At 64.4% G+C, this 115,343-nt stretch carries 98 protein-coding genes, 1 tRNA gene, 1 pseudogene and 1 riboswitch (1 of these 101 running past the window's edge); of the genes and pseudogenes, 41 read left to right on the top strand and 59 right to left on the bottom strand.

The features are described 5' to 3' along the window. Window positions 1-164 carry the start of a phosphoglycerate kinase gene (locus U5A52_RS13855; RefSeq protein WP_321935047.1) on the bottom strand. Its footprint begins 1,036 nt before the window's first position, so the window shows 164 of its 1,200 coding nt (coding positions 1-164); it begins with the start codon at window positions 162-164; its stop codon lies off the left edge, out of view. Between the two features lie 494 nt (window positions 165-658). Between U5A52_RS13855 and U5A52_RS13850 the strand changes: the two genes are divergently transcribed. The 6 genes from U5A52_RS13850 (at window position 659) to U5A52_RS13825 (ending at window position 5,682) form a co-directional block, all read left to right on the top strand. Further along, on the top strand, window positions 659-1,582 hold the full coding sequence (locus tag U5A52_RS13850; RefSeq protein ID WP_321913742.1) for a branched-chain amino acid transaminase: 924 nt from the start codon (window positions 659-661) through the stop codon (window positions 1,580-1,582). 60 nt (window positions 1,583-1,642) lie between these two features. Then, window positions 1,643-1,837 (top strand): zinc-finger domain-containing protein, encoded by a 195-nt coding sequence (locus tag U5A52_RS13845; protein ID WP_028205950.1) that lies wholly within the window; start codon window positions 1,643-1,645, stop codon window positions 1,835-1,837. 333 nt (window positions 1,838-2,170) lie between these two features. Then, complete coding sequence (waaF, locus tag U5A52_RS13840; RefSeq protein WP_321913741.1) at window positions 2,171-3,196, top strand: lipopolysaccharide heptosyltransferase II; 1,026 nt, start codon at window positions 2,171-2,173, stop codon at window positions 3,194-3,196. A 316-nt stretch (window positions 3,197-3,512) separates the two neighbouring features. After that, window positions 3,513-3,959, top strand: coding sequence for a nuclear transport factor 2 family protein (locus U5A52_RS13835; protein ID WP_028205952.1), 447 nt, complete (start codon window positions 3,513-3,515; stop codon window positions 3,957-3,959). Between the two features lie 27 nt (window positions 3,960-3,986). Beyond that, the gene (locus tag U5A52_RS13830) at window positions 3,987-5,057 is read left to right on the top strand and encodes a YheT family hydrolase (protein WP_321913740.1); all 1,071 of its coding nucleotides are present in this window, start codon (window positions 3,987-3,989) and stop codon (window positions 5,055-5,057) included. Next, complete coding sequence (locus U5A52_RS13825; RefSeq protein WP_321935046.1) at window positions 5,050-5,682, top strand: DUF2946 family protein; 633 nt, start codon at window positions 5,050-5,052, stop codon at window positions 5,680-5,682. The genes U5A52_RS13830 and U5A52_RS13825 overlap by 8 nt, the downstream gene beginning before the upstream one ends. Window positions 5,683-5,690: 8 nt before the next feature. On the opposite strand, the gene U5A52_RS13820 is transcribed toward U5A52_RS13825, so the two are convergent. Further along, window positions 5,691-7,502: a M48 family metalloprotease gene (locus U5A52_RS13820; RefSeq protein ID WP_321935045.1), complete on the bottom strand. Its 1,812-nt coding sequence runs from the start codon at window positions 7,500-7,502 to the stop codon at window positions 5,691-5,693. Window positions 7,503-7,688: 186 nt separating this feature from the next. Here U5A52_RS13820 and moaC point away from each other — a divergent pair, with 186 nt between their 5' ends. Continuing rightward, complete coding sequence (gene moaC, locus U5A52_RS13815; RefSeq protein WP_321913737.1) at window positions 7,689-8,168, top strand: cyclic pyranopterin monophosphate synthase MoaC; 480 nt, start codon at window positions 7,689-7,691, stop codon at window positions 8,166-8,168. A gap of 4 nt (window positions 8,169-8,172) precedes the next feature. Further along, complete coding sequence (locus tag U5A52_RS13810; protein ID WP_158758565.1) at window positions 8,173-8,523, top strand: nucleotide pyrophosphohydrolase; 351 nt, start codon at window positions 8,173-8,175, stop codon at window positions 8,521-8,523. Window positions 8,524-8,585: 62 nt separating this feature from the next. On the opposite strand, the gene U5A52_RS13805 is transcribed toward U5A52_RS13810, so the two are convergent. From U5A52_RS13805 to recA, 8 genes are all read right to left on the bottom strand, one after another. Next, a complete protein-coding gene (locus U5A52_RS13805; protein WP_321935044.1) occupies window positions 8,586-10,424 on the bottom strand; it encodes a PglL family O-oligosaccharyltransferase in 1,839 nt (612 codons plus the stop codon). 99 nt (window positions 10,425-10,523) lie between these two features. Beyond that, window positions 10,524-11,135, bottom strand: a complete 612-nt coding sequence (locus U5A52_RS13800; protein ID WP_321935043.1) for a pilin — start codon at window positions 11,133-11,135, stop codon at window positions 10,524-10,526. A gap of 133 nt (window positions 11,136-11,268) precedes the next feature. Next, complete coding sequence (locus tag U5A52_RS13795; RefSeq protein WP_321913733.1) at window positions 11,269-11,991, bottom strand: TerC family protein; 723 nt, start codon at window positions 11,989-11,991, stop codon at window positions 11,269-11,271. 184 nt (window positions 11,992-12,175) lie between these two features. Then, window positions 12,176-13,057, bottom strand: a complete 882-nt coding sequence (gene sucD / locus U5A52_RS13790; RefSeq protein ID WP_069262862.1) for a succinate--CoA ligase subunit alpha — start codon at window positions 13,055-13,057, stop codon at window positions 12,176-12,178. Window positions 13,058-13,155: 98 nt separating this feature from the next. After that, window positions 13,156-14,322, bottom strand: coding sequence for an ADP-forming succinate--CoA ligase subunit beta (gene sucC / locus U5A52_RS13785; RefSeq protein ID WP_321913732.1), 1,167 nt, complete (start codon window positions 14,320-14,322; stop codon window positions 13,156-13,158). A gap of 50 nt (window positions 14,323-14,372) precedes the next feature. Continuing rightward, the gene (locus tag U5A52_RS13780; protein WP_321913731.1) at window positions 14,373-15,068 is read right to left on the bottom strand and encodes a DUF2889 domain-containing protein; all 696 of its coding nucleotides are present in this window, start codon (window positions 15,066-15,068) and stop codon (window positions 14,373-14,375) included. Between the two features lie 119 nt (window positions 15,069-15,187). Next, on the bottom strand, window positions 15,188-15,970 hold the full coding sequence (recX, locus tag U5A52_RS13775; protein ID WP_321935042.1) for a recombination regulator RecX: 783 nt from the start codon (window positions 15,968-15,970) through the stop codon (window positions 15,188-15,190). 152 nt (window positions 15,971-16,122) lie between these two features. Continuing rightward, the gene (gene recA / locus U5A52_RS13770; RefSeq protein WP_321913729.1) at window positions 16,123-17,199 is read right to left on the bottom strand and encodes a recombinase RecA; all 1,077 of its coding nucleotides are present in this window, start codon (window positions 17,197-17,199) and stop codon (window positions 16,123-16,125) included. Window positions 17,200-17,435: 236 nt separating this feature from the next. Here recA and U5A52_RS13765 point away from each other — a divergent pair, with 236 nt between their 5' ends. The 4 genes from U5A52_RS13765 to U5A52_RS13750 all read left to right on the top strand — a co-directional run bounded on the left by U5A52_RS13765 (window position 17,436) and on the right by U5A52_RS13750 (window position 22,022). Then, on the top strand, window positions 17,436-18,200 hold the full coding sequence (locus tag U5A52_RS13765) for a response regulator transcription factor (RefSeq protein ID WP_321913728.1): 765 nt from the start codon (window positions 17,436-17,438) through the stop codon (window positions 18,198-18,200). A 12-nt stretch (window positions 18,201-18,212) separates the two neighbouring features. Further along, window positions 18,213-19,853 carry a sensor histidine kinase gene (locus U5A52_RS13760; RefSeq protein ID WP_321913727.1) on the top strand — a complete coding sequence of 547 codons (1,641 nt, stop codon included), beginning with the start codon at window positions 18,213-18,215 and terminating at the stop codon, window positions 19,851-19,853. A 322-nt stretch (window positions 19,854-20,175) separates the two neighbouring features. Continuing rightward, window positions 20,176-21,834: an MFS transporter gene (locus U5A52_RS13755; protein ID WP_321913726.1), complete on the top strand. Its 1,659-nt coding sequence runs from the start codon at window positions 20,176-20,178 to the stop codon at window positions 21,832-21,834. Between the two features lie 111 nt (window positions 21,835-21,945). Further along, a tRNA-Met gene (locus tag U5A52_RS13750) sits at window positions 21,946-22,022 on the top strand. Between the two features lie 78 nt (window positions 22,023-22,100). Here U5A52_RS13750 and U5A52_RS13745 read toward each other — a convergent pair. After that, window positions 22,101-22,973, bottom strand: a complete 873-nt coding sequence (locus tag U5A52_RS13745) for a LysR family transcriptional regulator (RefSeq protein WP_321935041.1) — start codon at window positions 22,971-22,973, stop codon at window positions 22,101-22,103. Window positions 22,974-23,107: 134 nt separating this feature from the next. Here U5A52_RS13745 and U5A52_RS13740 point away from each other — a divergent pair, with 134 nt between their 5' ends. The 3 genes from U5A52_RS13740 (at window position 23,108) to U5A52_RS13730 (ending at window position 26,799) form a co-directional block, all read left to right on the top strand. Beyond that, window positions 23,108-24,433 carry an MFS transporter gene (locus U5A52_RS13740; protein WP_321935040.1) on the top strand — a complete coding sequence of 442 codons (1,326 nt, stop codon included), beginning with the start codon at window positions 23,108-23,110 and terminating at the stop codon, window positions 24,431-24,433. A gap of 77 nt (window positions 24,434-24,510) precedes the next feature. Further along, on the top strand, window positions 24,511-25,701 hold the full coding sequence (locus tag U5A52_RS13735; protein ID WP_321935038.1) for a M20 aminoacylase family protein: 1,191 nt from the start codon (window positions 24,511-24,513) through the stop codon (window positions 25,699-25,701). 6 nt (window positions 25,702-25,707) lie between these two features. After that, window positions 25,708-26,799, top strand: a complete 1,092-nt coding sequence (locus U5A52_RS13730; RefSeq protein WP_321935037.1) for a M14 family metallopeptidase — start codon at window positions 25,708-25,710, stop codon at window positions 26,797-26,799. A 55-nt stretch (window positions 26,800-26,854) separates the two neighbouring features. Here the strand turns inward: U5A52_RS13730 and U5A52_RS13725 are convergent, their stop codons facing one another. Then, on the bottom strand, window positions 26,855-27,871 hold the full coding sequence (locus tag U5A52_RS13725; RefSeq protein WP_321913721.1) for a sensor domain-containing diguanylate cyclase: 1,017 nt from the start codon (window positions 27,869-27,871) through the stop codon (window positions 26,855-26,857). A gap of 162 nt (window positions 27,872-28,033) precedes the next feature. Next, a complete protein-coding gene (locus U5A52_RS13720; protein ID WP_321935170.1) occupies window positions 28,034-28,747 on the bottom strand; it encodes a FadR/GntR family transcriptional regulator in 714 nt (237 codons plus the stop codon). Window positions 28,748-28,847: 100 nt separating this feature from the next. On the opposite strand from U5A52_RS13720, the gene dgoD reads away from it, so the two are divergent. Both dgoD and U5A52_RS13710 read left to right on the top strand, forming a co-directional pair. Then, entirely contained in the window at window positions 28,848-29,996 is a 1,149-nt protein-coding gene (gene dgoD / locus U5A52_RS13715) for a galactonate dehydratase (RefSeq protein WP_321935036.1), read from the top strand. 283 nt (window positions 29,997-30,279) lie between these two features. Then, complete coding sequence (locus U5A52_RS13710; protein WP_321913720.1) at window positions 30,280-30,579, top strand: hypothetical protein; 300 nt, start codon at window positions 30,280-30,282, stop codon at window positions 30,577-30,579. Window positions 30,580-30,607: 28 nt separating this feature from the next. On the opposite strand, the gene U5A52_RS13705 is transcribed toward U5A52_RS13710, so the two are convergent. Next, window positions 30,608-31,534: a copper resistance D family protein gene (locus U5A52_RS13705; RefSeq protein WP_321935035.1), complete on the bottom strand. Its 927-nt coding sequence runs from the start codon at window positions 31,532-31,534 to the stop codon at window positions 30,608-30,610. Window positions 31,535-32,198: 664 nt separating this feature from the next. Between U5A52_RS13705 and U5A52_RS13700 the strand changes: the two genes are divergently transcribed. The 4 genes from U5A52_RS13700 to U5A52_RS13685 all read left to right on the top strand — a co-directional run bounded on the left by U5A52_RS13700 (window position 32,199) and on the right by U5A52_RS13685 (window position 37,128). Continuing rightward, on the top strand, window positions 32,199-32,966 hold the full coding sequence (locus tag U5A52_RS13700) for a c-type cytochrome (protein ID WP_321913718.1): 768 nt from the start codon (window positions 32,199-32,201) through the stop codon (window positions 32,964-32,966). Window positions 32,967-32,988: 22 nt separating this feature from the next. Beyond that, the gene (locus tag U5A52_RS13695; RefSeq protein WP_321913717.1) at window positions 32,989-34,284 is read left to right on the top strand and encodes a cytochrome c; all 1,296 of its coding nucleotides are present in this window, start codon (window positions 32,989-32,991) and stop codon (window positions 34,282-34,284) included. Between the two features lie 316 nt (window positions 34,285-34,600). Then, window positions 34,601-35,221: a PAQR family membrane homeostasis protein TrhA gene (trhA, locus tag U5A52_RS13690; RefSeq protein ID WP_321913716.1), complete on the top strand. Its 621-nt coding sequence runs from the start codon at window positions 34,601-34,603 to the stop codon at window positions 35,219-35,221. Between the two features lie 257 nt (window positions 35,222-35,478). Further along, window positions 35,479-37,128: a DEAD/DEAH box helicase gene (locus U5A52_RS13685; protein ID WP_321913715.1), complete on the top strand. Its 1,650-nt coding sequence runs from the start codon at window positions 35,479-35,481 to the stop codon at window positions 37,126-37,128. A 66-nt stretch (window positions 37,129-37,194) separates the two neighbouring features. On the opposite strand, the gene U5A52_RS13680 is transcribed toward U5A52_RS13685, so the two are convergent. After that, window positions 37,195-38,028: a ferritin-like domain-containing protein gene (locus U5A52_RS13680; RefSeq protein WP_415765317.1), complete on the bottom strand. Its 834-nt coding sequence runs from the start codon at window positions 38,026-38,028 to the stop codon at window positions 37,195-37,197. A gap of 651 nt (window positions 38,029-38,679) precedes the next feature. On the opposite strand from U5A52_RS13680, the gene U5A52_RS13675 reads away from it, so the two are divergent. Continuing rightward, window positions 38,680-38,877 (top strand): hypothetical protein, encoded by a 198-nt coding sequence (locus U5A52_RS13675; RefSeq protein WP_028205977.1) that lies wholly within the window; start codon window positions 38,680-38,682, stop codon window positions 38,875-38,877. A 293-nt stretch (window positions 38,878-39,170) separates the two neighbouring features. Here the strand turns inward: U5A52_RS13675 and U5A52_RS13670 are convergent, their stop codons facing one another. Further along, on the bottom strand, window positions 39,171-39,548 hold the full coding sequence (locus U5A52_RS13670; protein ID WP_321935034.1) for a hypothetical protein: 378 nt from the start codon (window positions 39,546-39,548) through the stop codon (window positions 39,171-39,173). A 199-nt stretch (window positions 39,549-39,747) separates the two neighbouring features. Here U5A52_RS13670 and U5A52_RS13665 point away from each other — a divergent pair, with 199 nt between their 5' ends. Further along, window positions 39,748-40,434 carry an HAD family hydrolase gene (locus U5A52_RS13665; RefSeq protein WP_321935033.1) on the top strand — a complete coding sequence of 229 codons (687 nt, stop codon included), beginning with the start codon at window positions 39,748-39,750 and terminating at the stop codon, window positions 40,432-40,434. Between the two features lie 92 nt (window positions 40,435-40,526). On the opposite strand, the gene ribB is transcribed toward U5A52_RS13665, so the two are convergent. The 4 genes from ribB to U5A52_RS13645 form a co-directional block, all read right to left on the bottom strand. Then, window positions 40,527-41,246 (bottom strand): 3,4-dihydroxy-2-butanone-4-phosphate synthase, encoded by a 720-nt coding sequence (gene ribB, locus U5A52_RS13660; protein WP_321935032.1) that lies wholly within the window; start codon window positions 41,244-41,246, stop codon window positions 40,527-40,529. Between the two features lie 165 nt (window positions 41,247-41,411). After that, a riboswitch (FMN riboswitch) is annotated at window positions 41,412-41,585 on the bottom strand. Window positions 41,586-41,655: 70 nt separating this feature from the next. Next, window positions 41,656-42,357, bottom strand: coding sequence for an XRE family transcriptional regulator (locus tag U5A52_RS13655; RefSeq protein WP_321913711.1), 702 nt, complete (start codon window positions 42,355-42,357; stop codon window positions 41,656-41,658). A 189-nt stretch (window positions 42,358-42,546) separates the two neighbouring features. Beyond that, entirely contained in the window at window positions 42,547-43,734 is a 1,188-nt protein-coding gene (locus tag U5A52_RS13650; RefSeq protein WP_321913710.1) for an MFS transporter, read from the bottom strand. Window positions 43,735-43,792: 58 nt separating this feature from the next. Then, a complete protein-coding gene (locus U5A52_RS13645) occupies window positions 43,793-44,197 on the bottom strand; it encodes a VOC family protein (protein ID WP_321913709.1) in 405 nt (134 codons plus the stop codon). Window positions 44,198-44,312: 115 nt separating this feature from the next. On the opposite strand from U5A52_RS13645, the gene U5A52_RS13640 reads away from it, so the two are divergent. The 12 genes from U5A52_RS13640 (at window position 44,313) to U5A52_RS13585 (ending at window position 58,141) form a co-directional block, all read left to right on the top strand. Then, window positions 44,313-45,284: a LysR family transcriptional regulator gene (locus U5A52_RS13640; RefSeq protein WP_321935031.1), complete on the top strand. Its 972-nt coding sequence runs from the start codon at window positions 44,313-44,315 to the stop codon at window positions 45,282-45,284. A gap of 280 nt (window positions 45,285-45,564) precedes the next feature. Further along, window positions 45,565-46,938 (top strand): tRNA (N6-isopentenyl adenosine(37)-C2)-methylthiotransferase MiaB, encoded by a 1,374-nt coding sequence (miaB, locus tag U5A52_RS13635; protein WP_321913708.1) that lies wholly within the window; start codon window positions 45,565-45,567, stop codon window positions 46,936-46,938. A gap of 56 nt (window positions 46,939-46,994) precedes the next feature. After that, complete coding sequence (locus U5A52_RS13630) at window positions 46,995-48,128, top strand: PhoH family protein (protein ID WP_321935030.1); 1,134 nt, start codon at window positions 46,995-46,997, stop codon at window positions 48,126-48,128. A gap of 35 nt (window positions 48,129-48,163) precedes the next feature. Then, window positions 48,164-48,625 carry an rRNA maturation RNase YbeY gene (gene ybeY / locus U5A52_RS13625; protein ID WP_321913706.1) on the top strand — a complete coding sequence of 154 codons (462 nt, stop codon included), beginning with the start codon at window positions 48,164-48,166 and terminating at the stop codon, window positions 48,623-48,625. Between the two features lie 9 nt (window positions 48,626-48,634). Next, on the top strand, window positions 48,635-49,324 hold the full coding sequence (locus tag U5A52_RS13620) for a gamma-glutamylcyclotransferase (RefSeq protein ID WP_321935029.1): 690 nt from the start codon (window positions 48,635-48,637) through the stop codon (window positions 49,322-49,324). Window positions 49,325-49,515: 191 nt separating this feature from the next. Next, window positions 49,516-50,409: an HlyC/CorC family transporter gene (locus U5A52_RS13615; RefSeq protein ID WP_321913704.1), complete on the top strand. Its 894-nt coding sequence runs from the start codon at window positions 49,516-49,518 to the stop codon at window positions 50,407-50,409. Between the two features lie 197 nt (window positions 50,410-50,606). Continuing rightward, entirely contained in the window at window positions 50,607-52,304 is a 1,698-nt protein-coding gene (lnt, locus tag U5A52_RS13610) for an apolipoprotein N-acyltransferase (RefSeq protein ID WP_321935028.1), read from the top strand. A gap of 250 nt (window positions 52,305-52,554) precedes the next feature. After that, window positions 52,555-53,562, top strand: coding sequence for a glycine--tRNA ligase subunit alpha (gene glyQ / locus U5A52_RS13605; RefSeq protein ID WP_321913702.1), 1,008 nt, complete (start codon window positions 52,555-52,557; stop codon window positions 53,560-53,562). A 16-nt stretch (window positions 53,563-53,578) separates the two neighbouring features. Next, on the top strand, window positions 53,579-55,678 hold the full coding sequence (glyS, locus tag U5A52_RS13600) for a glycine--tRNA ligase subunit beta (protein ID WP_321935027.1): 2,100 nt from the start codon (window positions 53,579-53,581) through the stop codon (window positions 55,676-55,678). 30 nt (window positions 55,679-55,708) lie between these two features. Further along, window positions 55,709-56,272 carry a D-glycero-beta-D-manno-heptose 1,7-bisphosphate 7-phosphatase gene (gene gmhB, locus U5A52_RS13595; protein ID WP_321913700.1) on the top strand — a complete coding sequence of 188 codons (564 nt, stop codon included), beginning with the start codon at window positions 55,709-55,711 and terminating at the stop codon, window positions 56,270-56,272. 41 nt (window positions 56,273-56,313) lie between these two features. Beyond that, window positions 56,314-57,075 carry a lysophospholipid acyltransferase family protein gene (locus U5A52_RS13590; RefSeq protein WP_321913699.1) on the top strand — a complete coding sequence of 254 codons (762 nt, stop codon included), beginning with the start codon at window positions 56,314-56,316 and terminating at the stop codon, window positions 57,073-57,075. A gap of 178 nt (window positions 57,076-57,253) precedes the next feature. Continuing rightward, window positions 57,254-58,141: a SprT family zinc-dependent metalloprotease gene (locus U5A52_RS13585; protein WP_321935169.1), complete on the top strand. Its 888-nt coding sequence runs from the start codon at window positions 57,254-57,256 to the stop codon at window positions 58,139-58,141. A gap of 459 nt (window positions 58,142-58,600) precedes the next feature. Here U5A52_RS13585 and U5A52_RS13580 read toward each other — a convergent pair whose 3' ends face one another. The 14 genes from U5A52_RS13580 to gloA form a co-directional block, all read right to left on the bottom strand. After that, a complete protein-coding gene (locus tag U5A52_RS13580; RefSeq protein WP_321935026.1) occupies window positions 58,601-59,350 on the bottom strand; it encodes a WecB/TagA/CpsF family glycosyltransferase in 750 nt (249 codons plus the stop codon). Next, window positions 59,347-60,609, bottom strand: a complete 1,263-nt coding sequence (locus U5A52_RS13575) for an aspartate-semialdehyde dehydrogenase (RefSeq protein WP_321935025.1) — start codon at window positions 60,607-60,609, stop codon at window positions 59,347-59,349. The genes U5A52_RS13580 and U5A52_RS13575 overlap by 4 nt, the downstream gene beginning before the upstream one ends. Then, window positions 60,557-61,339: a heparin lyase I family protein gene (locus tag U5A52_RS13570; RefSeq protein WP_321935024.1), complete on the bottom strand. Its 783-nt coding sequence runs from the start codon at window positions 61,337-61,339 to the stop codon at window positions 60,557-60,559. Before U5A52_RS13570 ends, U5A52_RS13575 begins: the two co-directional genes overlap by 53 nt. A gap of 32 nt (window positions 61,340-61,371) precedes the next feature. Next, a complete protein-coding gene (locus U5A52_RS13565) occupies window positions 61,372-62,421 on the bottom strand; it encodes a glycosyltransferase (protein WP_321935023.1) in 1,050 nt (349 codons plus the stop codon). A 92-nt stretch (window positions 62,422-62,513) separates the two neighbouring features. Then, window positions 62,514-63,743 (bottom strand): O-antigen ligase family protein, encoded by a 1,230-nt coding sequence (locus tag U5A52_RS13560; RefSeq protein WP_321935022.1) that lies wholly within the window; start codon window positions 63,741-63,743, stop codon window positions 62,514-62,516. A 68-nt stretch (window positions 63,744-63,811) separates the two neighbouring features. Further along, the gene (locus U5A52_RS13555; protein ID WP_321935021.1) at window positions 63,812-64,624 is read right to left on the bottom strand and encodes a glycosyltransferase family 25 protein; all 813 of its coding nucleotides are present in this window, start codon (window positions 64,622-64,624) and stop codon (window positions 63,812-63,814) included. 21 nt (window positions 64,625-64,645) lie between these two features. Continuing rightward, window positions 64,646-65,962, bottom strand: coding sequence for a flippase (locus U5A52_RS13550; RefSeq protein WP_321935020.1), 1,317 nt, complete (start codon window positions 65,960-65,962; stop codon window positions 64,646-64,648). A 39-nt stretch (window positions 65,963-66,001) separates the two neighbouring features. Further along, on the bottom strand, window positions 66,002-67,240 hold the full coding sequence (gene wecC, locus U5A52_RS13545; protein WP_321935019.1) for a UDP-N-acetyl-D-mannosamine dehydrogenase: 1,239 nt from the start codon (window positions 67,238-67,240) through the stop codon (window positions 66,002-66,004). A 28-nt stretch (window positions 67,241-67,268) separates the two neighbouring features. Then, window positions 67,269-68,417 carry a non-hydrolyzing UDP-N-acetylglucosamine 2-epimerase gene (gene wecB / locus U5A52_RS13540; RefSeq protein WP_321935018.1) on the bottom strand — a complete coding sequence of 383 codons (1,149 nt, stop codon included), beginning with the start codon at window positions 68,415-68,417 and terminating at the stop codon, window positions 67,269-67,271. Between the two features lie 50 nt (window positions 68,418-68,467). Next, window positions 68,468-70,678 carry a polysaccharide biosynthesis tyrosine autokinase gene (locus U5A52_RS13535; RefSeq protein ID WP_321935017.1) on the bottom strand — a complete coding sequence of 737 codons (2,211 nt, stop codon included), beginning with the start codon at window positions 70,676-70,678 and terminating at the stop codon, window positions 68,468-68,470. 3 nt (window positions 70,679-70,681) lie between these two features. After that, window positions 70,682-71,125, bottom strand: a complete 444-nt coding sequence (locus tag U5A52_RS13530) for a low molecular weight protein-tyrosine-phosphatase (RefSeq protein ID WP_321935016.1) — start codon at window positions 71,123-71,125, stop codon at window positions 70,682-70,684. Next, window positions 71,122-72,306 (bottom strand): polysaccharide biosynthesis/export family protein, encoded by a 1,185-nt coding sequence (locus U5A52_RS13525; protein ID WP_415773856.1) that lies wholly within the window; start codon window positions 72,304-72,306, stop codon window positions 71,122-71,124. Before U5A52_RS13525 ends, U5A52_RS13530 begins: the two co-directional genes overlap by 4 nt. A 98-nt stretch (window positions 72,307-72,404) precedes the next feature. Further along, the gene (locus U5A52_RS13520; protein WP_321935014.1) at window positions 72,405-73,757 is read right to left on the bottom strand and encodes an undecaprenyl-phosphate glucose phosphotransferase; all 1,353 of its coding nucleotides are present in this window, start codon (window positions 73,755-73,757) and stop codon (window positions 72,405-72,407) included. Window positions 73,758-74,536: 779 nt separating this feature from the next. Continuing rightward, window positions 74,537-74,923: a lactoylglutathione lyase gene (gene gloA, locus U5A52_RS13515; RefSeq protein ID WP_321913686.1), complete on the bottom strand. Its 387-nt coding sequence runs from the start codon at window positions 74,921-74,923 to the stop codon at window positions 74,537-74,539. Window positions 74,924-75,078: 155 nt separating this feature from the next. Here gloA and panE point away from each other — a divergent pair, with 155 nt between their 5' ends. Next, window positions 75,079-76,029 carry a 2-dehydropantoate 2-reductase gene (gene panE / locus U5A52_RS13510; protein WP_321935013.1) on the top strand — a complete coding sequence of 317 codons (951 nt, stop codon included), beginning with the start codon at window positions 75,079-75,081 and terminating at the stop codon, window positions 76,027-76,029. A gap of 66 nt (window positions 76,030-76,095) precedes the next feature. Here panE and rsmA read toward each other — a convergent pair whose 3' ends face one another. The 4 genes from rsmA to U5A52_RS13490 form a co-directional block, all read right to left on the bottom strand. Continuing rightward, a complete protein-coding gene (gene rsmA, locus U5A52_RS13505) occupies window positions 76,096-76,923 on the bottom strand; it encodes a 16S rRNA (adenine(1518)-N(6)/adenine(1519)-N(6))-dimethyltransferase RsmA (RefSeq protein WP_233882891.1) in 828 nt (275 codons plus the stop codon). A 15-nt stretch (window positions 76,924-76,938) separates the two neighbouring features. Next, window positions 76,939-77,961, bottom strand: coding sequence for a 4-hydroxythreonine-4-phosphate dehydrogenase PdxA (gene pdxA, locus U5A52_RS13500; protein ID WP_321913684.1), 1,023 nt, complete (start codon window positions 77,959-77,961; stop codon window positions 76,939-76,941). Between the two features lie 22 nt (window positions 77,962-77,983). After that, a complete protein-coding gene (locus U5A52_RS13495) occupies window positions 77,984-79,351 on the bottom strand; it encodes a peptidylprolyl isomerase (RefSeq protein ID WP_321913683.1) in 1,368 nt (455 codons plus the stop codon). Between the two features lie 101 nt (window positions 79,352-79,452). Next, entirely contained in the window at window positions 79,453-81,837 is a 2,385-nt protein-coding gene (locus U5A52_RS13490; protein WP_321935012.1) for an LPS-assembly protein LptD, read from the bottom strand. A 246-nt stretch (window positions 81,838-82,083) separates the two neighbouring features. On the opposite strand from U5A52_RS13490, the gene U5A52_RS13485 reads away from it, so the two are divergent. Next, window positions 82,084-83,157 (top strand): aminoglycoside phosphotransferase family protein, encoded by a 1,074-nt coding sequence (locus tag U5A52_RS13485; RefSeq protein WP_321935011.1) that lies wholly within the window; start codon window positions 82,084-82,086, stop codon window positions 83,155-83,157. Window positions 83,158-83,168: 11 nt separating this feature from the next. Next, on the top strand, window positions 83,169-83,930 hold the full coding sequence (gene murU / locus U5A52_RS13480) for an N-acetylmuramate alpha-1-phosphate uridylyltransferase MurU (protein ID WP_321935010.1): 762 nt from the start codon (window positions 83,169-83,171) through the stop codon (window positions 83,928-83,930). Window positions 83,931-83,960: 30 nt separating this feature from the next. Here murU and U5A52_RS13475 read toward each other — a convergent pair whose 3' ends face one another. Further along, window positions 83,961-85,859 carry an ABC transporter ATP-binding protein/permease gene (locus U5A52_RS13475; protein WP_321935168.1) on the bottom strand — a complete coding sequence of 633 codons (1,899 nt, stop codon included), beginning with the start codon at window positions 85,857-85,859 and terminating at the stop codon, window positions 83,961-83,963. Window positions 85,860-86,160: 301 nt separating this feature from the next. On the opposite strand from U5A52_RS13475, the gene U5A52_RS13470 reads away from it, so the two are divergent. Continuing rightward, on the top strand, window positions 86,161-86,556 hold the full coding sequence (locus U5A52_RS13470; RefSeq protein ID WP_158758619.1) for an acyl-CoA thioesterase: 396 nt from the start codon (window positions 86,161-86,163) through the stop codon (window positions 86,554-86,556). Window positions 86,557-86,583: 27 nt separating this feature from the next. On the opposite strand, the gene U5A52_RS13465 is transcribed toward U5A52_RS13470, so the two are convergent. Next, complete coding sequence (locus U5A52_RS13465) at window positions 86,584-90,186, bottom strand: EAL domain-containing protein (RefSeq protein ID WP_321935009.1); 3,603 nt, start codon at window positions 90,184-90,186, stop codon at window positions 86,584-86,586. Between the two features lie 287 nt (window positions 90,187-90,473). Next, window positions 90,474-90,956: a nitrate reductase associated protein gene (locus U5A52_RS13460; RefSeq protein ID WP_321913678.1), complete on the bottom strand. Its 483-nt coding sequence runs from the start codon at window positions 90,954-90,956 to the stop codon at window positions 90,474-90,476. A gap of 149 nt (window positions 90,957-91,105) precedes the next feature. Here U5A52_RS13460 and fdhD point away from each other — a divergent pair, with 149 nt between their 5' ends. After that, on the top strand, window positions 91,106-91,963 hold the full coding sequence (gene fdhD / locus U5A52_RS13455) for a formate dehydrogenase accessory sulfurtransferase FdhD (RefSeq protein ID WP_321935008.1): 858 nt from the start codon (window positions 91,106-91,108) through the stop codon (window positions 91,961-91,963). Window positions 91,964-91,988: 25 nt separating this feature from the next. Here the strand turns inward: fdhD and U5A52_RS13450 are convergent, their stop codons facing one another. The 18 genes from U5A52_RS13450 to U5A52_RS13365 form a co-directional block, all read right to left on the bottom strand. Then, complete coding sequence (locus U5A52_RS13450; protein ID WP_321935007.1) at window positions 91,989-92,759, bottom strand: enoyl-CoA hydratase; 771 nt, start codon at window positions 92,757-92,759, stop codon at window positions 91,989-91,991. Between the two features lie 133 nt (window positions 92,760-92,892). Continuing rightward, complete coding sequence (locus U5A52_RS13445; RefSeq protein WP_321913675.1) at window positions 92,893-94,092, bottom strand: acetyl-CoA C-acyltransferase; 1,200 nt, start codon at window positions 94,090-94,092, stop codon at window positions 92,893-92,895. A gap of 34 nt (window positions 94,093-94,126) precedes the next feature. After that, window positions 94,127-96,568, bottom strand: coding sequence for a 3-hydroxyacyl-CoA dehydrogenase/enoyl-CoA hydratase family protein (locus U5A52_RS13440; RefSeq protein ID WP_321935006.1), 2,442 nt, complete (start codon window positions 96,566-96,568; stop codon window positions 94,127-94,129). Between the two features lie 141 nt (window positions 96,569-96,709). After that, window positions 96,710-98,497, bottom strand: coding sequence for an acyl-CoA dehydrogenase C-terminal domain-containing protein (locus U5A52_RS13435; RefSeq protein ID WP_321913673.1), 1,788 nt, complete (start codon window positions 98,495-98,497; stop codon window positions 96,710-96,712). 69 nt (window positions 98,498-98,566) lie between these two features. Further along, window positions 98,567-99,166, bottom strand: coding sequence for a TetR/AcrR family transcriptional regulator (locus U5A52_RS13430; RefSeq protein ID WP_233882901.1), 600 nt, complete (start codon window positions 99,164-99,166; stop codon window positions 98,567-98,569). Window positions 99,167-99,412: 246 nt separating this feature from the next. Continuing rightward, entirely contained in the window at window positions 99,413-100,801 is a 1,389-nt protein-coding gene (locus U5A52_RS13425; RefSeq protein ID WP_415765335.1) for a phospholipase D-like domain-containing protein, read from the bottom strand. A 7-nt stretch (window positions 100,802-100,808) separates the two neighbouring features. After that, on the bottom strand, window positions 100,809-101,285 hold the full coding sequence (gene nudB, locus U5A52_RS13420) for a dihydroneopterin triphosphate diphosphatase (RefSeq protein WP_321913672.1): 477 nt from the start codon (window positions 101,283-101,285) through the stop codon (window positions 100,809-100,811). A 149-nt stretch (window positions 101,286-101,434) separates the two neighbouring features. Further along, window positions 101,435-103,240, bottom strand: coding sequence for an aspartate--tRNA ligase (gene aspS / locus U5A52_RS13415; RefSeq protein ID WP_321913671.1), 1,806 nt, complete (start codon window positions 103,238-103,240; stop codon window positions 101,435-101,437). Window positions 103,241-103,304: 64 nt separating this feature from the next. Then, on the bottom strand, window positions 103,305-103,946 hold the full coding sequence (locus U5A52_RS13410; RefSeq protein ID WP_110384393.1) for a DUF502 domain-containing protein: 642 nt from the start codon (window positions 103,944-103,946) through the stop codon (window positions 103,305-103,307). A 97-nt stretch (window positions 103,947-104,043) separates the two neighbouring features. Continuing rightward, entirely contained in the window at window positions 104,044-104,415 is a 372-nt protein-coding gene (locus U5A52_RS13405; protein ID WP_321913670.1) for an FmdB family zinc ribbon protein, read from the bottom strand. Window positions 104,416-104,634: 219 nt separating this feature from the next. Beyond that, window positions 104,635-105,285, bottom strand: coding sequence for a methyltransferase domain-containing protein (locus tag U5A52_RS13400; RefSeq protein ID WP_321935005.1), 651 nt, complete (start codon window positions 105,283-105,285; stop codon window positions 104,635-104,637). Between the two features lie 27 nt (window positions 105,286-105,312). Further along, window positions 105,313-106,890 (bottom strand): ubiquinone biosynthesis regulatory protein kinase UbiB, encoded by a 1,578-nt coding sequence (gene ubiB / locus U5A52_RS13395; RefSeq protein ID WP_321935004.1) that lies wholly within the window; start codon window positions 106,888-106,890, stop codon window positions 105,313-105,315. Between the two features lie 18 nt (window positions 106,891-106,908). Beyond that, a complete protein-coding gene (locus U5A52_RS13390) occupies window positions 106,909-107,544 on the bottom strand; it encodes an SCP2 domain-containing protein (protein ID WP_321913823.1) in 636 nt (211 codons plus the stop codon). 184 nt (window positions 107,545-107,728) lie between these two features. After that, on the bottom strand, window positions 107,729-108,763 hold the full coding sequence (locus U5A52_RS13385; protein WP_321935003.1) for a Tim44 domain-containing protein: 1,035 nt from the start codon (window positions 108,761-108,763) through the stop codon (window positions 107,729-107,731). A 36-nt stretch (window positions 108,764-108,799) separates the two neighbouring features. Further along, a complete protein-coding gene (ubiE, locus tag U5A52_RS13380) occupies window positions 108,800-109,531 on the bottom strand; it encodes a bifunctional demethylmenaquinone methyltransferase/2-methoxy-6-polyprenyl-1,4-benzoquinol methylase UbiE (RefSeq protein WP_158758634.1) in 732 nt (243 codons plus the stop codon). Between the two features lie 90 nt (window positions 109,532-109,621). Further along, on the bottom strand, window positions 109,622-110,035 hold the full coding sequence (locus tag U5A52_RS13375) for a DUF971 domain-containing protein (RefSeq protein ID WP_321935002.1): 414 nt from the start codon (window positions 110,033-110,035) through the stop codon (window positions 109,622-109,624). 50 nt (window positions 110,036-110,085) lie between these two features. After that, complete coding sequence (locus U5A52_RS13370) at window positions 110,086-110,511, bottom strand: HIT family protein (RefSeq protein ID WP_321935001.1); 426 nt, start codon at window positions 110,509-110,511, stop codon at window positions 110,086-110,088. A gap of 41 nt (window positions 110,512-110,552) precedes the next feature. Beyond that, window positions 110,553-114,599, bottom strand: coding sequence for an FAD/FMN-binding oxidoreductase (locus U5A52_RS13365; protein ID WP_321935000.1), 4,047 nt, complete (start codon window positions 114,597-114,599; stop codon window positions 110,553-110,555). Window positions 114,600-115,010: 411 nt separating this feature from the next. On the opposite strand from U5A52_RS13365, the pseudogene U5A52_RS43290 reads away from it, so the two are divergent. Beyond that, a pseudogene (locus U5A52_RS43290) lies at window positions 115,011-115,343 on the top strand (hypothetical protein); the annotation flags it as partial.

Raw genomic sequence — 115,343 nt, 5'->3', positions numbered from 1 at the left:
TCGAGTGCGGCCTTGATGGCCGGCACGGAAGCGCGCACGCGGGTGTCTTCGGTGATGTTGCCGTTGTCGTCCTGCGGCACGTTCAGGTCGGCGCGGATGAATACGCGCTTGCCCTTCAATTTGCCTTCGGAGATCAGATCGGAAAGACGCAGAACCTTGTTCATGGACATGTCATCTTGATGGTGGGAAGGCGGTGGCAAGGCGATGCGGCGCCGCGGGCCTGCTTCTGGCGCGGCAAGACGTGCTCAACGGCACGGCGCGGGATCCGGTCTGACGCTGTCTCGGGTCGCTGCTCCGGGTCGCTGCTCGTCGCTGGCACGAGCCGGCATCGAATTGCGAGATCGGTATTTTAGCTGATAGCCAGGACGATCTGAGACGTGTCCAGGCGAATCTCCCGTATTTGGGCAGACGCTGCTCGCCAGGCGGGCTTTCGCGGGATTTGCTGCGACGCAGCATGCGCGCAGGCCGAAAAAAATTAGTCAAAAGCACCGCGAAGCGACCCTAAAATCGCTTGAAAACCCCGCCCCGTACGCCCGCGGGCGCGCTGGCAGGCATCAAATGACGCTAAAATATTCGTCTTTGCCAACCGCAGCCACGCGGCGCGCGGCGAAGCACGCTGTATCAGCCCGATATTTACTGCACTTGTCTGGAGAATCGTATGTCAATGGCCGACCGCGACGGCAAGATCTGGATGGACGGCAAGCTGATTGATTGGCGCGACGCCAACATTCACGTGCTGACCCACACGCTGCACTACGGCATGGGTGTTTTCGAAGGCGTACGCGCCTACAAGACCGCCGGCGGCAGCACCGCCATCTTCCGCCTCGCCGAGCACACCAAGCGTCTGCTCAACTCGGCCAAGATTTTCCAGATGGACGTGCCGTTCGACGCGAAGACGCTCGCCGACGCGCAGCTCGAAGTCGTGCGCGCGAACAAGCTCGAATCGTGCTACATCCGCCCGATCATCTGGGTCGGTTCGGAAAAGCTCGGCGTTTCGGCCAAGGGCAACACCATTCACGTGGCGATCGCCGCGTGGCCGTGGGGCGCGTATCTCGGCGAAGACGGCCTCGCCAAGGGCATCCGCGTGAAGACCTCGTCGTTCACGCGCCATCACGTGAACGTGTCGATGGTGCGCGCCAAGGCTTCGGGCTGGTACGTGAACTCGATCCTCGCCAACCAGGAAGCCACCGCCGACGGCTACGACGAAGCGCTGCTGCTCGACGTGGACGGCTATGTGTCGGAAGGCTCGGGCGAGAACTTCTTCCTCGTCAACAACGGCAAGCTGTACACGCCGGACCTCTCGTCGTGCCTCGACGGCATCACGCGCGACACGGTCATCACGCTCGCGCGCGACATGGGCATTCAGGTGATCGAAAAGCGCATCACGCGCGACGAGGTCTACACCTGCGACGAAGCGTTCTTCACCGGCACCGCCGCCGAAGTCACGCCGATCCGCGAGCTCGACAACCGCACCATCGGCAGCGGCTCGCGCGGCCCGGTCACGGAGAAGCTGCAATCGGGCTTCTTCGACGTCGTGTCGGGCAAGAACGAGAAGTACGCGCACTGGCTCGCGAAGGTCTAAGAAAGAAAGGTCCGGGCGAGCCAACGCCCGGCCCCCACAGCTACACAGAGAATTGTCCTCATGAGCGAAATCAAGGAAATGCCGCTGGTCGAACTTTCGGCCAAGGATCTGCCCGCTTACTGTCCGAATCCGTCGATGCCGCGCTGGAGCAACCACCCGCGCGTGTTCCTCGACGTGACGCACGGCGAAGCGAAGTGCCCGTACTGCAGCACGCGTTACAAGCTGCGCGCGGGCGAGGTCGTCCACGGCCACTGACGCGTCGCGAGGCTCGCGCCGAATGGCGCGAAGCCGCGCTCGCGCCGGTTTCGTTCGTGCGGGCATGGCCGCCGGGTGAAGACACTTCACTCCTGCGACATTCCCCGTGCTTCCCTGCCCGTCGCGCGCCGCCATGAAAACGGCGGCGCGCTGCGGGCTTTAGGCACATCGCCACGAAGCACCAGGCTGCACTTGCGCTAACGCCCGCCGGCATGCCGACGGGACGTCACGCTAACCGCTTCGTTGAATTAACCGCGTTTCACGCGCTCGCCCCGATTTCCCAAAACGGTCAAGCTGCGTGCAACCTCTACCCTCTCCGGACCCTGACTCCCGATGCGCCGCGCGCTGGTAATCGCACCGAACTGGATCGGTGACGCACTGATGGCGCAGCCGCTTTTTTCGCGGCTCGTGAAACTGCACCCGCGCATTCAGATCGATGCGCTCGCGCCAACCTGGGTTGCGCCCGTGCTCGAGCGCATGCCCGAGATCCGCGACGTCTACGCCACCGACCTCGGCCATGGCAAGCTGCAACTGCTGCGCCGCTGGCAACTGGCGGGCGATTTGCGCGCCGAGCGCTACGACGCCGCCTACGTGCTGCCCAATTCGCTCAAGTCCGCGCTGATCCCGTGGCTCGCCAATATCGGGCTGCGCATTGGCTATACGGGCGAGAATCGCTACGGCCTCTTGAACGTGCGCCATGCGAATCCGCCGAAGGACGAGCGCCCGCCCATGGTCAGGCACTATGCCGCGCTCGCCTACGCGCCCGGCGCGACCGTGCCCGACGACCTGCCGATGCCGCGCCTCGAGTCGGACCCGAATGAGGCGTCGCGCGTGTCGGCGCGCTTCAATCTCGATACGCGCGTGCCGCTGCTCGTGTTCTGCCCCGGCGCCGAGTACGGCCCCGCCAAGCGCTGGCCGCCCGAGCATTTCGCGGCGCTCGCGAAGATGGTGGGCCAGTCGTTCCCGTACACGCAGATCATCGCGCTCGGCTCGCCGAAGGACGCCCCGCTCGCCCAGGCCATTGCCGATCGCGCGCCGAACGTGCGCAACCTGTGCGGGCAGACTGCGCTCGGCGAAGCGTGCGCGCTGATCTCGCGCGCGAACGCCGTGGTGACCAACGATTCGGGCCTGATGCACGTGGCTGCCGCGCTGCGCCGCCCGCTCGTCGCGCTGTACGGGTCGACGGATCCGCGCCACACCCCGCCCTTGTCCGAGCTTGCAAAGGTACAATGGCTTCATCTCGAATGCAGTCCCTGCTTTGCGCGAGAGTGTCCGCTCGGGCATCTGAACTGCCTGCGCGAACTGAGCCCGGAGCAAGTTTTCGGCGACCTGCGCGGCATGCTGCTCGGGCAGAGATAGGACAGCCGGAAACATCGCCAGCCAGCGCTGGGCGGCTGTGTGCCGCCCGCCACGCTGAAAACGAAGCGCACGCAAATGGATGTGCGCCACGCAACGGACGCCACGCACGTTGCGCGCGCCCAATAGAGGCATCGAGGCGCGGGAGAGACCGAAGCGCCGCATCGGAGCACGTCACAGACCTGTCTCGCGAAAGCGGCATGCTCGCGGCAACACGCGCGCAACGCAGCGCCAGACGCGAAGCGACGCAACCGTTCATCCGCCAACCCGCGCCAGGTACACGCCAAGTGCAACACCGGGCGCACAAGACCAACGAGCCATGCCACGTTTTGCCCACATCTTCGAAGCCGCCGCGGACACCCTCAACGCGTACTACCAGGCCGTCGCGGAAGTCAACATCGACAGCTTGATGGGTCTGTGGATCGATGAAGAATTCGTGAGCTGCATCACCGCGGAAGGCGCGCATCTGCACGGCCTGTCGAGCATCCGCGCGGGTCTCGCCGCGCAGCTCGAAGCGGCGCCGGTGTCGATCGAGCCGCTCGATATCCGCGTGTACGACAGCCTCGGCACCGTGGTCTACGCGATTGTGGAAGCGCATCGTCCGGTCGACCCCAGCGCGATTCCCACCATGGTCTTCACGACCTATGTGATGGTTCACGAGCGCGGCGAGTGGCGTATCGCACACATTCATGCGAGCCGCATGCCCGACGACGCAGCCACCCAGTTCTCGGCCAAATTGCGCCACGGCCAGGGCGCGCTGCACTGAAATAAAGGCGTAAAGCAGGGGGCAGTCATGAGTACGACCGACGACACCAGCAAGCCCAGCAAGGCGGCCCGCGTCGCCGCCGCGCTCGAGGCCCAGGCTGCCCTGCTCGGCGCCAGCGACGATACCGACTACCGCGCGCCGTTCTGGCTGCCCGGCGCGCACATCCAGACCATCGTGCCGGCGCTTTTCTCGCGCCTGCCCGCGCCCGCCTACCGGCGCGAGCGATGGGACACGCCAGATGGCGACTTCATCGAAGTGGACTGGCTGGACGGCAGGAGCACGGGCGCGGATTCACACGGCGCGCCGCTATTCGTGTTGTTCCACGGCCTGGAAGGCGGCTCGAGCTCGCACTACGCGCGCGCGCTCGCCGCGGCGGCGCACGCGCGCGGCTGGCACGCGGCGATCCCCCACTTTCGCAGTTGCAGCGGCCCGTTGAACCTGCTGCCGCGCTTCTACCATCTCGCCGATTCCGCCGAAGTCGACTGGGTCCTGCGCCGCTTCGCCGCCCGCCACGCCGGGCCGCTCGTCGTCGCGGGCGTGTCGCTCGGCGGCAACGTGCTGCTGCACTGGCTCGCGCAGCGCCGCCAGGACGCCGCGATCGTCTCGGCCGCCGCCGCGATCTCCACGCCGCTCGACGTGCATGCGGGCAGCGAGATGCTGACGCAGGGCTTCGGCATGATCTATACGCGCAGCTTCCTGAAGACGTTGAAGGTCAAGGCGCTCCAGAAACTCGAGCAGTACCCCGGTCTCTTCGACGCACAAGCCGTGCTCGCGAGCCGCACGATGTACGAATTCGACAATGTCGTGACCGCGCCGCTGCACGGTTTTCGCGACACCCACGACTATTACACCCAGGCGACGATCCGCCCGAAGCTCGGCGAGATCGTCGTCCCCACGCTCGTGCTGAACGCGCGCAACGATCCCTTCCTGCCGGGCCGGGTGCTGCCCGCGCGCCACGAGGTGAGCGCCGCCGTCGAGCTCGATCAGCCCGCGCACGGCGGCCACGTCGGCTTCATGACGGGACCGTTCCCGGGCCGCAGCGACTGGCTCGCGCAGCGCGTGTTCTCTTATCTCTCGCCTTTCGTTTCTCATGGATGACATCGTCAAACAGGCGCTCGCGCGCTGGCCCAACGTCCCGCATTGCACGGGCTGGCTGCTGCTCGACGCACGCGGCAACTGGCGCATGCGCGACGAGGCCGCCCAGGCGCAGCATGCCCCCGGCACGGCGATCCGCCACGAAGCGCTGCTCGGCTTCATCAACCGCAATTACGAGCGCGACGAACAGGGCCAGTGGTACTTCCAGAACGGGCCGCAGCGCGTGTATGTCGAGCTGGAATACACGCCGTGGATCGTGCGCCTTGCCGCGGGTCACGACGGCAGCGACGGCGCGCTGACGCTCACCGATCAGGGCGGTCAAGTGTTCGAGCCCGTGGCCGCCTACCTCGACGAAGCCGGCAGCGTGATCTTTGCCGATGCGAGCACGCCGCCGCGCGCGGCGCTGCTGCACGATCACGACCTCGACCTCTTCACCGACCACGCCACGCTCGCTGACGACGCCCACAGCGGCACCTTCCACTGGCGCGCCGGCGCCGCGCTGCCGCTGCAGCCGATCAGGCGTGCCGACGTGAGCGCGCGCTTTGCCTTCGTGACGAGCCCGGCACGCGCGGAGCGCGAAGCGCAGGCCACGGAGCGCAGCGGCACGCGGCCTGCATCCAAAGACTGAGCGCCGGCTCAGCCGCGGCCCTCATCCTTCTCGTCCTGGCGCTCCTGCTTGTAGCGCGCCTCGAAGTCGTGCAGGCGCGCTTCGATGGTCGACAGATCGTAGTAGCCGACCGATTTCATGTCGCGCGCCTCCTTGAGCTGACGGATGGCCGAGGGCCACGCGCCGTCTAGCGCGAGCTTCTCCGCCATCGCGCGATGCTGCGTGAGCGCGTCGCCGAGTCCTGCGCTCGCTTGCGCCAGATACAGCCACCATGCGTCTTGCTGCGGTTCGGCCTCGGTCTGGCTGCGCGCGAGCGCTTGCGCCTCCTTGAAGCGGCGCGCCGCGATCTGCGCCTGCAGCAGTGTGTCGGTGGCCGCGTGGGAATCCGGCCACGCCTTGTGGGCGGCCTCGCCTAGCCGCACGGCGTCGTCGGCGTGGCCCGAGCGCCGCGCGATATCGACGGCGAGCACGTCGAGACTCGGCGAGTTGCGTGTTTTACTGCCGTCCGCGGCCTCGAACTGCGCGAACGCCGCGCGCGAGTTCGCGAGCGACGCCGTGGCATCGTCGTAGCGCTCGAGCAGCATTTGCGCGTAGGCAATGCCGTACCAGTTCGCGGCGACGTTGAGCGCCGTGCGGTCCTCGATTTCCGAGCGCAAACGCGAAACCTCATCGATGTACTCGTTGCGCGTACGGTCCTGCAGCACGCGCACACGCGCGCGCACGAAACCGTACTCGGGTGCCTGGCGCGGCTGCCGGTAGGCAGCGCGGCGCGCGCGGTCCTGCATGTCGGCGATGCGCTCGCCAGTGAGCGGGTGCGTGCGCGCGTAGGCGGGCACGCCGGTGTCTTCCATCGAATCGCGTTCGAGCCGCTCGAAAAACGCCACCATGCCCCACGGGTCGTAGCCCGCGCCCGTGAGCAGCTGGAAGCCCACGCGGTCGGCCTCGTGCTCCGCGGCGCGCGAGAAACGCAACTGGCTGTCCACGGCATAGGCCTGGCTGCCGAGGGCGATCCCGGCGCCGAGGTCGCCGCTATGCGCGAGCACGCCGGCGAGAATGCCGAACAGCACGCCCGCCAGCGCCGCGAGCCCGGAGCGCTCGCTCTGCGAAAGCATGCGTGCGATGTGCCGCTGCAAAACGTGGCCCATCTCGTGACCGAGCACCGAAGCCAGTTCGGATTCGGTTTGCGTCACGACGATGAGCCCCGAGTTCACGCCGATGAAGCCGCCCGGCAGCGAAAACGCATTGATCTGGCCGTCGCGGATCGCGAACAGATCGAAGTCGGGCCGGTAACCGCCGATGAACTGCGCGCTCGCGGCCGCCTCGAGGCGCGCGGCGACCGCATTGAGGTAGTCGCGCACGAGCCAGTCGCCAATGTAGTCGGGGTCGCGGCGAATCTCACGCATGACGCGCTCGCCGATGCGGCGCTCGGCCTGCGGCGTGAGCGCGCCGCCCGAGCCGTCGCCGAGGTCGGGCAGTTGCGGCACCCAGGCGGGAGCGCGCACGCTGGCGTTGCCGCTCGCGGAAGATGCGGCGGATTGGCCCGGTGCCGCCAAGCGGCTCTGCGCCCCGCCATAGGTGCCGAACACGCCTTGCGCGATCGAGGCGGGAATGACGGCGTCTGCCGTGTCGTCGAATGGGCCGCTGACGAGTGCGGGCGCCGTACTGGGCGCATTCGGCGCGGGGCCGGAGGAGGCCGGTGCGGGCTTCGCGGCAGGCTTCGTGGCCGCTGGCGAAGCCGCGCCGAGATTGAGCACGGCGGCATTCGACGCCTGCGCGTACGCTTGCGGGGAAGCCGCGAGCGACGCGCACAACCATGCAGCAAGCAGCCGTTTCAGACGCATTGATGACAGGATCGGGGAAGGCGGAACACCGGCACGGCGGCGCGCCCGGTGCGGACCGCCCCTGCGCTCGCGTGTGCTAACCGGCCAATTGTAGCCCTGCTTACAACCCTTGCGACCAGGTAAGACGCGCAGAAAGCGCTGCTTAACGCACTGTTAAGATAGGTACCCCTCAAGGAAGAACCCACCATGCCTGAACTCACGCATTTTGACGCAGCCGGCGACGCCCACATGGTCGACGTTGGCGGCAAGGCAGAGACGAAGCGCATTGCGCTCGCGAGCGGCACGATCCGCATGTTGCCGGCAACCTTCGCGCTGATCCGCGACGGCCACGCGAAAAAAGGCGACGTGATCGGCGTTGCGCGCATCGCCGCGATCCAGGGGGCAAAGCGCACCTCGGATCTGATTCCGCTGTGCCACCCGCTCGCGATCACGCGCGTGAAGGTGGACTTCGTGCTCGACGAAGCGCTGCCCGGCGTCCACTGCACGGCGCAGGTGGAAACGCTCGGCCGCACGGGCGTGGAGATGGAAGCGCTGACTGCCGTGCAGGTCGGCCTGCTGACCGTCTACGACATGTGCAAGGCGGTGGACCGCGGCATGACGATCACCGATGTGCGCGTGCTGGAGAAGCACGGCGGGAAGTCGGGGGACTGGGTGGCGGAGCGCTGAGATCATGACTCTCGACGAACTACGCGCGCAGGTTCTGGCGTTCCGCGACGAGCGCGACTGGCAACAGTTTCACACGTTGCGCAACCTGATCGTCTCCACGAGCATCGAGGCGGGCGAGCTGCTAGAGACGGTGCAGTGGAAGACCGACGCGCAGATCGACGCCCTGCTCGCCGATCCCGCGCAACTCACGCACCTCAAGCACGAATGCGCGGATGTGTTCATCTACCTTCTGCTGGTCGCGCATACCGCGGGGATCGATCTGGTCGATGCGGCAGCCGAAAAGCTCAAGCTGAACGCGCAGCGCTACCCCGTGGAAAAGGCGAAAGGCAGCGCCGCGAAATACTCCGAGCTTTGATTGCCAAAGGCGCGGCGCAGAACGCGGCGACAAGCCGCCGCTTCATGCGCGCGCCTTGAGGCTTAGTCGTCCGAATCGTCCTCGTCGTCTTCTTCGACCGACTTCGCTGGCGTCCCATATTTCTTCACGAGTTGCGCCTTGAAGTCCGCAAGCGTGGGCTGCTCGTCGAGCAAGCCATAGAGCGAAGCGAGCTGGGTCGGCCAGTCGTGCAGTTCCATCGCGAAAATGCGCAGGCGCTCCACCGTATCGAATGCGCCCGCCGTATCGCCATCCAGCGCCTGCAAAACGGCGTAGCGGCGCAGCACCGTTTCTCCGGGCAGCAGCGCGATGGCGCGCTGGTGCGCGTAAAGCTTGCTCGAAAGGCTCGCGGCATTCATCGGCAACAGCGTCGCCATGCCGTAGTCGCCCCAGGCGCCGAACAGGCGCGAAGGGTCATCGCCGTAGTCGCGTGCCGGATGCTGCCCGTAATAGAGCACCTCGGCGCGGTTGTAGTCGCGCAGCACCGGGTACAGCGCCGCGACGCCGCCGAACACGATCACCGCATACACGCCGAGCGAGACGCGCGACGGCAGAATACGCAGCGGCTTGGTCTCCAACAGGCCGAAAACGAACATCGCCGGCAGCAGGAAGAACATGTACTGCTGCGGATACTCGACGAGCGCATGCATGACGAGCACGCCGATCAGCATGAAGCCGAATACGCGCTCGGCGGTGTGCGGCGCGCGCAGCCCACGCACGAACCACGCGACGAGCCCGATCACGACGATGGCAAGGCCGACGATGCCGGTCTTCGCGAGCAGGTCGAGGAAAATATCGTGCGCGTTATTGGCGATCTCGACGCCGCCAAGCGAGCGGACCAGCTCGAACTGATGCATCGGAAAATCGCCCCAGCCGACGCCCAGCACCGGATGCGACTTGAACATCGTCCAGCCGTAGCGCCACAGCGCGAGGCGCGGCGCGATCTGGCTCGCGTCCTTCATGCGCTCGGCGGCCGACTGTGCAAGGTCCAGGCCGTAGTGGACGTTGGCCCAGCGCACGAACGCATTCATGCCGAAAAAGATCAGCACGAGCACGACCGGAATGATCCAGGCGCGCACGCCACCGGGCTTGTGGCCCGAACCCGCCGACGCCTGGCCTTGCGCACCGAAGCTGCGCCCCTCGCCTGCTTCGGTACGGCAGCCCGCGAACGCGATCCACAGGCCCGCGACGAAAATCACGCCCATCTGCAGCCACGGCCCGCGCGACACCGTGAGCGCGAGGCCACCGGAATAGATCGCGGTCAGCACGCCCCAGAGCAGAATGTTCAGACGCCGCGTGAGCGCAAGGTACATCGCACCGGCCATCGCAAAGGCGATATACGTGGCCAGGTGATTGGCCTGTGCCATGTTGCCGAACGGCCGGCGATCCACCGTTATGTTGTACGCAACCACGAGCGGCGTGACCTTCGTTTCCAGGTGAAAGAGCTGGATCACCTGGGTGAATACGGCGAAAAGGCCGCCGATCTGGAGCGCGAACGCCCCCCACACGAGCGCCGACTGCATGAGGCGCGCGCGCGTGATGGTGTAGCCCGCGTGCGTCGCCAGCACGGCGGCGAGCAGGTAGCCCGCGCCGAGCCAGTTCATCGAGGGCTCGGCGAGCGGCAACGCGAACGTCTGCACGACCAGCAGCAGGCCGAATAAAAGCGGCACGATCGCGACCGTGGGCGACGCGAAGCCCTCGCCCGAGCGCGCCGGGCGAACGAGCAACAACGTGGCAGCACCCATCAGCACATAAAGTGTCAGTGCAACGAATTCCGCATAGAACGTGGGAATCGGATAGGTGTGGTTGACGACCGCATAAGGCAGCGTCAACGCGAGGGCCAGCAAGACGAACGTAAGGTAACGCGCAAAATTGGAAGGCATGGTTGGGCGGGGCCGTTCAGCAACCGGGCACTATACAAAACTTTTCCCCCGCTGTGCGGGTGCAGCCGGTTCGACCGCACCCGCACCCACGCGCAACCCCTACGCGCGGCACTCCGGCGGTGCAAGATTGCCCGCCAGCGTTGCGGCGTCCGCCGGCGACGGGCCCGCTCCGGGCGCGCCGAGCGAGGAAGCCGTCTTGCCCGCTGCGAAGCACTCCCACGTGAGCGTGCCGCCCTGCACGCTGCCCTGCGCGAGCGCGACGCGCGCGGTGGGCGCATCGGCGTTGTCCGGCACCGAAGGCACGAGCACGATCGTATTGCTGCCCTCGGGCGCCACGCGCGAGGTGAAGGCGACGGTGATCTGACCGGTCGTATCGTCGATATGCAGCGACTCGACGTTGCGCGTGGCGGGCGGCACCGTGTAGCCCGCGCCGAACGCGTTGCCGCTCGCGGCGTTCTCCGCCACGGCAAGCCGCGCGGAAGCCGCGAGCGAGAGGCCCTCGCCTACGCGGCTGCGCGCGAGGTAGTCCTGGTAGGCGGGAATGGCGTAAGCGGCGATCACGCCGACGATCGCGAGCACGATCATCAGTTCGATCAGCGTGAAGCCGCGTGCGGTCCAGCGGGAGGCAAGGCTTGCGAGGCGCGAGAGACGGGCGAAACACGCGCAGTGGTTGCCCGGCGGCGGGCTCAAGGGAAATGCAGATACGGTCATCGTCAGGGCTCCTGAAACAAGAAACGCCTGCTCACAGTCGTGAACAGGCGTCTTGATCGTATCGGCGGCCCGGTTTGCCCATCAGTCGGCCAGATGGCCTAGGCGCAATGGCACAGCCATGCGCGCTCAGTGCTCAGTGGGATTGCGGCCCTTGCGCCGCGGCCCGCCGCGCGTTGCGGCGCCTGAGCCAGGTCCCGAGCGCAACGACGAACACCGCCCCGGCCACGCACATGCCGTACTCGGCCGCGGGCGTATCGAGCAGCGGCCAGCGGTCGCCGGCGGGATCGTTGATGATGAGTCCGCCCGCGATCCAGCCGAGCAGCGCCGCGCCGAGCGTGATGATCACCGGGTAGCGGTCGAGCAGCTTGAGCACAAGCTGGCTGCCCCACACGATGAGCGGAATGCTCACCATCAGCCCGAAGATCACGAGCGCAATGCGGTGTTGCGGATCGGCGGATTCGGCGGCGCCCGCAATCGCGACCACGTTGTCGAGGCTCATCACCGCGTCGGCGACGATGATCGTCTTGATCGCGCCCACCAGCTTGTCGGCGGGCTTCACGTTGGCGTGCTCGAGATGACTGGGCGCGAGCAGCCGCACACCAATCCACAGCAGCAGCAGGCCGCCCGTGAACTTGAGGAACGGCACGTTGAGCAGCACGACAGCGAAGGCGATCAGCACCACGCGCAGCGCGATCGCGCCGGCGGTGCCCCACAGAATGCCGCGCATGCGCTGCTGCGCAGGCAGGTCGCGGCAGGCGAGCGCGATCACCACGGCGTTGTCACCACCGAGCAGGATGTCGATGACGATGATCTGGATGACCGCGCCCCAGTGGAGCGTCGCGAAAAACTCGAGCATGGAAACGAAAACTCAGCCGGAATTCAGGATGGGCTCAGATATCGAGCCAAATAAAAAAGCGAGGAGGCCATGACTGGCTCCCTCGCTTTTTGTTCGGAAACCTCGTGAAAGGATTCCGCAAGCATATCAAAAAACGCTGGCCGCCCGCGCATGCATGATGCACAAGCGCCAGTGTATTTCGAATTTACAGCATCGCCTTCAGCAGACGACCCATTTCCGACGGATTGCGCGTGACCTTGATGCCGCACGCGTCCATGATTTCCAGCTTCGCGTCGGCCGTGTCCGCACCGCCCGAGATCAGCGCGCCGGCGTGGCCCATGCGCTTGCCCGGAGGCGCCGTGACGCCCGCGATGAAGCCAACCACCGGCTTCTTCATGTTGTCCTTGATCCACTCGGCGGCATTGGCTTCGTCCGGACCGCCGATTTCGCCGATCATGATCACGGCGTCCGTATCCGGATCGTCGTTGAACATCTTCATGACGTCGATGTGCTTCAGACCGTTGATCGGGTCGCCGCCGATACCGACTGCCGACGACTGGCCGAGGCCGATCGCGGTCAGCTGGGCAACGGCTTCATACGTCAGCGTGCCCGAACGCGACACGACGCCGATGCGGCCCTTGCGGTGGATGTGACCCGGCATGATGCCGATCTTCAGCTCGTCCGGCGTGATCGTGCCGGGGCAGTTCGGGCCGAGGAGCAGCGTCTTGCGGCCTTCGCGGCGCATACGGTCCTTCACTTCGATCATGTCGCGAACCGGAATGCCTTCCGTGATACAGATCGCGAGATCGAGGTCAGCCTCGACGGCTTCCCAGATCGCAGCGGCAGCGCCTGCCGGCGGCACATAAATGACCGAAACGGTCGCGCCGGTAGCATCCTTCGCTTCACGCACGTTCGCGTAGATAGGAATGCCTTCGAAATCTTCGCCGGCCTTCTTCGGGTTCACGCCAGCGACGAACGCTTCGCGGCCGTTCGCGTACTCACGGCAAGCGCGGGTGTGGAACTGACCGGTCTTGCCGGTGATGCCCTGCGTGATGACCTTGGTGTCTTTGTTGATCAGAATCGACATGTATTGACCTCTGTTCGTTTGGCGTTATGCGTCGCGCCAGACCGCTTCTTGCGTTGCGGTGTTCGCGCCGGCATCACGCCATTCGTGTCCGGTGAAAATTACTTGCCTTCGGCAGCTGCGACAACCTTCTGCGCAGCCTCTTCCATGCTGTCTGCCGAGATGATCGGCAGGCCCGAATCGGCCAGCATCTTCTTGCCGAGGTCCTCGTTCGTGCCCTTCATGCGCACGACGAGCGGCACATTCAGGTTCACGGCCTTCGAACCAGCGATCACGCCTTCTGCGATCACGTCGCAGCGCATGATGCCGCCGAAGATGTTCACGAGGATCGCCTTCAGGTCCGGGTTCTTGAGCATGAGCTTGAACGCTTCGGTGACCTTCTCGGTCGTGGCGCCACCGCCCACGTCCAGGAAGTTCGCCGGCTCGCCGCCGAACAGCTTGATGGTGTCCATCGTGGCCATGGCGAGGCCCGCGCCGTTCACGAGACAGCCGATGTTGCCGTCGAGCGAGATGTACGCGAGGTCGAACTTCGACGCTTCGATTTCAGCCGGATCTTCTTCGTCCAGATCGCGGTACGCGACGATTTCCGGGTGACGTGCCAGCGCGTTCGAGTCGAAGTTGAACTTCGCGTCGAGTGCGGTCACGGTGCCGTTGCTCGAGACGTTCAGCGGGTTGATTTCGGCCAGCGACGCGTCGGTTTCCCAGAATGCCTTGTACAGGCCCTTCAGGACTTCACGCGCTTGCGGAATCGAAGCAGCCGGCACGCCGATCTTCGCGGCGAGGTCGTCAGCCTGGGCGTCCAGCAGACCCGTCGACGGCTCGACGATGACCTTGTGGATCAGCTCCGGGTGCTTTTCGGCGACTTCTTCGATGTCCATGCCGCCTTCGCTCGAACCCATCAGCACGATCTTCTGCGACACGCGATCGACGACGAGGCTGACATACAGTTCTTGCTTGATGTCAGCGCCTTCTTCGATCAGCAGACGCTTGACCTTCTGGCCTTCCGGACCGGTCTGGTGCGTAACGAGCTGCATGCCGAGGATCTGGTTCGCGTATTCGCGGACCTGTTCCAGCGACTTCGCAACCTTCACGCCGCCGCCCTTGCCGCGGCCACCTGCGTGGATCTGTGCCTTGACGACCCAAACCGGACCGCCCAGCTCTTCAGCGGCCTTGACCGCGTCATCCACCGAAAACACCGGGATGCCGCGCGGGACGGCGACTCCGAATTTCCGCAGGATTTCCTTACCCTGGTACTCGTGAATCTTCATGCGTGATTCCTTCAGTCTGAGAGTTGGAGTGAACTTCGATTCCGCTGTTGTTATTCATGCGAGACGGCGTCGGCCCTGCCCTCTTGGCCCGGGCTCCGGCTGTCGCGCACGCTGGGGGTTTCAGCGCCGCGCTCTATTGAACGCGGCACATGGCCATACCAGCGCGGATAAAACTGCTTCACCGCCTCCCCGTCGAACCGCAGCGCATGGCAGCGGCCAAGCTGGAAGGGCGGCTTTTCACCGTCGGCCTCAATGCCTCCGGCGGTCTTGCCGTGTTCCGGTCCGGGCGCTTCACCCGGCGAGCCATTCGATGTGTCCCACACTTCTCCAACGAACGCCTGGATCGCTGCGGTCGGCAATACGCCCAACATTTCTGTGAGGTGCGTGCAGCCAACCGTGCCGGCGAGGAGCCGGCCCGCTTCGCGGCGGAAGTTCTGGAGGAGATTGAGCCCGATAAGGGCCCGATAGGCGGGATGAGCGTTCTGGCACTGACCGTCGTAAGGCACCCAGTCAGACGACGCTTCTGCGTCGACGACGTTGAGCTTGCGATCGATCGTAATGCGCAGCCAGAGTTCATGGATCGGCAGACCATTGGGCCGGACACCGGCGGCGAGCGGCACGTCGCGTGGCTTGTGGTCGGTCAGGCACGCGTCGATGTCCCACAGGCCGTCTTCGCGCTCATAGGCAACCGCCCGAATGGCGCGCTGGTGGCGCAACTGGCGGGGCACGGGCGGAGAAAGCGGCATGCTAAAGGTAAGACCGGATTGGAAAACCTCGCGATTTTAACATACCGGGTATTTGAGACAGCCGCGAACACACAGGCCTGGCGTGGACATGTCTGTACGGATTTTTCGAGACGGCCGGCTCAATTGTCGGGCCAGTCTTCCTCGATTCCCTTGAGGATCTTCCCGATGATCGACATCGAGAAGCCCCGCGCCGCGAGAAAGCGCGCCTGGCGCGCGCGTTCGGCGGGCGTTTCGGGCAACTGCCCGTACTTCTTCTGCCAGACCGTGCGGGCGCGCGCGAGTTCGGTCTCACGCAGTTGCGTGCTCACCTCTTCGATGAGCGCGTCGCCCACTGCGTGGCGCTTGAGTTCGCTGACGATACGCCCTGCCCCCACGCGCGCCGCACGCCGGTGCACGACGCTTTCGGCAAAGCGCGCGTCGGAGAGCCAGCCTTCGCGCTCGAGCGAATCGAGCAGCGCTTCAAGTGCGTCGGCGTCTTCGGTGTACGGCACGAGCTTGCGCGAAAGTTCGGCGCGGCTGTATTCGCGGCGCGAAAGATAGCCGAGCGCGCGACCCTTGAGGGAGCGCTCGGGCCGCTGCTTTGCCGTGGATGCTTTTTCGCGCTCGCTCGCGCGTGCGGCACGGGTGGCCGAGCTGCGCTCGTATTGATCGGCTTGCGGTGCGCTGGATTCGCGAGCGGTTTCGCCAGGCCCACGGCGCGAGCGCTTGAATGATGTTTCGAACGGCGGCGGCTCTGATGACGCGTTTTCCGCCGACTCATTGGTCCCGCCGAAGAAAGCCTCGAACGGCACTTCGAAGACCGCGCCGCCATCGTCGCTGAGATCGGCGGGCGCGGAATATGGCGCGCCAGAATGCGCAAAGCCGCGATCGCCCGCCTGGGCGTCGCGGCTTGAACGGCTCATGTGTGCGTCGGCAGGCTTCACGGCGGGGCGCCGCTCGGCACCCCGGTCAGCAGGCGAACCCGCACGCGAGTTAGCCTGATCGCCGGACGGCGAGGACGTAGGTGACCCGCCCTTGCGCATCAGCTTGCCTTATCTACGAGAGCCTGAAGAATTTACTCTTCGTCGGCGACTTCGACTTCGCCGGAATTGTCGACGCCGGCCGGCATCGTGCTCACGCCCAGCGATTCGCGGATGCGGTTTTCGATCTCACGAGCGATGTCCGAGTTCTCGCGCAGGAATTCGCGTGCGTTGTCCTTGCCCTGGCCAATGCGCTCGCCGTTATAGCTGTACCACGCACCCGCCTTGTCGACGATCTTGGCCTGCACGCCGAGGTCGACGATTTCGCCCTGACGCGAAATGCCTTCGCCGTACAGAATGTCGAACACGGCTTCGCGGAACGGCGGCGAGACCTTGTTCTTCACAACCTTCACGCGCGTTTCGCTGCCGATGACTTCGTCGTTCTTCTTGATCGAGCCAATGCGGCGAATGTCCAGACGCACCGACGAGTAGAACTTGAGTGCGTTGCCGCCCGTGGTGGTTTCCGGGTTGCCGAACATCACGCCGATCTTCATGCGGATCTGGTTAATGAAGATCACCATGCAGTTCGTCTTCTTGATCGTGCCGGTGAGCTTGCGCAGCGCCTGCGACATCAGACGCGCCTGCAGACCCGGCAGCGAGTCGCCCATTTCACCTTCGATTTCGGCCTTCGGCACGAGCGCCGCGACCGAGTCGATCACGATCATGTCGATCGAGCCCGAGCGCACCAGCGCGTCGGTGATTTCGAGCGCCTGCTCGCCCGTGTCCGGCTGCGAGATGAGCAGTTCAGGCACGTTCACGCCGAGCTTGGCGGCGTATTGCACGTCGAGCGCGTGTTCCGCGTCGATGAACGCCGCCGTGCCGCCGAGCTTCTGCATTTCGGCGATCACCTGCAGCGTGAGCGTGGTCTTGCCCGACGATTCCGGACCGTAGATCTCGACCACGCGGCCGCGCGGCAAACCGCCCACGCCAAGCGCGATGTCGAGGCCGAGCGAACCGGTGGAGACTACCTGGATGTCCTCGACCGCTTCGCCGTCGCCGAGTCGCATGATCGACCCCTTGCCGAACTGCTTTTCGATCTGCGCGAGCGCGGCGGCCAGCGCCTTGCTCTTTTCAGCAGTCAGCCCAGCCGAGCCTTTCTTGCTATCTTCCATGAATCGTCCTTTGCTATGATGAACGGCGTCTCGTGACCATGCGCACGCCTCATTCGGGCTAATGCACACGAACGCAGACACTGTATAAAAAAACAGTGGTTTTGGCAAGCCTTTCCGGCGATCCAGAACCGCGAATTTCGGGAGACCGCCGCGCGTCGCCTGGCCGCGCCTTCAAAGACGCGGCGCGGCGCCGGTGCTACGAGGTCAAAGGGCCTCGAAAGCGACGTTGGCGCAACATGCGAATCCTCATTGCCGAAGACGACAGCATACTCGCGGACGGGCTCGTGAGATCACTCCGCCAATCGGGCTATGCCGTTGATCACGTGCGTAGCGGCGTGGATGCCGATACTGCCTTGTCGATGCAGTCGTTCGACCTCTTGATCCTCGATCTGGGCCTGCCGAAAATGCCGGGCCTCGAAGTGCTGCGCCGTTTGCGCGCGCGCAATTCCAACCTGCCCGTGCTGATCCTCACCGCCGCCGACAGCGTGGACGAGCGCGTGAAAGGCCTCGACCTCGGCGCCGACGACTACATGGCCAAGCCCTTCGCGCTCAACGAACTCGAAGCGCGCGTGCGTGCGCTCACGCGGCGCGGCGCGGGCGGCGGCCCGACCGTGGTGCGGCATGGCGCGCTCTCGTATGACCAGGTGGGGCGCATTGCGCGCATCAACGACCAGGTGCTCGATCTTTCGGCGCGCGAACTCGGTGTGCTGGAAGTGCTGCTGCAGCGGCTCGGGCGGCTCGTCTCGAAGGAGCAGCTCGTCGATCACCTGTGCGAGTGGGGCGAGGAAGTCAGCAACAACGCCATCGAAGTCTACGTGCACCGGCTGCGCAAGAAGCTGGAAACCGGCGGCGTGCGCATCGTGACGGTGCGCGGACTGGGCTACTGCCTCGAAAAGGAGGCGAAGGAAACGCACGCCGGCGCGAGCCAGCCAGGCACACGCGCCGAGACCGGCACACCCGACGCCACGCCGGCGATGCCCGCCAGCCACTATTTCAAATAGGCGGAGTCGAAGATGGCCGGGCGTCCTCCCATCGCGCGCGCCGTGCCGCCCAAGGGCGCCGCGAGCACAGCCGGCGAAAACACATCGGGCGCGTCCGCATTCACGGCCGACGCCCTCGACGACGACGCGCGCGACGCCCGCTACGCCAACCCGTTCGCCCCGCCCGACGAAGCCGAAGCCGCCGCCGAGGCGCGCCCGCGCTCGCTTTTCGGCGAGATTCTCGACTGGATGCTCGCGCCCTTGCTGCTGCTCTGGCCGATGAGCATCGCGGTCACGTATCTCGTGGCGAAGTCGATCGCCAACGGCCCCTTCGACCGCGCGCTCGAAACCGACGCCTATGTGCTCGCGCGCCAGATCCAGCCCGTCAACGGCGTGGCCGAACTCACACTGCCCGCCTCCACGCGCGACTTCCTGCGCGCCGACAACGTAGACAGCGTGTTCTACCAGGTGCTCGGCAGCCGCGGCGAGCTGATTGGCGGCGATCGCGACATGCCGCTGCCGCACGACGACGACCGCCCGCCGCCCGGTCTCGTCGAGTTCCGCGACGACACGCTGCGTGGCATCGATATCCGCGTCGCCTATACGACAGTGGAGCCGACGCACCTGAGCGCCGGCGACCGGCCGGGTCAACCGGTGCTCGTGCAGGTCGCGGAAACGCTCGACAAGCGCCGCCAGCTCGCCAACGACATCATCAAGGGCGTGATCCTGCCGCAGTTCGTGATCCTGCCGCTCGCGATCCTGCTCGTGTGGTTCGGTCTCTCGCGGGGCCTCGCGCCGTTGCACGCGCTGCAGTCGAACATCCGCATGCGCCGCCCCGACGATCTTTCGCCGCTCGAAGCGCGCCGCGCGCCGCCTGAAATCGAGCCGCTCGTCACCTCGTTCAACGACCTGCTCACGCGGCTCGAACAGAACATGGAGCTGCAAAAGCGCTTTATCGCCGACGCCGCCCATCAGATGAAGACGCCGCTCGCGGGCCTGCGCACCCAGGCCGAACTCGCGCTGCGCCAGGACGCGCCTGCCGAAGTGCACCGCTCGCTCGAGCAGATCGCGACAAGCTCCGAGCACGCCGCGCGGCTCGTCACGCAGCTGCTCGCGCTCGCTCGCGCGGAAAACCGCATGTCCGGGCAGATCTTCACGCCGGTCGACGTGGCGGACGTGGCGCGCCACGCCGTGCGCGACTGGGTGCAGCCGGCGCTCGCCAAACAGATGGACCTCGGCTACGAAGGCCCCGAAACGGCGTACGGGAGCGAGCAGGACGAGGACGGAGCGGTGGCGCGCGTCGAAGTGGACGGCAACCCGGTGATGCTGCGCGAGATGCTCTCGAACCTCATCGACAACGCGATCCGCTATACGCCTGCGGGCGGGCGTATTACCGTGCGCGTGCGGCCGGAACCCGCGGCGGGCGTGGTCCATCTCGAAGTGGAAGACACGGGTATGGGCATTCCTGCCGCCGAGCGCGAGCGCGTGTTCGAGCGCTTCTACCGCATTCTCGGGCGCGACGGCGAAGGCAGCGGTCTCGGGCTCGCGATCGTGCGCGAGATCGCCACGATGCACGGCGGCACGCTCGCCATCGACGATCACGTCTATCAAGACACGCCGCGACTCGCCGGGACGCTCGTGCGCGTGACGCTGCGGCTGCGCGCGAAAGCTTGAGCGGCATCGCCGCCGCTTGGGCGGCAAAACCACCCGGAAACTGACGGATCACGTCAGAAAAGCGGGATGGGACTTACCCTTATCCGATACGCAATACGCAAACTCAATTTCGCGCGTTAAAAGACATTCGACCATCAATGCGCGAACTTATCGAATAGTTTGCCGAACATAACTGATTAGACCCCACTCCGACACCTCCCTCAGAAACCCACACGCGCGTCAGAAGCCCGTAAGTTTCCATTCCAATAATGCTCCGCAGGACCGCGGGTCTTTAGCGTCGCCTGCCCGACGGACCACACGCATATCAATACTGGAGACATCTATGGCAACCGTTGGCGGACAAGTCTCGCACGCGCCGATGACCCGCGACGAAAAACGCGTGATCTTCGCGTCGTCGCTCGGCACCGTGTTCGAGTGGTACGACTTCTACCTGGCCGGCTCGCTCGCGGCCTTCATCAGCAAGAGCTTCTTTTCCGGCGTCAATCCCACGGCCGGCTTCATCTTCACACTGCTCGGCTTCGCTGCCGGCTTTGCCGTGCGCCCGTTCGGCGCGATCGTGTTCGGCCGGCTCGGCGACCTCGTGGGCCGCAAGCACACGTTCCTCGTCACGATCGTCATCATGGGTCTCTCGACCTTCGTGGTCGGTTTCCTGCCCGGCTACGCCGCAATCGGCATTGCGTCGCCGGTGATCTTCATCGCCATGCGTCTGCTGCAGGGTCTCGCGCTCGGCGGCGAGTACGGCGGCGCCGCGACGTATGTCGCTGAACATTCGCCGCCCGGACGTCGCGGTTTCTACACCGCGTGGATCCAGACGACCGCCACGCTTGGCCTCTTCCTCTCGCTGCTCGTGATCCTCGGCGTGCGCACGTTCGTCGGCGAAGAGCAGTTCGCCGCATGGGCCTGGCGCATTCCGTTCGTCGCCTCGATCCTGCTGCTCGCCGTTTCGGTGTGGATCCGTCTGCAACTCGACGAATCGCCGGCGTTCAAGCGCATCAAGGCGGAAGGCAAGGTCTCGAAGGCGCCGATCAAGGAAGCGTTCGGCCAGTGGAAGAACCTCAAGGTCGTGCTGCTCGCCCTCTTCGGCCTCACGGCTGGCCAGGCCGTGGTCTGGTACACGGGCCAGTTCTACGCGCTCTTCTTCCTCACGCAAACGCTGAAGGTGGACGGCGCCAGCGCCAACATCCTGATCGCGCTGGCGCTGCTGATCGGCACGCCGTGCTTCCTGTTCTTCGGCGCGCTTTCGGACAAGATCGGCCGCAAGCCCATCATCATGGCTGGCTGCCTGATCGCGGCGCTCACCTACTTCCCGATCTTCAAGGCAATCACGCACTACGCGAACCCGGCGCTCGAAGCCGCGACGCAGCGCGCGCCGATCGTCGTGATCGCGAATCCGGCCGAATGCTCGTTCCAGTTCAACCCGGTTGGCACCTCGAAGTTCACGAGCTCGTGCGACATCGCCAAGAGCGCGCTCTCGAAGGCTGGCCTGAACTACGAGAACGTGGCCGCTCCGGCTGGCACGCTCGCGCAGATCAAGGTGGGCGACACGACCATCGACACGTTTGACGGCCGGGCGCCGGGCGCCAAGGAAGCCGGTGCGCTGTTCGAGAAGACGCTCGCGGCCACGCTGAAAGCGGCGGGCTATCCGCTCAAGGCCGACCCGGCGCAGCTCAACTGGCCGATGACCGTGGTGATGCTGACGATCCTCGTGATCTTCGTGACCATGGTGTACGGGCCGATCGCGGCGATGCTGGTGGAGATGTTCCCGACACGCATCCGCTACACCTCGATGTCGCTGCCCTATCACATCGGCAATGGCTGGTTCGGCGGCTTCCTGCCGGCGACCGCCTTCGCGATCGTGGCGGCGCGCGGCGATATCTACTCGGGCCTCTGGTATCCGATCATCATCGCGCTGGGCACCTTCGTGATCGGCATGCTGTTCGTGAAGGAAACCAAGGACTCGGATATCTACGCGCAGGATTGAGGCTGTGAACGCCGCCGGGCGGGGCTTCTCGCCCGGCGACTGCCTTCTCTGCAAAAAAGATGACGAAGGGGGTTGACAGCTTCGGGCCGAGTAGCGATAATTCTTTTCTTCGGCGAATTAGCTCAGCCGGTTAGAGCGACGGAATCATAATCCGCAGGTCCGGGGTTCGAATCCCTGATTCGCCACCAGTTGCAAAAGAAAGCCGCTGTCCCACAAGGACAGCGGCTTTTTTCTTTTCTCCGCCCAATCCCCCACCAATCCCCCCATCAAACCGCCGCCACGAGCTGTTGCGCGATCAACGCCGTGATGTGCTGCTTCTCGTGCTCCGCGCGCTCGAGCATCCCCACGCTGCGAAATTCCGTCTCGCCCGGCAAGGACAGCACGCGCAGGGCCTCATCGTGCGTCCAGTTGGCGTTGCGCAAGAGCGGCACGACAGTCACGCCCACACCTTGCCTCACCAGCGCCGCTACGCCTTCCAGTGAACTGAGTTCGAGAAACACGTTGACCTTGTAACGCCGCTTGCGCAAGGCACGGTCGATCAGGATGCCTGTTCGCTGCGTGCTGTCGAAGCGCAGGAACCGTTCGTTGCTCAGCAGTTGCGCTACCGAACCCGATTTCAGGCTCGCAGGCACCAGCGCGACAACAGGCTCGGTGTACAGCGGCGTCCAGCGCACACGCGCCAAGCGCCGCCCCGGCGTATCGACGAGCACGGCGCAATCGATCTCGCCCGCGTCGAGTTGCGCGGCGAGTTCGATCGACCTCGCCGTCACGATGCGGATCTCCAGGCTCGGCCGCGCGGTCTTGAGCTTCGCCACGGCCTGAGCGAGCGCGCTCACGGCCGACTCCACCGCGCCGATCGTGACCGGCCCCGTCTGCGCTTCGACTCCCGCCGCCAGCATGCGCATCGCCTCGTACTGCGCGAGCATCGCCTGGGCATGCGGCAGCAGCGCCTTGCCCATGGCGTTGAGCACGACCGTGCGCCCTGCCCGGTCGAACAGCTGCTGGCCGAAGGTTTCCTCGAGCGAGCGCATCTGCATGCTGATCGCCGACTGGGTCAGCGACAGGTGCTCGGCGGCGAGCGCAAACGAGCCGTATCGGGCGATGGCGTCGAACGTGCGCAGCATTCGCAACGTACTCACGGGTTCATGTCCCCCAATTCATCAAAATTTCTGAAGTCGCATTTCAGAAAATATCACTTTTTTTTGATTGTCTGCGCAACCAGAATGATTCCACACGAAAGCCAGTCAGACCAACAACTGGAGGAGACGTCCGGATGGGGTTCTCAATTGAAACGGCCGGTGCAGCCACGCCGGCACACACCCAAAGCGCGGCGCGCCGTATCGACCTGCGTGTGATTGCGGTCGCAACCATCGGCAATGCGCTCGAGTGGTTCGACTTCACTGTGTTCACCTTCTTCGCCGCGGTCATCGCGAAGCAGTTCTTCCCGAGCGAGAATCCCACGGCCGCGCTGCTCGCAACGTGGACCACGTTCGGCGTCGGCTTCCTCACGCGCCCGCTCGGCGGCATCGTGCTCGGCAACTATGCGGACCGGCACGGCCGCAAGGCCGCCCTGCTCATCACGATCTTCGTGATGGCGCTCGGCGTGGCCGTCATCACGCTCGCGCCCACCTACGCGCAGATCGGCCTCGCGGCGCCGATTCTCATGCTCGTCGGGCGCTTTCTGCAGGGCTTTTCGGCGGGCGGCGAAGTGGGCAGCGCGACGGCGTTTCTGGTCGAGCACGCGCCTGTGGAACGTCGAGGGGTGTACGGCAGCTTCCAGATGATCGCCCAAGCCTGCGCCATGCTGCTCGGCGCGACGGTCAGTGTGATCATCACGCAGACGCTCACATCCGAGCAGATCAGCGCGTTTGGCTGGCGCATTCCGTTCGCTATCGGCCTGCTTATCGTGCCCGTGGGCCTTTACGTGCGCTCGCGCCTCGATGAGTCGCCTGTCTTCAGCGACGCGCGCCACGCGACGCGCCCGAATCGCTCGCCTTTTCTCGAATCGCTGGTTTCGCACTGGCGTCAGGTGCTCGCGGGCTTCGGCCTGACGATATACGGCACGATCGGCACGTACCTCTTCTACTACTACATGCCGAGCTATGCCACGCGCTCACTCGGCGTGTCGTTCCAAAGCTCGGTGATCGCTTCGCTGTGCGCCGCGGTTGCGTATATCGTCGGCACGCTCGCTTCGGGCCGCATCTCGGACGCCGTTGGCCGCAAGAAGCCGATGGTGGCCTCGGCGGTGATCAGCCTGATCGTCGCGTATCCGCTCTTCCGGCTCGTGAGCGCCGTGCCCACGCTGCCTGTGCTGATCTTCGTGCAGTGCTGCCTGATGCTCTCGCTCGGCCTCTTTCAGGGCGCGTACTGCGCCTTCGTCTGCGAACTGTTTCCGGCGCGCGTGCGCGCCACGTCGCTCGCCATTGGCTACAACTTTGCGGTGATGATCTTCGGCGGCTTCGCCGGCGCGATCGCCACGCTGCTGATCGGCTGGACCGGCGACAAGCTCTCGGTCGTCTACTACGGCCTCTTCGGCGCAGCCGTCGGCCTCATCACCCTGCTCTTGCTGAAAGACCGCTCGCGCCAGCCTTTGCTATAGGCCGCGCATTCATCATCCATCGCGCAGCCGTCCCGCGTACGACCGCTGCGCGTCATTACCGAAACGAAGGGAGTCTCATGACCATCATCGCCGAAATCGCCGCAGCCGAAGCCGAACTGCAAGCCATTCGCCGCGACATCCACGCCCACCCCGAATTGCGCTACGAAGAAGATCGCACGTCCGCGCTCGTCGCCGAACGGCTCGAATCGTGGGGCATCGAGGTCACGCGCGGTCTCGGCAAGACCGGCGTCGTCGGCGTGCTGCGCAACGGCACCGGCGCGAAAACCATTGGCCTGCGCGCCGACATGGATGCGCTGCCGATCCAGGAGCTCAACACGTTCGCGCACGCATCGAAGCACGCGGGCAAGATGCACGCGTGCGGGCACGACGGCCACACCGCGATGCTGCTCGGCGCGGCACAGCATCTGTCGCAGCATCGCAATTTCGACGGCACCGTGGTGTTCATTTTCCAGCCTGCCGAGGAAGGCGGCGGCGGCGCGAAGGCCATGCTCGAAGACGGCCTCTTCGAGAAGTTTCCCGTCGACGCGGTGTTCGCCCTGCACAACTGGCCGGGCCTCGCCGCGGGCAGCTTCGGCGCGCGCGTGGGGGCGACCCAGGCGTCGAGCAACGAGTTTCGCATCGTCGTGAAGGGAACGGGCGCGCACGCCGCCATTCCGCAAGACGGCATCGACCCTGTGCTGACCGCCATGCAGATCGGCACGGGCCTGCAAAGCATCATGACGCGCAACAAGCGCCCGATCGACGCCGCCGTGCTCTCGATCACGCAGATGCAGGCCGGCGAGGCCGTCAACGTGATTCCCGACACGGCGACGCTGGCCGGCACGGTGCGCACGTTCTCGCTCGAGGTGCTCGATCTGATCGAGAAGCGCATGCGCGAGTTCTCGGAGGCGACGGCGGCCGCTTACGGTTGCACGGTGGAGTTTTCGTTCCACCGCAACTATCCGCCGACGGTCAACACCGAGGCCGAGACGCACTTCGCGCTCGACGTCATGAAGGAAGTCGTCGGGGCGAACCATGTGGTGCGCAATATCGACCCGACCATGGGCGCGGAGGACTTTTCGTTCTTCCTGCTCGAGCGCCCGGGCTGCTACGCGTATATCGGCAATGGCACCGGCGACCATCGCGCGCATGGCCACGGCCTCGGCCCGTGCATGCTGCACAACACGAGCTACGATTTCAACGACGACGTGCTCACGCTGGGATCGACGTACTGGGTGCGCCTCGTCGAGGCCTTCCTCACGAAATAAGCGCTCATGCCTTCCCTGTTCTCCACCACCTACAGCGAGGCGCGCGCCCGGTTCATGGGCGCCGCCGCCTCACGCGGCCTGGCGCTCGCGAGCCACGTCATCCCTGAAATGGAGGGACGCGAAGGCGAGGCGCTCGCAACCGACGTCGTCCGGCTCGGCCCCGCGAACGCGAAGCGCCTGCTCGTGCTGACGTCCGGCACGCATGGCGTCGAAGGGTTTTGCGGGAGCGCGGCGCAAACGGCCTTGCTCGGCGATGCCGCGCTGCAGGCGCGCCTCACCGCGCTCGGCGTGGCGGTGCTCGTCGTGCATGCGATCAACCCGTATGGCTTCTCGTGGCTCTCGCGCACGAACGAGGACAACGTCGACCTCAATCGCAACAGCATCGATTTCACGCGTGCGGTGCCGTACAACGAGGATTATGAGGCGCTGCACACGCTGCTGGTGCCTGCGCAATGGCCGCCTTCGGACAGCAACGCCGAGGCAATCGCGAGCTACATTGCGAGCCACGGCGAACCGGCCTATCAACGCGCGCTGACAACCGGCCAGTACCATCATGCCGACGGCCTTTTCTATGGCGGCGAGCGGCACGTATGGAGCACCCGCCTGCTGCAGACGCTGCTCGCGCAACACGCGAGCCAGTGCGAGCAGATCGGCTGGATCGACTTTCATACCGGCCTCGGTCCGGCCGGACATGGCGAGAAGATCTGCGTGGGCCGCATCGATGCAGCCGAGCTGGCGCGTGCGCGTGCCTGGTGGGGCGCCGACGTGGCAAGCCCGCTCGACGGCTCGACGATCGCGTCGAACGTGGGAGGCCCGATTCTCGACACGCTGCGCACGACCTGCCCGCGCGCGCAGACAACGGCGATCGCGATCGAGTTCGGCACCGTGCCGCTAGTGCCGATGCTGCATATGTTGCGCGCCGATGTGTGGGTGCGCCGCCATCCGGACGCGCCGGAAGCCGCAGGCATTCGCGAGCAGATCCGCGCGGCGTTCTGCTTCGATGACCCGCTCTGGCAAGGGCAGATTCTCGGCCAGTCGCGCGCGGCCATCCTGCAAGGGGTGCTCGGCCTTTCGCGGATGCCTGTCGGCGGGCGTTAGCTGCCGCTAACGGCCGCTATATCGTCTTAGCGAGTTTCGAGCGCCACTGCGGCGCTCATCGCACGCGCTTGCGCTCGCGCTTCGTTTCGTACATCGAACGATCGGCGTATTCGATCAGCGCCGTCATCTCGGTGCCGTCTTCGGGCAGGATGGCCACGCCTACGCTCACACCGAGATCGATGCGGTTCCCTTCGAACTCGAATGGCTCGCCCACCGTGTCCACAAGCCGGCGGCTGTATGCCTCCGCATCCCCGCGCCCCGCGATGCCGGGCAAGATCACTGCGAATTCGTCGCCGCCCACGCGCGCGGCCGTGTCCACGCGGCGGCTGTGGCGAGCGATGCGCGTCGCGGTCTCCCGGATCGCCGCGTCGCCGGCGCGATGGCCGTAGCAGTCGTTGATCGGCTTGAGGCCATCCATGTCGAGATTGAGCACGCCGAGTCCGCCCGACGAACGCACGGCGAGATCCACCGACTGGCGCAAGCGATCGTAAAAGAGCGCGCGATTAGGCAGCCCTGTGAGCGCGTCGTGCGTTGCACGCAAATAAAGCTCGCTCGTCTCGTGCCGCGCGGCATGGAACATGGCCGCGGCGATGAGCTCGGACATCAGCGAGAGCGTGCGGATGTCCTCGTCGTTGAAAGCATTCACTTCTGCATGCGTGACTTTCAAAACGCCAACGGTCGTCTCGAGGTGCTTGAGCGGCGTGACGATCATCGAGCGCAGGCCGGCGCGGCGGCAGGCTTCGCGGTCCACGCGCGGGTCGGTTTCGGCGTCGTCGCAGCGCAGGATCTCGCCCTCGCGCACGCACATGCCCGACAGGCTCGTCTCGCGTGCAAGGCGCAAACCGAGCAGGTTCGCGACGCTGCCCGAAGCCGCGCGGTACACCATGTCCTCGCCTTCGGCGAGTTCGACGACGGCACCGTGCGCACCTGTGAGCTGCTCGGTGCGCTCGGCCACGTAGGCCATCACGCCGCCGAGATCGAGCCCGAGCTTCGCGATGTCCGACTGCGCCTTGATGATTTCCAGCAGGGTTGCGTTGTCCAGTTGCGTGTCTTTCGCTTCGTTGTTCTTCATCGCTTGACCGTTAGCCGTGCCTTTGACTTGCTGACGGCGCTGAAAGCCGAAGCGCCGTTGGATCGTGCTAAAGCATAGCAAACGTTGTTAATTGCGCCAGCGCAAACGTTTCACATCTTCGATTCGCGGCGCCTTGCTGCAATTCGTTGCGGGCGCATCCACTCAGCCTTCGATACGCTCGCGCGTCACGCGCAACAGCGCCGCCATCGCGCGGCTCGCCGCAAGCGCGTCGCGCTGCGCGATCGCGTCGTATACGAGCGTGTGGTCGGGCAGCGCCGCGTTGAACACGTCGGCGCGCTTCGCATTCACGCGCAACTGGCCTTCGAGCGTGCGCTCGATCAGCGTGCCGAGCGGCACCAGCAATTCGTTGCGGCACGCCCCCAGCACCGCAAGGTGAAAGCGCAGGTCCGCGCGCACCCATTCGTCCACATTGCGCGCCTCGGCCATGGCCGCGTGCGCGGCGGCGATCGACGCCAGCGCATCGGCATCGTGCGCGCTCGCGGCCAGCCCGGCCGCGAATGGCTCGATCATTTCGCGCATTTCCTGGAGCTTGAGCGCGAACGCGAGCGGCGGCGCCACGCGCGCGTACCAGTCGAGCACGTCGGCATCGAGCAGGTTCCATGCGGCGCGCTCGCGCACGCGCGTGCCCACTTTCGGCCGCGACTCCACGAGCCCTTTGGACGTGAGCGTGCGCAACGCCTCGCGCAGCACCGTGCGGCTCACGTCGAAGCGCGCCATGAGCTCAGCCTCGCGCGGCAGGACCGCGCCGGGCGCGTGGTCGCCGCGCAGGATCGCGCTGCCGAGTTCGAAGGCCACCGTGCCGTGCAGATCGCGCTGAATGGCTGTTCTCCTGGATATTGGGAATCGACGCGAAATAATACTATTAATAGCACTTTAAGGCGAATTTTGCAGTAGGATGTGCTCCGAGACGCGCCGGGCATCCGTCCGTGCCGTGCGCCCTATCTGGAGACACCGCATGAAAATCACCAAGCTCGAAACCTTCGTCGTCCCGCCGCGCTGGCTCTTTCTGAAGATCGAAACGGACGAGGGGATCGTCGGCTGGGGTGAGCCGATCGTCGAAGGCCGCGCGCGCACGGTGGCCGCCGCCGTCGATGAACTCGCCGACTATCTGATCGGCAAAGACCCGCTGTTGATCGAGGACCACTGGCAGGTGATGTATCGCGCGGGCTTCTATCGCGGCGGTCCGATCTCGATGAGCGCGATTGCGGGCGTCGATCAGGCGCTCTGGGACATCAAGGGCAAGCATCATGGCGTGCCCGTTCACGCGCTGCTCGGCGGCCAGGTGCGCGACAAGATCAAGGTGTATTCGTGGATTGGCGGCGACCGTCCGAGCGACGTCGCCAACAACGCGCGCGCCGTGGTCGAGCGCGGCTTCAAGGCCGTGAAGATGAACGGCTCTGAAGAGCTGCAGATCATCGACACGTTCGACAAGGTGCAAGGCGTCATCAACAACGTCGCGGCCGTGCGCGAGGCCGTGGGCCCGAACGTCGGTATTGGCGTGGACTTCCATGGCCGCGTGCACAAGCCCATGGCCAAGGTGCTCGCCAAGGAACTCGATCCGTTCAAGCTCATGTTCATCGAAGAGCCGGTGCTCTCCGAAAACGTCGAGGCGCTGCGCGACATCGTCAACCAGACCAGCACGCCGATCGCGCTGGGCGAGCGTCTCTATTCGCGCTGGGATTTCAAGCACATTCTCGCGGGCGGTTACGTCGACATCATCCAGCCCGACGCTTCGCACGCGGGCGGCATTACCGAATGCCGCAAGATCGCCGCGATGGCCGAAGCCTATGACGTCGCGCTCGCGCTGCACTGCCCGCTCGGCCCGATCGCGCTCGCCACCTGTCTGCAGATCGACGCGGTGAGCTACAACGCGTTCATCCAGGAGCAAAGCCTCGGCATTCACTACAACAAGGGCAACGACCTGCTCGACTACATCAGGAATCCCGAAGTCTTCAAGTACGAAGACGGCTTCGTTTCGATTCCGCAAGGCCCGGGTCTTGGCATCGACGTGAACGAGGAGAAGGTGCGCGAGATGGCGAAGACCGGTCACCGCTGGCGCAATCCGGTGTGGCGTCACGAGGATGGCAGCGTCGCCGAATGGTGATGCGAGGATGAACGTCAAATGCGCGGCACGCAACGCAGCGTGAAGCGCTCAACGCCGCACGTTTCGGCGGCGTAACATTTCGCGCGGCTTTGCGCGCTTGGGCGCGCAGGCTAGTGAATCGCGCGAGCGGCTTATGTCGTTTGCGCACACAGCCAGTTCATGGAAAGCCGCGCCGCTCAAGGCGCGGCCATCATCGCGTGCTTACGCCGCCAGCGAACGCCACTCGCTGGCCTGCTCCTTGCAGATTCCTTTGCAACCCAATCTTGGTATTGCAAAGGTTTCCATGGACGCGTCACTACCCGACTATCTCATTCGCGAACAGGCCGCCGTCGGCGCACTCGTCGCCTTCGGCTTCATGCGCGTGCTCGCTGGCGCCATTGCCTTCATGCGCGGCTGGCGCATAGGCTGGGTGGAGTACGCCGCGATCGGCGCAGCAGCGCTGTGGTGCGCGCCGCAACTGTTCGCGCTGATCGCGAACCCAACGTCTGCGGCCGCGCTCGCGGACCTCGAAGGCAACGCCATAGGCTGCGCCATCGCCCTCTTCTTCGCACCGATCCTTAGTCACCGGCTCGGCTACGAGTAAGTTCCGGCGCAGCCCAATGCGCGACGTTTCAGCCCTGCAACACGTAGCCCGGCACGGTGTGCGCAAGTGCGGCGGCAGTCACCAGTACGCCGATCATCACGATCGCTTCGAGATGGATCACGTTGACGAAGCGTCGCGCCGCCGCTGTCGACGCTGCGCGCCGCAGCTCCGGCATCGCGACGAGCCGGTTGAAGCCGCCCATCGCGAGCGCGAGCACGACGAGCGCAGTCTTGAGCAGCAGCACTCGGCCCCACTCGCTGTTCATGATGGCGTCGAGCGAGCCGCCGCTGCCGCGCAGGGTGTTGAATACGCCAGTCGCGATCACGAAGCCCACCGCGAAGAACGCCACGTTCGAGACCTGGCCCGCCGTGCGGATCAGCACGCCGCGCGCCGTCGACGCGCCGAGTGCCGGCAGGACAGCCAGGCCGCCCGCCATGACGATGCCGCTCCACGCGCTGGCGCTCAGCACATGCAACGTATGAAGGCCAAGCGCCGCCGAGGCGAAGCCCGCATCGGCGGCATGCCCAAGCCCCGCGCGCCCCGCGGCGATGGCGACGAGCGCGAGCCACAGCACGCCGTCACGCGCCACGCTCGAGGCCGCGAACGCGCAGCCGAGCAGCACGAGCGCGCCCGCGAAAGCCACGGACCACGCGTGGCCGACATGCGTTTGCGAAAGCACCGTGCCGACCACGCCGAACGCGCTCGGCAACGGCTCGCCGCTGACCGACGCGCTTTCGTAAAGCATCCACATGATGAGCGCCGCGACGAGCACGACCGCCGAGGCGCGCAGCGAGCGTTGCGCACGCAGCCATGCAAGGCGCGCGGGCGCGACGGCCGTGCGGCCGTCCTTGTCGAGCCACGCGCTGTAGAACGCCGAGCCGAGCGCGAAGGCGTAAGCAATGTTGACAATGGCCGCCATGGCGACCTGCCCGATCCAGAGCCAGTCAGCTTTCATCGGACCTCGCCCTCCCGCGTGTTGCGGGTCGCGCGGACTTCGCGCGGAGTGGATCGGTCGGCTTGATGCAACGCTTGATGCAACGATAGGGAAAGTGCAATTGGAGTCATCGAGACAAGTGGCAAGGAAACAACATGAAAACAGCAACGGCAGGACACCGACGCAGCACATCGCAACGCTACGCACGCCCGCAAGCGTGCCTCGTTCGATAGCCGCCGCACCAATCGGTTCAATGCCGGTTGCGTGCGGGTTCGCTGCGGCTTTAGTACGGATTCGAAGCAGGTTCAACGCGGATTCCATGCGCGAGCATCGAGTCCGCGCTCGCGACGGAATGCGGCTGCCGCATGCGCCCGGCATGAACTCGTACACGAGCCCAGCAGCGAGCGGCTCGGCGAGTGTGGCGCGGGTGCGGGACAACCCCGTGTCACCGATCGGCGAACAGGTGCAGAATCATAACCGGCGCCGCCGCGACGATCGGCCGCAAGCACGTCGCGATGTCGCCACGAAGGTGTCGGAGGGCTCTTGTGGCGCATGCGGCAAATGGTCACTATAAGTTCCCGATGCTAGAATCTGCTGCGTCGCCGCAGCGCGCCCGGTCTTCTGCTTTCATCGCGCGCAGCCTGGAAGCCGGGCCGTTCGAAGCCTGGTCAGGTCCACGATAAAGATGGAGTTACGCGTGTCCCCAAGACGTATCTTCCGACCGCTCATTCCGCTCGTCGCGCCTCTGGCAGCAGCACTTTTGCTCGGGTCGACCAGCGTTCTCAGCGCTGCCTATGCCCAGACGGCGGCCTCGGCCCCGCAGCCCAGCGCCCCCGACACGATTGCCTCGCGCGTGCAAGGCTGCACCGCGTGCCACGGCTCGCACGGGCAGGGCACCGACAACGACTACTTCCCGCGTCTTGCCGGCAAACCGGCCGAGTACCTGTTCAACCAGCTAATGAACTTTCGCGAGGGTCGCCGCAAGTACCCTCCGATGAATTATCTGGTCACCTATCTCTCCGACGACTACCTGCACGAGATCGCGACGTTCTTCTCGCAGCAGCGGCCGCCCTACCCGGCGCCCGCGAAGCCTTCGGTCGGCAGCGACACGCTCGCGCGCGGCCAGCAAATCGTGCTGCACGGCGACCCGGCCAAGCAGGTGCCCGCCTGCGCGGCCTGCCACGGCGCAAAGCTCACCGGCATGGAGCCGGCCATTCCGGGTCTGGTCGGTCTGCATATGGACTACATCAGCGCGCAGATCGGCGCCTGGCGCTCGGGCTCGCGGCATGCGAAGGCGCCCGACTGCATGCATACGATCGCCACACGCCTCACCGACGAGGACGTGAACGCGGTCGCGGCCTGGCTCTCGACGCAGAGCGCGCCGCAGAACCCCGTGCCGGCGCCGGCTGGCTCACTCAAGACGCCGCTTGCCTGCGGCAGCGAACCGCAATAAGGCGCCGGGGGAGACAGCCAATATGAACCGCAAGTCCCTGTTCGCACTTTCCGCCGTCGTCGTGGCCGCTGCGGCGGCCCTCGTGCCCGTGCTCTGGTCGGGCACCCACTATCTGCAAAATGGCGCAGCGCTTGCCGCGACGCCCGTCGATCAGGCCGATCTCATCAAGAAGGGCGAGTATCTCGCGCGCGCCGGCGACTGTATCGCCTGCCACACCGTGCGCGGCGGCCAGATGTTCGCGGGCGGCCTGCCGATGGCTACGCCCTTCGGCACGCTCTACACGCCCAACATCACGCCCGACGACCAGTACGGCATCGGCAAGTGGAGCGCCGACGACTTCTATCGCGCCATGCACACGGGCCGCTCGAAAGACGGCAGCCTGCTCTACCCGGCGTTCCCGTTCGCGAGCTACACCAAAGTCACGCGCGCCGACGCCGACGCGATCTTCGCCTATCTGCGCTCGGTCCCGCCGGTCAACGTGCCTAGCCGTCCGCACGAGCTCAAGTTCCCGTTCAACAACCGCAACCTGCTGATCGGCTGGCGCACGCTGTTCTTCCGCGAAGGCGAATACAAGCCCGACCCGACCAAGTCGGTCGAATGGAACCGTGGCGCGTATCTCGTGGAAGGCCTCGGCCACTGCGGCATGTGCCACACGTCCATCAACGCGGTGGGCGGCCCGGTCAATTCGGCGGCCTTCGCGGGCGGCCTGATCCCGCTGCAGAACTGGTACGCGCCGTCGCTCACGGGCAGTGAAGGCGGTCTTGGCGACTGGGACATCAAGGACATCGCGAGCCTGCTGAAGACCGGCGTTTCCCAGCGCGGCGCCGTGTTCGGCCCGATGGCGGACGTGATCCACAACAGCCTGCAATACCTCTCGGACGACGATATCCATGCGATGGCCTCGTATCTGAAGACCATCCCGCAGAAGAAGGAAGCGCCCGAAACGATGCAGATGGAGACTTCGGAAGCGTTCGGTGGCGAACTCTTGCAGCAAGGTCAGAAGATCTACCATGACCAGTGTGCAAAGTGCCACGCGGAGAATGGTCTCGGCATGCCGCCGAACTTCCCGCCGCTGGCGAACAATCAGTCGATCCAGATGCATTCGGCCGTGAATCCGATCCGCATGGTGCTCAACGGCGGCTATCCGCCGAGCACGGGGGGCAACCCGCGCCCGTACGGCATGCCGCCGTTCGCGCAGTCGCTCTCGAACCAGGAGGTGGCAGCCGTGGTGACCTTCATCCGCATGTCCTGGGGCAACAAGGGCACGCCGGTCTCCCCGCAGCAGGTTGCCGACCTGCGGTCGTCTCCGCTCGACTGACGCACTGTCGATCAGAGTTAGCGCTTCAGCGCTTACTCTGGTCCCATGCAGAGCAGCCCACCGCCGTAAGGGCTTCAGCCCTTACGGCGGTCCCACGCAAGTGGTTACTGTTATAGTGGCGGTTGCCTGATAAGGGCGCAGTCCGCGAAAGCGCGGGCTGCGCCCTTCGCTATTTGGCGCCGGGCCGTGTGGTGAAAACGGTTCCGTGGCCCGTCAGGCCGGGTTTTGAACGCTGCGCTCGAGCACGGCGCCGTACGGGGTGGAACCCTGTTCCAACGGTGCGCGTTGCGCTCAAGAAGAACAAGGAGTGGTCGTCATGCACGCCGGTGAGCGTCTGAACAGCATTACTCACCTCGTGGGCGCGATGTTGTCGGTAGCGGGGCTCGTCTCGCTCGTGACGCTCGCGGCGCTGGATCACGACGCGTATAAAGTCGTGAGCTTTGCGGTATACGGGGCGATGTTGTGCGCGCTGTACACGATCTCGACGCTGTATCACGGCGTGCGCGGCATTCGTCTGAAGGCGGTGCTGCAAAAGTGCGACCACGCGGCGATCTATCTGCTCATCGCGGGAAGCTATACTCCGTTCACGCTTGTGACGCTGCGCGGGCCTTGGGGCTGGTCGCTCTTCGGCGTGAGCTGGGGGCTCGCGGCGCTTGGCATCGTGCAGGAACTCACGCTCGGGCGGCGCACGAGAGTGCTTTCGATGGTGCTCTATGTGGTGATGGGCTGGCTCGCGGTGGTGGCGGTTCGGCCGCTCGTCGAGGCTTTGCCGGCCGCGGGCACGGCGTGGTTGCTGGCCGGCGGCGTCATATACAGCGTCGGCATTTATTTTTTCGTCAATGACGAGCGCATCCGGCACGGACATGGAATCTGGCATCTGTTCGTGCTCGCCGGGAGCGTCTGTCAATTCGTGAGCGTCGCGCGCTACGTCGCGTGACGCGTCAATGCGAAGGCATCGCACGGCCGCCGCAGTGTCCGCGGCCGCACGATGCAACTTAACGCCAGACGACGTGTCTTCTTAGACCCGTCCGTTCCATGAAGAAAAAACGCGGCGCGCGCACTGGCGCGCCGTCCGAACAACGCGAAGAAGCGGCAACGCCTGGCGCATGTGAACCCGGCAACACCGCTTTGGCTGCGCAGCGCGCCCCCGGGCCGCGAAGCGACGCCCGCGCTACTGCAATACAACAGGTGTTTATGTCTTTCGATTCTCTCGGCTTGTCCGAACCGCTGGTCCGCGCAGTCAACGAACTTGGGTACAGCACGCCCACGCCGATCCAGGCGCAAGCGATTCCCGCCGTGCTCGGCGGCGGCGATCTGCTCGCCGGCGCGCAAACCGGCACCGGCAAGACCGCCGGCTTCACGCTGCCGATCCTGCAACGCTTGACGGACATGCCGCCGGCTGCGAACGGAAAGCGCGTGGTGCGCGCGCTGATCCTTACGCCCACGCGTGAGCTGGCTGCGCAGGTCGAAGAGAGCGTGCGCGCCTACGGCAAGTATCTGAAGCTCAAGTCCACGGTGATGTTCGGCGGCGTGGGCATCAATCCGCAAATCGACGCCCTGAAGCGCGGCGTGGATATCGTGGTCGCGACGCCGGGGCGTCTGCTCGATCACATGCAGCAAAAGACGATCGACCTTTCGCAGCTCGAGATTCTTGTGCTCGACGAAGCCGACCGCATGCTCGACATGGGCTTCATCCACGACATCAAGCGCGTGCTCGCGAAGCTCCCGCCCAAGCGCCAGAACCTGCTCTTCTCGGCCACCTTCGCCGACGAGATCAAGGCGCTCGCCGACAGCCTGCTCGACTCGCCCGCGCTCATCGAAGTCGCGCGCCGCAACACCACGGCCGAAACCGTGGCGCAGAAGATCTATCCCGTCGACCGCGACCGCAAGCGCGACCTGCTCACCCACCTGATCCGCCAGCACAACTGGTTTCAGGTGCTCGTGTTCACGCGCACCAAGCACGGCGCGAACCGCCTCGCCGAGCAGCTCACGAAGGACGGCATCAGCGCGCTCGCGATTCACGGCAACAAGAGCCAGTCGGCACGCACGCGCGCTTTGAGCGAGTTCAAGGACGGCACGCTCCAGGTGCTCGTCGCCACGGACATCGCCGCGCGCGGCATCGATATCGACCAGCTTCCGCACGTCGTCAACTACGATCTGCCGAACGTGCCCGAGGACTACGTGCACCGCATCGGCCGCACGGGCCGCGCGGGCGCGACGGGCGAAGCCGTGTCGCTCGTGTGCGTGGACGAGCATCAGTTGCTCAAGGACATCGAAAAGCTGATCAAGCGTGCAGTGCCCCAAGAGGTCATTCCGGGCTTCGAGCCGGACCCGAACGCAAAGCCTGAGCCGATCCAGCGCCGCAGCCAGCCGCAAGGCCGCTCGCCGCGCCAGGGGCAAGGCCAGGGCCGCGGTGCGTCGAATGGCGCAAATGCCGCGAACGGCGGACGGCCCGCGCAGGCGCGCGAATCGCGTGAGCCGCGCGGTGGTAATCGCGAAGGCGGCCGCGAAGGCAACCGCGAAGGCAACCGTGACGGTGGCCGTGAAAACAACCGCGCGCATGCAGCCAACGGCGGCGGCAACAACGGCCAGCGCCCGGCCAAGCCGGCATCGAATGGCGGCGGCGTGCGCACCGCCAAGCCCGTGAAACAGCAAGGCGCGAATCACGGCGCACAAGGCGCGCGCGGCGAGCATACGCGTCGCGAAAGCCAGCGCGGCGTTTCGCACGAAAGCGCGCTGGGCCGCCCGCAACAACGCAAGCCGCAGGGCAACCCGGGCGCGCTGCTCGGTGGCCGCCCCGGCGGCAATTCGCGCCGCGACGGCAACGGCCAGCGCGATCGCTGATCTTCGCGTCCAGCAACGAAAAAGCCCGCTCTAGCAGCGGGCTTTTTGTTTTCACGCACGAACGTCTTAGCGGAAGAAGACGTGTTCCGTGATCTTCGCGAGCGGATAGTGCACGCCCGGCCGGATCTTCGCGGGCAGATTGAGCGGCTTGAGCAGCATCTTCACGCACATGTCGGCGGAAAGATTGTGGCGCACCAGCTTGTTCACGCGCGCGGTGAGTTCGCGGCTATAGGCCTCGTCGCGCACGCGGTCGGGGTAGCGGCCCGCGTACACGTGGCGCAGCGCGATTGCGGAATCCTCGTTCCTGATTTCCATCACGCGGCGCATGAGCGCGCCGAGCACGGCGAGACGCCCGTGCCCGTCTATCTGGTTGTACTTCTTGAAATACCTGAAAAAGTGCTTGTAGTGGCGCACTTCGTCGCTGCGAATGTTGTCGGTGATTTCCTTGAGCACGGGCTCGTCCGAATACTCGCCAATCGCACGGTAGAGCGTGGCGGTGCCGGTTTCGACCACGCAGCGCGCGACCATTTCGAGCGCGCGCGTTTTCTCGAACTCCTCGAACGAACAGGTCTTCGAATACTCTTCGATGAAGGTTGCATACGCTGCGTCCCAATCGAACTCGGGCCACACGTACTGGATGTACGTCTTGAGCGCACGCCCATGTTGAAGCTCCTCGGGCTCCCATTCGCGGTTGAGCCACTCGGAGACTTCCGGGTCGCCTTTGAAGAACACGTTCAGGTTACTGGTGTAAAGGTCGGAACCGCTTTCGATGAAAGACGAGGCGGCGAGGAGCAGCATCAGGTCTTCGTTGGCGGCGGCACGTTGACGGTCGATACGTGTGAGATCGATGTCTTCGATGCGCCAGGGCATCTCATGGCGAGGCTCGTTTTCGTTACGCATTGTGTCCTACTCCCGAAGCGGTATCTTCGCTCACGACGCGCAGCGCGAAGCCGGAAGCCCCGAGGCCCGGCGGGCGGCGCCAGTCACGCGCGGCGAACATTACCGGCCATCCCTAATTCAATCTTAGCCGTAGTTTCGCGTAGCTGCAGTCACACAGCACAGACCGGGCCCGACCCTCACAGTTCCGGGAATGGACGACTTCTCCTCATTACGTCATGTGACGCGCATTGGCCGCGACTGACCGGGACTGGCCGCGGCGCAAACGGAATACCCACTGGAAATACCGGCCCGCGATGCATGGCGGATCGAGGCGGATTCGCCCGCGGCGTGCCGCGGTGCAGTACGAACTTCAAGTGATTTCGCGAATCAGGACGGCTCGTGCCACCGCTGCAAGCGGGTTCGAATGTCAAAGGGAATATTTTTGGGGCGTGGTTTGTACAACGCAGCGGCGTTGACTACACTCCAGTTCCCCGAGGTAGATCCCGGGCTGGATGCCGTTTGGGCCGCGCACAGGCTGCCCGGGCGGCCGGTCCCTCCGGCCAGACGATTCTCCCCGGTCGCAGGCTTTCGCTCACACCACCGCATTCCTGTCGCTGCGCCGCCCTGCGGGCTGCAACCGGCGACCTCTGATGCGGCAACACGGAGAGAACGATGCTGAGTCCGCATGAATTCGCCACCCTGCTGCTAGTACAGGACGCCCCCAACCAGCTTGACATGGAACGAGAAGAACTGGACGCCTTGCTCGAACGACAGCTCGTCCAACTGGAGCGCCTTGCATCCGGCCTTCAGCAATGGCGACTAACCGAAATCGGCGACTCTGCGTTGCGCGCCATCAAACGGTGTTCGTAGCCTGATCCGGCGGGCCCGGTGCCCGCCCAGCCACAGGCTCCATTGCCCTCTATCGATTTGCGCGGACGTATGGATCGTCCGCCAGCCCGGCTTGTCGGGCACGTCCCCGATGCAGGCGCACGGCAGTAGACGTACGCGCCTGCAGTGCATGGTCACGCGGACCCGCGCGCTTCATGCCCGCGTGACCATTTTTTTGCGCCCTGGCACGCCCTCCCGCACGGCGCGCGTTGTTTCGCGCGACGCGTGCTTCTTCGCACGCGCGTAGACACGCGCCCTGCCACACCGCTATCCGCCTACCCCGCTCGCAGCGTCGGGTCGACCGCCGAGCGCCAGCTCAGCGCCTGCGCGCGCTGGGTATTGAGGAAGTTCACCCACTCGCCCCGCGCCTGAGCGTTACCGCTCTTGCCGAGCGTGGTGTATTGCTGCGCGAGTTGAGCCTGGAAGCCGCAAAACTGGTCCTGGGGCAGCCTGCCGCGCCGATTGGCGACCCAGGCGTCGAACATGGCCGCGTAGACGCCCGGCGCATACGCGCCGAAATCGACCGCCTGGCCGCCGCACATCTGCTGCAAGGCGGCCAGCGACGGCGCGCGCCCGCCGCCTTCCGGGCCCGGCGGCGCGCCCACGCACCCCGCGAGCAGCACGGCCGCACCGATCATTGCAATTGCACGCATGATTGCCTCGTTATCGTTTTCGACGGGTTGGAACGACTGCATTCCGACTCGGCTATTCTCGCACCGCGCCGTGCACCGCGAGTGCGCTGCGTCCAAAAAGCAAAAGCACGTATGATTGGGGGTTTCCACCTTCCCGCCTGCCTGGCTCGGGCGCGCGCATCGGCCCCGGCCGCGCGTTACCCGGCCTCTCGTTTCACGCATGATCGACCATCTCATCTGCGACTGTGACGGCGTGCTCGTCGACAGCGAAGTCATTGCCGACCGCGTTCTCTTCGACACGCTCAGCAGCACCTTTCCCGGCATCGATTTTCACGCCGCCGTGAACGCGGCTTTCGGCCAGCAGACCTCGCGCTTTCTCGCCGATGTGGCCGCCCGCTTCGACCTCACGATGCCCGAGGACTTTCTCGAGACGATCGAACATCGTTGCGAAGCGGCCATTGCCGAGTCGGTGAGCCCGATCAACGGCGTGCGCGACGCCTTGCGCCAGGTGACGCTGCCCGCCGCCGTCGTGTCGAACAGCCGGCTCACGCGCGTGCACGCTTCGGTGCGGCGCGCCGGGCTCGACACGATCTTCGGCGAGCGCATCTTCAGCGCCGAGCAGGTCGCGCGGCCCAAGCCTTATCCGGACGTGTACCTGCACGCGGCGAAGCAGCTCGGCGTGGAGCCGGCGCGCTGCATCGTCGTCGAGGACAGCATTTCGGGTTTGAACGCCGCGCGCGCGGCGGGCATGAAGACGATCGCGTTCGTCGGCGCGAGCCACATTCCTTCGGGCTACACCGACGTGCTGCGCGAGATGGGCATCACGCGCATCATGGCGCACATGGAAGAATTGCCGGCGCTCGTCGAGGCGGGCGTGCGCGGCGAATTCGGCGACGTGCAGTCTTGAGGCGGCGCGTGCGCAGACCGCACGAGCCTTAAAGAAAGCGAGACTCGGCGCCTGTCGGCGCCGCGTTTCTCATCTCGCTACTTCAGCGACCCTTAGGCCGGTTCGGCGCAGCGCTCGCGCGCCACAGCGATCGATTCACGGAACGCCACCAGCTCGGCAATCGTGAGCATCGGCAGGTTGTGCAGCTTCGCGAAGTCGTCGACCTGCTTGCCGCGCGCCATCGTGCCGTCGGGGTTCATCAGCTCACACAGCACGCCGGCTGGCGCGAGGCCCGCGAGCACCGCCAGATCGACGGTGCCTTCGGTATGGCCGCGACGCGCCAGCACGCCGCCGCGCTGCGCGCGCAGCGGGAAGACGTGGCCGGGACGCACGATATCGTCAGGCTTCGCGTTTGGAGCGATCGCAGCGCGGATCGTCGTCACGCGGTCGGCGGCCGAAACGCCCGTGCTCACGCCGTCGCGCGCTTCGATCGAGACCGTGAACGCGGTGCGGTTGCGGCTTTCGTTGTGGGCCACCATCGGCGGCAGTTCGAGCGCGTGCACTTTCTCGTCGGAGAGGCACAGGCAGACAATGCCGCTGCATTCGCGGATGAAAAGCGCCATCGTTTCGGGCGTCAGGCGTTCGGCGGCGACGATCAGGTCGGCTTCGTCCTCGCGATCGTGGTCGTCTTGCAGCACGACCGGGCGGCCTTCGCGCATGGCTTGCAACGCGGCGGCAATGCGCGGCGGCACCGGCTCGGAATCGATGAACGGGAGATCGGCGGCGGCGTCGAGCGGCGCGCCTTGGGATGCAGCGAGAGTAGTACTGGACATGTGAAACGCTCCTCGCGAGAGTTAGGCGAAAAACGTTTCAGGGCATTGCAAACAGACAGGAATCCCCGGCACGCGTGATTTGGCAGACATGCGCCACGCCCCGAAAAATGGGGACGCACGCGCATCGGCCGAAACACCGCGGCGGATGGGCAAACATGACCATCTGCACATCTTCTTCCATCCGGACTATGACCGTCGGCTCTGGCTTCACACCAGATCTGCTGACCCTGCGCATCACATCATGAAGCTCGCGCAGGCGCTCGCGGGCTCGTCGGCGTTGCCTTTCGGCGCGGCCGGCATACCGCCGGTGGGGAATTTCGCCCCGCCCTGAAGACGCACTGATTACCGGATTAACCGGCGGGCAAAGGATACAACAGGCTGCAAAACCGTGCAGCGCGAAAAAGCACGACTAGACAATGTGCTCGAAACGCGTTTTGTGCGACGCCGCATCGCCGCCAGCCGGCGCGGCGGGCACGTCCCAGCGCGGCGGCGTCTCGGCGTTGAGCGTCACGCGAAACACGCGCGCCTCGGTGTCGCCCGGGTTGCGCAGGCTGTGCGGCTGGTCGGCGTCGAAAAGAATCGCGTCGCCGGTGGCGAGCAGCTGGCGCCGATCGTGCACGCTCACTTCGAGCGTGCCCTCGCTCACCACGAGGTTCACCGTCGTGCCGGGCGGGCGGCGCACGCCGGGCTCGGTGTGCAGCGGCGCAATGCGCAACTCGTGAAACTCGGCTGCGGCGGGCTCCCCTTCCGGATAGAGCGCGCGCGCCGAATAGCGGCCGTCGGCGGACACGACGCGCGACGCGCGCTCGGCAGGCAAATGCTCGAAGCCGTTCACCGCATGCCGCCGCAGGAACGCCGAGACCGAAACCTTGAGCGCCGCCGCCACCTTGCAGAGCACCTTGATCGACGGCACGCTGCGCGCCGACTCGACCTGCGCGAGCATCGCCCGCGAGACACCCGAGGCGCGGGCGAGCGCATCGAGCGATAGCTGGCGTTCGGCACGCAGGCGGGCGAGGTTCACGCCGACGAGATGCTCGAGCGCCTCGTAAGATCCTTCGGTGTGCGCAATATTGGGCTGTGCTTCGCGCACGAGCGCGAGGGGTGAATGCATGGCTGCCTCCAGGCGCGCCGCGTCATTGCGGCGCAAGAGCATGAATGGAGGCAAGACTAGCATCGCGATTTGCCGCGCCCAACGAAGTTATCTTCACACTGTTATCAGCATTGCAGAGCGCCAATCCGGGATTGCTTTCGCGCCCTGCGCATAAGGCGCATTACCTTTGCGCATTGCCCTCGCGAGCGCTCACGTATTTTGCTGCTGAGGCACACTCGCATGGCGCACCGGCGCGTTGCGCGTATCGAGCCGCGCCGCCGCCCATGTCAGCACGAGCGCCGCCACCGAAACGGCCGCGGCCACCCACGGCAGCGAGTCGAGCGCCACGCCGTGCGCGATGGCGAGACCGCCCATCCATGCGCCCATTGCGTTACCGACGTTGAATGCGCCGATGTTCAGCGTAGAAGCGAGATTCGGCGCCGCCGCAGCCTTCGCGACCACGCGCATCTGCAAGGGCGGCACGGTCGCGAACGCAGCGATGCCCCACACGAACACCGTGATCGCGGCAGGCCACATGGCGTGGCTCGTCTTCGTGAAGACGGCCATGACCACGGCGAGCATCACGAGAATGCCCATGAGCGAAGGCATCAGCGCGCGGTCCGCGAGCTTGCCGCCGAGCGTGTTGCCCAGCGTGAGCCCCACGCCGAACAGCACGAGCATCAGCGTCACGCCGCGCGGCGAGAAGCCGCCGACCTGTTCGAGAATCGGCGCGATGTAGGTGAACACGACGAACACGCCGCCAAAGCCCAGCACCGTCATGCCGAGCGCGAGCCACACCTGCGGGTCGCGCAGCACGCGCACTTCGTGGCCGAGACCCGCGGGGCCGCTGTCGTGATGGTTGGGAACCAGGGCGGTCACGCCGATCAGCGAAATCACGCCAAAGCCGCTCACGATCCAGAACGCCACGCGCCAGCCGAACTGCTGTCCAATGGCCGTGCCGAACGGCACGCCCAGCACGGTGGCAAGCGTGAGCCCGGTGAACATCAGCGCGATGGCGCTCGCCCGCTTTTCCTGCGGCACGAGCGAGGCCGCCACCACGGCGCCGATGCCGAAGAACGAGCCGTGCGCAAACGAAGCGACCACGCGCGCGACCATCAGCAGCGAGTAGTTCGACGCGACGGCGCACATCACGTTGCCGACGATGAACACGCCCATCAGCAGTTGCAGCGCGAGCTTGCGAGGCATGCGGCTCGTGAGCGCGGCGAGCAGCGGCGCACCGGCGGCCACGCCGAGTGCATAGCCGGTCACGAGCAGGCCCGCGGCGGGAATCGTCACGTGCAGATCGCGCGCGACGTCGGGCAACAGGCCCATGATGAGGAACTCGGTGGTGCCGATGGCAAAGGCGCTGATGGCCAGCGCGAGCAAGGGGATAGGCATCGAAATCTCCAAAAATCAGCCGGAATTCAAATTGGCTTTAGGGCAAATCAGGCAACGGCTAGACCGCCGCGTCAGCGGGCATCGACGTCACGAACTCGACGACCACGCCCGGCGCGAGCGCCACGAAAAGCTGCACTTCCGCGCTCGCGGGCACCTCGGCCACCTGGTAAGGCACGCGGTGCGCGGCAAGCCGCTCGACGAGCGCGCGCCACTCAGCAGCGGACGCCAAACGAAACGCCACGTGATCGATGCGCGGCGCCACGAGCGCAGACGACTCGCCGGCCAAGCTCGCGGGCACGGTCGCATCGACCAGATGGATGACCGCGCGGCCGTTCGCGTAGAGCCAGTGACCGTTCACGCGAAACGGCGGACGCGGGCCGTCGTCGAGGCCGACGATGTCGCGAAAGAAGCGGCATGTGCCTTCGAGGTCGGGCGTGACGAGGGTGACGTGATCGAGTTGCATGGCGTGCGGGCCGGGGCGGTTGTCCTGAAAACACGCGCATTGTCGCGGCTACGCTCAAATTTGATAATTGGCGTAGCATTTGAATCATTTTCAATCGCTTTCTAATAATCGCGCGATGGACAATCTCGGTGACGTGCGCCTTTTCGTGGAAGCCGCCCGCCTCGGCAGCCTTTCCGCGGCCGGGCGCAAGCTCGGCCTCACGCCCGCGGCGGCCAGCGCCCGGCTCGCGCGGCTCGAAGCGGAGCTGCATGCGCGGCTGTTCGACCGCACCACCCGCCAGCTGCGCCTCACCGACGAAGGCCGTATCTACCTCACCTGCAGCGAGCACGCGCTGCGCTCGCTCGACGACGCCAAGGCGGCCTTGCAGGAGGGCCAGAACGCGGTGCGCGGCAAGGTGCGCATTTCGGCGACTTCGGATTTCGGCCGCAACCTGCTGATGACCTGGCTCGACGAATTCCGCGCCCTGTACCCCGACGTGCGTTTCGCGCTGATGCTGACCGACTCGCTCTCGAACCTTGTGCTCGAAGACATCGACCTCGCGATTCGTTTCGGCACGCCGCAGGACAGCTCGCTCGTCGCGCGCTGGCTCGCGCCGAACCGCCGCGTGCTGTGCGCCTCGCCCGCCTACCTCGCGCGCTGCGGCGAGCCGAGTGAGCCGAACGATCTGGCCCGTTTCGACTGCATCGTGATCGGCTCGGCGGCGGGGCCGGTGAACGAATGGCGCTTCACGCGCGGCGACGAAACGCAGACCTTCACGGTGCCGCTCGACGGCGCGCTCGAATCCACCGATGGCGAAGTGGCGCGCCAGTGGGCGCTGTGCGGCTACGGACTGGCGGTAAAGTCGATCTGGGATGTCGCCGACGACCTGCGCGCCGGGCGGCTCAAGACGGTGATGCCCGAGTGGCGCTACCCCGACGCACCGCTGCACGCGCTCTATCACCGCAACCGTTTTCTCGCGCCGCGCGTGCGGGTGTTGCTCGACTTCCTCACCGAGCGTTTCGCGCAGACTTCGGGCGAACTGGAGGCGCTGGTGCCCTGCACCGATCCAGCCGTTGCGACGCAAAGCCGAAGGCGCAAACGGATATAATGCTGGATTGCGCAGAAAGCGATCCGCAGCCGCAACCGCATGGGCCAATCGTTGGCCAATGCGCGTCGGCAAAATGAAGTGAAAAGCAAAGCGGAACGTCCGAAGAATGGCAAAACGCGCATTGCCAGAAACAGGGTGCCAACGCCGGTCTCGTAGCCGGTCTCCCGCACCCCGATTCAGCCCCATAAAACACCGTAGTCCTGACGTGCAGACCGTGCCTCCCGCACGTGCATCAAGCGGACGACGCCCCCAGGTCAACCACTGCGAACGGCGAAACCCGATGACCAAGAAAGTTTATGTAAAGACCTTTGGCTGCCAGATGAACGAGTACGACTCCGACAAGATGGTCGACGTACTCGGCGCCGCCGAAGGTCTCGTGAAGACCGACACCCCCGAAGACGCGGACGTCATTCTCTTCAACACGTGCTCTGTGCGCGAAAAGGCGCAGGAGAAGGTGTTTTCCGACCTCGGCCGCGTGCGCGAGCTGAAGGAAGCGAACCCGAACCTGCTGATCGGCGTGGGCGGCTGCGTGGCGAGCCAGGAAGGCGCGGCGATCGTCGCGCGCGCCCCGTATGTGGACCTCGTGTTCGGCCCGCAAACGCTGCACCGCCTGCCGCAGATGATCGACGCGCGCCGCGCCTCGGGCCGCGCGCAGGTGGACATCTCCTTCCCCGAAATCGAGAAGTTCGACCATCTGCCGCCCGCGCGTGTGGAAGGCCCGAGCGCGTTCGTCTCGATCATGGAAGGCTGCTCGAAATACTGCAGCTACTGCGTCGTGCCGTACACGCGCGGTGAAGAAGTCTCGCGACCGCTCGACGACGTGCTCACCGAAATCGCCGGTCTCGCCGACCAGGGCGTGCGTGAAGTCACGCTGCTCGGCCAGAACGTGAACGCGTATCGAGGTGCGCTGACCAATGGCGCGCAAGACGTGGCCGACTTCGCCACGCTCATCGAATACGTCGCGGACATCCCGGGCATCGAACGCATCCGCTACACGACTTCGCACCCGAAGGAATTCACGCAGCGCCTGATCGACACCTACGCGAAGGTGCCCAAGCTCGTGAGCCACCTGCATCTGCCGGTGCAGCACGGCTCGGACCGCGTGCTCATGGCGATGAAGCGCGGCTACACCGTGCTCGAGTACAAGTCGATCATCCGCAAGCTGCGCGCGATCCGCCCGGACCTGTCGCTCTCCACGGACTTCATCGTCGGCTTCCCCGGCGAGACCGAAGAGGACTTCCAGAAGATGATGGCGCTCGTCGAGGAGATGAGCTACGACACGAGCTTCTCGTTCATCTACAGCCCGCGCCCGGGCACGCCCGCCGCGAATCTCGAAGACGACACGCCGCGCGAGGTAAAGCTCAAGCGCCTGCAGCACCTGCAGGCCACGATCGAAGAGAACGTCGCGCGCATCAGCCAGTCGATGGTTGGCCGAGTCGAGCGCATTCTCGTGGAAGGCCCTTCGCGCAAGGACCCGAGCGAACTGTCGGGCCGCACGCAAAACAACCGCGTGGTGAACTTCCCGGCGCCGCTCGCTTCGCACGCGCGCCTGATCGGCCAGATGATCGACGTGAAGATCAACCACGCGTACCCGCACTCGCTGCGCGGCGAACTCGTGCTCGCGCACGAAGAAGCCTCGACGCTCGCGCATTAATCGTGCATTAATCGGCTCGACGCACCCAGCCAGGAATTCAGGAGTTCAGAGACACCTTGAAGCCCAATCAGCAGCATCTGGAATTCACCGCGCCGCGCGACGACAACGCGCGGCTTGCCAACCTCTGCGGCCCGCTCGACGAAAACCTGCGGCAGATCGAGCAAGCGCTCGACGTGACGCTCGCACGGCGCGGCCATCGCATCAGCATTCGCGGGCGCGGCGCCAGGCTGGCGCTCACGGCGCTCGAAAACTTCTACAACCGGGCGCGCGATCCGCTTTCCGTCGACGACATTCAGCTCGCGCTCGTCGAAGCACGACACCCGGCGAGCTTCGGCGGCAACTCGGCCAACGATCCGCGCGGCAACGGCAACGGCGGCGTGCGCGGCCATGCGGGTGGTGTCAACGGCGGTGGTAACGACGCCAGCGAGATCGACCCGCGTTTTCGCGGCGACCCGGATCATCCGTTCGACGAGCCCGCGCGCGAAGGCGTCGATGTCGAAGAACTGGGCCCGAAGCTCTACACGCGCCGCGCCGACCTGCGTGGCCGCACGCCCGCGCAGCGCGAGTACCTCAAGCAGATCATCTCGCACGACGTGACGTTCGGCATCGGGCCCGCGGGCACCGGCAAGACCTATCTCGCCGTGGCCTGCGCCGTGGACGCGCTGGAGCGCGATCAGGTCAAGCGCATCGTGCTCACGCGTCCGGCCGTGGAAGCGGGCGAGCGTCTCGGCTTCCTGCCGGGCGATCTCTCGCAGAAGGTCGATCCGTATCTGCGCCCGTTGTACGACGCGCTTTACGATCTGCTCGGCTTCGACAAGACCGCGAAAATGTTCGAGCGCCAGATGATCGAAATCGCGCCGCTCGCGTACATGCGCGGACGCACGCTCAATCACGCGTTCATCATTCTCGACGAGGCGCAGAACACCACGCCCGAGCAGATGAAGATGTTCCTCACGCGTATCGGCTTCGGCTCGAAGGCGGTCGTGACCGGCGACACCACGCAGATCGACTTGCCGCGCGGCCACAAGAGCGGCCTGATCGAAGCCCAGCATGTGCTGAAGGACGTGCGCGGCATCGCCGTCACGCACTTCACGAGTGCGGACGTCGTGCGCCACCCTCTCGTCGCGCGTATCGTCGAGGCTTATGACGCGCATTCGAAAAAGGACGAAGGCGTGGGCGACGCGCGCTAACGCCGCCGCCTGCGTCGTATCACTGCTTTAGCCCCATGCCCCGCGCACCGAAACTCAAACTGACTGTGCAGTTCCCCGCCGCGAAGGCGTTCCCCGAGCACAAGGCCGCGCTGCCGCGCGCCACCGTGGCGGCGTGGCTCAAGGCCGCGCTCTTCGCGGACGCGGAGCTGGCCGTGCGCTTCGTCGACGCCGAGGAAGGCCGCACGCTCAACCGCACGTATCGCGGCAAGGACTACGCGACCAACGTGCTCACCTTCGCGTATGCGGAGAGCGAAGACGATCCGGTCACGGGCGATCTGATCCTGTGCTGCCCCGTGGTGGAGAAGGAAGCCGCCGAGCAGGGCAAGCCGCTCGCCGCGCACTACGCGCACCTGCTCGTGCACGGCGCGCTGCACGCGCAGGGCTACGATCACGAAGACGAGGCCGAAGCCGAAGAGATGGAAGGCATCGAGACCGAGGTGCTCAGTTCGCTAGGCTTTCCTGATCCGTACAAGTAAGTCCCCGCCATGAACGACAAGCGCACGCCCGAATTCGCCGAACCCTCAGCCCTGCCCGAGGCGGGCGATGCGAGTGTGCCCTGCCCCGGCTACCCGCCGACGCTTGGCGAGTCACGACTTTTGAGCGAAGACGAGCTGCGCACCTCGCTCGACTGCACACTGAAGTCGAAAGGCTGGGACGGCGCAAGCGACATCTGGCTCTTCGGCTATGGCTCGCTGATCTGGAACCCAGGCCTGCCCACCGCCGAGAACGTGCGTTCGCGCGTGCACGGCTACCATCGCGGGCTTTACCTGTGGTCGCGCGTGAACCGCGGCACGCCCGAGCAACCGGGCCTCGTGCTCGCACTCGACCGCGGCGGCTCGTGCGCGGGCGTCGCGTTCCGTCTCGCCGCCGAAGGCGTGATGCCGCACCTCGAAGCGCTCTGGCGCCGCGAAATGCCGATGGGCTCGTACCGCCCGGCCTGGCTGCCCTGCGTGCTCGCCGACGGCCGCCGCGTCGACGCGCTCGCCTTCGTCATGCGGCGCGATGTGGCGTCCTACACCGGCAAGCTTTCCGAAGCGACGGTGCGCACCGTGTTCGGCTGCGCGTCGGGCCGCTATGGCACGACGCTCGATTACGTGCGCCGCACCGTGGACGCGCTGCGCGAGAGCGGCATGCGCGACCGCGCGCTGGAGCGGCTGCTCACGCGCTGCGCGTAAGCCTCGCGTCACGGCTCGAGTCTTTTTGTTTCAGCGGGCGGCCGCACCGCATCTGCGTTAGGATTGATCTGCCGGTGTGTACCGAACGTGTGCCGCGTGTGTGCCATTACACGGTCGCGCCACAGGCATGTTGTATCCTTAACCCTCCGCAACAGCGCGCCCTGCCCTCAAGCGGCAAAGGGCGCACCACCATGAACGACTCCTATCCCAGTCGACGCCAGACCGACAAACCGCAGGAAAAGCGCTCCCTACTCGAGCGGCTGACCGACTTCATCTCGCCCGAGCCCGACTCGCGCGCCGAGCTTCTCGAAATCCTCCAGGACGCGCACGCGCGCAACCTGATCGACGCCGATTCGCTTTCGATGATCGAAGGCGTGTTCCAGGTGTCCGAGCTTTGCGCGCGCGACATCATGATCCCGCGCGCGCAGATGGACGCGATCAACATCGCCGACAGTCCTGACGAATTCATTCCGTTCGTGCTCGAGAAAGCGCACTCGCGCTACCCCGTGTATGACGGCAATCGCGACAACGTGATCGGCGTGCTGCTCGCGAAAGATCTGCTGCGCTACTACGCCGAAGAAGAGTTCGACGTGCGCGGCATGCTGCGCCCGGCCGTATTTATTCCCGAGTCCAAGCGCCTGAACGTGCTGCTGCACGACTTTCGCCAGAACCGCAACCACATCGCGATCGTCGTGGACGAATACGGCGGCGTGGCCGGTCTCATCACGATCGAGGACGTGCTGGAGCAGATCGTCGGCGACATCGAAGACGAGTACGACTTCGACGAGGAAAGCGGCAACATCATCGCCTCGCCCGACGGGCGCTTCCGCGTGCGCGCGCTCACCGAAATCGAACAGTTCAACGAGGCGTTCGGCACCCATTATTCGGACGAGGAAGTCGATACGATCGGCGGATTCGTCACGAACCACTTTGGGCACGTGCCGCATCGCGGGGAGAAGGTCCGCATCGACGACCTGATCTTCGAGGTGCTGCGCGCCGACGCGCGCCAGGTCCACATGCTGCTCGTGCGCCGCGACCCGATGGCAGGACAGCGCGAAGCCGCGCTGCAGCCGCCGGGCACCTGAGCTCGCGCGAGCGCGCCTCGTATGCGCCGATGACGCCAGCCTTTGGGCTGGCGTTTTTGCTTCGAGCGCGCGGATGTCCCGATCCGTCCCCAGCAGAGCTTCCCGGGAACGACGCACGAAAGTGCTATCGTTGCGCTCGTCGCGCAATCCGCGCTCGCGCCTTTCATCGCGCATTTCATCGCATTCCACAGCACCGCATGGCCGAACCGATCGATACCCGCACGCGCACCGAGACGCGCGCGACGGAAACCACCAGCGCCACCAACGGCGCCGCGCGCCGCGCGCTGCCCTTCTGGCACTATCTCGCGGCCGCCGCGCTGGGCGCGCTCAACACGCTGTCATTCGCGCCCACGCCGCACGGCGGCTGGCTCGCCATTGCGATCTTCGCGCTGTTCTACTGCTGGCTCACGCGCACGACCGGCTGGAAGAGCGCGCTCTTCACCGGCTGGGCATTCGGCTTCGGCAACTTCGTGAGCGGCGTGTGGTGGCTCTACGTGAGCATGCACTTCTACGGCGGCATGCCTGCGGTGCTCGCGGGCGCAGCGCTCGTGCTGTTCTCGCTCTATCTCGGTATGTATCCGGCGCTCGCCGCGCTCATCTGGTCGTTCTGCGCGGGGCATGCGAAAAATGGACGCAGCGGCGAGTTGCCGTTTTCGCCGACGTGGCACGGCGCTTTCGCGTTCGCAAGCGCATGGGCGCTCGGCGAGTGGGCGCGCGGCTACGTGTTCACCGGCTTTCCCTGGCTTTCGAGCGGCTACGCGCAGGTGGACGGCCCGCTCGCCGGTTTCGCGCCGATCGTCGGCGTGTATGGCGTGGGCTGGGTGCTCGCGCTCGTCGCGGCGCTCATCGCTCAGGCGGTCTTGCGCGTGCGCGACGTGAATCGCCAGCCCGCAGCGCCCTCGCGCAGCGCAGTCGCGACGCCGGCGCTGCTCGCTGTCGCCGTGATCGCAGCCGGCCTGCTGCTCTCGCTCGTCTCGTGGACGCAACCGTCCGGCACACCGCTCAACGTGCGTCTCTTGCAAGGCAACGTCAAGCAGGACATGAAGTTCTCCGAGGCCGGCTTTACCGACGCGCTCAACGAGTTCCAGAAGCTCATTACCGAAAAGCCCGCCGATCTCGTCGTCACGCCCGAAACCGCCGTGCCGGTGCTGGTGCAGGAGATTCCCCAGAAGTTCGGCCGCGATATCCGCGCCTTCGCCGACGGCACGAACACGGCCATCCTGTTCGGCGCGGTGGGCGGCACGATCACGCCCGACGGACGCGTGACCGACTACACCAATAGCCTGTTCGGCATCACGCCGGGCCAGAACGGCCTTTATCGCTACGACAAGCACCACCTCGTGCCCTTCGGCGAGTTCGTGCCCTGGGGCTTCCGTTGGTTCGTCAATCTCATGAACATCCCGCTCGGCGACTTCGCGCGCGGGGCGCCTGTGCAGCCGCCGTTCCGCGTGCACGGTGAACTCGTGGCCGTGAACATTTGCTACGAGGACATCTTCGGCGAGGAAATCGCGCGCATTGTGCGCGAGAGCCCCACCTCGCCGGGCATCCTCATCAACTCGACGAACCTCGCGTGGTTCGGCGACACCATCGCGCTCGACCAGCATCTGCAGATCGCACGCATGCGCTCGCTCGAAACCGGCCGGCCGATGCTGCGCGCGACCAACACGGGCGCGACCGCCGCCATCGACGCGAAAGGCCGCGTGATCGCGCGTCTGCCAACGTTCACGGCGGGCTCGCTCGACGTGAAGGTGGAAGGCACGAGCGGCTTCACGCCCTACGTGACGAGCGGCAACAACACCGTCATCGCCATTTCGCTGCTGCTGCTCGCGCTCGGCTTCGCGTTCGGACCGGCCTTCAAGGGCGCGAAGACGCGCAAGCCGGCGGACGAAAAATAAGGCGCGCGCAAGGCACACGCAACATCGCGCCAACGACGCAACCACACCGCTGCCGGCCGCCGGAACCCCGTCCAGGTCTCAAGGCTCCGGCAATCCGGTAAAATTCAACGTTTTAGCACCTGGCCGCCTCCGGCCCGGGCCACGCAAGGGGAAGGGGCAAGGCGGAGAATCGCCGCCCCGCCGGCGCGCTCGCTTAAGGCGGGCCCGCTGCATTCCGCTCCCGCAAGCCCGAAAGACACTGCAGGCACACATGCTCACGTTTCAGCAAATCATCCTGACGCTCCAGTCTTACTGGGACAAGCAGGGCTGCGCACTGCTCCAGCCGATCGACATGGAAGTCGGCGCCGGCACCTCGCACGTCCACACCTTCCTGCGCGCAATCGGCCCCGAGCCATGGCGCGCGGCCTACGTGCAGCCCTCGCGCCGCCCGAAGGACGGCCGCTACGGCGAGAACCCGAACCGCCTGCAGCACTACTACCAGTACCAGGTGGTGCTCAAGCCCGCGCCGGAGAACATTCTCGACCTGTACCTCGGCTCGCTCGAGGCGCTCGGCTTCGACCTGAAGCAGAACGACGTGCGCTTCGTCGAAGACGACTGGGAGAACCCCACGCTCGGCGCCTGGGGCCTTGGCTGGGAAGTGTGGCTCAACGGCATGGAAGTCACGCAGTTCACCTACTTCCAGCAGGTGGGCGGCATCGACTGCAAGCCGGTGCTCGGCGAAATCACCTACGGTCTCGAGCGTCTCGCCATGTATCTGCAGAAGGTCGAGAACGTCTACGACCTCGTGTGGACCGAGTGGGAAGAGCAAGGCCCGAACGGCCCGGAACTGCGCCGCCTCACGTATGGCGACGTCTATCACCAGAACGAAGTCGAGCAATCGACCTACAACTTCGAGCACGCGAACGTCGACCTGCTGTTCACGTTCTTCAACGCGTACGAAAGCGAAGCGAAGCGCATGATCGATCTGCAGCTCGCGCTGCCCGCCTACGAACTCGTGCTCAAGGCCGGCCACACGTTCAACCTGCTCGACGCGCGCGGCGCGATCTCCGTGACGGAGCGTGCAGCGTACATCGGCCGCATTCGCGCGCTGTCGCGCAGCGTGGCGCAGTCGTACTACGAGTCGCGCGAGAAGCTCGGCTTCCCGATGCTCGGCAACCCCGTGCACGGCGTGCCTGGCCTCACCACCGACGAACAGGACGCCGCGATGCCCGCCTGGGCGCCGCCGCTGAAGGTCGAACGCAAGTTCGACGAGGCATGACCGGATCTCCAGAACAATGACGCAAGCTCATCACGCCACTCTCCTCGTCGAACTGCTGACCGAGGAACTGCCGCCCAAGGCCCTCGCGCGCCTGGGCGACGCGTTCGCCGAAGGCATTGCGCAGCGCCTCGCCGCGCGCGACCTGATCGAAGGCGATCTCGCGTTCGAACGTTACGCCACGCCGCGCCGCCTCGCGGTCACGATCAAGAACGTGCGCAGCGTCGCGCCCGAAAAGCAGGTGCGCGAAAAAGTGCTGCCCGTTTCGGTCGCGCTCGACGCGAGCGGCCAGCCCACCGCGCCGCTCGCGAAGAAGCTCGCGGCGCTCGGCTTCCCCGATTTCCCGGTTAACGACCTTGAACGCGCAAGCGACGGCAAGAACGAAGCGTTCTTCCTGCGCTACTCGGCGCCTGGCGCCACGCTCGCCGACGGCCTGCAAGCCGTGCTCGACGAAGCGCTCGGCAAGCTGCCGATCCCGAAGGTCATGACCTACCAGCGCCCGGACGGCAGCAACGTGCAGTTCGTGCGCCCGGTGCATCGCCTCACGGTGCTGCACGGCGACCAGATCGTGCCGGTCACGGCATTCGGCGTCGACGCCGACGACACCACGCGCGGCCACCGCTTCCTCTCGGAAGGCCTGATCGCCATTCAGCACGCCGACGAGTACGCGCACACGCTCCAGCACAAGGGCTTCGTGATCGCGAGCTACGCCGACCGCCGCGAGTCGATTCGCGCGCAACTCATCGAACAGGCCGGCAGCGACAAGGTCGTGATGCCCGAGTCGCTGCTCGACGAAGTAAATTCGCTCGTCGAATGGCCGGTTGTGTATGCATGCAAGTTCGAGGACGAATTCCTGCAAGTGCCGCAGGAATGCCTGATCCTCACGATGCAGACGAACCAGAAGTACTTCGCGCTCACCGACGACCAGGGCCGCCTGCGCTCGCGCTTCCTGATCGTCTCGAATATCGCAACACAAACGCCCGACGAGATCGTCGAAGGCAACGAACGCGTGGTGCGCCCGCGTCTGGCCGACGCGAAGTTCTTCTTCGAGCAGGACAAGAAGAAGCCGCTGGCCGACCGTGTACCGCTGCTCGCGAACGTCGTGTATCACAACAAGCTCGGCTCGACGCTGCAGCGCGTGGAGCGCCTCGAAGCGATCGCCGGCCAGATCGCCTTGATGTGCAGCGCCAATATCGCGCTCGCGGAACGCGGCGCGCGACTCGCGAAAGCCGACCTGCTGACCGACATGGTGGGCGAGTTCCCCGAGCTGCAAGGCACGATGGGCACCTACTACGCTCGCCACGACGGCGAGCCCGAAGAAGTGGCGATTGCGTGCTCCGAGCACTATCAGCCGCGCTTCTCGGGCGACGCCCTGCCCGCCACCGCGACGGGCACGATCGTCGCGCTCGCGGACAAGCTGGAAACGCTCGTCGGCATCTGGGGCATTGGCCTTGCGCCCACGGGCGAGAAGGACCCGTTCGCGCTGCGCCGCCACGCGCTGGGCGTGCTGCGCATTCTCGTCGAGAAGCAACTGCCGCTCGACCTGGTTGAGCTGTTGCGCGCCACGTACGCGCAATTCGCCGGCATCGAGGCGGTGACGGAATCGACCCAGGCCATCTACGAGTTCTGCATGGACCGCCTGCGCGGCATGCTGCGCGAACGCGGCTTTGCGGCGACCGAAGTGGACGCCGTGCTCGCACTGAACCCCACGCGCTTTGACGACATCGTCTCGCGTCTGGACGCGGTGCGCGAATTCGCAGCGCTCGCGGAAGCGGCCTCGCTCGCGGCGGCCAACAAGCGCATCTCCAACATCCTCAAGAAGTCCGAGGGCGCGGAAGACGCCGGCGTGCAAGTGGCCCTTTTCATCGAAGCCGCAGAAAAGGCGCTCTACGCGCAGCTCGAACAGGTCGCGCCGCGCGTGGAAACGCAACTCGCCGCACGTGAATACACGGGCGCACTCACCGCGCTCGCGGCGCTGCGCGAAACCGTGGACACGTTCTTCAACGACGTGATGGTCAACGCCGAAGACCCGGCGCTGCGTGCGAACCGCCTCGCGCTGCTCAAGGCGCTGCATCGCCAGATGAACAGCGTCGCGGACATCTCGCGACTCGCTGCATAAGCGGAAAAAAGCGGAACTGAGCAAGACGCCATGCCGAACAGCACCACCAGAAAACTCGTGATCCTCGACCGCGACGGCGTGATCAACGTCGACTCCGACGCGTTCATCAAGTCGCCGGACGAATGGATCGCGATTCCCGGCAGCCTCGAAGCGATCGCGCGCCTGAACCAGGCGGGCTATCGCGTCGCGGTGGCGTCGAACCAGTCGGGCATCGGGCGCGGACTGTTCGACATGGCCGCGCTCAACGCCATGCACGCGAAGATGCACCGCCAGGCTGCGGCCGTGGGCGGGCGCATCGACGCCGTGTTCTTCTGCCCGCACACGGCCCAGGACCATTGCGAGTGCCGCAAGCCGCTGCCGGGCATGCTCAAGATGATCGCAGAGCGCTTCGAGATCGAGCCCGCCGATACTCCGGTGGTGGGCGACTCGCTGCGCGACCTGCAAGCGGGCGCGGCGCTCGGCTTTCGCACCCACCTCGTGCGCTCGGGCAAAGGCGAGAAAACGCTCGCCGCCGGCGGCTTGCCTGAAGGCACGATGATCCACGACGACCTGCGCGCTTTCGCGCTCGATTTTCTCGCGAACGCCACTGCGTGAAGGCGCAGACAGTTCCCGCGTACATTAACCCGGCTCGACCGATGCGCTTTCTCCGCTCCCTGCTGCTGTTCATCTACTTCATCGTCTACACGATGCCGTACGCAACGGCGTGCTTTATCGCGTTCCCGTTCCTGAACGCAACGCGACGCTACTGGATGGCCGTGGGCTGGTGCCGCTCCACGCTTTTCGTCGCGCGCCACCTCAATGGCATTCGCTACCGTATCGAAGGCATGGAGAACCTGCCCAACGGGCCGGCCGTGCTGCTCTCGAAGCACCAGTCCGCATGGGAAACGCTGGCGTTCCCTGCGCTCATGCCGCGACCGCTGTGCTATGTGTTCAAGCGCGAGCTGCTGTTCGTGCCGTTCTTCGGCTGGGCGCTCGGCATGCTGAAGATGGTTCACATCAACCGCAAGGAAGGCAAGAACGCCTTCACCTCGGTGATACGCCAGGGCAAGCAGCGCATGGCCGAAGGCGCCTGGGTGATCATGTTCCCTGAAGGCACGCGCATACCGGTGGGCAAGCAGGGCAAGTACAAGACCGGCGGCCCGCGCTTTGCCATTGAAACCGGCGCGCCCGTGGTGCCGATCGCGCACAACGCGGGCCACGTCTGGCCCCGAAACTCGTTCATTAAATATCCGGGTATAGTCACGGTGTCGATCGGCAAGCCGATCGAGACGACCGGACTCACGCCCGACGAAGTGAACACGCGCGTGGAACAGTGGATCGAAGCGGAAATGCGACGCATCGATCCTGAGGCGTATCGCGAAACGGATGGCGCAGCGGCGAAAGCAGCGGGGATTTGAGGCGTCGGCGCTTGACGTGCTGGCTCGCGTTGCACGCAGGGTTGGCGCGCGAGTGCTGGCGCTGCTCGCCGCACGGCTGAGCACGCCGCACAACACTGCGCCGGAAGCCCTACGCAAGCGCCCCGCGAAAAGCGGCAAACGCCCACGCCGCGCACGCCCATCCGCACCAGGCCTGACGATGCAGAAGTCCCCCACGCCGCGCCCAAACGCGGCACTCGACAACCGGCAGCTCGACTTGCCGCTCTTTGCTGAACCGGCGCCTGTTGTGGCGCCTGATGCGTCCTCTCCCTTACACACACCGCAGCCCGCTCCTTTGCTATCGCCTGAAAAGCCCGGCAAGGCGCCGCTCGCGCCCGATGGCACGCGCCTGCGTACTGTCGCCCTTGGCGCGCGCACGCTGCATTACCGGCTCAAGCGCTCTTCGCGTAAATCGATTGGGTTCGTGATCGATGGGACGGGGCTTAGCATCACTGCGCCCAGATGGGTCACGATTGCCGATATTGAGACCGCTATCGCTGAGAAGCAGCGGTGGATTTTTGCGAAGCTCGCGGAGTGGCAGACGCGCACGGAGCAACGCGCGTTGCCGCGTGTGGAATGGCGCGATGGGGCTAAACTGCCGTTTCTTGGCAAGCCGATTACGGTGAGGCTTGGGGCTTCTGTGCTCGCGTTTGATGAAGCGAGCCGTGTTCTTGCGTTGCCGTTGCCGCCGCATGCTGAAGCGCAGCAGATCAAGGATCGCGTGACTGGGTGGCTTCAGGGCGAAGCGACACGGGTTTTTGGTGAGCGACTTGAGGTTTATGCGGAGAGGCTTGGGGTTACGTTTCGGTCTTATGCGCTTTCTTCCGCGGCTACGCGGTGGGGAAGCTGTTCAAGCGAAGGCAGGATTCGCTTGAACTGGCGGTTGATTCATTTTCCGCTTTCGGTCGTGGACTATGTCGTTGCGCATGAGCTCGCGCATTTGCGTGAGATGAATCATAGTCCGCGGTTCTGGCAGACGGTGGAGTCGATTTTTCCGGAGTTTCGGGAGGCCAGGAAGCAATTGAAGCAGCATCCGGTGGAGATGTGACGGGGGCCGTCAGCGGGAAGCTACTGCACAGATTCACAGTTGAATGCCTACCACCGTCACGTTCGTGGGATCACCGGCAAACACGGCTAGATCATGGTGTCATTGCCGATGATGGGCGCTCAAGGTCTCCTACCCCTGCCGCCGATGACAACGTTGGAATCACTTTGTCCCACAATCACCGCGCAACGAAACGCCACGGTTCCAACCCCTTAGTAGTTGATGGTCGCATTACAAATTACCTTCACCAACTGTCGAAGCGATACGAAGAAAAGGATTCAGTTCAAGACCTTGATTGCCCATTTCTGAAAAAAGACGGAAAGCTGGTCGAAAGAGCCTCGAAGATCTATTGAAGTGGAACGCGTATATCCATTTGGTGCATAGCCCGATTCACATCTCGAGTGCGAGCGTCGTTGCTGCCCTTCGCCCGACCACCAGACGTCGCGCTGCACAAGTCCCTGATTAATCCACCTGACTTCGCGGCATGCGCAGGATCGCCTTGAAAAGCAGCCTCGCGAATTGCAAGTTCGTAGTAAGGTATCTGCGCCACATGCGCCCCGGTTCCTGAATGACACGATAGAGCCATTCGAGACAGTAGCGCTGCATCCACACTGGCGCCCGGCGTACCTTCCCCGCGACGACATCGAACGTGCCCCCCACTCCCATGACGAAATCCACGCCAAGTTGCGCGCGCCAGCGATTGATGAAGTTCTCCTTCTTCGGAGACGTAATCGCAACAAACAAAAGCCGCGCGCCAGACGCACCGATCTTCTCGACGATCGCGGGCTCATCGTCCCAGAAGTAGCCGTGGTGATAGCCTGCCACGATAAGCCGAGGATGACGCTGGCAGATGTTCTCCGCAGTCGCCTGCACCACCTCGGACGTGGCGCCAAGCAGAAAGACTGGAAGGCCACGCTCGGCAGCCATCGCAAGCAAGTCGTCGAAGAGGTCGACACCTGCAACCCGCTCCGGCACGTCAACGCCGAGTATGCGCGCGGCCCAGACGACGCCCATGCCGTCGATATTGATGATGTCACAAGCGCGAATCGACGCTGCAAGGACGACATCGTGCTGCATGTGTACGATCTTGGCCGCGTTAACGACAACATGCTGGGTAAACTGCCTGGCCTCAATCCGGTTCCTGATCAACTCTACGGTCTCGCGGCCGGTAGCCACGTCCATCGGACAAGAAAACAGTTCTATTCTTTTCATTGTGCATCTCGCGTGCGCCGCTCGGCTTCGGAGCTATACAAGCTCAGTGCGTAGAAGGCCCACGCCTGTGTCCATCTCATGTAATTCACCTTGTTGGAGAAATAACGCCCTCGTCGATAGACAAAGCGCTCCTCGCGTCGCAGATAGAGGCGTTCGATTGCGCAATGGATGACTTGTCGCGCAAGTCCATGGTCTTCGTCGGATCTACCGACACGCAGCAACGTGATAACCGCTTGCGCGACCGAATGCGTGTCGAGTGGATACTTCCGGTTGGCGTAGTACCTCACATCGCCGTTCTCCTCGAAAAATGCTTTTCGGTAGAACTCCATGCCCCGCGCTACGACTTTCTCAAATTCTCGTGTCGCCAATGCGCCCTGCAGCGTAGACAGCGCTTCTAGGTTATAGCCAGTGTGGAATCCGTCGACGAACCCATGATGACTACGCTCGCCGTACTGCCAGGCACCATCTTCGCCCTGCGCACGGACCGAATGACGTGCTGCCAGCAACGCCTGCTCGCACGCGGTGTCATCCCCTGCGTGCCTTGCAGTCAACGCCACGATCGCAGCCGTCCAAAGGTTAGCGTTGTGGACCATCGCACTCTCGCCTGGCACATAGCGATAGAAAGCGGTGTCTCCCTGAATCGTGTACAGGGTTTGCAGGAATCTTCCTGCATCCAGCGCGCTCTCGACGAACCGACGATGGCCCGTCACGCGCCATAGCGCGAGAAGCGCTCGCGCGACATAGCACGTCGTAATCGCATTTGGCTTGCCAAGCGGTACATCGAACGCTCTCGCAGCCCAATGGAAGTTGTATCCCCAAGCGCTGTGCGGCCAAGCCTGGGGATTGGCTCGTTGTGACAAGAGCCAGTCGCCCAGCCTGATCGCCTCGTCCAAGTCGGCGTTGCTTCGCTGCTGCTCAAAGCGCTCAATCAATCCGAGCACCATTAACGCGATTCCCTTTGGATTTCTAGATTTTTCAATTCCACAGAGCGGCCTTAAATTGACCGGGCTGCGCCTGTGCAGCTGCTGCCAAGCAATCCGGGCAATCCGACTTCGCACGCCTCCGATCTTTGAGAAGAGGCTGCTGTTCAACGCGTCGTAGGGATCGTAACCGCAGTAATCGTCGTGTCTGATTCTATGCAGTAAGCCATTACAGATCGCCCTAATCTGATCCTGCTCCTCCATCTGCGATATATTCATAATCGACTTATCGTTTAAAGATTGAAACAGGTCCATAGAACAAAGTTTGCGTTTCTGCATCGGATGCCTCTTTCTCCCATCCAGCCTTGTACAATCCGATTTTCAAATAGGCATGTTGATCGCCCGAATATGCATTGGGGACGTGCTCGGAACGAAATGCCGATTCACCATTCTTCCAAAGCTGCGTAAACGATCGTACGCCGGAGTCGTCTGGGATATAACGAAGCATCCAATGAACCCACTTCCCTTTGTCGCTGTCAGCGCAGCAAATTTTTGCACCGGCGGTTGTCTTCTGCACCTGTATTCCACCACGCGTCGAGACGTAATAGCTTGTCCCGAGCAAGGTTAGCGCAACCGTCGGCCCTCCTTCCCTCGCCGATTGATGAATCTGCGAAATGATCACCATTTGCTTACCATCGAATTCGAAATCACGCGGAATGTACGTGCTCCATTGGACAAGGTAGTCTGAGCCTTGTGCGAATGTTGCCGGCTCGCGGAACAACAACTCGGCTCGCGGCGTGCCATTCGCTACATCCACATAGCTTTCTCGGCGCGCAATTTTCACCCGCAATACCTTACGCGAAGCATCTTCCGGATTTGACGCGATCTCAATATCTCCGGGATTCGCCTGTACCGACACCGCTCCACTTGTACCGGCGTGCCAATCCACGTGAGCCATTTGGGTCAATGCGGCGCTGACCGGCACCTGATCCGCATTCGCTGGCTCCGTCGCCATGAATGCGCAAGCCAGCACGGTCACACCACACAAACCGTAGCGCAGCAATTGCAACGATACACATTTCATACGCTTAACTAAGTGACTTAAATTGGCGTTCGAGTCGGTTGTTCTCGTAGTTCTCGGTAACACTGTACATACTCTGCACACACACTTTTTACCGAGAAACGCGAAAGGCCGTACCGTCGCCCGGCCTCGCCCAGTTGCCAAGCAATGCCGGGATCGCCACAGACCTGCTCAAGAGCCTCAGCGAGTTGCCCGGCATTGCCCGCGTCGACCAGAAATCCCGTTTCCCTTTCCTTGACGAGATCGAAGAATCCACCCGTCCTCGTACCTACGACCGCAAGACCACAAAGCATTGCCTCGAGGGTTGCGATGCCGAACGATTCACGATGACTGGGCAAGCACAACGCTCGTGCATTGCGATAGAAGTTCATCAGTTCGTCGCCGCGCAGCCAACCGATAAACGAAATGCAATCCTCTATATCCAACTGCCGTGCAAACTCGAGCCATCGATCCGTCTCCCCCGTTCCGGCAAGCTTCACGCTAATGCGCACCTGCTTCTTCTTTAGGATCGCAATAGCGGCGAACAACTCTGACAACCCCTTTTCGTCGGAGAAGCTACCTGAGAATGCGACATATGCCTGGGAATCACGTGCGTTCATCGCCTTCGCCGGCCCGAGCAAGGCAACGCGTTCCGCATTTAGCGCACAGTTACCGACTACCCGAACGCTTGCCCCTTTTCTGAATCTACGGATATCCGCGGCCGTTGCGGTCGACACGCCAATGGCGTCGTCGGCTGACTCGATGAAATTTCTCAATCCCGACTTGATACATCCCTTAGCCTGCTCGATGCAATCGGGAAGATCATTCGAGTGCCAGTGAAAAATCACCTTTCGTCGAAGCATACGAGTGAGTCGATAAAGCATCAGATTCCTGAGCGCTGAGCCGCGCGCCGAAACGTGGAAGTGGATGACGTCAACTCCGTTCAACACACGCAGGAAGAATCGCGGCATATCCAGCACGAAGAACAACAGTCTGTCCTTAATTGCCTTGAAACCGCGTGTCTCGAAGAATTCGACACGAATTGCACTCTCCTCGAACAGAGCTTTCGCGGCTCGCAGTTCATCGAGCACGGAGGCGACACCTCCTCGCTGGCCGAATCCCGGACCCACGTGAAGCACGTGCATTGTTTTACTCATGAAACTGGTACTCGCTTTTCATATGTTTATCGCCTGCCGGCAATCACCCTGCGCTCCTCGTCGGACCATCTACGCACAAGGTCCGCAATCACGGCGAGATAGGGCGCAACGATCGCAGACGTCAGCACGTGACCGGCCGAGCATGCGATCGTCATTAGCAAGATAAAAAAGTATCTCCCGTAGTGCGAAATATCACCATCGCCACGCCGAGCATATAGTCCGAAAACGTCCCGCAGGTACCAGCAGAACACCGGGATTCCCATGACCAACGCGAGGTCAGGCCCATCCATTTCAATAAGGTATCGAACGATCGGATAACCGCCAGTTAGCAGCGGCAGGAAGTCTCGACTTGCGAGCTCGCCCCATACGTTCGAGAATTTCACGTTGCGACCCGACATGAGCACTGTCGCGATCTTACCGCCACCCGCGTGATCGCTTTGATAGGTGAAGTACTGAACGCTGAGATCGACTGCCTGGCGCACAGACGGCACGAGGTAATAGACCGCGATCGCCGCAATCAGCATCAACACGATGACGACGACTAGCCGGACCGTCGCCTTAACAACGCCGTATCGCACAAAGGAGTATGCCGCGATGACCCCGAAACCGGCGATTAGCGCCCCCTTCGTACCCAAGAGGAACGCCGCCACGAACAGCGCCACAATGAGTCCAATACGACTGGCACTCCAGCCATTCCGGACGATATGGAGATACACCAGTGCCAGCCCAGAGAGCAATAGCGCCGACGCCTCATTCTGCGCGTAGATGATGCCTTTGTATCCTGCTCGGATCTGTGTGTCCCCCCGGTAGCTCCGGAAAATGTCGATCGAGAACACCGCGCCCGCAACGATCGCTAGGGCGTACATTAGCAATGTCGCACGCATCAGAGCTTCGACTTTCTCAAGCTGAGCGTCCTTGAGTTCAGAGAACGCCGCTACATAGACGAAGAGCGAAAAGACCTTCGCGATCACGACGATTTGCTCGAGGAACTCTCCGTTGGACATTGCGTTGAACGCCAGCGAGGCGAACGACATATTCACCACAACCATTGCCAACAAGCAGATGCGCCAGTTCGAGAGCCGCACCCGTCCGCTGAACAACATCACAGCTAATAACCCGACAACCATCGCGCCGCGCACGAATAGCGAATAGCGCGCGCCGATGTCGCCGCCCACCTGCCCTTTCAGCGCGTAAACCGACATGAAGTCAGAGAGCGGCGACAGCGCGATACCGACGTAGAGGACGAGCCAGATCATAGCTCGCGACGATCTGTCCCATGCGCTCGCACTGGCACGTGATTCACGCATCCGGATTGCCGAGTCAATCATCGCGCGCCGCCCTTCTGGTCACCACCACTGCTGGCCGACTCGGCGATGCAAATCGCGGCCACAACGGCCCAGCGCACGATGAGCCGCCCCACACGCACGGGCTCAAGCAGGCAATCGCGCCACCGGCCACTCGTGGGCGTGAGACGGCTGCGCTCGCCTTCCAGGTCGCTCGCGAGCGATTCGAACGCTTCCCACACAACGTAAGGCCGCAGTTCCCTTATGACCATTCCGCCGTCGTCACGATGCCACGGCCAGTCGTCGAGTAGAGCTCGCACTGGCCCTTCCGTATGTGCTAGTGCGAGCGTCGCTCCACGCGGGGAAATCCAGTAGCCGACCGCACCCGATGTCCATTGCTTGAACGGCGTGCCTATGCGCATACCATCGATGCGACTGGAGCGTTTGAGCGGCTCGTAGAGATACTCTCGAGCTTCGCGCGAGCGACTCAACTTAGACTGCCCCAGCAGCACGATGTCACCCATGCGTGCGAGTGTGTCTTCACGCCAAATCAGCACCTTCGTAAAGAAAGCGGGGTCCAAAAGGGCGTCATCTTCGAGCACGATCATGCTCCTGCCGTCACTCAGCACACGCTGCCAAAGCTGTCGATGACTGAGAAAGCACGCCACCTCACCTTGGGTCAGCGACCGCCCGTAGCGCGCTCGCGCCGCCGAGTCGTCATAGAGGCGGGCGAACTCACTGCTCTTGAAACGCTGTGCATCGATCGCGTCGACAAAGGAGAAATCTACGCCATGCTTCGACATCACTTCCGCAATGCGCTCGCGCCGCCCGGAGCGCGCGAGCGAAACAATCATGACCGGAAATCGCGCTGCCATTCATACCCTCAGCAATTGCGTGAAGTGCGCCCGCATACGGGGTGATCCCACGATGACCAAGACGAACACAATAAGGATGACTGCCTCGGCGATCAGAAACGCCCATGCGGCACCGCGTGCACCAAAGCGCGGAATCAGCGCGAACGACAGGCCAATGTTGAGAATGCCGGCGAACAGCATGACGATCGACCTCAACTTGCCGTTCGCGAACGGCACCAGCACCTGGAGGCCGAGCATGTAGGCGAGATTGCCGAACACTGTCGCGAGGCACAGCAACGTTAACACCGGCGCCGCCGCACCGAATCCGCGCCCGAGAATAACGCTCGTTACGTACCCAGAGAGCGCGGTAACGGCAAACACGCCCGCGCCTGTGATAGCGAGCGTTGCGGCAGCGCCAAGCGCCGTAAGCTTCGCCGCGGACCTCGGTCTGTCCAGCATCAGCGCCGACACCCGCGGATACAGCACGGTATTGATCTGGGCGGGCACCATGTTTCCCACGGTCTTGATGCGATCGGCCGCCGCGTAGAGCCCAACCTGGTAGGGACCGCTAAGCGCTGCGAGTAGGACCGTATTGCTCACCCCAAACAGGCTCACCGAGATCGTCGACACGAACATGTCCGCCCCCTGCGCGAGGCGTCGCACCGCCGAGCACCATGCTCGCCCCGGCTGGCCTAGGAACCCGAGTCTACGTACCATCAACAGTGAGAAGAGAGCCGTCAGACAAGGGGCAAACGCCTGAATCGCCGCCGCGATCGCGATGTCGTCAGCTGACTTAACGAACACGAAGATCAGCGGAAGAGTCACGAAGCGTCCCAGCAGAGATACTGTCGCGAACAGCGAGAATCGCTCCAAGCCTTGCAGTACCCAGTTGAGCGTGAACACGTTGCTCACTACGGCAATCCACGACATCAGCGCGACGGGTAGCACGGCGGCGGCCTGCCTGTCGAAGTGCATCGCGACACCCAAAGCGAGCAGCGAAACGACACAGAGCAGCGCCTTCGCAAAGATGACTGACCAGATCAATTCGTTGATGTCGGTCTTACTTCCGCGACATTCGACAATCGCGCGCGGCCCACTGAGGTTGAAACCCCAGTCCGTCCACAGCACGCCATAGACAGCAATGGCCGACGCATAGCCGAGGATGCCGAAATGGGTCGGCCCGAGCACACGCGTGAGATACGGAAATGTCGCCAGCGGCACAAGGTAGTTGCCGACCTGCCACGCGATCATCGCGAACAAGTTGCGGCCGAGGCGTGGCGCGCGCGCCATCAGTGCCACTGCGCCCTGGATTCGCGGCGCGCTTCGAACCTTATCCATTTGTGGCTTGATTCCGCGCTGAGAACACTGGTGCTTCGCTCACGCTAAAACCCCGCGTGTATCAATCACCACCTTCGCCTGCAATCGAACCGGATCGAACTGCTTGAACTGCGCATGATCTACGAGAATGACGATCACGTCCGCTTCAGCCATCGCGCTTCGCAAATCGCAAAGCCCAAGGCGACCTTCGAGTTCAGCTGGGAGAGTACGTATATTCGGCTCTACGGCGACGACTTGCCCAGGAAACCGCTCGGCAAGTTCTCTCGCGATCTCCACTGCCGGGCTTTCCCGCAAATCATCGATATTCGCCTTGAACGCGAGCCCCAGACACGCGATCACCGGCTCCCGAAAGCGCTTTGCAGCACGCTCCACGCGCTCAACCACCCAATGCGGTTTGTCATCGTTCACTATGCGCGCGGCGCGAATGAGTCGCGCCTGCTCGGGAGCAGAGTCGACAATGAACCACGGATCGACAGCAATGCAATGCCCACCCACACCCGGACCCGGTTGCAGAATATTCACGCGCGGATGTCGGTTCGCCAGCTTGATAAGCTCCCACACATTGATATCCAGCCGATCGCAAATCAGCGAGAGTTCGTTCGCAAACGCGATATTCACGTCCCGGAACGAGTTTTCCGTGAGCTTGCACATTTCCGCAGTCCGCGCATCGGTCACAATGCATTGTCCGCGCACAAACACCTCGTAGAGCTCCTGCGCCGCCTCGCTGCAGCGCGGCGTCATGCCACCGATTACCCGGTCGTTCTCAACCAGTTCCCGAATCACGTGTCCCGGGAGCACGCGCTCAGGGCAATGCGCAATGCGAACATCAGACGCATCTCCCATCTGTTGCGGGAAGGTCAAGTCCGGCCGCATCTCGGCCATCCAATCCGCCATCTTTGCGGTCGCGCCAACTGGTGAGGTCGATTCGAGCACAACGAGGTCGCCCTTCTTCAATACCGGCGCAACTGCACGGCTGGCCGCTTCGATATACGAAAGGTCCGGCTTGTGCCCATCAGAGAACGGCGTTGGCACGGCAATAAGGAAGGCGTCTGCCGGTTCCGGACTCGTTGTCGCCCGCAGATAGCCCTGCGACACCGCCGCGTGCACCAGCATGTCGAGTTCCGGCTCCACAATGTGAATGGCGCCGCGATTGATCGTGTCGACCGCATGCTGGTTGACGTCCACGCCAATGACCTTCTTGCGGCGAGCGGCGAACGCCGCAGCCGTGGGCAGTCCGATATAACCCAGACCAACAACCGAAATCGTTTCAAAATTCATAGTAGCCATCATTTGGTTCTAAGGAACTTCACGCTGCGCGCGCCGCAGCAGCCCACCCATCGTTCAACGTGACTGCAATGCGCTCGCACGCTCGCCCGTCGCCATAGGGGTTATCGCCCCGGCTCATCGCTGCGTACGCAGCGTGGTCTGCGAGTAGGTGTGTCACGCCCTCTACAATCGCGCGGACGTCAGTACCGACGAGCCGGACCACACCTGCATCGACCGCTTCCTGGCGCTCGGTTGTTTCGCGCATCACTAGAACGGGCTTACGCAACGACGGCGCTTCCTCTTGAATTCCGCCTGAATCGGTCAGGATCAGATGCGCGCGGTCCATGAGGCTGACGAACGGAAGGTAGTCGAGGGGCTCGATCAGATGCACGTTCGCAATGCCGGTAAGCAGGCGATTAACCGGTTCGCGCACACTCGGATTCAGATGAACGGGGTAGACGACGTCAACGTCCGGCCGTGTACGCGCAATTTGCGCGAGCGCGGCACAAATGCGCTCGAACCCGTCGCCGAAACTTTCACGGCGGTGACCCGTGACCAGGACGAGGCGCCGCGAGGAATCAAGCTGCGGCAACATGCGCTGAGCATCCGCACGCAATCTCGCATCTGTTGCCAGGCGCTCGCGCACGTGCAACAAAGCGTCGATCACCGTATTCCCCGTCACCACGATTGTTTGCGCCTGCACGCCTTCACGTATGAGGTTGTCGCGCGCCTTTTCAGTAGGCGCGAAATGGAGCGAAGCGAGCGCACCGGTCAACTTGCGGTTAGCCTCTTCCGGCCACGGCGAGAGCAGATTTCCCGTGCGCAATCCCGCTTCGACGTGCGCTACCGGCGTTCGGTTGTAGAACGCGGCGAGCGTTGCAGCCATTGTTGTAGTCGTGTCGCCATGTACCAGCACAAGATCCGGTCGTGCCTGCGCCAGCACGTCGCGCATGCCCGTCACAATGGCCGTCGTGACGTCGTACAGATCCTGGCCACGCTTCATGATGTTCAAATCGAAGTCAGGCTGAATGGAGAACAGCGTAAGTACCTGATCCAGCATTTCGCGATGCTGTCCCGTCACGCAAACCTGGCATCGAAAGCCGGGCTCGCGTTGAAGGCGCTTGACCAACGGCGCCATCTTGATCGCCTCCGGTCGCGTTCCAAACGTTAGTAGTACATTTTTTTTCATCGATGCCGTGTCCTGATCAAATGGCGCGCCGCACGCAATGGCCGATAGCCTCAGTCCGGTTTCTTGCTGTAGTTCGAGTAAGCGCCGTAAGATGCGCCGCGCCCGGGAACATCCGTGAGCAACAGACCGTTCACGTCAACGTTCGCGCTCGAGAGTTGTCGTGTGCATTCGCGCAGTTCCGCGGCAGAGTGACGGCCATGCCGCACGACCATCAGCGTGGCTCCGGCATGTTTGCCAATAACAACGGCATCCGTGACTGCCAGCACGGGTGGCGAATCGACGATCACCATGTCATAGGTCGAAGCGAGCGCCTTGAGCACAACCGCCAGCCTGTCGCGGACCAGTAGTTCAGCCGGCCGGTCGGGGGTCGAACCGGACATCATCACGTCGAGATTTGGCAATACTTCGCGATGAATGACATCCTTAGGGTCACGTCCGACAAGAACTTCCGAGAAGCCAGGCTTGCTATTGATCGAAAAATAGGAGTGCACATCACCACGCCGCATGTCCGCGTCGATCAGCAAGATCCGCTTTCCTGCTGCTGCAAGGACAGTGGCGAGGTTCACGGAAACAAATGATTTGCCGACACCCGGTCGCGGACCGGTAATCATGACGACGTTGTTCTCAGGCTTGAGCACGCCGAATTGCATTGCGGTGCGCAAACTACGCAGCCCTTCCACTGCGACGTCATCCGGGTATACAGCGGCAAGAACACCGGGCCTCGTGGGATTGCGGCGTACCGATTGACGCAGCGCCAGCTCCTTGTCGCTGTGCGAGATGATCGCGTAGACGGGAATATCTACCGCGTGCTCGATTTCAGCGGGGCTTTCCAGGCCACGGTTGAACATGCGGCGACCCAGCGCGATCGCGCAGCCCAGCAGCAAGCCGACTACGATCGCAAGCGGCAATACCAGAATTTTCAACGGGCGAACCGGTTTTTCGGGGACAACGGCGTAGTCGACAGTCCGCACGTTGCCAAGTTGGCCAGCCTTCAACACGCGTAACTGTTGCGTGCTATCCAGCAGTTTCATATACAGGTCTGTGTTGACCTTCACGTCACGCAGGAGGCGAAGCATTTGCTGCTGCGTCTCTGGCATTGCCGTTACCTGCTTTTCATACTGATCTTGCTGATTTTCGAGTTCTGCAATCCGCGCATCCACCGCCGCAATTGAAGGGTGTGACGCCGTAAAGTGCTGGATGAGATCGGCGCGCTGTTGCTGTAGATCAGTCAAGCGCGTCTTTGAATCGACGATCGACTGCAATAGCAACTTGCCCTGTGTGTCGAGGTCAATCGCACCAGACTTCTCTCGAAACGCGTTGTAGCGAGCCTCAGACTGATCGAGTGCAGCGCGCAGTTCAGGCAACTGCTGGCCAAGGAAATCGAGCATCTGTTGTGCTTGAGCCGATTTGCGGTCTACGTTGCGCTGCACGTAGAGGCTCGCGATCATGTTGATCGTAGCCACGATGCGAGGCGCGTCGTCGCCGTCCAGCTTCACGCCGATAATGCCGGATTGTTTTGTCTTTTCGGCAACGTCGAGGGCTTTCTGCAGATCGGCGACGGTAAGCTGAGTGGAGAAACGCGTCAAATCGAAACGTGTTCCACTGCGCGCGAGCAGCGAGGCTACGTTCAACTCGACTGGGCCATATGGCGTCTCGCCATGAGCGAGTTCACCGACATGCGCCGTCAGCACAACGTTGTTATCTGAGTCCCGCAATTCGTAGCGTTCGTTGGCCAATGCCGTCAGCTTGAATTTTTTCTCGTGAAGCGCTTGCGGTACGTCGAATTTCGTGACGCCGATTCGTTCTCCACCCCAGGCAAAACTGTCGAGGCCGAGCACCGCAGTGGGGATACCCCCGTCTGTCACGTTGCGGCTACGCGCAATGGCTGCGCCGATCAAGGGAAAGTAATGAGGAACCGCACGGATATCCAGATGCAGCCTTTCAACTGTCTCCCCAACGACCATGCGCGACCGAATCAACTCGATCTCGGCGTCGGCGGTCGCCTTCGACTGAAACAGCGAGGCTAGGTCGCCCAGCTTCTCGTTGATGGAACCCATGCCCGAATCGTCGTCCACCTGAATCATCGCGTCTGCGCGATAGACAGGCGTCCCGAGAAAAGCATAAAGCGCACCGATCACGAAGACGATCGCGGTAACAATACCGATCAACGAGATGTTCTCTCGAAGCACGGCAAGCAATTCGGAAAGGTCGATTTCGTCGTCTGCGGCTTCAGATGACGCGTTTTTCTTAAGAAGAGTCATGATTCAATGAAGCTGCTGTGCTGCAAGGACGTCGCGCCAATGTGCAACGCCGTGTTCGATCTGTGCGACCGCAAGGTCGAATGTCGCGCGATGTCGGCGATAAGGATCGACGATATCGATGCCCTCGCCCTCTATCAGCCTGAAGACTTTTCCCCGTGCAAACGGCCACGCGTTCTCGATCTGCTCGCGCTGTGACTTCGTCATGGTGAGAATCAGGTCTGCACCGCGAACGCGCTCGTCCGTCAATGGCGAAGCCACGTGTCCCTCGAGCGGTACACCACGTTCGAGTGCCAGTTGCGCAATGGTCGGATCCGCGCCCTCGCCAACGAGCGCATGCGTCCCGGCCGAACTAAAGCCGATGCCCGGGAGCGCGTGCGCCAACATGGCGCATGCCAAGGGACTACGGCAAATGTTGCCTTCGCAGACAACCAGAACACGCTCGATCATTTCGCCACCAACCCCGCAGTCAGGCCCGCACTGATGGCGGGAATCAGCAACGTCAGTACGCGGTTGAAGCGGACAAGGCCATTGCCGTCGACATACACGACATCCTTCGGTTGCAAATCAAACTCTTTCGCTACGACCATGGCGACCGGGGAACGTCCGTCGAGGTGGAACACTTCCGGCGTACCATTCAGCGCGCCGCGAATCACGAACATTTGAGCGGCATCGGCCGTCGACGAGTTGACGCTGCCCGCCTGCGCGATCGCGTCGGCCAATGTGATGCGGCCGGTACGGCGCGGGATGGCGGAGATCGGCTTGTTGACTTCGCCCATCACGTAGACGTCGTTTTCGTCGCGTGCGACAACGCGCAGCATGTCGCCGGGTTTCAGATACAGCCGGGATGGGCTTAGACCGCTTGCCACCATTTGCGTCAGATTGATGCGGTGAGATTGCCCGCCGCGCACGAGCACGAGGTCACTTTGATCGGCTGTGTCGGCAAAGCCGCCCGCTCGCGATACGGCTTCATAGAGCGACATGGGCACATCGTTCACGGCGACGACGCCAGGGTTGCGCACTTCGCCGTCCACATAGACTTCGTGCGCGCGGTAAGAAGCCATGCGCACCGTGACCTGCGGCTTGACAAAATACCGAGCGAGCGATGCCGAAAGACGTCGTTGCACTTCCTCTGTGCGTAGTCCTGCTACGTGCATCGTTCCCGCGTAGGGGAACGTCAGGTCGCCCGCCTGGTCGACAACGAAACCGGAGAACGGATCGCCCGGCCGCGTGGACGCCTGGGACTGCGTGCCGCCCACGGCCGCTGCGAGTTCCGGGTGGTCCCATACAACAATCTGCAGAACGTCGCCGGCGCCGATCGTGTACGGCTGAGGCACCGCCGATAGCAGTTCGACCTGTTGTTGCTGCTGCTTCAAGCGCGCTTCCTGAAGGCCCTTCACTGTCTCGACGCTGAGTTCGGTAACAGGCACTTCAGGCGTAGCGGAAGTCGCATCGGCGACCTGTGCTGCCGTGCCGGTCGTCGGAGCGGCTGCCCCCCCAGCCGTCGACCTCTCAGCGTTGGAACTGTTCCCGGCGGGCGCCTGCGTCTGGGTGCTTCCCTTCGACAGGGACATGCGCATGCCAGGCGCAACCGCGCACGCGCCAAGCGCAGCGCATAGTGCAACAGCCATAGTCGCACTCGCAAGGCGCGGAGCGGTGCGCCGCGCCCCGCTCAGGGTGCGCTCAAACGGTTTCGTCAATGATTTCACCACTTCTACATTCCAGCTATTCAATACGCGTTGCGATGTACCAGTCCCTTGAACATCGTTGCGACCACGATGCGCATGTCGAGCCCGAAGGACCAGTTGCTGAGGTAATAGAGATCGTGTTCGACGCGGCCCCGCATCTTCTCGACTGAATCCGTCTCGCCACGAAAGCCGTTCACCTGTGCCCAGCCCGTAATTCCCGGCTTGATGCGATAGCGGTGAACATAGTCGTCCACGATGTTTTGATAGAGCGCGTCATGTTCGATGGCGTGTGGGCGCGGCCCGACTACCGACATTTCGCCGCGCAGTACGTTGAAGAATTGCGGAAGCTCGTCGAGACTCGTGCGGCGCAGAAAAGCGCCAACTCGCGTAATGCGGGGATCGTTACGCGTTGCCTGCTTGACGACGCCGTGCGCCGTTTCATGCGCCCGCATGCTGCGGAACTTGTATATGTTGAAGATCTTGCCGTTCGCCCCTTTGCGCCGTTGCGTGAAGAGCACGGGCCCGGGCGAGGAAAGCTTCACGGCAAGCGCGATGGTCGCGAGTATCGGAGCCAGCCCGATTACGGCCAGCAACGCAAACACGCGATCGAAAATGTCCTTCGAAACGAGGGCGTCCGACGAAAGCGGTGAGCCCACGAGATTGATCGCAGACGTGCCGTCGAGGTTGACCATTTCGCCTTCGAAGAGCGCCAGGCCACTGACGTCTGGAACAAACCGGATGTTCACGAGGTCGTTGCGAAACAGATCGATGAATTGAAGAATCGTGCGCTCTTCCGAGAGCGGCAACGCAAGCCAGACCTCAACGACGTGATAACGGCGCACGAAATCGGCAAAACCTTCCCGGTCGCGAAAAGCAGGCACGACGCCCGGTGCCGCGGCAATTTCCGGGCCGGTGTCGAAGATGGTCGAGACGGCGTAGATTGAGTTCGGCGTGGTTTCGACCTTGCGCAGCAGGTGGCGGCAATGCGCCCCGCTGCCAACGATCGCGACAGCGCGTGTGCGCGCGCCCTGCTCCTCCCGCCGCCGATCAACGAAGCGTCCGATGATCCGGCAAGTCACGAGGCCCAGACCGGAGAGGCACATCCACCGCGTGAACCAGTCGCCCGCCGGACGATACGGCTCTAGCAGAATGATCGCGACCAGCAACGCAACTACGAGCGCAAGCACCAACGCGGCAACCGGCGCGCAAACGCAGCGCCAGAAGATGTGGCCGCGAACGGTCTGATACAGACCGAAGAGCGGGAAGAGGAATACCGACGCCAATAGCGCGAACGCGACTAGCGCGTTGTCATAGCCGGGTTGAGCTGGTGTCGCCTCTAGCCGCAGGGCGGCAGACGCGCACACTGTGATCACAATAACGTCAAGCAAGCGCATGAGTGCGCCAGAGCGGCGCCCTGATGTGGCGCGATGGCCTTGAGCGGGCAGATGCATTGAGGTATCCACGAATGAATTGATTGCCGCGTCACTTCGGACGTGGTTTGTCAACGCTGGCGTGCACCGATCGCCGCCAGCTACTGCAGGTTTATTCGTGAACTGTCCAGCCACGTCGTGGATCCACCGGAGATAAGAGACGGACGACGCGAAAATTGGTTGCTTCCCTGCACGCTGCACTCCCTCGCTCAATGAATTCGAAGACGCTCGCGCGGATAAACACACCCAGCGCTGCCAGCCTAAAGGGGGATTCCCCATGCACCAGCTTTCGCATGGGAGCGCCTTGTCGAGTCCGTTTCTTGTTTAATGACAGAGGAGAAAGTTTCGACCGTCGTTACTTTTGCGTATATAGGATGAGTCCGAAATGGACTCGTAAGAGATCACAACCGTGGATTCCAGTAATCTCAAATCCACTAGAGAAAAGCAACTGAATGTGCGATACGATCGTTCTTGATATCGCATAATTTGCAGTGCGAATTATTTGCATCGATATATTTCACCCCAGCGACGACAGGCGAGATCGATCAAAAAAGATGATGACTCGTGCAATCGACAAATGGTCGCACGTGTATCCCACGTGAGATAAAGATGAAAAATATTTGATTCTCACAAATCATCCGATATTTTCTTTTTAATTGCCGGACATCTGTTAATTCGATTTAAAACTCAACGAGCTTTAAGCAGCGACGCCAGAGAATTCCGACGCCGCCCTACAAACTACCTTACTTCTTCCTCTGAATAAACTCGATCTTGTACCCATCGGGATCGGTCACAAACGCGATCACCGTGGTCCCATGCTTCATCGGACCCGCTTCACGCACCACCGTCCCGCCCTGCTCCTTGATCTTCGCGCAGGCGGCGTAGGCATCATCCACCTCAACCGCCAGGTGGCCAAATCCGGCCCCAAGATCATAGGAAGCCGTATCCCAGTTATGCGTAAGCTCGATCACCGTGCCATCGCGCTCGTCCGTGTACCCAACGAAGGCCAGCGTGAACTTGCCATCGGGGTAGTCTTCGCGGCGCAGCAGTTTCATGCCGAGCAGTTCGGTATAGAACTTGATCGAGCGATCGAGGTCGCCGACCCGGATCATCGTGTGCAGCAGGCGCATTGTGTACTCCGTTTTGCCGTCGTCAAAAACCGGACTGTACCAAAAACGCGCCAGCCCTGCCGGGCCCGGCAAGATGCGCCGATTTGCTCTAGCATGAACGCCATCCTGAAATTGCCCACGGCAATTTCGCCATACGCAAGAAACTAGGAGTAGACATGCGAATTCTGGTAGTGGGTGCGGGTGCGACGGGCGGCTATTTCGGCGGCCGGCTCGCCGCTGCGGGGCGTGACGTGACGTTTCTGGTACGCGAGGCGCGCGCCGCGCAGCTGCGCGAAGCGGGCCTCGTCATCCGCAGTCCGGCGGGCGATCTCACGCTGCGCGATGTCAAGACCGTCACGCGCGAAGCGCTCGAGTCGCAAGGTGGCCAACCGTTCGATCTCGTATTGCTGAGCTGCAAGGCCTACGACCTCGACAACGCCATCGATTCGTTCGCCGCTGCCGTCGGGCCGAACACGCTGATCCTGCCGCTGCTCAACGGTATGCGCCATCTGGAAGTCCTGCAGGCGCGCTTCGGCACGCAGGGGGTGTTGGGCGGCGTGTGCCTGATCGCGTCCACGCTCAACGACAAACGCGAGATCGTGCATCTGAATGATGTGCACGCCATCACGTTCGGCGAACTCGGCGGCGGCGTCTCGCCGCGCGTGCAAGCCGTAGCGGATCAGTTCGGCAATGCCGGCTTCCACGTGAAGGCGAGCGATCACATCCTTCAGGAAATGTGGGAGAAGTGGGTGTTTCTCGCGTCGCTCGCGGGCAGCACGTGTCTTTTCCGTGCGCCCGTTGGCGTGATTCTCGCCACGCCCGACGGCGCCGCGACCATCGAGCGTCTCTTTGCCGAATGCCGCGCGATCGCAGCCGAACATGGCCACGCCGTGCGCGACAGCTTCCTCGAACGTTCACGCTCGATGCTGTTCGCCAAGGGTTCGGCGCTCACCGCCTCGATGTTGCGCGACGTGCAGAACGGTTCGCGCATCGAGGCCGATCACGTGCTCGGCGACCTGATCCGGCGCGGCGGCGCGGTGCAGCACGCATCGAACGAGCTATCGGTGCTGCGCGTCGTCTATAGCCAGCTCAAAGCCTACGAGGCGCAGCGCAGCGAAGCGGCCTGAAAAGCGGTCTGAGAAGCGGTCTGAAAAGCAGCTAACGCACCGGCAAGGCGGCGCATCACGCGCTCATCAAGCGCCGCCTGCCCCTTCCAGCGCCTGCGCGAGACTCACATACTCCTCAACGGGCACTTCCTCGGCGCGGCGCGCCAGATCGAAGCCGAGCGCGTCGAAGTCGAGGCGTTCGCGGTAATCGCTGAGCGTATTGCGCAGCATCTTGCGGCGCTGCGAGAAGGCGGCCGTCACGAGTTCGCCGAGCAGCGCATCGTTCACCTTCGGCAGTTCGTGCGGGGCGTAGGGAATCATGCGCACGATCGCTGAATCCACCTTGGGCGGCGGCTGGAACGATTCGGGCGGCACGTCGATGAGCTTGTCGATCACGTAGCGGTACTGGAGCATCACCGTGAGACGGCCGAACGCCTTGCTGCCGGGCTCCGCCACCATGCGCTCGACCACTTCGTTCTGCAGCATGAAGTGCTGGTCGATCACGCGCTCGGCAAACGTGGTCAGGTGAAACAGCAGTGGGCTCGAAATGTTGTACGGCAGATTGCCGACAATGCGCAGCGAGGGCTTCTCGCCCGGCGCCGCGAGCGAGCCGAAGTCGAATGCGAGCGCATCGCCCGCGTGCAGTTCGAGCAGCGGGCCGAACTTCTTCGTGAGGCGCGCGATCAGGTCGCGGTCCAGCTCGACCGCGTGCAGCGGCGATTCAGGCGTGGCGAGGCGCTCGATGAGCGGCTCGGTGAGCGCACCCAAACCGGGCCCAATCTCGACCATGCGCTCGCCGCGCTGCGGGCGAATGACGTCGACGATCGAGTCGATCACGCCCGTGTCGACGAGGAAGTTTTGGCCGAAGCGCTTGCGCGCGAAGTGGCCCTGGTGCTGTCTGCTGCTGTTGGACATCTTCTCTGGATTCAATCAGATAGCGCGCCGGTGGCGCGCCATCGAAACGGCGGTGTCGAGGGCGGCGATCAGGCTGCCAGCGTCCGCGCGGCCAGTGCCGGCGAGGTCGAGCGCAGTGCCATGATCGACCGAGGTGCGCACGATCGGCAGGCCGAGCGTGACGTTGATGCCTTCGCCGAACGTCGCGTATTTCAGGACCGGCAGGCCCTGGTCGTGGAACATCGCCAGCACGCAGTCCGCATCCTTCAGGTAGCGCGGCTGGAACAGCGTGTCGGCGGGGTAAGGGCCGCGCGCGTCAATACCTTGCGCAGCGGCGGCGGCCAGCGCCGGCGAGATCGTGTCAATTTCCTCGCGCCCCAGGTAGCCGTTCTCGCCCGCATGCGGGTTGAGGCCGGTCACCAGAATCCGCGGCAGCGGCACGCCGAAATGATGACGCAGGTCATGATCGATGATGCCAAGTGTTTCAACGAGCCCCTCGACCGTGAGCGCAGCCGACACGTCCTTGAGCGGCAAATGCGTCGTGGCGAGCGCCACGCGCAACGGGCGCGCGCCGGTGCCCGCCAGCATCATGACCACGCGCGGCGTATGCGTGCGTTCGGCGAGATATTCGGTGTGGCCGGTAAAGGGCACACCGGCGTCGTTGATGGTGCTCTTTTGCAGCGGCGCGGTGACGATCGCGTCGAATTCGCCCGCCAGTGCGCCGTCGATCGCGCGGTCGAGCAGCGCGAGAACATAGCGGCCGTTGGCGGCGTCGAGCTTGCCGGGCTTGGCTGGCGTCGCGAGCGCGATATGCTCGACCTGCACAGGCTGGTGCGCCAGCACGGCGGCCCAGTCGACGCTCGCGGCTTTCGCGCGTGCTTCGAGCAGCGCGCTGTCGCCGAGGACGACGAACTGCGCGTCGGGCCAGTGGGCCGAGGCGCCCGCCAGCGCGGCGGCGGTCAGTTCGGGGCCGACGCCGGCCGGTTCACCCGTGGTGATGGCGATGCGGATCGGCCCCGCCCTCCGCGGAGCCGGCGACGACGATGCGGAGGCGTTCATGGCTCGATCCCTGGGTGACTGCTTAGTTGTGCGGCGGCGTCATGCCCGCGATCTTGTAGCTGACGTAGGCGCTGTCGCGCAGCTGCCGCAGCCAGTCGGCGTAAGCCTGCTCCGCCTTGCGCTGGCCGATGGCCTGGCGCGCGAGTTCCATTTGCTGCGCGATCGAGCCTTCGGCGTCGCGGCGGCCCAGCACCTGGATCAAGTGGTAGCCGTACTCGGTGCGAATCGGCTCGCTCAACTGGCCGTCCTGCAGCGTATTCATGGCGCGCTCGAATTCAGGCACGGTTTCGCCAGGGCTGATCCAGCCGAGGTCGCCGCCCTGCGAGGCCGAGCCGTCCTGCGAGTAAGTGCGCGCGAACTTGGCGAAGTCGCCGCCCGCCGCGATTTCCTGGCGGATTTCAAGCAGCTTCTGGCGCGCCTGGGGTTCGGACATGCCGTCGCCCACACGCAGCAGGATGTGGCGCACGTGCGTTTGCACGAGCTTGGGCGCGTCGGCGGCGGTGCCCTGGCCCTGGCGGCGCTCGACGAGGCGGACGATTTCAAAGCCGTCGTTGGTGCGGATCACCGTGGGGTTCACTTCGCCCGGACGCAGGGTGGAAGCGGCCGTCACGAACTCGGGCGGCAGCTTCGACTGCTGCAGAAAGCCCATGTCGCCGCCCTTGCTTGCGTCGCTCGCCTGCGAATTCGACTTCGCGAGGCTCTCGAACTTGCTACCCGACTGGGCTTCCTTGAGCAGCGCGTTGGCCTTCGCCTGCGCGGCTTCGATGTCGGTTTCCGAGGCGTTCAGCGGCGCCTTGATGAAAATGTGCTGGAAGTGCAGATCGCTCGACTGGCCTGCGTTCGGTCCGCGCTGGCTCGCGATGTAGTTCGCGACTTCGGCGTCGGACACCGTGACCTTGCTGTCCACTTCCTTCTCGCGCAGCTTCGAGAGCGTGAGTTCGGTGCGCGCGTCCTTCATGAACGTGGTCCAGGGCACGCCGGCCGCCTCGATGCGCGCGCGATAGGTGGCGAGATCCATGCCGTTGGCCTGAGCGAGGCGCTCGAGCGTGCGTTGCACGGAGGCGTCGTCGACAGTGATGCCGTCTTCCTTGGCCTTCTGGAGCTGGATGCGCTCGAGCACCATCTGGTTGAGCACCTGCGCGCGCAACTGGTCCGCGGGCGGAACCGGCGCGTTTTGCTGCTGAAGGCGATGCGAAATGAGTTCGGCGCGGCTGTCTAGCTCGCGCTGCGTGATCACGCCGTCATTGACGACTGCGGCGATCGTGTCGACCGTCTGGCCGTTGCCGGCCGGGAGACCTTGAGCTTGCGCCGGCGCGGCCGGCAACACGCCTGCGACGGCGAAGAGACTCGCAGCGTACGCTGCCAGGCGAAGCTTTTTCATGATTCCCACAGATACTCCAATGTTGGCGGGCACGCTTCGCCCGTCTCTATGCAACCGACACCGCGTTGCCCCGAGGCGCCTTGTGCAAACAATGCGCTCCGGATCACGCGTTATTGATAATCAGTGAAGCGCGAATCCGGCGGCGACTGGGCCGGCAGCTGCGTGTACCCCGGCACTGCCGTCCTGAACGCCGCCACCAGCCCGTTGTCGACGTTCGAGAGTCCCTTGAGCGTGAGCTGCGCGAGAAACCGCGTTGACGAATTCGGCGTACCCGACGTATTGAGCCCGTTCGCGTATCGCTGCAGGCCGATCCCGAGCACCCAGCAGTCGGCGTCGTACTGCATGCCGACCAGGCCGTCGACGATCCGATGGCCGTTCAGATCGTAGTTGAAGCGGCCCACGGCGTACACCCGGTGCGAGAACGGCCATTGAGCCGAGATCAGAACCTGATTGATCGGCTGGAAGTCCAGCGTGGTGTTCGCCCGCGTGTAGCGGTAGGCCACGTTCAGCACGCGGCTCGTTCCCGGGCTGTACCCGAAACCGATGCTCGCCTTCGTGAGCTGGTTGTTGTCGGCATTATATTGGAACGCCGTTTCCGAAGCGAAACCAGCCCCGATTTTCAGCGCAGCACCCGCAATCAGGTCCGAATGCGTCGCCTGACTCGTGCTTTCGCCGGAGTTCAGCGTGACGCGCTGATCCTGGAAGTAGTACTGCTGCGCGATCACGAAGCGCGCGCGCTCGTCGCCCGAAGCCGGGTCGATGAAGCGCGTGGTGAGCGCGGCCGTAATGCGGTTCGCGTCGGCAATCCGGTCGTTGCCGACGAAGGTGTTCGGCGTGAAGATCTCCGCGAGGCCGAAGTCCGACTCCGCGGTATCGAAAAGGGGCGCGAACTGCTGGTTGTGGTACGGCGTGTACACGTAGTACAGGCGCGGTTCCAGCGTCTGGATGTAGTCCTGACCGAACAGGTGGACCGAGCGGTCGAACACGAGGCCCGTGTCGAAGCTGAAGGTCGGGATCGATTCGGTAAAGCTCTTCGGCGTACCGACGGGCGAACCGAAGGTCGTGCCCGCCGGGCCGATGTTGCTCAGGTTGTACGACGCGAAGTGCCACTGAACCTTCGGCGTGACGAAGTAACCCGGCCCCATCAAGGAATACGACAGGTACGGATTGAAGACGACGCGGTCGCCTTCGGTCGCGTTGTCTTCCGTGATGCGGAAGCGCGAATAGTCGGCTTCCATGCCGTAGTCGAAGCCGCCGACGTTGTACTTCGCGTACTTCACGTTCAACTGCGGCTCGCGGCCGTACGGCGGCGTCGACGACTCGACCACCTGCCAGTGCTGGTAGCGGCCGAGCACGGACCACGGTCCGTTGTTGTACGTGAGGCCGGCTTCCTGCTGGTACAGCGTCTGCGTACCGTTCAGGAACTGGTTGGCCGGCGACGACAGGTCCGACGGATAGGTGTTGTCCGAGACCTTGTTGTAGTAGACGTACCCGCCGAACCCGTTGCCGAAGTTCTGGTTGTGCTGGATGAACAGCGCGTAGCGGTTCGTCTTCGTGATCGCGTCGTCCGGCAGGAAGGTGCCGGTGATCGATCCCGAGTAATTCGTCGAGAGATACCGGTAGTTGCCCTGCAGGAACACGCCACGCTTCGAGATGATTTCCGGCGTGAACGTGAAGTCGCGGTTCGGCGCGATGTTGAAGTAATACGGCAGCGAGATTTCGTAGCCGTTCGTCGAGCTGACCGAGAACGTGGGCGGCAACAGGCCGCTGCGGCGGTCGCCCGTAAGCGGGAACGACAGCCACGGGCTCGCGAAGATCGGCACGTCCTGGAAGAACAGCACGGCGTTGTGCGCGACGCCCTCGTCGCTGCCGGTGTCGAAATCGAACTCGCTGCCCTTGATGTACCAGGCCGGATTGGTCGAGCAGTGGCACGCGGTGTAGGTGCCGGTCGTGAGCACCGAGCGCTCACTGTCCAGCAGGTCGGCGCGCGCGGCGCTGCCCGAGCCGCCCGTGAGCGTGAAGTGGTACTTCGGCGCGGGCATGAAGCCCTCGTTCGCCTCGACCTTCAAATGCGCCTCGGGCCCCGTGAACGTCGTGCCGTTCTGCACGACCACGACATTGCCGTACGCATTGGCCATGTCGGTGTCCTGGTCGTAGTGCAGGGCGTCGCCCTTCACCACGTTCGTGCCCTGGCGCAGTTCCGCGGCGCCCTTCACTGCGAGGTCGGTGTCGATCGTGCCGGTCGTCGAATCGCCGAGCACGAACGTTGCCGGGTGCTGGCCCGTCGCGTTGGGGTGATCCTCGAGTTGCGGCGCGAGCCGCAGGCTCCACGGGCCGTCCAGCTGCTGGGGCTGCGCGGCCGCGCCCGCGAGCTGGGCGTGCGCGAGCGCGGGCACCAGACCCGGTACGGCCAGGAGTGCCGCGATGAGCCGCCGCTTGCCCGGCACGCCGTCGTCACTAGGGGAGATCGTCTGGAAAAACTGTCTGGGCGGCATGTATGGTTTTGGCGAATCGGCCCGGCCGCCTGCCCTCTGCTTGATGGTGGCCCGCCTGGGCACCCGCCTCCCGATAAACCGGATCGAGGCCGGGCTGCAAACAATTAATTACAATTCATCGAACCCTGGAGCGACGATGAATGCGGCGAGCGAACCGTCATGCGGGCTTTGGCGCGAGTCGCGTCAAAAAAGTCGTGGGGTATTATATGGCAAGACGTTGATCCACTGATTTTGCCTCTGGCTTTCATGACCTTTTCCGCCGCGCATTCTCCCGCCGACTCACCTGCCGCATCCGCGACCGACACTCGCCGCGACCTGCTCGCCGCCTGGCTCGGCAGCCACGCCGGGCAGTACGCCCTCGACCTCGCAACGCTCGCCCCCGCCTCGGCGGACGCGAGCTTTCGGCGCTATTTCCGGCTCGCTAGCGCGGGCGCGCACGGTGCGACGCTGATCGCCGTCGACGCCCCGCCGCCCGAAAAAAGCCGCGAATTCGCCCAGATCGCGCAGATGCTCGAGGCCGCCGGCGTCCACGTGCCGCGCGTGCTCGAAGTCGATTTCGACGCGGGCTTCATGCTCGTGACCGATCTCGGCACCGCGCCCTACCTGAAAGCGCTGCAGGAAGCCGGCCCCGGCACGCGCTCGCGCGAGTTGATGCGCGACGCCATCGAAGCGTTGATCCGCTGGCAGTCGAGCTCGCGGCCGGGTGTACTGCCGGACTTCGACGAATCCTTCATGCGCCGCGAGATGGAGCTGATGCCCGAGTGGTATCTGGAGCGCCATCTGGGCCGCAAGGTGGACGAAGCCACGCGCGGCGTGCTCGATCGCACCTTCGCGCTGCTCGTGGCAAGCGCCCGCGCACAGCCGCAAAGCTACATGCTGCGCGACTTCATGCCCCGCAACCTGATGATCGCCACGCCCAACCCCGGCGTGCTCGACTTCCAGGACGCGGTGTATGGCCCGATCACCTACGACGTCGTCTCGCTGTTGCGCGACGCGTTCCTGAGCTGGGACGAAGAGTTCGAGCTCGACTGCTTCGCGCACTACTGGGAGCGCGCCAAGAAGGCGGGACTGCCGGTCGACGCCGACTTCGGCGAGTTCTACCGCCAGCTCGAGTGGATGGGCCTGCAGCGCCACATCAAGGTGCTGGGCCTCTTCTGCCGCATCAACTATCGCGACAGCAAACCGCATTACATGGCAGACCTGCCGCGCTTTCTCAACTACGCGAGCAAGGTCGCGCACCGCTACCGCCCGCTCGTGCCGTTCGCACGGCTCATCGACGAACTGCAGGGCAGCGCCGTCGAAGTCGCCTACACCTTCTGAAACGGGCCGTCATGACCCAAACGAATCACACGCGGGACAAGGCGCGCCACGGCCGAACCGCCATGATCTTCGCCGCCGGACGCGGCGAGCGCATGCGTCCGCTCACCGACACCTGCCCGAAGCCGCTGCTGGCCGTGGGCGGCAAACCGCTGGTCGTGTGGCAGATCGAGCGGCTCGCCGCGGCGGGCTACACGCGCATCGTCATCAACCACGCCTGGCTCGGCGCGCAGATCGAAGCCGCGCTCGGCGACGGCGCGCGCTTTGGCGTGATGCTCCACTATTCGCCCGAGCACGACGCGCTCGAAACGGCGGGCGGCATTGCACAGGCGCTGCCGCTGATCGAGTCGAACGGCACGCCCGAGGTGTTTCTCGCGGTGAGCGGCGACGTCTACAGCGCCTACGATTTCGCGCGTCTGAACCCGCACGCGCAAGCGCTCGCGGCGCAAGCGCAGCCGGGCATGCATCTCGTGATGGTGCCGAACCCGCCGTTCCACCCGAAGGGCGACTTCGCACTGAACGCTGACGGCCGGCTCGCCCTCGAAGGCGCGCCGCGCTACACGTTCGGCAATATCGGCCTCTACGACACGCGTATGTTCCGCGATCTCGCGCCGGGCACGAAGCGCGCGCTTACGCCGTACTATCGCGAGTCCATCGCGCAAGGACGCGTGAGCGGCGAACTGTACGAAGGCGTTTGGGAAAACGTCGGCACGCCCGCGCAGCTCGAAGCGCTCGACGCCGCGCTGCGCACGTCGACTCACGCGCAACCCGGCTAAAAACCTGCAAACGCCGGCGCGCGGAGCGCTTCAGTTTCCGCCCGCCGCCGGCAACTCCACTTGCCCAGCTTCTGACTGCGGCACATCGCCCGCCTTCTGCTGCTGGAGCGCCCACATCTGCGCATAGTGTCCGCCCGCGCGCAGCAGTTCCGCATGCGTGCCGCGCTCGACGATGCGCCCGTGATCCATCACGATGATCTGCTGCGCGTGCACGACGGTCGAGAGCCGGTGCGCAATGACGAGCGTCGTGCGCTCGCGCGCGATCTGGTCGAGCTCGTGCTGGATGGCCCGTTCCGAGCGCGAGTCGAGCGCTGACGTCGCCTCGTCGAACAGCAAAATGGGCGGATTCTTGAGCAGCGTGCGCGCGATCGCCACGCGCTGCTTCTCGCCGCCCGAAAGCTTGAGGCCGCGCTCGCCCACCGGCGTGTCGTAGCCCTTGGGCAGACTTTCGATGAACGTGTGAATATGCGCCGCGCGCGCCGCTGCGATCACTTCCTCGCGGCTCGCCGTCGGGCGGCCATAGGCGATGTTGTAGTAGATCGAGTCGTTGAACAGCACCGTGTCCTGCGGCACGATGCCGATCGACGCACGCAGCGAATCCTGCGTGACGTCGCGGATATCCTGGCCGTCGATGGTGATCGCGCCACTGCTCATGCGGTCGAGATCGTAGAAGCGGAACAGGAGCCGCGCGAGCGTGGACTTGCCCGATCCGCTATGCCCAACCACGGCCGTGGTCGTGCCCGCCGCAATCGTGAAGCTCAGGTCGTGCAGAATCTGACGCGACGGCTCATACGCGAAGTTCACGTGCGAAAAGCGCACCTCGCCACCGCGCACCGCAAGCGCCTGTGCGCCGGGCACGTCGGCCACTTCGCGCTCGACGGTGAGCAGCGTGAACATGCGGTCCATGTCGGTGAGGCTCTGCTTGAGCTCGCGATACACCACGCCGAGAAAATTCAGCGGAATGTAGAGCTGCAGCATGAACGTGTTGATGAGCACGAGGTCGCCGAGCGTGAGCCGCCCCGCCATCACGCCTTGTGTGGCGCGCCAGAGAATGAATACGAGCCCCGTGCCGATGATCGCCTGCTGCCCGAAGTTGAGCGCGGAAAGCGAGTGCTGCGACTTGATCGCGGCCTTGCGGTAGCGATGCAGGTTCTCGTCGTAGCGCTTCGTCTCCCACTCTTCGTTGCCGAAGTACTTCACCGTCTCGTAGTTGATGAGCGAGTCGATCGCACGCGCGTTGGCGCGCGAATCGAGCTCGTTCATCGTGCGGCGATAGTGCGTGCGCCACTCAGTCACCTTCACCGTGAACACGATGTACGCAACGAGCGCGATGAGCGTGACGATCGCGTAATAAGCCTCGTACTTCACGACGAAGAAGCCGAGCACGAGACCCACTTCCACGAGCGTCGGCAGGATGCTGTAGAGCGAGTAGGAAATGAGCTGCGTGATGCCACGCGTGCCGCGCTCGATGTCGCGCGACATGCCGCCGGTTTGCCGCTCGAGATGAAAGCGCAGCGAGAGCGCGTGCAGATGGCGGAACACCTTGAGCGCGAGCTGGCGCACGGCGCTCTCGGTCACTTTCGAAAACAGGATTTCGCGCAGCTCGGTGAAGAGCGATGTCGAGAGGCGCACGATGGCGTAAGCCACCACGAGCAACCCGACGCCGCCCGCGAGCACGATGCCTGGCGCGTGCTCCGCGCGACCGAGCGCGGTGAGCTGGTGCACGGAAGCGAGACCGTCGACGATGTGTTTCATCACGATCGGCACGCCGAGGTTGGCCACCTTCGCGCCGATCAGGCAGGTGAGCGCGAACGCCACGCGCCATTTGTAGGCGGTGAGGTAAGGCAGCAGCGAAACGATCGTCTGCCAGTCGTTGCGCGGCCCGGTGGCGGGCAGTGCGGGTTCGTTGGAAGCGGGAAAGCGGCGCATGGGGCGAGCAGCGAGAAACGTGCGCAATGCGGCGCGCGAAAGCCGGTTCAGCAACCGGAGCCTGGCGCGGCGCAAGCGGCACGGCGAGTCTTGTGGGGTAATCGGCGACGGGTTTCGCGAAGGTGGAAGGCTCTAATCGACCCGGCCGCCGCACCTTATGCTTTCCCGTACAATTCCTGATCAACGTATTGTCGCAGAAGGCGGCGCGCGCCGCTGAGCACGCCACGCCGGGCGCGCCCCGCTTGCCTCCAGCCTGCGCCGCAATGCTGTCCGCCGTTCGATCCCTTTTCATGGAAGCCCGATGACCGACTCCTTCCCGCTCCCCCAAAAATCGCCCGCGCTGCGCGTCGTGCCGCAACCCTCGGACGCCAACGTTCACGGCGATGTCTTCGGCGGCTGGATCATGGCGCAGGTCGACATTGCCGGTTCGATTCCGGCGAGCCGCCGCGCCAATGGACGCGTTGCGACCGTCGCGGTGAACTCGTTCGTGTTCAAGCAACCGGTGTTCGTGGGCGACCTGCTGAGCTTCTACGCCGACATCGTCAAGACCGGCAACACCTCGGTGACCGTCGAGGTCGAGGTGTACGCGCAGCGTATGCGCCTCCAGGAGGAGGTCGTGAAGGTGACGGAAGCCACGCTCACCTATGTTGCGACCGGCACGGACCGCCGCCCGCGCCAGCTGCCGCCGATTGAATAACGCTCACGCCCGGCCGCTGCGCCGGGCTTAGCCCGTCCACGCCAGCCCCGGCGCTTCCTCGTACGTTGCGCTCGCGCGCAACAGCGCCGCGGCCTCGTCGCCGGGTAGCGGCGGCGCGAAGAAGTAACCCTGCAGCTCGTCGCACGCGCGATCACGCAAGAAGGCGAATTGCGCCGACGTCTCCACCCCTTCCGCGATCACCTGCAACTGCAGCTCGTGCGCAAGCGCGATGATGGCCGCCGTGATCGTTTCGTCGTCGCTGCTCGTGCCGATGTCGGCCACGAACGAGCGGTCGATCTTGAGCCGGTCCACCGGCAGCCGCTTCAGGTAGCTCAGGCTCGAATAGCCGGTGCCGAAATCGTCGATGGCAATGCCGATGCCGAGCGCGTGCAGCTCGTTCAACATCGACACGGCTTCTTCCGCGTTGCGCATGAGCGTGCTCTCGGTCAGCTCGATTTCGAGCCAGCAGGCTTCCAGCCCGGTTTCCTGCAGCACGTCCTTCACGAGCTGCGCAATGTCGCGCTGGTGGAACGTCTTCGCCGAGAAGTTCACGGAAACGCGCACGGGCGGCAGCCCCGCGAGTTGCCACGCCCGGTTCTGGCGGCACGCCTCACGTAGCACCCAGTCGGAGAGCGGGCCGATCAGGCCGCTTTCTTCCGCCACGGGAATGAACTGCGCAGGCGACACGAGCCCGACCTCCGGGTCGCGCCAACGCACGAGCGCCTCCATGCCGACGACGCGGCCACCCTCGATCTCCACCTGCGGCTGGTAGTGCAGCAGGAATTCGCTGTCGCGCAGCGCGCGGCGCAGGCGCCGCTCGAGATTCAGGCGCGCACCCACATTCGCGTTCATCTCCGGCTGGAAGAACTGGAACGTGTTGCGGCCCATGTCCTTCGCGCGGTACATCGCGACGTCGGCCTTCTTCATGAGCGTTTCGGCGTCGTTGCCGTCCTGCGGGAACACGCTCGCGCCCATGCTGCAGCCTACGTACAGTTCGGTGCCGTCGATCCACACCGGCTCCGAGATCAGCGCGCGCGCGCGCTCCATCCAGCCGATCAGCGACTTCTCGTCAATGGTGTCGGTGAGCACGATCACGAACTCGTCGCCGCCGTGGCGCGCGACCGTGTCGGTCGTGCGCGTGCAACGCTGAAGCCGCTCGGCCACCACGCCGAGCAGACGGTCGCCCACGCTGTGGCCGAGACTGTCGTTGACGTTCTTGAAACCGTCGAGGTCGATGAACACCACGGCCACGCCCGTGTCGTGCCGCTGCGCCGCGAGCAGCGCGTGCTGAAGCCGGTCGCGCAGCAGGTTGCGGTTGGGCAGCAGCGTGAGGCTGTCGTAGTTCGCCTGGTATTCGAGCTGCTCCTGATAGCGGATCAGCTCGGTCACGTCGTTGATGATGCCAATGTGATGCGTGATGCGGCCATCGAGATCGGGCACCGGCGCGATCAGCAGCTGGTTCCAGAAGAGCGCGCCGTCTTTGCGGTAGTTGCGCAGCACGGCGCTCACTTCGCGATTGGAGAGCAGCGCCTTGCGCACCGCGATGAGGCCGTCCTGATCGCGGTCGTCGCGTTGCAGGAAACGGCAGTCCTGGCCGACCACCTCGGCCGGATCGAAGCCCGTGATGCGGCGAAACGCAGGATTCGCGTACTCGATCAGATTGCTGCCGCCCGGACCCGGCGCGGTGATGAGAATGGCGTTCACGCACGCGTCGAGCGCGCGGCTTTGCAGGCGCAGCGCGAGGTCGGCGCGCTTGCTTTCCGTGGTGTCCGAGTACGAGCCGAGCACGCCGATCACGCGGCCGTCGCCATCGAGCAGCGGCAGCTTGCTCGTGAGCGTCGTGCGGTGCAGGCCGTCGATCGTGTGGTCGTCCTCGAAGTTGATGCGCGGCAGGCCCGACTCGATCACCTCGCGATCCTGTTCGCGCATGTCGTCGGCGTAGGCGCGCCACGGCAGGTCTTCGTCGGACTTGCCGATGATCTGCTCGGGGTAAGCGAGGCCCGCGTCGCGCGCGAACGTCATGTTGCAGCCGAGATAGCGCGATTGCGCGTCCTTCCAGAAGATGCGCTGCGGGATGTTGTCGATCACCGACTCGAGCATCTGGTTCGAGCGCTGCGCCTCCGCCTCGGCCTTGATCTGCTCGGTGACGTCGTCGGCGAGCACGAACACGGCGTCGCGGCCGAGGAAGGTGAGCGAGTGATGCGAGATGTCGGCGCTGATGATCGAGCCGTCGCGGCGGCGATGGTGCCAGATGCCGGCCATCATGCGCACGTTCTGCGTGAGCATGTCCGAGCGCGTGAGATGTTGCTCGAGCCGCGAGACGTCCTCGGCGGGACGGATGTCGCGGATCGTCATCGCGAGGAACTCCTCCTCGCTGTAGCCGTATTGCTGGATCGCGGCGCTATTCACGGCGAGAAAGCGCAGCGTCTCGCGGTCGAACACGTACATCGGCACCGGGTGCGCGTCGAACAGCCCCTGAAAGCGCTCGCTGCGCAGGCGCATGCCGCTCACGGCGCGCAGCTTCTCGCGGGCGGCGCTTTCGCGCGCGCCGAACGTGTAGATGAGCAGCGTCCCACCCGCGAGCATCGTCACGATCAGCAGCAACAGGGCGCGGCCGCCCGAGCGCGCCGAGTCGGCGAGCGCGGCGGCGAGCGCCAGATCCTCTGCGCGTTGCAGCGCCGCGAGCCGGGCGTCGAGCTGGTCCACGAGGTTGTCGACGCGGATGTATTCGCCGGCGAGCCACGCGGCAGTGGCAGGCGACGGCGCTTCGACACTGGCCGTGAGTACTGCTGTGGGCACAGCGGCGGTTGGAGGTGTTGCCGCAGCAGGCGGCGCGGCGGTCGCTGTGACGGGATTTTGGGTGCTGCTTGCCGCGATATTTGCCACGCCGTTTGCTGCGATATTTGCCGCGACGCTCGCGCCGAGCGGCGCCGCGGTGAGCGTATCGAGCGTCACGGCGCGCGCCGCCACATCCGCCGCGGCGTGCAGCGGCAAGATGGTGCCGGTCACGACATGGCCGGCCATGCGCGCGTCTGCGGCGTTCGCGGGTTGAACCGCTTTCGCGGCGGCGCCATTGCGTGCGGGCGCCTCGCGCGATTCCCATGGCGCTGCGGGCGAACGTGCGGCATCGGCTGGCATTGCCGTGCCGAATTCCTGGTTGGCCGCGCCGTCAGCCGGAGCCGCCGCCGCTGGCGCGGTCCCGTTCGCCGCAGCCTGTCCGCGCTCGTCGGCAACGCGCTGCTCGGCGCGCGCGAGCGTCACGTCGATCTCGCCCGCAATGGCAGTGGCCTGCGCCGCCAACGCATCGAAACGGGCGGCGAGGTCGGCATTGCCGGCCAGCTCCGCGCGCAGTGCGCGGCCGGTTTCGTCGAGCATGACGGCGCGCGCATCGTGCGCGGCCGCCGACTCCGGCTCGCCCTGCACCGCGAAGCGGCCCAGCGCGCTCACACCGCTGCCAAGGGCATCGCGATAGCGGTCGAGGTCGTGACGGATCGTCGCCGCCTGGCTCGCGCGCAGGTCGATCTGGCGCTGACCGTCGATCTGCGTCCACGCGACAAAAGCGTTCGCGCCCACGGCCGCCGCAACGACGGCCAGATTGATAAGTTGGCGCTTCGAAAAAAGAAGGTTCATGAATGCCGAGCGTCGTTCGCACCCGCGCCGTGAGCGCGGGATGATGGGTCACGACTGCGCGCGACCGGTCGGCGCCTGACGCGCCAACCCGAAATAACGGCAGGGCCGGCCTTGTCTTGAGGGCAAACGGGGAGAAAGAGGCGGAAAAAGACGCGCGACGGCGCGCGCGAGGCGGCCGCGGCTAACAGGAATCGGGTATGGATCGGCTATTTGTCCGCCTGGAAGCGAACAAGAAGCGGCACTGACCCGCTGGTGGGCAGGATTGGCGGGAAATCAGCGCCGGAAAATCACCGCGGCACCGCCAGCCCGAACTCGCGCATCGCCGGCGCGAAGTCGTGATTGCTCTCGGGCTTGCGCGCGAGCTTCGCAAGCACATAGCGCTGGAACGGGTCGAGCTGCGCCCAGTCTTCGAGGCCGGGTGCTTGCAGGCTGGCAAGCTCGGACTGAAGCGCAATGCCGCCCGGCACTGTGTTCACGTCGCGCCAGGCCGGCGCTTCTTCGGGCGCGAACCATTCGGGCTCGACGTTCGCATGCGTGCGCATCATCTCGAAGAGCGCGTGGTCGAAATTGGGCTCGATCTGCGTGTCTTCATCGACGGGGAAACATGCCAGCAGCCGGCGGTCCTCGTAGGGCAGCAACTGCCATTGCGCGAGAGAGATGCGCAGACCAAAGCGATCCAGGTTGAAGCGCACGCACATCGGGATATAGGTGAGGTTTTCGGACGACTCGACCTCGAACCGGAAAAGCAGCGGAGCTTCGTTCAATGCCATGACGGTATCCTCGCGAGGCGGGCAAAGGCGCAGGCAAGCGCGCGCGGCCCGCTTGAGGTATTTTAGAACCTTCCGCGCGCGGCGCGGCTGCGCTGTCCCCTGGCGGCGCTGCGGTGCCGCGCCGCACAAGGACTGATGGAGTTTTGCGCTTGAATACCCCAACCCGCTCGCAGATCGCGGCGACGAATCCCCTGGAATCCGATGGCCAGCCCGGCGCCATCGAGTTGCGCGTGCACCGGCACCGTGGCGGCACGGTAGAAACGCGTGAGGACCACGTTGGCCAGGAATGGCCCGTCGCGCTCGTCTTCAATGGCATTTCGCACGCGGTCATGATGTGCACGCCGCGCGACCTCGAAGCGTTCGCCGTGGGCTTCGCGATCTCAGAAGGCATTGTCGGGCGCAACGCCGACATTCAGGACATCGAGGTGTACTGGCACGACGAGGCGGATTTGCCGCATGCCGAGGTTCATCTCACGGTCGTGCAGCAGGCATTCGTCGAACTCAAGGAAAAGCGCCGCGCGCTCGCCGGGCGCAGCGGCTGCGGCGTGTGCGGCATCGAGAGCATCGACTTGCTCGATCTCGAGCCCGAGCAGGTGCCCGACACCGGCTTCGCCGCGCGCCTGGCGCCGGACGCCATCGCGCGCGCCGCACGCGAACTGCCGCAGCACCAGGCGCTCACGAAGCTCACCGGCGGCTTGCACGCGGCCGCGTGGTGCGACGAGAACGGCGCGATCCTGCGCGCCTTCGAGGACGTGGGGCGCCACAACGCACTCGACAAACTCATCGGCCAGCTCGTGATGGAGCGCGCCGACACGCAGCAGGGCTTCGTCTTCCTCTCCAGCCGTGCAAGCTACGAACTGGTGCGCAAAGCCGCGCGCGTGGGCATTCCGATGGTCGCGACGATCTCGGCGCCTTCTTCGCTTGCGATCGCCATTGCGAAGCGTGCCGGACTGCGGCTCGTGAGTTTTTGCCGCGAGTCCGGCTATGTCGATTACGAAACGGCCTGATTCAACCTGAGCTTGCGCTCGCGGCTCAATCGAACTGCCGGAAATCCGGCTTGCGCTTTTCGAGGAACGCCGTGAACGCCTCGCGCGCTTCGGGCGCGAGCAGCATCTTGCCGAAGTGCACGAACTCTTCGCTCATGCGCGTCTTGATCTCGTGGTCGCTCGCGCGCTTCATGAGCGACTTCGTCACGCGCAGCGACGACGCGGGCAGCGCCACGAGCTTCGCCATTTGCCCGGCGACGAACGCGTCGAGCTCGGCGGCCGGCAGCACACGGTTCACGAACCCCATGCGATGCGCTTCGGCCGCGTCGAAGGTCTCGCCGAGCAGCAGCTTTTCCGCCGCGCCCTGATAGCCCGCAATGCGCGGCAGCAAGAGCGACGAAGCCGCCTCGGGGCACAGCCCCAGTTGCGCGAACGGCACGGCGAAGCGCGCATTGTCGGCGGCGTAGACGATGTCGCAATGCAGCAGCAGCGTCGTGCCGACACCGATCGCCGGCCCTTTCACCGCCGCGACGATCGGCTTGTCGAACGTCGAGATGGCGTCGAGAAAGCGGATCACGGGGGAATCGGCGCCGGCGGGCGGGCTCTTCAGGAAGTCTTCGATGTCGTTGCCGGCCGTGAAGATCTCAGCGTGGCCGCTCAGCAGCACCGCGCGTACCGAGGCGTCCTCGTTCGCACCGGTGAGCGCGTCGGCCATCGCCTGATACATCGCGGGCGTGAGCGCATTCTTGCGCGCGGGCCGGTCGATGGTGATCGTGAGCACGCCGTTTTCGCGTGCTACGAGAATTTCGTTGCTCATACGAATGTCTCCTCTGTCGACCGGAGTTGGCGCTTCAGCGCTGACTCCAGTCCCACCTGCTCTGATACGAAAAACGGTCCGCAAACCGTGAAGTCTGCGAACCGTGTCGATAACGCCTGAGCGCTAGTCGTGCTTACAGCCGCTCGATGATGCCCGCCGCGCCCATGCCGGTGCCAACGCACATCGTGACCATGCCGTACTTGTAGTTGCGGCGGCGCAGGCCGTGCACGACCGTCGAGGCGCGAATCGCGCCCGTCGCGCCGAGCGGGTGGCCGAGCGCAATCGCGCCACCGAGCGGATTGATCTTCGAAGGATCGAGGCCGAGGTCCTGGATCACCGCCAGCGACTGCGCGGCAAACGCTTCGTTCAGCTCGATCCAGTCGAGATCGTCCTGCTTCAGGCCCGCGGCCTTCAGCGCCGCCGGAATCGCTTCCTTCGGACCGATGCCCATGATCTCCGGCGGCACGCCGCGCACCGCGAAGCTCACGAAGCGCGCAAGCGGCGTGAGGTTGAACTGCTTGAGGATCTTCTCGGAGACGACGATCAGCGCGCCCGCGCCGTCCGACGTCTGCGAGCTGTTGCCGGCCGTGACCGAGCCCTTGTTCGCGAACACCGCGCGCAGCTTCGCGAGGCCTTCGAGCGTGGTGTCGCCACGCGGGCCTTCGTCCAGCTCGATCAAACGTTCCTTCACCTTCACTTCGCCCGAAGCGAGATCCGGGAAGCGCTCGACGATCGTGTACGGCGCGATCTCGTCCTTGAACTCGCCCGCTTGCTGCGCGGCGAGCGCGCGGCGATGCGATTCGACCGAGAACGCGTCCTGCGCCTCGCGGCTCACCTTCCAGCGCTCCGCGACCTTCTCGGCGGTCAGGCCCATGCCGTAAGCAATGCCGATGTCTTCATTGCGATCGAAGATATGCGGCGAGAGCGACGGCTTGTTGCCCATCATCGGCACCATGCTCATCGACTCGCAGCCGCCCGCGATCATCGCGTCGGATTCGCCCACGCGGATGCGGTCGGCGGCCATGGCGAGCGCCGTGAGACCCGACGCGCAGAAGCGGTTGACGGTCACGCCGCCCACGCTCTGCGGCAGCCCCGCGAGCAGCGCGCCGATACGCGCCACGTTCAGGCCTTGCTCGGCCTCCGGAATCGCGCAGCCGACGATCGCGTCTTCGATCACGCTCGTGTCGAGCCCGGGCACCTGCGCCACGGCCGACTTGATTGCGTGAACGAGCAGCTCGTCCGGGCGGGTGTTCTTGAACACGCCGCGCGGCGCCTTGCCGATGGGAGTGCGGCTCGCGGCGACGATGTAGGCGTCCTGCAACTGTTTGCTCATCTCTTACTCCAGTATCTGGTGTGCGTCGTGCCGCTTAGTTGCGCACCGGCTTGCCGGTTTGCAGCATGCCCATGATGCGTTCCTGCGTCTTCTGCGTGCCGAGCAGTTCGACGAAGGCGCGGCGCTCGAGCTTGAGCAGCCATTCTTCGTCGACGAGGCTGCCCGCCTCGACGTCGCCGCCGCACACCGCTTCCGCGATGCGGCTCGCGATCAGGAAGTCGTGATCGCTGATGAAGCGGCCGTCGCGCATGTTCACGAGCGACGCCTTGATGGTCGAGATCGCCGAGCGGCCCGCCACCGGAATCTGCGTGGCGCGCAGCGGCGCACGGTAGCCCGCCGCGCTCAGCGCGCGCGCTTCCTTCTTCGCCGTGTCGAGCAGTTCGAACACGTTGAAGACGATCGTGTCCGAAGGCTTCAGATAGCCCATTGCGCGTGCTTCGTGCGCCGAGGCCGAGACCTTCGCCATCGCGGCGTTTTCGAACGACTTCTGCAGGAAGCGGAGCAGATCGCTCGGCACCGCGCCAATCGCCTGCGCGCCTTCGGCCGCGCGGATCGCCGCTTCCTTCAGGCCGCCGCCGGCGGGCACGAGGCCCACGCCCACTTCCACGAGGCCGACATAGCTCTCGATGTGCGCCACACGCTTCGTGCTCTGCAGCATGATTTCGCAGCCGCCGCCGAGCGCGATGCCCGACACCGCCGTGATGACCGGCACGTTCGCGTACTTCACGCGCAGCATCGTGTCCTGGAACTTCTTCACGAACGGCTCGATGCCTTTCGCACCGCCCATCATGAACGCGGGCATCGCCTCTTCGAGGTTCGCGCCAGCCGAGAACGGGCCGCCCGGCGCGCCGAGCTTCAGCGACGTCGGTTGCCAGATCACGAGGCCCTTGTAGCCGTCTTCGGCGATGTCGATGGCCTTCACGAGCGAGTCGAGCAGGCCCGGGCCCATCGTGTTCATCTTGCTCTTGTACGAGACGATGACGACGTCGTCCTCGCCCGCGCGGTCGTCCACCCAGGCGCGCAGGTTTTCGTTCTCGAACAGCGTCTTGCCGTAGGTCTTCGGGTCGCGTGCATTCGTTTCACCGAACAGCGCCGCGCGGAACACCTGGCGCTCGTACACCGGCAGATTCGAGCGCGGCACGAAGCGCGCTTCGGCGGGCGACCACGAGCCGTCCGCGCCGTGCACGCCGCCGTTCGCGGCGACCGGACCTTCGAACACCCAGGCGGGCAGCGGCGCATTCGACAGCGCCTTGCCTGCATCGATGTCTTCCTTCACCCACTCGGCCACCTGCTTCCAGCCAGCGGCCTGCCAGCCTTCGAACGGGCCTTCGTTCCAGCCGAAGCCCCAGCGGATCGCGAGATCGATATCGCGCGCATTGTCCGCGATCGACTGCAGATGCACGCCGATGTAGTGGAACACGTCGCGGAAAATCGACCACAGGAACTGCGCCTGCGGGTGCTGCGTTTCGCGCAGCAGCTTCAGACGTTCTGCGGGCGGGCGCTTGAGGATACGGCCCACCAGCTCGTCGGCCTTGCCGCCGCCGTCGACGTACTCGCCCGTACTCGCGTCGAGCACCTTGATCGCACGGCCTTCCTTGCGATAGAAGCCACCGCCCGTTTTCTGGCCGAGCGCGCCCTTCGCTACGAGCCCCGCGAGCACCGCCGGCGTTTCGTACACCGGGAAGAACGGATCGTCCTTCAGGTTGTCCTGCATCGTCTTGATGACGTGCGCCATCGTGTCGAGGCCCACGACGTCCGCCGTGCGGAACGTCGCCGACTTCGCGCGGCCAAGGCGCGAGCCCGTGAGGTCATCGACTTCGTCGAAACGCAGTCCGAACTTCTTCGCCTCGGCGATCACCGCGAGGATCGAGAACACGCCCACGCGGTTCGCGATGAAGTTCGGCGTGTCCTTCGCGCGCACCACGCCCTTGCCCACCACGCTCGTCAGGAACGATTCGAGCTGGTCGAGAATTTCGGGCTTCGTTTGCGCGGTCGGGATCAGCTCGACGAGGTGCATGTAGCGCGGCGGGTTGAAGAAGTGCACGCCGCAGAAGCGCGCCTTCAACGCATCGTCGAAGCCATGCGAGAGTTCGGTGATGGAAAGGCCCGAGGTGTTGGTCGCGAAGATCGCGTTCGGAGCGATGTGCGGCGCGACCTTCTTGTAGAGGTCGTGCTTCCAGTCCATGCGCTCGGCGATCGCCTCGATCACCACGTCGCATTCCGCGAGTTTGGCGATGTCGTCTTCGTAGTTCGCGGGCGTAATGTATTGCGCGTCGTCCTTCACGCCGAACGGCGCGGGCGAGAGCTTCTTGAGCGTCTCGATTGCCTTGAGCGCGATGGCGTTTTTCGGGCCTTCCTTCGCGGGCAAATCGAACAGCAGCACGGGCACGCGGGCGTTGATCAGGTGCGCGGCGATCTGCGCGCCCATCACGCCGGCGCCGAGCACGGCCACCTTGCGAATATTGAGGTTGCTCACGTTGTTCCTCCAGCGGGTATGCAATGTCGAGCGGATTGAGGTGTGAGGGCGGCGTGCCTCAACAGGTAACCGAGCGGGCGCCGCCTCTGGACATCGTGTTGAGCGGGCGCGCGCCTTTGCAAAGCACGCGCCCGTTGGCTTTTAGAACAACGCTTCGTCGACTTCCATCAGCGTCTTCGAACCCGCGCGCGCCTGGCGGATCGCCGTGGCCGTTTCGGGCAGGAGCTTCGCGAAGTAGAAACGCGCCGTGGCCAGCTTCGACTTGTAGAACGGATCGCCCGAGCTTTCCTTGTCGAGCGCGATGCGCGCCATGCGCGCCCAGAAGTACGCGAACACGAGGTGGCCCGCCGTACGCAGGTACGGCACCGCAGCGGCGCCGACTTCGTCGGGGTTCTGCATGGCCTTCATGCCGATTTCCATCGTGAGCTTCTGCACCTTGTCGCCGATGTCGGCGAGTGGGTTCACGAACTCCTGCATTTCCGGCTTGATGCCTTCGGCTTCGACGAACTCCGTCACGAGCTTGCCGAACTTCTTGAGCTTCGCGCCCATGTCGCCGAGCACCTTGCGGCCCAGCAGGTCGAGCGACTGGATCGTGTTCGTGCCTTCGTAGATCTGGTTGATACGCGCGTCGCGCACGTACTGCTCCATGCCCCACTCCGAGATGAAGCCGTGGCCGCCGTAGACTTGCATGCCGAGGTTGGTGCTCTCGAATGCGTTGTCGGTGAGGAAGGCCTTGATGATCGGCGTGAGCAGCGCGACGAGATCGGCGGCTTCCTTGCGCTCGGTTTCGTCAGCGTGCGAAAGTTCCTTGTCGATCTGCAGCGCCGACCAGTACGTGAACGCGCGCGCGCCTTCGGCCCAGGCCTTTTGCGTGAGCAGCATGCGGCGCACGTCCGGATGCACGATGATCGGGTCGGCGGCCTTTTCGGGCGCCTTCGGGCCGGTCAGCGCGCGCATCTGCAGGCGCTCTTTCGCGTACGTGAGCGAGTTCTGGTAAGCGACTTCGGTCAGGCCAAGGCCTTGCATGCCCACGCCCAGGCGCGCGGCGTTCATCATCACGAACATGGCGTTTAAGCCCTTGTTCGGCTCGCCAACGAGCCAGCCCTTCGCGCCGTCGAGATTCATCACGCAGGTCGCGTTGCCGTGAATGCCCATCTTGTGCTCGATCGAGCCGCACTTGATGCCATTGCGCTCACCGACTTCGCCCGCGGCCGTGGGGATGAACTTCGGCACGACGAAGAGCGAGATGCCCTTGGTTCCCGGCGGCGCGTCCGGCAGGCGCGCGAGCACGAGGTGGATGATGTTCTCGGCCATGTCGTGCTCACCGCTCGAGATGAAGATCTTCGTGCCGGTGATCGCGTACGAGCCGTCGCCGTTCGGCTCGGCCTTCGTGCGCAGGATGCCGAGGTCGGTGCCGCAGTGCGGTTCGGTCAGGCACATCGTGCCGGTCCAAACGCCTTCGACGAGCTTCGGCAGATAAGCCTTCTGCAGTTCGGGCGTGCCGTGCGCATGCAGACACTCGTAGGCGCCATGCGAGAGACCCGGATACATGGTCCACGCCTGGTTCGCCGAGTTCAGCATTTCGTAGAGCGCGTTGTTCACGAACGCGGGCAGACCCTGGCCGCCGTAATCGGGATCGCAGCCGAGCGCCGGCCAGCCGGCCTCGACATATTGCTTGTACGCTTCCTTGAAACCAGTGGGCGTGGTGACCACGCCGTCGCCGGCGTAGGTGCAGCCTTCACGGTCGCCGACCTGGTTCAGCGGAAACAGCACCTCGGAGCAGAATTTGCCGGCTTCTTCGAGCACCTGGTTGATGGTGTCGGCGTCGAGGTCGGCGTGCTTCGGCATCTGCTTCACTTCGCCTTCCACGTTCAGCAGTTCGTGCAGCACGAACTGCATGTCGCGCAGCGGCGCGGTGTACTGTCCCATGTCTTCTCTCCAAAATTTGAGCTACGGGTCCCACGCGCGCCGCCGCGACTTCGTGTTGCGGTCTGGGCGCTACTGGGTCTCGCTCTGATACGAAACAATCAGCTTCTCGAACGCGGCCCACGTATGCTCGACCGCGTCCGGCAGATGCAGGAAGCGGCCGTCATGGTGCAGGCCGAGCGTCACGCTATACAGTTCGAAGAGCATCAGCGCGGGATCGGTCTCCTTGCGCAAATGGCCTTCTTCAATTGCCTGCGAAATGGCCCTCAGGAGCGCCGCGCGCCACATCGACACGCTCGCCACGAGCTGTTCGCGCACCTGGCTGTCGGCGCGGTCGTCGTACTCGACGGCGCCGCTGATGTAGATGCAGCCGGTCGTGACTTCGTGAATGCGCTTCTCGAACCATCGCGACAGCATCGCACGCAGACGCGGCAAACCGCGCGGCTCGCGCAAACTCGGAAAGAAGACTTCTTCCTCGAATCGACGGTGGTACTCGCGCACCACCTCGACCTGCAGGTCTTCCCGAGACCCGAAGTGAGCGAAGACGCCACTCTTGCTCATCTGCATGCGCTCGGCGAGCAGGCCGATGGTCAGGCCTTCCAGGCCATCGCGTCCTGCGAGGTCGAGTGCTGCATCCAGAATGGCGGCTCGTGTCTGTTCGCCTTTTCGCATAGCTTTCTTTACCGTAACGATGTGGCCGCGATGTTGCCGTCAATTGCTCGTCAACTGCTTACATCAAGGCCTGAATTAAATCGAACGGCCGTACTATTGTTGAGGACAGCCGTCCGCGAAACAAGGACTTTATTAGAAACCGATTTCTAACCGGTACTCTAATTTTGGGGGTTCGTGCGCCGCGCGCAAGCCGACATTCTCTCGATTGCACGTGCGCGGATTCGTGTGGCAGGCGGCTTTCTCGTTCTAGTCGTAGCCGCCCACCGTAATGAGCTTCATGAGGGCACGATAGAACGCCCACGCAAGCCAGTTCACGGCGCGCACGTGCCACGGCCGCGCCTCGTAGCGCGCGCGGTCGATCTGCGCGGCATCGCCGAATGCCGTGAGTATCTCGCCGCGCAGCTGTTCGATCTGCGGATGCTGCACGAGCAGCACGTTGGCCTCGTTGTTGAGCACGAGGCTCAGCGCATCGAGATTCGAGGAACCCACGGTGCCCCAGCTCGAATCGACGACGGCCACTTTGCCGTGGAGCATCGTTTTCTCGTACTCCGCAATCTGCACGCCCGCGCTGAGCAACTGGTGATAGAGGAACGGCACCCCGTAGTCGAGCACCTTGAATTCTTTTCGTCCGACCAAAAGCTTGACGGCCACGCCGCGTTCCGCGGCGCTCACCAGCGCGCGCCGCAACCGCCGGCCCGGCATGAAATACGGATTGGCGAGCAGCACTTCCTTGCGCGCCTCGCCGATGGCGTCGAGATAAGCCTTTTCGATGGCGCGCCGGTTGACCACGTTGTCGCGCGCGACGAACGCCACGCAGGGCACTTGCGCCGTGCGTGGATCGCGCACGCTCGCGCGCAGACGCTCGCGCAGCCGCGTGAAGAAGCGCTTCGCCCGCGGCGAGTCCACGGTGGGCGCGAGCGCGCGCAGTGCGTCGTCGACGATCTGCGTGGGGCGCCCGATCGTGTGGCCCGTGGGATGCGGCGACATGAAGCCCGCGCTCGCGGGCACGCCGGGCGAAACCTGCTGGGGCAGCGGCGGCCGGTAGCCAAGCCGGATGCGCCGCCACTGCTGCTCGATCGCAAGACGCACGTCCACGACCACGGGGCCGTGCAGTTCGACGGCGAAATCCCAGCGCGAATACGGCAGCTTGTGGCCGTCCTGCTCGAAGTCGTCGATCACGTTGATGCCGCCGCAATACGCGAACTGGTCGTCGATCACACAAAGCTTGCGGTGCGTGCGCGAAAAACCGAAGCGCCCGAAGATATGCGGGTTGTAGACGCGATGCTCCACGCCGGCGCCAGGCCAGGTCTCGAACAGCGCAATGCGCGGCGAGCCAATGCCGTCGGTGATGACGCGCACGCGCACGCCGCGCGCCGCCGCGCGTATGAGCGCGTCGGAGAGCGCGCGACCGATGTCGTCGTCGCAGAAGATGTAGGTTTCGAGCGCAACGTCGCGCGCGGCGGCGTCGATGCGTTCGATCATCGCGCCGAACAGTTCGGCGCTCGAGCCAAACAGGCGCACGTCGTTGCCGCTCGTGAAGCGATAGCGTGAACGATAGCGCCGGCCAAGCAGCGCCTCGCGCAGCCTCACCACGCGCTGCGATTCAATGCCGGGATCGGTACTGGTCTCGCTCATGTTGGGCTCACCCGCGACCTTCGCCTAGCCGCTCGGGCAGTTGCAGAATGGCCTCGCGGTTCGACCACGAGAAACACTTCGCCGCCGCCTGCTCGTAAGGCAGCCACACATAAGCCGTATGTTCGCGCGGCGCGAGCGTGACGACTGTGCCCGCGGGCACTTCCAGGCTGAACCAGTGCTCCGTGTTGCGCGTGACGCCGGGCGCGTAGCGATGGCGCCAGACAGGATAGATCTCGTACTCGATCTCGTGACGCCAGTCGAGCAGCGCCGAGTGCGGAACGCCCGCCGCGCCGACGGCAATCCCCGTTTCTTCGCCCACCTCCCGCACCGCGGTTTCGGCGAACGGCTCGTCGAGCCGGTCCTTGGAACCGGTGACCGACTGCCAGAAACCGGGCCGGTCGGCGCGTTCGATGATCAGGACCTCCAGTTGCGGCGTATGGATGACGACGAGTACGGATTCCGGAATCTTCGGCGGCTTCTGCATGGCGATGGAGCGTGGGGAGGAACGCGCACTGCGCGCTTGCGGCGCGTCTAAAGGTAATTTAACGCAAAAAGCAAAAAAGGCGCACGATGCGCCTTTTTTGTTGTTGCGATGCAAAAGCCCCAAGGGCCTTCGCAGCAGGAATCAAGCGCTTACTGCGCTGCCTTCTGCTCGGGCTGACGCAGACGGATGTGCAGTTCGCGCAGCTGGCGCTCGTCCACCGGGCTCGGGGCCTGCGTGAGCAGATCCTGCGCACGCTGCGTCTTCGGGAACGCGATCACGTCGCGGATCGAGTCGGCGCCGGCCATCATCGTGACGATGCGGTCCAGACCGAATGCGATACCGCCGTGCGGCGGCGCGCCGTACTGGAGCGCGTCGAGCAGGAAGCCGAACTTCGCACGGGCTTCTTCCGCATTGATCTTGAGCGCGCGGAACACCTTGCTCTGCACGTCTTCCTGATAAATACGCACCGAGCCGCCGCCGATTTCCCAGCCGTTCAGCACCATGTCGTAAGCCTTCGCAAGGCAGCGGCCCGGATCCGTTTCGAGGTATTCCAGGTGCTCGTCCTTCGGGCTCGTGAACGGGTGGTGCGCGGCCACGTAGCGGTTTTCTTCCTCGTCGTACTCGAACATCGGGAAGTCGATCACCCACAGCGGCTTCCAGCCCTTCTCGACCAGGCCGTTGGTCTTGCCGAACTCCGAATGGCCGATCTTCAGGCGCAGCGCGCCCAGGCTGTCGTTCACCACCTTCGCGCGATCTGCCGCGAAGAAGATGATGTCGCCGTCTTGCGCGCCGGTGCGCTCGAGGATCGCAGCGATCGACGCGTCGTGCAGGTTCTTGACGATCGGGCTTTGCAGACCGTCACGGCCCTTCGCGACTTCGTTGACCTTGATCCAGGCGAGGCCCTTCGCGCCGTAAATGCGCACGAATTCCGTGTAGCCGTCGATGTCGCCGCGCGACAGTTCGCCGCCCTTCGGCACGCGCAGCGCCGCAACGCGGCCGTCCTTGCTGTTGGCCGGCGTGCTGAACACCTTGAAGTCCACGTCCTTGACGGCGTCGGTCAGATCGGTGAACTCGAGTTTCACGCGCAGGTCCGGCTTGTCCGAGCCGAAGCGGCGCATGGCTTCCGAGTACGGCATGACCGGGAACTTCGCGTCGAGCTCGACGCCAATCGTTTCCTTGAACACGTGACGCGCCATGTCTTCGAACAGGTCGCGGATTTCCTGCTCGCCGAGGAACGACGTTTCGCAGTCGATCTGCGTGAATTCGGGCTGACGGTCAGCGCGCAGGTCTTCGTCGCGGAAGCACTTGACGATCTGGTAGTAGCGATCGAAGTTCGCCACCATCAGGAGCTGCTTGAAGAGCTGCGGCGACTGCGGCAGCGCGAAGAACTGGCCAGCGTTCACGCGCGACGGCACGAGGTAGTCGCGTGCGCCTTCCGGCGTGCTCTTCGTGAGCATCGGCGTTTCGATGTCGATGAAGCCGAGCGCGTCGAGATACTTGCGCACGGCCATCGTCACGCGATAGCGCAGACGCAGGTTGTGCTGCATTTGCGGACGGCGCAGGTCGAGCACGCGATGCGTGAGGCGCGTGGTTTCCGAGAGGTTGTCGTCGTCGAGCTGGAACGGCGGCGTGACCGACGCGTTGAGCACCACGAGTTCATGGCACAGCACTTCGATCTTGCCGCTCGTGAGGTTGGCGTTGACCGTGCCTTCCGGACGATTGCGAACGAGACCCTTGATCTGGACGCAGAACTCGTTGCGCACGCCTTCGGCGGCCTTGAACATTTCCGCGCGGTCCGGGTCGCAGACGACCTGAACGAGGCCCTCGCGGTCGCGCAGGTCGATGAAGATGACGCCGCCATGGTCGCGGCGGCGCTGCACCCATCCGCACAGCGAAACAGTTTGGCCCAGCAGCTGTTCGGTCACCAGACCGCAGTATTCAGATCTCATCGACATGATGTTCGTCTTTCGTTATGCATGAATGAACGGGAGCGGCGCGTGCAAGCGCGTCGTCCGGTATTTAAAGCGGAGGATCGATGGGGCGGCGTGGAGAGGTTGCCGGCGCGACCACGCCCATCGAAACAATATACTTGAGCGCGGCGTCGACGGTCATGTCCAGCTCGACCACCTCGCTCTTTGGCACCATCAGGAAGAAGCCCGACGTGGGATTCGGCGTAGTCGGGACATACACGCTCACATGATCTTCCTGCAGGTGGTTGACCACGTCGCCGCCGGGAATGCCGGTGAGAAACGCGATCGTCCACGAACCCTTGCGCGGGTACTCGATCAGGAGCGCCTTGCGAAATGCGTTGCCGTTGCTCGAAAGCAGTGTATCGGAAACCTGCTGGATGCTGCCGTACAGCGGTCCGATGATCGGAATGCGGCGCACCAGCGCGTTCCACCACTCCACCAGCTTCTGGCCGATGAAGTTGTGCGTGAGCAGACCGACTCCGAAGATGAACGCGAGCGTGAGCACCGCGCCGAGACCCGGCAGGCGCACGCCGAACACGCGCTCCGGCCGCCACGATTCGGGCAGCAGCAGCAGCGTCTGATCCATCGTGCCGATGACGAGGTTCAGCACCCACAGCGTGATGGCCAACGGCACCAGCACCAGCAGGCCGGTCAGGAATACCGATTTGAACGTCGCTTTCTTGATCGTCATGTACACCGCCAAACGCGCCGCGCACGGCTAATGGGCTGCCAGCGCGGCTTCGGCGCGGCGCGTATTCCCGGGAATGCAGGAATCGCGCCGCAGGTTTTCAGGTCGAGGCTGCCGGGCTGGGCGTGCTCGCCGGGGTGCTCGCCGGGGTGCTCGCTTGTGTGCTCGCAGCGGGCGCGGCTGCGCTCGCTTCGCTGGAACCACTTGCGGCGCCCTCGCCGGCCGGCTTGCTGCCTTCCGACGACGCGTTTTCCTTCGCGCCGGTCGCCGCAGCGCTCTTGGCGCCGTTACCGCCGCGGAAATCGGTGACGTACCAGCCCGAACCCTTCAGCTGGAAGCCCGCCGCGGTGACCTGCTTGCGAAATGTGTCCGCGCCGCAGCTCGGGCACTGCGTCAGGGGCGCATCGCTCATCTTTTGGAGCACGTCCTTGTCGAAGCCGCACGACTCGCAGCGATAAGCGTAGATCGGCATGATCTCTATCCTGATGAAAATCTGATAATTGCTTGCAAAGCCTTGAATTATAGCCGCAAACCAGGACCGCCCCTGGCATTTACCGGGGTTGGGTGCCCAGCGGGGAGGGTCGAAAGGATTGCAGCCGCCTCAATTCACATGAGGGCAGCTTGCGTGCACATCAAGAGCGCACGCGGCAATGCAAGGCGGCGAGCGCGTCGCGCGCCCGCCTGACACCGCTCAAACGTGCGACGGCGCGGCGTCGTTGCGACGCCACACGAGCCAGCGCTCGCGCCCGGCGAACACGGGCAGCGAGTCGGCCACGGGCTGATCGTCGGCGAGCGTGAAGTACGGCGTGAGCAAGGCGTCGAGTTCGTCGCGCGCGATGGCGAACGGCGGCCCCTTGGGCGTTTCGCCGATGAAGAAGTAGCCCGCCAGCAGCGCGCCGGGCTGCAACAGCTGGGCCATGCGCACGGCGTAGCTCGCGCGCAGCGCCTTGGGCAGCGCACACAGGAAAGCGCGCTCGAACACCCAGGCTGGCGTGAACGGCGGCGTGTAGGCATAGAAGTCCGCCTCCTCGACGACGCCGGCGTACTGCCCCAGCGCCGCGCGCGCGCTCGCGACCGCAGCGGGCGCGAAGTCGATGGCGCGCACCGTGCGCCCGCGCTCGGCGAGCCAGCGCGCCTCCCAGGCGTTGCCGCAGCCCGGAATCAGCACCGCGGCATCAGGATGCGCGGTGGCGAAGGCTTCGAACTGGCGTTGCACGCCCGCCTGGTCCCACGGCGTGAAACCGCGCTCGAAGCGCTCGTCCCAGAACGAGGGCGACGCCGGGTCGCGGGTTTCGAATTCGGGCACGTCGTCCGGTTGCGGCGGCAGGGTCGGGTCGCTCATCGTCTCACTCCTGGTTCTCGTGGTGCGTCAGCCGCCGTACGCGAACGCGAGCCACACGCGCGCCGCCACCATGCCCACGCCCACGGCCACGCCGAACACGAGCAGGCCCTGCAGCAGGCGGTTCGTGCGGCGTTGCTCGGCGAGCATCGCGCGGATGGTCTCGTCGCTGGCGAAACCGTGCGGCTCCTGGCGGTGCAGCAGCACCTGGTGCACAAGACGCGGCAATTGCGGCAGCGTCTTGCTCCATTGCGGCGCCTCGATCTTGAAGCGCTCGTACCAGCCGCGCAAGCCGATCTGCTCGGTCATCCAGCGCTCGAGATAAGGCTTCGCCGTTTTCCAGAGATCGAGTTCGGGATCGAGCGACCGCCCAAGGCCTTCGACGTTGAGCATGGTCTTTTGCAGCAGCACGAGCTGCGGCTGGATTTCCACGTTGAAACGCCGCGAGGTCTGGAACAGACGCAGCAGCACCTGGCCAAGCGAAATGTCCTTCAACGCACGGTCGAAATACGGTTCGCACACGGCGCGAATCGCGCTTTCCAGCTCTTCCACGCGCGTATTGGGTGGCACCCACCCCGACTCGATATGCAGCGTCGCCACGCGGTGATAGTCGCGCTTGAAGAACGCGAGAAAGTTCTGCGCGAGGTAGTTCTTGTCGAAGTCCGACAGCGCGCCGACGATGCCGAAATCGAGCGCGATATAGCGGCCGAAATGCGTGGGATCGAGGCTCACCTGGATGTTGCCGGGGTGCATGTCGGCGTGAAAGAAGCCGTCGCGGAACACCTGCGTGAAGAAGATCTCCACGCCCTCGCGCGCGAGCTTCGGAATGTCCACGCCGGCTGCGCGCAGCTTGTCCACCTGGCTGATCGGCACGCCGACCATGCGCTCCATCACGAGCACATTGGCCGTGCTGAATTCCCAGTACATTTCCGGCACGAGCAGCAAGTCGAGGCCCGCGAAATTGCGGCGCAACTGGCTGCCGTTGGCGGCCTCGCGCATGAGGTCGAGCTCGTCGTGCAGGTACTTGTCGAATTCGGCCACCACTTCGCGCGGCTTCAGGCGCTTGCCGTCGGCCCACAGGCGCTCGGCCCACACGGCGATGTCGCGCAGGAGCGCGAGGTCCGAATCGATCACCGGACGCATGTTCGGGCGCAGCACCTTCACCGCCACCGGCTTGCCCGCGTGCTGGCCGGACTTCACCTTGGCGAAGTGCACCTGCGCGATCGACGCGCTCGCCACCGGCACGCGTTCGAACTCGTCGAAAATCGCATCGACGGGCGCACCCAGCGACTTCTCGATCAGGCCGATCGCCACGTTCGAATCGAACGGCGGCACCTGGTCCTGCAGCTTTGCAAGCTCGTTGGCGATATCGGGCGGCAGCAGGTCGCGGCGCGTGGACAGCACCTGGCCGAATTTCACGAAGATCGGGCCGAGGCTTTCGAGTGCGAGACGCAGGCGCAAGCCGGGCGGATCGTCGAAACGACGGCCGATCGTGGTGATGCGCAGGAGCAGCGCCACGCGCCGGTCGTTAATCCGGCTCAACATCATCTCGTCCAGGCCGAAGCGGATGACGGTGAAGATAATCTTGAGAAAACGCAGAAAACGCATGTCTGGGGGGCCTGTTGACTAGCGCGAGCCGTGCGGGGCAGCGCTCTCGCTCCCGCCGCCGGCCTGTGATTTTTGTTCGATTCGCTCGATGCGCTTTTCCACGCGCGCCAGCGCATCGCGAGCGCGCGACAGGTCTTCGTTGAAGCCGTCGAGCTCGGCGCGCCGCACGAGCTGCGGATTTTCGTCGAGCAGATATTCCGTGACCGAGCCAAGCACGTTGCGGCCGGTGCGCAGTGCCTGCTCACCCGCGGCGCGCGCGAGCGTGGCGATGCGTGAAGCCGGCGCGTCACCAATCAGCTTCGCGAGGTCCTCTTCGGGCTCCCAGCGCAGATGCTCGGCGAGCTTGCCGATGACCTGCGCGAACTCGGCATCGCCCTCGATCTTGACGTGCTTCATGACGGCCGCCTGGCCGCCCTGCACGAACGACGAGAGCGCACCCGCGGGCAGCGAAAGCGTCACGTCGACATCGCCGGCATCGTGATCCTCGACCGCGCCCAGATAGCCGTCCGGCTGCACGAGCAGCGTGAGCACGACAGGCGGGCAGGTGAGGCGCGCCGTCTTGCCCGCATACGGGGCGAGGCGCTCGCGTGCCCACGTTTCACGGGCGAGCAGGTGATTGACGGCAGCAGCGAAGGGCTTGGCGGCAAGAGTCATCGGCATGGAATAAGAAAACCCGCACGGGCACAAGCCCGGGCGGGTTCCCATTGTAACGTTCGAGCCGTCGGATCGCGCCGCCACCCTGCCCTCGCCAACGAGGCACAACGGCTGGCTGGCGCAGCGCTGCGTGATCTTTATCAAATCACGAAGCGCACACGAAGCGCACTACGTCCTTGCAAACTCAGTGAGTTTCGACCTGCTGGATACCCGCGAGCAGCCAGCCTTCACCCGACGTGCGCGACTTCGAGAGATTCCACACCTCCGCAAACGGCACGGCGGGCGCCCCCATGGTTTCGCGAATCAGGCCGGAGAAACGCACGCTCGCAAGGTATTCGTTGTCGCGCTCATCCACGCCGAGCAAGTCCGCGTTGAGTTGCACGACGTCGGTCTGGTTCGGCTGCGCGCCGCGGCCCGCGAGATCGACGCGGATCTCGGCAAACATCTCCGGCGTCGTGAATTCGCGGATGTCGTCCATGTTGCCGGCGTCCCAAGCGGCCTGCAGACGCACGAAGTAAACCTTCGCGTTGCGCACGAAGGCTTCGGTATCGAAGCCAGCCGGGACGGTGGGCGCCGTATCGGTGTGCGGGGTGCTGACCGGATTGGCCTCAGACGCGAGGTACTGCCCTGTGGGCGGCGCGCTGTAGCGCGGCTCCTGCGGCTGATACCCGCCCGACTGGTTCAGGCTGGCCGACGACCCGTACCCGCCACCGGTTTGGTACGCGGGCTCCGCGGCACGGCGTCGGCTCATGAACTTGCGGATCAGCCAGACGGCGATAAAGGCGATGATCGCGATCACGATCATGTTGGCCATCATGCCCGCGAACGCCTCGCCAAGACCGAAGTGCGAAAGCAGCGCGGCGATGCCGAGACCGGCCGCGAGACCCGCAATAGGCCCAAGCCAGCGGTTGCGCGCCGGCGCGGCCGCGGGCGTGGGAGCCGGCGTGGCGGGTGCGCGCTGGGCGCCGGCCTGCTGCGCGGAATTAGTGGGGCTCGTGGGGCTCGTGGGGCTGGGCTGGGCGGGCGGCGGCGTGGTGCTGCGCTGCGAGGCCACCGACGACTGCTTGCCGAAACTGCGGCCGCCACCCATGCGGCGAGCCTCGGCGTCGAACGACGCGAGACTGCCGGCAATCATCACGCCGGCGAGGGCCAGAACACCGATTCGTCTGGCCCACGATGATGAAAGCTTTTTGGAAGCATCGATTCTGGGCTCAGACATAACGGAAATTCCTTTAAAGACAGTGATTTGGAAACACTAATACTTTGTGCCGACGTGTAAGGCTACCACGCCAGCTGACAAATTGTAATATTTGACGGCGTCGAGGCCGACTTGTTCCATCATCGTCTTGAGTGTTTCCTGATCGGGGTGCATGCGGATCGATTCCGCGAGGTACTGGTAGCTGTCCGCGTCCTGGGCAAAGCGGCGGCCAAGCCACGGCAGCACCTTGAACGAATACACGTCGTACGCCTTCTTGAGCGGCTCCCAGACCTTTGAGAACTCGAGCACGAGCACGCGGCCGCCCGGCTTGAGCACGCGGCGCATCTCGGCCAGCGCGGCGTCCTTGTGCGTCATGTTGCGCAGCCCGAAAGCCACGGTCACCACGTCGAAGTAGTTGTCCGGAAAGGGAATTTTCTCGGCGTCGCACAAAAGCGCCGGCGTGATCACGCCGTTGTCGATCAGGCGGTCGCGGCCCACGCGCAGCATCGACTCGTTGATGTCGGTGTGCCAGACCTCGCCCGTCGGGCCGGCTTTCTTCGCGAACGCCATGGAGAGGTCGCCGGTGCCGCCCGCAATGTCGAGCACCTTTGCGCCCGGCCGGATGTTCGCCTGGGCGATCGTGAACGCCTTCCACGCGCGGTGCAGCCCGCCCGACATCAGGTCGTTCATCAGGTCGTAGTTCGAGGCGACCGAGTGAAACACGCCGGCCACCTTCTTCGCCTTGTCCTGTTCGTCGACTGTCTGATAGCCGAAGTGGGTTTTGCTCATCGCGCTCGTCCTTTCGCGGAAGGGTGTTCTATTGAGGTGCTGCGCCGCGTCTGTCAGAGAAGCGGCGGGGCAGGATCGTAACAGGAAGCGTCAGTGGCAGTGGCCATGCGCGGCAGGGGGCGCCGCCATGGGTGCGTCACGTTCGACGCCCGCCGCCTTCAGTTTGGCGAAATATTCCGCCCAGAGTTCGTCCTGGCGCGTGGCAAGCTCGTAGAGCTGGTCCCACGAATAGATGCCGGTGTTGTGGCCGTCGGAAAACGTAGGCTGCAGCGCATAGTTGCCGACCCCTTCGAGCGCCGTGATCGTCACCTCGCGCTTGCCTGTTTGCAGCGTTTCCTGGCCGGGGCCATGTCCGCGCACTTCCGCCGAGGGCGAATACACGCGCATCAGCTCGAAAGGCACGCGGTAGCTCTCGCCGCTCGCATACTGGAGTTCGAGCACGCGCGAAAGCGCGTGCACCACGACGCCGGTTGGCACCGGCGTATCGGATTTCAGTCCACTCATGATCGTTCCTGCTGTTGGACGCCCACCGCCCGGCCTGGCTTGGCCCGGCCTTAAGCCTGCTCCATTTCCTGGCGCACCGCGTCGCGCAGCAGCGTTGCCTGTGCGCGGCGCTGGCCCAGCATCGCCTCGGACACCGTGCGCTGGCGCGGCGACCAGACGGACATGGGGAAATGGGCGTCGTTCGTGAAGCGCGGAATCACGTGCCAGTGCACGTGCGGCACCTGGTTGCCGAGGCTCGCCAGATTCACCTTCGAAGGCTGCATGACGCGGCGCAGCGCACGCTCGACGGCGTACACCGCGCGCATCAGATGTTCCCGGTCGGCCACGCCCAGGTCCGAGAATTCGGCGACGTGCGCATTCCAGATGACCCGGCAAAAGCCGGGATAGTCGGCCTCGGCAGTCGCGAGCACGACGCGCATGCGCTCGTCCTGCCACAGCACATCGCCGCCTTCCTCACTGCAGAATACGCATGTCATCGTCGTCCCCGAACCGGTTCACGGAAAATTGAGCGCTGCCATTAGACCAGCACGCGCTCGATTCCGCCATTGTTCGCGTTCTGAACGTAGTCCGCCATCCAGTTTTCGCCAAGTATGTGCCGGGCGATTTCCACCACGATGTAGTCGGCTTCGATGTTGGCGTCTTCGTTGTACCGCGACAGACCCTGGAGGCACGACGGGCAGCTCGTCAGAATCTTGACGTCCTGCGTCGTACCCTGCCCGCCCGCTTCCTGCGGCGTTGCCGGCTGCACTCCGTTCGCGCCGTTGCCCACGATCGGAATGCCGCGCAGCTTCGCCGCGCCCTTGCGGATTTCCTCTTCCTTGCGGAAACGCACCTGAGTCGAAATGTCCGGGCGCGTGACGGCCAGCGTGCCCGATTCGCCGCAGCAGCGATCGTTCTTCTCGATCTTGTAGCCGTCCTTTTCGGAACCCATCAGTTCATTGACGAGCTTGACCGGGTCGATCGTCTTGATCGGCGTGTGGCACGGGTCGTGGTACATGTAGCGCGTACCCGACACGCCATCGAGCTTGATGCCCTTCTCCAGCAGGAATTCGTGGATGTCGATGATGCGGCATCCCGGGAAAATCTTGTCGAATTCATAACCGGCCAGCTGGTCGTAGCACGTGCCGCACGACACCACCACCGTCTTGATGTCGAGGTAGTTGAGCGTATTCGCCACGCGGTGGAACAGCACGCGGTTGTCGGTGACGATCTTCTCGGCCTTGTCGTACTGGCCCGAGCCGCGCTGCGGATAGCCGCAGCACAGATAGCCCGGCGGCAGCACAGTCTGCACGCCCGCTTCCCAGAGCATGGCTTGCGTGGCGAGCCCCACTTGCGAGAACAGGCGCTCCGAGCCGCAGCCGGGGAAGTAGAACACCGCTTCCGAATCGACGCTCGTCGTCTTCGGGTTGCGGATGATCGGCACGATCTTGTTGTCTTCGATGTCGAGCAGCGCGCGCGCCGTCTTCTTCGGCAGGTTGCCCGGCATCTTCTTGTTGACGAAGTGGATCACCTGCTCGACCACGGCCGGCTTGCCCGTGGATGCGGGCGGATGTGCCGTCTGCTTCTTCACGAACTTCTTCAGCACGTCGTTGCCGAGGCGCTGCGCCTTGTAGCCCACGCCCATCATCGCAGTGCGCGCGAGATTGATGGTCTGCGGGTTCGTGGCGTTCAGGAAGAACATGCCCGCCGCGTTGCCCGCGTTGAACTTCTTCTTGCCCATCTTGCGCAGCAGGTTGCGCATGTTCATCGTCACGTCGCCGAAGTCGATCTTGACCGGGCACGGCGTCACGCACTTGTGGCAGACCGTACAGTGGTCGGCCACGTCGTTGAACTCGTCCCAGTGCTTGATCGACACGCCACGGCGCGTCTGCTCTTCGTACAGGAACGCCTCGACCAGCAAGGAGGTCGCGAGAATCTTGTTGCGCGGGCTGTAGAGCAGGTTCGCGCGCGGCACGTGGGTCGCGCACACCGGCTTGCATTTGCCGCAGCGCAGACAGTCCTTCACCGAATCGGCAATCGCGCCAATGTCGGACTGCTTCATGATGAGCGACTCATAGCCCATCAGGCCGAACGACGGCGTGTAGGCGTTGCGCAGGTCGGCGCCTTCGAGCAGCTTGCCCGCGTTGAAGCGGCCTTGCGGGTCGACGCGCTGCTTGTAGGCGCGGAACTCGGCGATCTCGTCATCGGTCAGGAATTCGAGCTTCGTGATGCCGATGCCGTGCTCGCCCGAAATCACGCCGTCGAGCGAACGCGCGAGCTTCATGATGCGCGCCACCGCGTGGTGCGCGTCCTGCAGCATCTCGTAGTTGTCCGAGTTGACCGGCAGGTTCGTGTGCACGTTGCCGTCGCCGGCGTGCATGTGCAGCGCCACGAACACGCGGCCGCGCAGCACCTTCTTGTGGATCGCCTGAGTCTCGTCGAGGATCGGCTTGAATTCGCCGCCGTTGAAGATCTTGCGCAGTTCCGCGCGGATCTCCTGCTTCCACGAGATGCGCACCGTGCGGTCCTGGGTCACGTGGAAGACATTGGCGTCCGGCTGCGCATCCACGCGGTCGGCGAACTTTTCCGCGAGCGCCTCATAGCCCAGTTGCACGAGGTAGTGCTGCGCCTCGCGCAGCGACAGGTCGAGCTTCTCGCCCACGAAGGTCCAGCGCTCGCGCACGCGCTTGAGCAAGTCGAGCGCCTGCTGCACGCGGTCTTCGAGCAGTTCCGCGGAGGGAATCTCGTTTGCGTCGTCCGTCTTGCCGAGCGGCAGCTTGCCTGCCTTGAAGAACGCTTCGAGCGCGTCGACCAGCTGCAGCTTGTTCTTGATCGACAGCTCGATGTTGATGCGCTCGATGCCGTCCGTGTACTCGCCCATGCGGTTGAGCGGAATCACGACGTCTTCGTTGATCTTGAACGCGTTGGTGTGCTTGGCAATTGCGGCCGTGCGGCTGCGGTCGAGCCAGAAGCGCTTGCGCGCCTCGGCGGACACCGCGACGAAGCCTTCGCCGCTCTTGCCGTTGGCCATGCGGATGACTTCCGAGGTCGCGGCGGCCACGGCATCGGCGTCGTCGCCGACGATATCGCCGATCAGCACCATCTTCGGAAACGCGTTGCGCTTGCTCTTGGTCGCGTAGCCCACGGCGCGCAGATAGCGCTCGTCGAGGTGCTCGAGGCCCGCGAGAATCGCACCGCCCTGCTTCGACGTTTCGAACAGGTAGTCCTTGATCTCGACGATGCTCGGAATCGCCTCGCGCGCCTGGCCAAAGAACTCCAGGCACACCGTGCGCGTATGCGCCGGCATCTTGTGCAGCACCCAGCGCGCGGACGTGATGAGCCCGTCGCAGCCTTCCTTCTGCACGCCCGGCAGGCCGGCCAGGAATTTATCGGTGACGTCCTTGCCGAGGCCTTCCTTGCGGAAGCGCTTGCCTTCGATATCGAGCGACTCGGTGCGCAAGAGCTTTTCGCCCGGCGCGTATTCGCCGTCGAACCACTTCAGCTCGAAGCGCGCCACGGCGATGTCGTGGATCTTGCCCATGTTGTGGTCAAGACGCGTGACTTCGAGCCAGTTGCCTTCCGGGTCGACCATGCGCCACCAGGCGAGATTGTCGAGCGCCGTGCCCCACAGCACGGCCTTCTTGCCGCCCGCGTTCATCGCGACGTTGCCGCCGATGCACGACGCATCGAGCGAGGTCGGGTCCACGGCAAACACGAAGCCCGCGGCGTCGGCGGCCTCCGTCACACGGCGCGTGACCACGCCCGCGCCCGAGAAAATGGTCGCGACCTTGCGGTCCACGCCCGGCAGGTCGGTCATCTCGACGGGCCCGAGCTGCTCGAGCTTCTCGGTGTTGATGACAGCCGAGAACGGCGTGAGCGGCACCGCGCCGCCCGTGTAGCCCGTGCCGCCTCCGCGCGGAATCACCGTGAGGCCGAGTTCGAAGCAGGCCTTGATGAGCCCGGCGATCTCGGCTTCGGTATCGGGCGTCAGGACGACGAATGGGTATTCCACGCGCCAGTCGGTCGCGTCGGTCACGTGCGAGACGCGCGAGAGGCCGTCGAAGCGGATGTTGTCCTTCTGCGTGCGCTTGCCGAGCACCTTGACGGCGCGGCGGCGCAAGTCGGCCATCTTCTCGAACTCGCCCGCGAAGGCGTCGATGGCGCGGCGCGTGGCGCTGACCAGCTTTTCCACGCGCGCGGCGCGCTCCACCCCTTCCTTGTCCGCATGCTCCTGCAGATCGGCGCGGCGGCGCTTTTCGATTTCGGCGAGGCGGTGGTTCAGCGCCTCGATCAGCAGCGCGCGGCGCTTCGGGTTGTCGAGCAGGTCGTCCTGCAGATACGGGTTGCGGCGCACGACCCAGATATCGCCCAGCACCTCGTAGAGCATGCGCGCCGAGCGGCCGGTGCGGCGCTCCGCGCGCAGTTCGGCGAGCGCGTTCCATGCGTCTTCGCCGAGCAGGCGGATGACGATTTCGCGGTCCGAAAAGGACGTGTAGTTATAGGGAATCTCGCGCAGGCGCGGTTCGATGTCGGCGGCCACGGCGGTGGCAGCGCCGTGAGGATCGAAAACTTGAGGTGCGTTCATGGTTGGACGACTCTTTGGGCCAGCCCCGCGCACGGCTCGCGGCCGCTGCGACGGATGCTGACGGGGCGCGTGGGGCGCTATTCTGAAATCGTGTCCGCCTGTGGCTGGCTGCGGACGAAAGGGGTGGGGAGGCACATGGCGGCAACGCTCACGCCGATGGTTCCCCGGCGCTCGGATTTAGCGACACGATCGTGCGTGGCGGGCATGCCGCTGCGCCGCCGGGCGGGTTACGCGCCGTGCGGGCATCAAATGGGCTGTCCGAAGTTGCCAGTGCATCATCCGATCCTTGTTTCGAAAACAGATTTTACCGCATGATCCGCGCCCGCGCTGACGCCGCGTGGGAACTTGGTGAACACATAACATTCACTTGCGTTGACGGGTGGTTCACGCTGGATTGCACGCGCTTTGACGATGATTTGCCTTCCGGCCGGTCGGCGAATCGCGCCGGTGCGTCGAGTGACAGCCGCCAGCCCGCGCCGGTATGCCCGCGCCGGTATGCCCGCGCTGGTACGCCCCCGCCGCCAGAGCGGAAGCCGTTGGCGCTATCATTTACGCTTTCCCGCCCTAAACCCGCGCCCGGCGCGTCCTCGCATGGCCTCCCACGACGATTACCTGAAGACAATCCTCACCGCCCGCGTCTACGACGTCGCCCGCGAGACCGAACTCGAGCGCGCCCCGAACCTCTCGGCCCGCCTGCGCAACGCCGTGTTCCTCAAGCGCGAGGACAACCAGCCAGTGTTCTCC

This window comes from Paraburkholderia sp. J8-2 (assembly GCF_905220195.1).
GTDB lineage: Bacteria > Pseudomonadota > Gammaproteobacteria > Burkholderiales > Burkholderiaceae > Paraburkholderia.
The sequence above is the reverse complement of the archived record's forward strand: the minus strand, read 5'-3'. Positions and strand labels throughout refer to the sequence as shown.

Excerpts from the sequence above, each read along its gene's own strand:
- U5A52_RS13805 (WP_321935044.1), bottom strand. The coding sequence starts at position 10,424 with ATGCCTTCCAATTTTGCGCGTTACCTTACGTTCGTCTTGCTGGCCCTC.
- U5A52_RS13370 (WP_321935001.1), bottom strand. The coding sequence starts at position 110,511 with ATGACATGCGTATTCTGCAGTGAGGAAGGCGGCGATGTGCTGTGGCAG.
- U5A52_RS13830 (WP_321913740.1), top strand. The coding sequence starts at position 3,987 with ATGAGTACGACCGACGACACCAGCAAGCCCAGCAAGGCGGCCCGCGTC.
- U5A52_RS13590 (WP_321913699.1), top strand. The coding sequence starts at position 56,314 with ATGCGCTTTCTCCGCTCCCTGCTGCTGTTCATCTACTTCATCGTCTAC.
- U5A52_RS13765 (WP_321913728.1), top strand. The coding sequence starts at position 17,436 with ATGCGAATCCTCATTGCCGAAGACGACAGCATACTCGCGGACGGGCTC.
- recX (WP_321935042.1), bottom strand. The coding sequence starts at position 15,970 with ATGAGCCGTTCAAGCCGCGACGCCCAGGCGGGCGATCGCGGCTTTGCG.
- U5A52_RS13460 (WP_321913678.1), bottom strand. The coding sequence starts at position 90,956 with ATGGCATTGAACGAAGCTCCGCTGCTTTTCCGGTTCGAGGTCGAGTCG.
- ubiB (WP_321935004.1), bottom strand. The coding sequence starts at position 106,890 with ATGCGTTTTCTGCGTTTTCTCAAGATTATCTTCACCGTCATCCGCTTC.
- lnt (WP_321935028.1), top strand. The coding sequence starts at position 50,607 with ATGGCCGAACCGATCGATACCCGCACGCGCACCGAGACGCGCGCGACG.
- U5A52_RS13665 (WP_321935033.1), top strand. The coding sequence starts at position 39,748 with ATGATCGACCATCTCATCTGCGACTGTGACGGCGTGCTCGTCGACAGC.
- U5A52_RS13675 (WP_028205977.1), top strand. The coding sequence starts at position 38,680 with ATGCTGAGTCCGCATGAATTCGCCACCCTGCTGCTAGTACAGGACGCC.
- U5A52_RS13490 (WP_321935012.1), bottom strand. The coding sequence starts at position 81,837 with ATGCCGCCCAGACAGTTTTTCCAGACGATCTCCCCTAGTGACGACGGC.
- panE (WP_321935013.1), top strand. The coding sequence starts at position 75,079 with ATGCGAATTCTGGTAGTGGGTGCGGGTGCGACGGGCGGCTATTTCGGC.
- U5A52_RS13435 (WP_321913673.1), bottom strand. The coding sequence starts at position 98,497 with ATGGGACAGTACACCGCGCCGCTGCGCGACATGCAGTTCGTGCTGCAC.
- moaC (WP_321913737.1), top strand. The coding sequence starts at position 7,689 with ATGCCTGAACTCACGCATTTTGACGCAGCCGGCGACGCCCACATGGTC.
- gloA (WP_321913686.1), bottom strand. The coding sequence starts at position 74,923 with ATGCGCCTGCTGCACACGATGATCCGGGTCGGCGACCTCGATCGCTCG.
- U5A52_RS13820 (WP_321935045.1), bottom strand. The coding sequence starts at position 7,502 with ATGCGTCTGAAACGGCTGCTTGCTGCATGGTTGTGCGCGTCGCTCGCG.
- U5A52_RS13405 (WP_321913670.1), bottom strand. The coding sequence starts at position 104,415 with ATGCCGATCTACGCTTATCGCTGCGAGTCGTGCGGCTTCGACAAGGAC.
- rsmA (WP_233882891.1), bottom strand. The coding sequence starts at position 76,923 with ATGTCCAACAGCAGCAGACAGCACCAGGGCCACTTCGCGCGCAAGCGC.
- U5A52_RS13450 (WP_321935007.1), bottom strand. The coding sequence starts at position 92,759 with ATGAGCAACGAAATTCTCGTAGCACGCGAAAACGGCGTGCTCACGATC.
- U5A52_RS13700 (WP_321913718.1), top strand. The coding sequence starts at position 32,199 with ATGGAGTTACGCGTGTCCCCAAGACGTATCTTCCGACCGCTCATTCCG.
- U5A52_RS13655 (WP_321913711.1), bottom strand. The coding sequence starts at position 42,357 with ATGCATTCACCCCTCGCGCTCGTGCGCGAAGCACAGCCCAATATTGCG.
- miaB (WP_321913708.1), top strand. The coding sequence starts at position 45,565 with ATGACCAAGAAAGTTTATGTAAAGACCTTTGGCTGCCAGATGAACGAG.
- U5A52_RS13520 (WP_321935014.1), bottom strand. The coding sequence starts at position 73,757 with ATGCGCTTGCTTGACGTTATTGTGATCACAGTGTGCGCGTCTGCCGCC.
- U5A52_RS13385 (WP_321935003.1), bottom strand. The coding sequence starts at position 108,763 with ATGTCTGAGCCCAGAATCGATGCTTCCAAAAAGCTTTCATCATCGTGG.
- pdxA (WP_321913684.1), bottom strand. The coding sequence starts at position 77,961 with ATGAACGCCTCCGCATCGTCGTCGCCGGCTCCGCGGAGGGCGGGGCCG.
- U5A52_RS13470 (WP_158758619.1), top strand. The coding sequence starts at position 86,161 with ATGACCGACTCCTTCCCGCTCCCCCAAAAATCGCCCGCGCTGCGCGTC.
- wecB (WP_321935018.1), bottom strand. The coding sequence starts at position 68,417 with ATGAAAAAAAATGTACTACTAACGTTTGGAACGCGACCGGAGGCGATC.
- U5A52_RS13680 (WP_415765317.1), bottom strand. The coding sequence starts at position 38,028 with ATGCGTAACGAAAACGAGCCTCGCCATGAGATGCCCTGGCGCATCGAA.
- U5A52_RS13810 (WP_158758565.1), top strand. The coding sequence starts at position 8,173 with ATGACTCTCGACGAACTACGCGCGCAGGTTCTGGCGTTCCGCGACGAG.
- U5A52_RS13670 (WP_321935034.1), bottom strand. The coding sequence starts at position 39,548 with ATGCGTGCAATTGCAATGATCGGTGCGGCCGTGCTGCTCGCGGGGTGC.
- U5A52_RS13620 (WP_321935029.1), top strand. The coding sequence starts at position 48,635 with ATGAACGACAAGCGCACGCCCGAATTCGCCGAACCCTCAGCCCTGCCC.
- gmhB (WP_321913700.1), top strand. The coding sequence starts at position 55,709 with ATGCCGAACAGCACCACCAGAAAACTCGTGATCCTCGACCGCGACGGC.
- U5A52_RS13695 (WP_321913717.1), top strand. The coding sequence starts at position 32,989 with ATGAACCGCAAGTCCCTGTTCGCACTTTCCGCCGTCGTCGTGGCCGCT.
- U5A52_RS13560 (WP_321935022.1), bottom strand. The coding sequence starts at position 63,743 with ATGATCTGGCTCGTCCTCTACGTCGGTATCGCGCTGTCGCCGCTCTCT.
- U5A52_RS13615 (WP_321913704.1), top strand. The coding sequence starts at position 49,516 with ATGAACGACTCCTATCCCAGTCGACGCCAGACCGACAAACCGCAGGAA.
- U5A52_RS13800 (WP_321935043.1), bottom strand. The coding sequence starts at position 11,135 with ATGACCGTATCTGCATTTCCCTTGAGCCCGCCGCCGGGCAACCACTGC.
- U5A52_RS13705 (WP_321935035.1), bottom strand. The coding sequence starts at position 31,534 with ATGAAAGCTGACTGGCTCTGGATCGGGCAGGTCGCCATGGCGGCCATT.
- ubiE (WP_158758634.1), bottom strand. The coding sequence starts at position 109,531 with ATGAGCAAAACCCACTTCGGCTATCAGACAGTCGACGAACAGGACAAG.
- U5A52_RS13825 (WP_321935046.1), top strand. The coding sequence starts at position 5,050 with ATGGATGACATCGTCAAACAGGCGCTCGCGCGCTGGCCCAACGTCCCG.
- sucD (WP_069262862.1), bottom strand. The coding sequence starts at position 13,057 with ATGTCGATTCTGATCAACAAAGACACCAAGGTCATCACGCAGGGCATC.
- glyS (WP_321935027.1), top strand. The coding sequence starts at position 53,579 with ATGACGCAAGCTCATCACGCCACTCTCCTCGTCGAACTGCTGACCGAG.
- glyQ (WP_321913702.1), top strand. The coding sequence starts at position 52,555 with ATGCTCACGTTTCAGCAAATCATCCTGACGCTCCAGTCTTACTGGGAC.
- U5A52_RS13535 (WP_321935017.1), bottom strand. The coding sequence starts at position 70,678 with ATGACTCTTCTTAAGAAAAACGCGTCATCTGAAGCCGCAGACGACGAA.
- sucC (WP_321913732.1), bottom strand. The coding sequence starts at position 14,322 with ATGAAGATTCACGAGTACCAGGGTAAGGAAATCCTGCGGAAATTCGGA.
- recA (WP_321913729.1), bottom strand. The coding sequence starts at position 17,199 with ATGGAAGATAGCAAGAAAGGCTCGGCTGGGCTGACTGCTGAAAAGAGC.
- U5A52_RS13795 (WP_321913733.1), bottom strand. The coding sequence starts at position 11,991 with ATGCTCGAGTTTTTCGCGACGCTCCACTGGGGCGCGGTCATCCAGATC.
- U5A52_RS13430 (WP_233882901.1), bottom strand. The coding sequence starts at position 99,166 with ATGCGAAAAGGCGAACAGACACGAGCCGCCATTCTGGATGCAGCACTC.
- U5A52_RS13475 (WP_321935168.1), bottom strand. The coding sequence starts at position 85,859 with ATGCGCCGCTTTCCCGCTTCCAACGAACCCGCACTGCCCGCCACCGGG.
- U5A52_RS13550 (WP_321935020.1), bottom strand. The coding sequence starts at position 65,962 with ATGGATAAGGTTCGAAGCGCGCCGCGAATCCAGGGCGCAGTGGCACTG.
- dgoD (WP_321935036.1), top strand. The coding sequence starts at position 28,848 with ATGAAAATCACCAAGCTCGAAACCTTCGTCGTCCCGCCGCGCTGGCTC.
- U5A52_RS13375 (WP_321935002.1), bottom strand. The coding sequence starts at position 110,035 with ATGAGTGGACTGAAATCCGATACGCCGGTGCCAACCGGCGTCGTGGTG.
- U5A52_RS13645 (WP_321913709.1), bottom strand. The coding sequence starts at position 44,197 with ATGCAACTCGATCACGTCACCCTCGTCACGCCCGACCTCGAAGGCACA.
- U5A52_RS13465 (WP_321935009.1), bottom strand. The coding sequence starts at position 90,186 with ATGAACCTTCTTTTTTCGAAGCGCCAACTTATCAATCTGGCCGTCGTT.
- U5A52_RS13780 (WP_321913731.1), bottom strand. The coding sequence starts at position 15,068 with ATGCCGCTTTCTCCGCCCGTGCCCCGCCAGTTGCGCCACCAGCGCGCC.
- U5A52_RS13640 (WP_321935031.1), top strand. The coding sequence starts at position 44,313 with ATGGACAATCTCGGTGACGTGCGCCTTTTCGTGGAAGCCGCCCGCCTC.
- nudB (WP_321913672.1), bottom strand. The coding sequence starts at position 101,285 with ATGCAGAAGCCGCCGAAGATTCCGGAATCCGTACTCGTCGTCATCCAT.
- U5A52_RS13730 (WP_321935037.1), top strand. The coding sequence starts at position 25,708 with ATGCCTTCCCTGTTCTCCACCACCTACAGCGAGGCGCGCGCCCGGTTC.
- U5A52_RS13425 (WP_415765335.1), bottom strand. The coding sequence starts at position 100,801 with ATGAGCGAGACCAGTACCGATCCCGGCATTGAATCGCAGCGCGTGGTG.
- U5A52_RS13445 (WP_321913675.1), bottom strand. The coding sequence starts at position 94,092 with ATGAGCAAACAGTTGCAGGACGCCTACATCGTCGCCGCGAGCCGCACT.
- U5A52_RS13650 (WP_321913710.1), bottom strand. The coding sequence starts at position 43,734 with ATGCCTATCCCCTTGCTCGCGCTGGCCATCAGCGCCTTTGCCATCGGC.
- U5A52_RS13580 (WP_321935026.1), bottom strand. The coding sequence starts at position 59,350 with ATGAAAAGAATAGAACTGTTTTCTTGTCCGATGGACGTGGCTACCGGC.
- U5A52_RS13585 (WP_321935169.1), top strand. The coding sequence starts at position 57,254 with ATGCAGAAGTCCCCCACGCCGCGCCCAAACGCGGCACTCGACAACCGG.
- U5A52_RS13760 (WP_321913727.1), top strand. The coding sequence starts at position 18,213 with ATGGCCGGGCGTCCTCCCATCGCGCGCGCCGTGCCGCCCAAGGGCGCC.
- wecC (WP_321935019.1), bottom strand. The coding sequence starts at position 67,240 with ATGAATTTTGAAACGATTTCGGTTGTTGGTCTGGGTTATATCGGACTG.
- U5A52_RS13530 (WP_321935016.1), bottom strand. The coding sequence starts at position 71,125 with ATGATCGAGCGTGTTCTGGTTGTCTGCGAAGGCAACATTTGCCGTAGT.
- U5A52_RS13365 (WP_321935000.1), bottom strand. The coding sequence starts at position 114,599 with ATGAACGCACCTCAAGTTTTCGATCCTCACGGCGCTGCCACCGCCGTG.
- U5A52_RS13685 (WP_321913715.1), top strand. The coding sequence starts at position 35,479 with ATGTCTTTCGATTCTCTCGGCTTGTCCGAACCGCTGGTCCGCGCAGTC.
- U5A52_RS13725 (WP_321913721.1), bottom strand. The coding sequence starts at position 27,871 with ATGAAGAACAACGAAGCGAAAGACACGCAACTGGACAACGCAACCCTG.
- U5A52_RS13845 (WP_028205950.1), top strand. The coding sequence starts at position 1,643 with ATGAGCGAAATCAAGGAAATGCCGCTGGTCGAACTTTCGGCCAAGGAT.
- U5A52_RS13850 (WP_321913742.1), top strand. The coding sequence starts at position 659 with ATGTCAATGGCCGACCGCGACGGCAAGATCTGGATGGACGGCAAGCTG.
- U5A52_RS13575 (WP_321935025.1), bottom strand. The coding sequence starts at position 60,609 with ATGCAGAAACGCAAACTTTGTTCTATGGACCTGTTTCAATCTTTAAAC.
- U5A52_RS13525 (WP_415773856.1), bottom strand. The coding sequence starts at position 72,306 with ATGGCTGTTGCACTATGCGCTGCGCTTGGCGCGTGCGCGGTTGCGCCT.
- trhA (WP_321913716.1), top strand. The coding sequence starts at position 34,601 with ATGCACGCCGGTGAGCGTCTGAACAGCATTACTCACCTCGTGGGCGCG.
- waaF (WP_321913741.1), top strand. The coding sequence starts at position 2,171 with ATGCGCCGCGCGCTGGTAATCGCACCGAACTGGATCGGTGACGCACTG.
- U5A52_RS13755 (WP_321913726.1), top strand. The coding sequence starts at position 20,176 with ATGGCAACCGTTGGCGGACAAGTCTCGCACGCGCCGATGACCCGCGAC.
- U5A52_RS13740 (WP_321935040.1), top strand. The coding sequence starts at position 23,108 with ATGGGGTTCTCAATTGAAACGGCCGGTGCAGCCACGCCGGCACACACC.
- U5A52_RS13390 (WP_321913823.1), bottom strand. The coding sequence starts at position 107,544 with ATGACTCTTGCCGCCAAGCCCTTCGCTGCTGCCGTCAATCACCTGCTC.
- U5A52_RS13410 (WP_110384393.1), bottom strand. The coding sequence starts at position 103,946 with ATGACGATCAAGAAAGCGACGTTCAAATCGGTATTCCTGACCGGCCTG.
- U5A52_RS13485 (WP_321935011.1), top strand. The coding sequence starts at position 82,084 with ATGACCTTTTCCGCCGCGCATTCTCCCGCCGACTCACCTGCCGCATCC.
- murU (WP_321935010.1), top strand. The coding sequence starts at position 83,169 with ATGACCCAAACGAATCACACGCGGGACAAGGCGCGCCACGGCCGAACC.
- aspS (WP_321913671.1), bottom strand. The coding sequence starts at position 103,240 with ATGTCGATGAGATCTGAATACTGCGGTCTGGTGACCGAACAGCTGCTG.
- ribB (WP_321935032.1), bottom strand. The coding sequence starts at position 41,246 with ATGTCCAGTACTACTCTCGCTGCATCCCAAGGCGCGCCGCTCGACGCC.
- ybeY (WP_321913706.1), top strand. The coding sequence starts at position 48,164 with ATGCCCCGCGCACCGAAACTCAAACTGACTGTGCAGTTCCCCGCCGCG.
- U5A52_RS13735 (WP_321935038.1), top strand. The coding sequence starts at position 24,511 with ATGACCATCATCGCCGAAATCGCCGCAGCCGAAGCCGAACTGCAAGCC.
- U5A52_RS13835 (WP_028205952.1), top strand. The coding sequence starts at position 3,513 with ATGCCACGTTTTGCCCACATCTTCGAAGCCGCCGCGGACACCCTCAAC.
- U5A52_RS13710 (WP_321913720.1), top strand. The coding sequence starts at position 30,280 with ATGGACGCGTCACTACCCGACTATCTCATTCGCGAACAGGCCGCCGTC.
- U5A52_RS13400 (WP_321935005.1), bottom strand. The coding sequence starts at position 105,285 with ATGAGCGACCCGACCCTGCCGCCGCAACCGGACGACGTGCCCGAATTC.
- U5A52_RS13555 (WP_321935021.1), bottom strand. The coding sequence starts at position 64,624 with ATGATTGTTTCGCTCGCGCGCTCCGGGCGGCGCGAGCGCATTGCGGAA.